Source organism: Nonomuraea sp. CA-143628, from assembly GCF_050942315.1.
GTDB lineage: Bacteria > Actinomycetota > Actinomycetes > Streptosporangiales > Streptosporangiaceae > Nonomuraea.
On record NZ_CP192072.1, the window covers coordinates 8861119 to 8974098 of the forward strand.

At 69.0% G+C, this 112980-nt stretch carries 105 protein-coding genes and 1 riboswitch; of the genes, 64 read left to right on the plus strand and 41 right to left on the minus strand.

The window, feature by feature from the left end; genetic code table 11:
• Positions 1–63 precede the first annotated feature (63 nt).
• The 3 genes from ACQP2T_RS40335 to ACQP2T_RS40345 all read right to left on the minus strand — a co-directional run bounded on the left by ACQP2T_RS40335 (position 64) and on the right by ACQP2T_RS40345 (position 5158).
• Positions 64–1701: a hypothetical protein gene (locus tag ACQP2T_RS40335; RefSeq protein ID WP_433510103.1), complete on the minus strand. Its 1638-nt coding sequence runs from the start codon at positions 1699–1701 to the stop codon at positions 64–66.
• Position 1702: 1 nt separating this feature from the next.
• Positions 1703–2200 (minus strand): hypothetical protein, encoded by a 498-nt coding sequence (locus ACQP2T_RS40340; protein WP_433510104.1) that lies wholly within the window; start codon positions 2198–2200, stop codon positions 1703–1705.
• Between the two features lie 93 nt (positions 2201–2293).
• Positions 2294–5158: a CHAT domain-containing protein gene (locus ACQP2T_RS40345; RefSeq protein WP_433510105.1), complete on the minus strand. Its 2865-nt coding sequence runs from the start codon at positions 5156–5158 to the stop codon at positions 2294–2296.
• Positions 5159–5281: 123 nt separating this feature from the next.
• Here ACQP2T_RS40345 and ACQP2T_RS40350 point away from each other — a divergent pair, with 123 nt between their 5' ends.
• The gene (locus ACQP2T_RS40350; RefSeq protein ID WP_433510106.1) at positions 5282–7378 is read left to right on the plus strand and encodes a hypothetical protein; all 2097 of its coding nucleotides are present in this window, start codon (positions 5282–5284) and stop codon (positions 7376–7378) included.
• 63 nt (positions 7379–7441) lie between these two features.
• Here the strand turns inward: ACQP2T_RS40350 and ACQP2T_RS40355 are convergent, their stop codons facing one another.
• The gene (locus tag ACQP2T_RS40355) at positions 7442–8683 is read right to left on the minus strand and encodes an RNA polymerase sigma factor (RefSeq protein WP_433510107.1); all 1242 of its coding nucleotides are present in this window, start codon (positions 8681–8683) and stop codon (positions 7442–7444) included.
• 32 nt (positions 8684–8715) lie between these two features.
• A complete protein-coding gene (locus ACQP2T_RS40360; RefSeq protein ID WP_433510108.1) occupies positions 8716–9063 on the minus strand; it encodes a YciI family protein in 348 nt (115 codons plus the stop codon).
• A 297-nt stretch (positions 9064–9360) separates the two neighbouring features.
• A riboswitch (cyclic di-AMP (ydaO/yuaA leader) is annotated at positions 9361–9502 on the plus strand.
• Positions 9503–9688: 186 nt separating this feature from the next.
• Between ACQP2T_RS40360 and ACQP2T_RS40365 the strand changes: the two genes are divergently transcribed.
• The 3 genes from ACQP2T_RS40365 (at position 9689) to ACQP2T_RS40375 (ending at position 11290) form a co-directional block, all read left to right on the plus strand.
• Positions 9689–10186 (plus strand): CHAP domain-containing protein, encoded by a 498-nt coding sequence (locus ACQP2T_RS40365; RefSeq protein ID WP_433510109.1) that lies wholly within the window; start codon positions 9689–9691, stop codon positions 10184–10186.
• A gap of 67 nt (positions 10187–10253) precedes the next feature.
• A complete protein-coding gene (locus ACQP2T_RS40370; protein WP_433510110.1) occupies positions 10254–10883 on the plus strand; it encodes a LysE family translocator in 630 nt (209 codons plus the stop codon).
• Positions 10884–10975: 92 nt separating this feature from the next.
• On the plus strand, positions 10976–11290 hold the full coding sequence (locus ACQP2T_RS40375) for a hypothetical protein (protein ID WP_433510111.1): 315 nt from the start codon (positions 10976–10978) through the stop codon (positions 11288–11290).
• Here the strand turns inward: ACQP2T_RS40375 and ACQP2T_RS40380 are convergent.
• Positions 11259–11495, minus strand: coding sequence for a hypothetical protein (locus ACQP2T_RS40380; protein ID WP_433510112.1), 237 nt, complete (start codon positions 11493–11495; stop codon positions 11259–11261). The genes ACQP2T_RS40375 and ACQP2T_RS40380 overlap by 32 nt on opposite strands.
• 56 nt (positions 11496–11551) lie before the next feature.
• On the opposite strand from ACQP2T_RS40380, the gene ACQP2T_RS40385 reads away from it, so the two are divergent.
• From ACQP2T_RS40385 to ACQP2T_RS40415, 7 genes are all read left to right on the plus strand, one after another.
• Positions 11552–12709 (plus strand): ROK family protein, encoded by a 1158-nt coding sequence (locus ACQP2T_RS40385; RefSeq protein WP_433510113.1) that lies wholly within the window; start codon positions 11552–11554, stop codon positions 12707–12709.
• Between the two features lie 67 nt (positions 12710–12776).
• Positions 12777–14096, plus strand: coding sequence for an ABC transporter substrate-binding protein (locus ACQP2T_RS40390; RefSeq protein WP_433510114.1), 1320 nt, complete (start codon positions 12777–12779; stop codon positions 14094–14096).
• A 6-nt stretch (positions 14097–14102) separates the two neighbouring features.
• Positions 14103–15080: a carbohydrate ABC transporter permease gene (locus tag ACQP2T_RS40395; protein ID WP_433510115.1), complete on the plus strand. Its 978-nt coding sequence runs from the start codon at positions 14103–14105 to the stop codon at positions 15078–15080.
• Positions 15080–15979, plus strand: a complete 900-nt coding sequence (locus tag ACQP2T_RS40400; RefSeq protein ID WP_433510116.1) for a carbohydrate ABC transporter permease — start codon at positions 15080–15082, stop codon at positions 15977–15979. Before ACQP2T_RS40395 ends, ACQP2T_RS40400 begins: the two co-directional genes overlap by 1 nt.
• On the plus strand, positions 15976–17235 hold the full coding sequence (locus tag ACQP2T_RS40405) for a 6-phospho-beta-glucosidase (protein ID WP_433510117.1): 1260 nt from the start codon (positions 15976–15978) through the stop codon (positions 17233–17235). Before ACQP2T_RS40400 ends, ACQP2T_RS40405 begins: the two co-directional genes overlap by 4 nt.
• Positions 17232–18221: an N-acetylglucosamine kinase gene (locus ACQP2T_RS40410; protein ID WP_433510118.1), complete on the plus strand. Its 990-nt coding sequence runs from the start codon at positions 17232–17234 to the stop codon at positions 18219–18221. Before ACQP2T_RS40405 ends, ACQP2T_RS40410 begins: the two co-directional genes overlap by 4 nt.
• 58 nt (positions 18222–18279) lie before the next feature.
• Positions 18280–18873, plus strand: a complete 594-nt coding sequence (locus tag ACQP2T_RS40415) for an AAA family ATPase (protein WP_433510119.1) — start codon at positions 18280–18282, stop codon at positions 18871–18873.
• Between the two features lie 102 nt (positions 18874–18975).
• Here ACQP2T_RS40415 and ACQP2T_RS40420 read toward each other — a convergent pair whose 3' ends face one another.
• Positions 18976–19854 carry a metallophosphoesterase family protein gene (locus ACQP2T_RS40420; RefSeq protein ID WP_433510120.1) on the minus strand — a complete coding sequence of 293 codons (879 nt, stop codon included), beginning with the start codon at positions 19852–19854 and terminating at the stop codon, positions 18976–18978.
• A gap of 405 nt (positions 19855–20259) precedes the next feature.
• Positions 20260–20547, minus strand: a complete 288-nt coding sequence (locus ACQP2T_RS40425; protein ID WP_433510121.1) for a type II toxin-antitoxin system Phd/YefM family antitoxin — start codon at positions 20545–20547, stop codon at positions 20260–20262.
• 546 nt (positions 20548–21093) lie between these two features.
• On the opposite strand from ACQP2T_RS40425, the gene ACQP2T_RS40430 reads away from it, so the two are divergent.
• The 7 genes from ACQP2T_RS40430 (at position 21094) to ACQP2T_RS40460 (ending at position 27383) form a co-directional block, all read left to right on the plus strand.
• Positions 21094–21987 carry a TIGR01777 family oxidoreductase gene (locus tag ACQP2T_RS40430; RefSeq protein ID WP_433510122.1) on the plus strand — a complete coding sequence of 298 codons (894 nt, stop codon included), beginning with the start codon at positions 21094–21096 and terminating at the stop codon, positions 21985–21987.
• A 50-nt stretch (positions 21988–22037) separates the two neighbouring features.
• Complete coding sequence (locus ACQP2T_RS40435; RefSeq protein ID WP_357944848.1) at positions 22038–22775, plus strand: peptidase E; 738 nt, start codon at positions 22038–22040, stop codon at positions 22773–22775.
• A gap of 38 nt (positions 22776–22813) precedes the next feature.
• Positions 22814–23506: a lipoyl(octanoyl) transferase LipB gene (gene lipB / locus ACQP2T_RS40440; protein ID WP_433510123.1), complete on the plus strand. Its 693-nt coding sequence runs from the start codon at positions 22814–22816 to the stop codon at positions 23504–23506.
• A gap of 59 nt (positions 23507–23565) precedes the next feature.
• Positions 23566–24624 carry a hypothetical protein gene (locus ACQP2T_RS40445; RefSeq protein ID WP_433510124.1) on the plus strand — a complete coding sequence of 353 codons (1059 nt, stop codon included), beginning with the start codon at positions 23566–23568 and terminating at the stop codon, positions 24622–24624.
• An 88-nt stretch (positions 24625–24712) separates the two neighbouring features.
• Positions 24713–25642 carry a lipoyl synthase gene (gene lipA / locus ACQP2T_RS40450; RefSeq protein ID WP_357944840.1) on the plus strand — a complete coding sequence of 310 codons (930 nt, stop codon included), beginning with the start codon at positions 24713–24715 and terminating at the stop codon, positions 25640–25642.
• 275 nt (positions 25643–25917) lie between these two features.
• The gene (locus ACQP2T_RS40455) at positions 25918–26598 is read left to right on the plus strand and encodes a DUF4191 domain-containing protein (RefSeq protein ID WP_357944837.1); all 681 of its coding nucleotides are present in this window, start codon (positions 25918–25920) and stop codon (positions 26596–26598) included.
• 20 nt (positions 26599–26618) lie between these two features.
• On the plus strand, positions 26619–27383 hold the full coding sequence (locus ACQP2T_RS40460; RefSeq protein ID WP_433519897.1) for a class I SAM-dependent methyltransferase: 765 nt from the start codon (positions 26619–26621) through the stop codon (positions 27381–27383).
• A gap of 84 nt (positions 27384–27467) precedes the next feature.
• On the opposite strand, the gene ACQP2T_RS40465 is transcribed toward ACQP2T_RS40460, so the two are convergent.
• From ACQP2T_RS40465 to ACQP2T_RS40480, 4 genes are all read right to left on the minus strand, one after another.
• Positions 27468–28406, minus strand: a complete 939-nt coding sequence (locus tag ACQP2T_RS40465; RefSeq protein WP_433510125.1) for a hypothetical protein — start codon at positions 28404–28406, stop codon at positions 27468–27470.
• Positions 28407–28417: 11 nt separating this feature from the next.
• Positions 28418–29038 carry a TetR/AcrR family transcriptional regulator gene (locus tag ACQP2T_RS40470; RefSeq protein ID WP_433510126.1) on the minus strand — a complete coding sequence of 207 codons (621 nt, stop codon included), beginning with the start codon at positions 29036–29038 and terminating at the stop codon, positions 28418–28420.
• Between the two features lie 57 nt (positions 29039–29095).
• A complete protein-coding gene (locus ACQP2T_RS40475) occupies positions 29096–33439 on the minus strand; it encodes a GH92 family glycosyl hydrolase (RefSeq protein WP_433510127.1) in 4344 nt (1447 codons plus the stop codon).
• A 63-nt stretch (positions 33440–33502) separates the two neighbouring features.
• Positions 33503–33964, minus strand: coding sequence for an RDD family protein (locus ACQP2T_RS40480; RefSeq protein WP_433510128.1), 462 nt, complete (start codon positions 33962–33964; stop codon positions 33503–33505).
• 87 nt (positions 33965–34051) lie between these two features.
• On the opposite strand from ACQP2T_RS40480, the gene ACQP2T_RS40485 reads away from it, so the two are divergent.
• Entirely contained in the window at positions 34052–35098 is a 1047-nt protein-coding gene (locus tag ACQP2T_RS40485) for a hypothetical protein (RefSeq protein WP_433510129.1), read from the plus strand.
• A gap of 95 nt (positions 35099–35193) precedes the next feature.
• On the plus strand, positions 35194–36618 hold the full coding sequence (gene glnA, locus ACQP2T_RS40490) for a type I glutamate--ammonia ligase (RefSeq protein ID WP_433510130.1): 1425 nt from the start codon (positions 35194–35196) through the stop codon (positions 36616–36618).
• Between the two features lie 198 nt (positions 36619–36816).
• On the opposite strand, the gene ACQP2T_RS40495 is transcribed toward glnA (ACQP2T_RS40490), so the two are convergent.
• Positions 36817–36996: a helix-turn-helix transcriptional regulator gene (locus tag ACQP2T_RS40495; protein ID WP_433510131.1), complete on the minus strand. Its 180-nt coding sequence runs from the start codon at positions 36994–36996 to the stop codon at positions 36817–36819.
• 1296 nt (positions 36997–38292) lie between these two features.
• Between ACQP2T_RS40495 and ACQP2T_RS40500 the strand changes: the two genes are divergently transcribed.
• The 5 genes from ACQP2T_RS40500 (at position 38293) to ACQP2T_RS40520 (ending at position 42530) form a co-directional block, all read left to right on the plus strand.
• On the plus strand, positions 38293–38781 hold the full coding sequence (locus tag ACQP2T_RS40500) for a thiopeptide-type bacteriocin biosynthesis protein (protein WP_433510132.1): 489 nt from the start codon (positions 38293–38295) through the stop codon (positions 38779–38781).
• 1647 nt (positions 38782–40428) lie between these two features.
• Positions 40429–41319 (plus strand): RNA polymerase sigma factor SigJ, encoded by an 891-nt coding sequence (sigJ, locus tag ACQP2T_RS40505; RefSeq protein WP_433510133.1) that lies wholly within the window; start codon positions 40429–40431, stop codon positions 41317–41319.
• A gap of 63 nt (positions 41320–41382) precedes the next feature.
• Entirely contained in the window at positions 41383–41787 is a 405-nt protein-coding gene (locus tag ACQP2T_RS40510; RefSeq protein WP_433510134.1) for an SDR family oxidoreductase, read from the plus strand.
• Between the two features lie 21 nt (positions 41788–41808).
• Positions 41809–42135 carry a hypothetical protein gene (locus ACQP2T_RS40515; protein WP_433510135.1) on the plus strand — a complete coding sequence of 109 codons (327 nt, stop codon included), beginning with the start codon at positions 41809–41811 and terminating at the stop codon, positions 42133–42135.
• Positions 42132–42530 carry a hypothetical protein gene (locus ACQP2T_RS40520; RefSeq protein WP_433510136.1) on the plus strand — a complete coding sequence of 133 codons (399 nt, stop codon included), beginning with the start codon at positions 42132–42134 and terminating at the stop codon, positions 42528–42530. The genes ACQP2T_RS40515 and ACQP2T_RS40520 overlap by 4 nt, the downstream gene beginning before the upstream one ends.
• An 86-nt stretch (positions 42531–42616) precedes the next feature.
• Here the strand turns inward: ACQP2T_RS40520 and ACQP2T_RS40525 are convergent, their stop codons facing one another.
• Positions 42617–42889 (minus strand): winged helix-turn-helix domain-containing protein, encoded by a 273-nt coding sequence (locus ACQP2T_RS40525; RefSeq protein WP_433510137.1) that lies wholly within the window; start codon positions 42887–42889, stop codon positions 42617–42619.
• 268 nt (positions 42890–43157) lie between these two features.
• Here ACQP2T_RS40525 and ACQP2T_RS40530 point away from each other — a divergent pair, with 268 nt between their 5' ends.
• From ACQP2T_RS40530 to ACQP2T_RS40540, 3 genes are all read left to right on the plus strand, one after another.
• Positions 43158–43379 carry a hypothetical protein gene (locus ACQP2T_RS40530; protein ID WP_433510138.1) on the plus strand — a complete coding sequence of 74 codons (222 nt, stop codon included), beginning with the start codon at positions 43158–43160 and terminating at the stop codon, positions 43377–43379.
• On the plus strand, positions 43376–43669 hold the full coding sequence (locus tag ACQP2T_RS40535) for a hypothetical protein (protein ID WP_433510139.1): 294 nt from the start codon (positions 43376–43378) through the stop codon (positions 43667–43669). Before ACQP2T_RS40530 ends, ACQP2T_RS40535 begins: the two co-directional genes overlap by 4 nt.
• A gap of 164 nt (positions 43670–43833) precedes the next feature.
• Entirely contained in the window at positions 43834–44169 is a 336-nt protein-coding gene (locus ACQP2T_RS40540; RefSeq protein WP_433510140.1) for a hypothetical protein, read from the plus strand.
• A gap of 1346 nt (positions 44170–45515) precedes the next feature.
• Here the strand turns inward: ACQP2T_RS40540 and ACQP2T_RS40545 are convergent.
• The 3 genes from ACQP2T_RS40545 to ACQP2T_RS40555 all read right to left on the minus strand — a co-directional run bounded on the left by ACQP2T_RS40545 (position 45516) and on the right by ACQP2T_RS40555 (position 47819).
• Complete coding sequence (locus tag ACQP2T_RS40545; protein WP_433510141.1) at positions 45516–45821, minus strand: type II toxin-antitoxin system RelE family toxin; 306 nt, start codon at positions 45819–45821, stop codon at positions 45516–45518.
• Entirely contained in the window at positions 45821–46138 is a 318-nt protein-coding gene (locus tag ACQP2T_RS40550) for an AbrB/MazE/SpoVT family DNA-binding domain-containing protein (RefSeq protein ID WP_433510142.1), read from the minus strand. Before ACQP2T_RS40550 ends, ACQP2T_RS40545 begins: the two co-directional genes overlap by 1 nt.
• 286 nt (positions 46139–46424) lie before the next feature.
• Positions 46425–47819 (minus strand): MFS transporter, encoded by a 1395-nt coding sequence (locus ACQP2T_RS40555; protein ID WP_433510143.1) that lies wholly within the window; start codon positions 47817–47819, stop codon positions 46425–46427.
• An 84-nt stretch (positions 47820–47903) separates the two neighbouring features.
• On the opposite strand from ACQP2T_RS40555, the gene ACQP2T_RS40560 reads away from it, so the two are divergent.
• Positions 47904–48815 carry a LysR family transcriptional regulator gene (locus tag ACQP2T_RS40560; protein WP_433510144.1) on the plus strand — a complete coding sequence of 304 codons (912 nt, stop codon included), beginning with the start codon at positions 47904–47906 and terminating at the stop codon, positions 48813–48815.
• A 32-nt stretch (positions 48816–48847) separates the two neighbouring features.
• Here ACQP2T_RS40560 and ACQP2T_RS40565 read toward each other — a convergent pair whose 3' ends face one another.
• The 3 genes from ACQP2T_RS40565 to ACQP2T_RS40575 all read right to left on the minus strand — a co-directional run bounded on the left by ACQP2T_RS40565 (position 48848) and on the right by ACQP2T_RS40575 (position 53457).
• Positions 48848–49390 carry a GNAT family N-acetyltransferase gene (locus ACQP2T_RS40565; RefSeq protein WP_433510145.1) on the minus strand — a complete coding sequence of 181 codons (543 nt, stop codon included), beginning with the start codon at positions 49388–49390 and terminating at the stop codon, positions 48848–48850.
• A gap of 21 nt (positions 49391–49411) precedes the next feature.
• On the minus strand, positions 49412–50446 hold the full coding sequence (locus tag ACQP2T_RS40570) for a hypothetical protein (protein WP_433510146.1): 1035 nt from the start codon (positions 50444–50446) through the stop codon (positions 49412–49414).
• Positions 50447–50517: 71 nt separating this feature from the next.
• Positions 50518–53457 (minus strand): bifunctional [glutamine synthetase] adenylyltransferase/[glutamine synthetase]-adenylyl-L-tyrosine phosphorylase, encoded by a 2940-nt coding sequence (locus ACQP2T_RS40575; RefSeq protein ID WP_433510147.1) that lies wholly within the window; start codon positions 53455–53457, stop codon positions 50518–50520.
• 75 nt (positions 53458–53532) lie between these two features.
• On the opposite strand from ACQP2T_RS40575, the gene ACQP2T_RS40580 reads away from it, so the two are divergent.
• Positions 53533–54054 carry an HXXEE domain-containing protein gene (locus tag ACQP2T_RS40580; RefSeq protein WP_433510148.1) on the plus strand — a complete coding sequence of 174 codons (522 nt, stop codon included), beginning with the start codon at positions 53533–53535 and terminating at the stop codon, positions 54052–54054.
• A 33-nt stretch (positions 54055–54087) separates the two neighbouring features.
• Here the strand turns inward: ACQP2T_RS40580 and ACQP2T_RS40585 are convergent, their stop codons facing one another.
• Both ACQP2T_RS40585 and ACQP2T_RS40590 read right to left on the minus strand, forming a co-directional pair.
• Complete coding sequence (locus tag ACQP2T_RS40585) at positions 54088–54360, minus strand: hypothetical protein (protein ID WP_433510149.1); 273 nt, start codon at positions 54358–54360, stop codon at positions 54088–54090.
• Between the two features lie 71 nt (positions 54361–54431).
• Complete coding sequence (locus ACQP2T_RS40590) at positions 54432–55142, minus strand: type 1 glutamine amidotransferase (RefSeq protein ID WP_433510150.1); 711 nt, start codon at positions 55140–55142, stop codon at positions 54432–54434.
• Between the two features lie 54 nt (positions 55143–55196).
• On the opposite strand from ACQP2T_RS40590, the gene ACQP2T_RS40595 reads away from it, so the two are divergent.
• Complete coding sequence (locus ACQP2T_RS40595) at positions 55197–58604, plus strand: protein kinase domain-containing protein (RefSeq protein WP_433510151.1); 3408 nt, start codon at positions 55197–55199, stop codon at positions 58602–58604.
• A 9-nt stretch (positions 58605–58613) separates the two neighbouring features.
• Positions 58614–59465 carry an alpha/beta hydrolase gene (locus ACQP2T_RS40600; protein WP_433510152.1) on the plus strand — a complete coding sequence of 284 codons (852 nt, stop codon included), beginning with the start codon at positions 58614–58616 and terminating at the stop codon, positions 59463–59465.
• 22 nt (positions 59466–59487) lie between these two features.
• Here the strand turns inward: ACQP2T_RS40600 and ACQP2T_RS40605 are convergent, their stop codons facing one another.
• On the minus strand, positions 59488–60207 hold the full coding sequence (locus tag ACQP2T_RS40605; protein WP_433510153.1) for a hypothetical protein: 720 nt from the start codon (positions 60205–60207) through the stop codon (positions 59488–59490).
• A gap of 232 nt (positions 60208–60439) precedes the next feature.
• Between ACQP2T_RS40605 and ACQP2T_RS40610 the strand changes: the two genes are divergently transcribed.
• The 3 genes from ACQP2T_RS40610 (at position 60440) to ACQP2T_RS40620 (ending at position 64748) form a co-directional block, all read left to right on the plus strand.
• A complete protein-coding gene (locus ACQP2T_RS40610; RefSeq protein ID WP_433510154.1) occupies positions 60440–61681 on the plus strand; it encodes a serine hydrolase domain-containing protein in 1242 nt (413 codons plus the stop codon).
• A gap of 165 nt (positions 61682–61846) precedes the next feature.
• The gene (locus tag ACQP2T_RS40615; RefSeq protein WP_433510155.1) at positions 61847–62194 is read left to right on the plus strand and encodes a hypothetical protein; all 348 of its coding nucleotides are present in this window, start codon (positions 61847–61849) and stop codon (positions 62192–62194) included.
• Positions 62195–62378: 184 nt separating this feature from the next.
• Entirely contained in the window at positions 62379–64748 is a 2370-nt protein-coding gene (locus ACQP2T_RS40620) for a WD40 repeat domain-containing protein (protein ID WP_433510156.1), read from the plus strand.
• A gap of 108 nt (positions 64749–64856) precedes the next feature.
• On the opposite strand, the gene ACQP2T_RS40625 is transcribed toward ACQP2T_RS40620, so the two are convergent.
• Together ACQP2T_RS40625 and glnA (ACQP2T_RS40630) are read right to left on the minus strand one after the other, a co-directional pair.
• The gene (locus ACQP2T_RS40625; RefSeq protein ID WP_433510157.1) at positions 64857–65336 is read right to left on the minus strand and encodes a peptidoglycan-binding domain-containing protein; all 480 of its coding nucleotides are present in this window, start codon (positions 65334–65336) and stop codon (positions 64857–64859) included.
• Positions 65337–65581: 245 nt separating this feature from the next.
• Complete coding sequence (gene glnA / locus ACQP2T_RS40630) at positions 65582–66943, minus strand: type I glutamate--ammonia ligase (RefSeq protein WP_433510158.1); 1362 nt, start codon at positions 66941–66943, stop codon at positions 65582–65584.
• Positions 66944–67095: 152 nt separating this feature from the next.
• Between glnA (ACQP2T_RS40630) and ACQP2T_RS40635 the strand changes: the two genes are divergently transcribed.
• Both ACQP2T_RS40635 and ACQP2T_RS40640 read left to right on the plus strand, forming a co-directional pair.
• On the plus strand, positions 67096–67641 hold the full coding sequence (locus tag ACQP2T_RS40635; protein ID WP_433510159.1) for an EF-hand domain-containing protein: 546 nt from the start codon (positions 67096–67098) through the stop codon (positions 67639–67641).
• Positions 67638–68618, plus strand: coding sequence for a terpene synthase family protein (locus ACQP2T_RS40640; protein WP_433510160.1), 981 nt, complete (start codon positions 67638–67640; stop codon positions 68616–68618). Before ACQP2T_RS40635 ends, ACQP2T_RS40640 begins: the two co-directional genes overlap by 4 nt.
• A gap of 46 nt (positions 68619–68664) precedes the next feature.
• Here ACQP2T_RS40640 and ACQP2T_RS40645 read toward each other — a convergent pair whose 3' ends face one another.
• Positions 68665–69666 (minus strand): DUF5937 family protein, encoded by a 1002-nt coding sequence (locus ACQP2T_RS40645; protein WP_433510161.1) that lies wholly within the window; start codon positions 69664–69666, stop codon positions 68665–68667.
• Positions 69667–69819: 153 nt separating this feature from the next.
• On the opposite strand from ACQP2T_RS40645, the gene ACQP2T_RS40650 reads away from it, so the two are divergent.
• Positions 69820–70938, plus strand: coding sequence for an MDR family MFS transporter (locus ACQP2T_RS40650; RefSeq protein ID WP_433519898.1), 1119 nt, complete (start codon positions 69820–69822; stop codon positions 70936–70938).
• 73 nt (positions 70939–71011) lie between these two features.
• A complete protein-coding gene (locus ACQP2T_RS40655) occupies positions 71012–72784 on the plus strand; it encodes an NAD+ synthase (RefSeq protein ID WP_433510162.1) in 1773 nt (590 codons plus the stop codon).
• 522 nt (positions 72785–73306) lie between these two features.
• Here the strand turns inward: ACQP2T_RS40655 and ACQP2T_RS40660 are convergent.
• Both ACQP2T_RS40660 and ACQP2T_RS40665 read right to left on the minus strand, forming a co-directional pair.
• Complete coding sequence (locus ACQP2T_RS40660; protein WP_433510163.1) at positions 73307–74536, minus strand: MFS transporter; 1230 nt, start codon at positions 74534–74536, stop codon at positions 73307–73309.
• A 17-nt stretch (positions 74537–74553) separates the two neighbouring features.
• The gene (locus ACQP2T_RS40665; protein WP_433510164.1) at positions 74554–75054 is read right to left on the minus strand and encodes a MarR family winged helix-turn-helix transcriptional regulator; all 501 of its coding nucleotides are present in this window, start codon (positions 75052–75054) and stop codon (positions 74554–74556) included.
• Positions 75055–75338: 284 nt separating this feature from the next.
• On the opposite strand from ACQP2T_RS40665, the gene ACQP2T_RS40670 reads away from it, so the two are divergent.
• From ACQP2T_RS40670 to ACQP2T_RS40680, 3 genes are all read left to right on the plus strand, one after another.
• Positions 75339–76232 carry a tachylectin-related carbohydrate-binding protein gene (locus ACQP2T_RS40670; RefSeq protein WP_433510165.1) on the plus strand — a complete coding sequence of 298 codons (894 nt, stop codon included), beginning with the start codon at positions 75339–75341 and terminating at the stop codon, positions 76230–76232.
• A 127-nt stretch (positions 76233–76359) separates the two neighbouring features.
• Positions 76360–77802: a serine hydrolase domain-containing protein gene (locus tag ACQP2T_RS40675; RefSeq protein ID WP_433510166.1), complete on the plus strand. Its 1443-nt coding sequence runs from the start codon at positions 76360–76362 to the stop codon at positions 77800–77802.
• A 133-nt stretch (positions 77803–77935) separates the two neighbouring features.
• Positions 77936–78325: a DUF1877 family protein gene (locus ACQP2T_RS40680; protein WP_433510167.1), complete on the plus strand. Its 390-nt coding sequence runs from the start codon at positions 77936–77938 to the stop codon at positions 78323–78325.
• A gap of 67 nt (positions 78326–78392) precedes the next feature.
• Here the strand turns inward: ACQP2T_RS40680 and ACQP2T_RS40685 are convergent, their stop codons facing one another.
• Positions 78393–79283 carry an aldo/keto reductase gene (locus ACQP2T_RS40685; RefSeq protein WP_433510168.1) on the minus strand — a complete coding sequence of 297 codons (891 nt, stop codon included), beginning with the start codon at positions 79281–79283 and terminating at the stop codon, positions 78393–78395.
• Between the two features lie 199 nt (positions 79284–79482).
• Here ACQP2T_RS40685 and ACQP2T_RS40690 point away from each other — a divergent pair, with 199 nt between their 5' ends.
• The 5 genes from ACQP2T_RS40690 to ACQP2T_RS40710 all read left to right on the plus strand — a co-directional run bounded on the left by ACQP2T_RS40690 (position 79483) and on the right by ACQP2T_RS40710 (position 84922).
• The gene (locus ACQP2T_RS40690) at positions 79483–80475 is read left to right on the plus strand and encodes a S66 family peptidase (protein WP_433510169.1); all 993 of its coding nucleotides are present in this window, start codon (positions 79483–79485) and stop codon (positions 80473–80475) included.
• 103 nt (positions 80476–80578) lie between these two features.
• Positions 80579–81460 carry a hypothetical protein gene (locus ACQP2T_RS40695; protein ID WP_433510170.1) on the plus strand — a complete coding sequence of 294 codons (882 nt, stop codon included), beginning with the start codon at positions 80579–80581 and terminating at the stop codon, positions 81458–81460.
• Between the two features lie 217 nt (positions 81461–81677).
• Entirely contained in the window at positions 81678–82787 is a 1110-nt protein-coding gene (locus ACQP2T_RS40700) for a class I SAM-dependent methyltransferase (RefSeq protein ID WP_433510171.1), read from the plus strand.
• A gap of 268 nt (positions 82788–83055) precedes the next feature.
• Positions 83056–84330 carry an AAA family ATPase gene (locus ACQP2T_RS40705; RefSeq protein WP_433510172.1) on the plus strand — a complete coding sequence of 425 codons (1275 nt, stop codon included), beginning with the start codon at positions 83056–83058 and terminating at the stop codon, positions 84328–84330.
• 130 nt (positions 84331–84460) lie between these two features.
• Positions 84461–84922 carry an RloB family protein gene (locus ACQP2T_RS40710; protein WP_433519899.1) on the plus strand — a complete coding sequence of 154 codons (462 nt, stop codon included), beginning with the start codon at positions 84461–84463 and terminating at the stop codon, positions 84920–84922.
• 505 nt (positions 84923–85427) lie between these two features.
• Here the strand turns inward: ACQP2T_RS40710 and ACQP2T_RS40715 are convergent.
• From ACQP2T_RS40715 to ACQP2T_RS40725, 3 genes are read right to left on the minus strand one after another with little or no spacing between them, the layout of a single operon-like run.
• Entirely contained in the window at positions 85428–86720 is a 1293-nt protein-coding gene (locus tag ACQP2T_RS40715; RefSeq protein WP_433510173.1) for an NAD(P)/FAD-dependent oxidoreductase, read from the minus strand.
• Positions 86717–86917 (minus strand): ferredoxin, encoded by a 201-nt coding sequence (locus ACQP2T_RS40720; RefSeq protein WP_433510174.1) that lies wholly within the window; start codon positions 86915–86917, stop codon positions 86717–86719. Before ACQP2T_RS40720 ends, ACQP2T_RS40715 begins: the two co-directional genes overlap by 4 nt.
• Positions 86917–88083, minus strand: coding sequence for a cytochrome P450 (locus ACQP2T_RS40725; RefSeq protein WP_433510175.1), 1167 nt, complete (start codon positions 88081–88083; stop codon positions 86917–86919). The genes ACQP2T_RS40720 and ACQP2T_RS40725 overlap by 1 nt, the downstream gene beginning before the upstream one ends.
• A 139-nt stretch (positions 88084–88222) precedes the next feature.
• Here ACQP2T_RS40725 and ACQP2T_RS40730 point away from each other — a divergent pair, with 139 nt between their 5' ends.
• Positions 88223–88837, plus strand: coding sequence for a TetR/AcrR family transcriptional regulator (locus tag ACQP2T_RS40730; protein WP_433510176.1), 615 nt, complete (start codon positions 88223–88225; stop codon positions 88835–88837).
• A 257-nt stretch (positions 88838–89094) separates the two neighbouring features.
• On the opposite strand, the gene ACQP2T_RS40735 is transcribed toward ACQP2T_RS40730, so the two are convergent.
• The 3 genes from ACQP2T_RS40735 to ACQP2T_RS40745 form a co-directional block, all read right to left on the minus strand.
• Positions 89095–89703, minus strand: coding sequence for a TetR/AcrR family transcriptional regulator (locus ACQP2T_RS40735; RefSeq protein ID WP_433510177.1), 609 nt, complete (start codon positions 89701–89703; stop codon positions 89095–89097).
• 7 nt (positions 89704–89710) lie between these two features.
• Positions 89711–91267, minus strand: a complete 1557-nt coding sequence (locus tag ACQP2T_RS40740; RefSeq protein WP_433510178.1) for an MFS transporter — start codon at positions 91265–91267, stop codon at positions 89711–89713.
• Positions 91268–91358: 91 nt separating this feature from the next.
• Positions 91359–92585, minus strand: coding sequence for an MFS transporter (locus ACQP2T_RS40745; RefSeq protein WP_433510179.1), 1227 nt, complete (start codon positions 92583–92585; stop codon positions 91359–91361).
• A 148-nt stretch (positions 92586–92733) separates the two neighbouring features.
• Here ACQP2T_RS40745 and panB point away from each other — a divergent pair, with 148 nt between their 5' ends.
• The 3 genes from panB to ACQP2T_RS40760 all read left to right on the plus strand — a co-directional run bounded on the left by panB (position 92734) and on the right by ACQP2T_RS40760 (position 96237).
• A complete protein-coding gene (panB, locus tag ACQP2T_RS40750; RefSeq protein WP_433510180.1) occupies positions 92734–93564 on the plus strand; it encodes a 3-methyl-2-oxobutanoate hydroxymethyltransferase in 831 nt (276 codons plus the stop codon).
• A gap of 132 nt (positions 93565–93696) precedes the next feature.
• Positions 93697–94884: a helix-turn-helix transcriptional regulator gene (locus ACQP2T_RS40755; RefSeq protein WP_433510181.1), complete on the plus strand. Its 1188-nt coding sequence runs from the start codon at positions 93697–93699 to the stop codon at positions 94882–94884.
• Between the two features lie 111 nt (positions 94885–94995).
• A complete protein-coding gene (locus ACQP2T_RS40760) occupies positions 94996–96237 on the plus strand; it encodes a S8 family serine peptidase (protein WP_433510182.1) in 1242 nt (413 codons plus the stop codon).
• Between the two features lie 43 nt (positions 96238–96280).
• Here the strand turns inward: ACQP2T_RS40760 and ACQP2T_RS40765 are convergent, their stop codons facing one another.
• On the minus strand, positions 96281–97207 hold the full coding sequence (locus ACQP2T_RS40765; RefSeq protein ID WP_433510183.1) for a serine/threonine dehydratase: 927 nt from the start codon (positions 97205–97207) through the stop codon (positions 96281–96283).
• Positions 97208–97255: 48 nt separating this feature from the next.
• Positions 97256–98428, minus strand: coding sequence for a trans-sulfuration enzyme family protein (locus tag ACQP2T_RS40770; RefSeq protein WP_433510184.1), 1173 nt, complete (start codon positions 98426–98428; stop codon positions 97256–97258).
• Between the two features lie 59 nt (positions 98429–98487).
• Between ACQP2T_RS40770 and ACQP2T_RS40775 the strand changes: the two genes are divergently transcribed.
• The 7 genes from ACQP2T_RS40775 (at position 98488) to ACQP2T_RS40805 (ending at position 104196) form a co-directional block, all read left to right on the plus strand.
• A complete protein-coding gene (locus ACQP2T_RS40775) occupies positions 98488–99921 on the plus strand; it encodes a PLP-dependent aminotransferase family protein (protein WP_433510185.1) in 1434 nt (477 codons plus the stop codon).
• Positions 99922–100067: 146 nt separating this feature from the next.
• A complete protein-coding gene (locus ACQP2T_RS40780) occupies positions 100068–100754 on the plus strand; it encodes an alpha/beta hydrolase (protein WP_357944659.1) in 687 nt (228 codons plus the stop codon).
• A 45-nt stretch (positions 100755–100799) separates the two neighbouring features.
• Positions 100800–101687, plus strand: a complete 888-nt coding sequence (locus tag ACQP2T_RS40785) for an ABC transporter ATP-binding protein (RefSeq protein ID WP_433510186.1) — start codon at positions 100800–100802, stop codon at positions 101685–101687.
• A 25-nt stretch (positions 101688–101712) separates the two neighbouring features.
• Complete coding sequence (locus tag ACQP2T_RS40790; protein WP_433510187.1) at positions 101713–101916, plus strand: hypothetical protein; 204 nt, start codon at positions 101713–101715, stop codon at positions 101914–101916.
• Positions 101913–102437: an ABC transporter permease gene (locus ACQP2T_RS40795; RefSeq protein ID WP_433510188.1), complete on the plus strand. Its 525-nt coding sequence runs from the start codon at positions 101913–101915 to the stop codon at positions 102435–102437. Before ACQP2T_RS40790 ends, ACQP2T_RS40795 begins: the two co-directional genes overlap by 4 nt.
• Before the next feature lie 11 nt (positions 102438–102448).
• Entirely contained in the window at positions 102449–103591 is a 1143-nt protein-coding gene (locus ACQP2T_RS40800) for a sensor histidine kinase (RefSeq protein WP_433510189.1), read from the plus strand.
• Positions 103588–104196 carry a response regulator transcription factor gene (locus ACQP2T_RS40805; RefSeq protein ID WP_433510190.1) on the plus strand — a complete coding sequence of 203 codons (609 nt, stop codon included), beginning with the start codon at positions 103588–103590 and terminating at the stop codon, positions 104194–104196. The genes ACQP2T_RS40800 and ACQP2T_RS40805 overlap by 4 nt, the downstream gene beginning before the upstream one ends.
• Before the next feature lie 7 nt (positions 104197–104203).
• Here the strand turns inward: ACQP2T_RS40805 and npdG are convergent, their stop codons facing one another.
• Positions 104204–104854: an NADPH-dependent F420 reductase gene (gene npdG, locus ACQP2T_RS40810; protein ID WP_433510191.1), complete on the minus strand. Its 651-nt coding sequence runs from the start codon at positions 104852–104854 to the stop codon at positions 104204–104206.
• Between the two features lie 207 nt (positions 104855–105061).
• A complete protein-coding gene (locus tag ACQP2T_RS40815; protein WP_433510192.1) occupies positions 105062–105412 on the minus strand; it encodes a transposase in 351 nt (116 codons plus the stop codon).
• 26 nt (positions 105413–105438) lie between these two features.
• On the opposite strand from ACQP2T_RS40815, the gene ACQP2T_RS40820 reads away from it, so the two are divergent.
• Both ACQP2T_RS40820 and ACQP2T_RS40825 read left to right on the plus strand, forming a co-directional pair.
• Positions 105439–105696 carry a hypothetical protein gene (locus ACQP2T_RS40820; RefSeq protein WP_433510193.1) on the plus strand — a complete coding sequence of 86 codons (258 nt, stop codon included), beginning with the start codon at positions 105439–105441 and terminating at the stop codon, positions 105694–105696.
• A gap of 134 nt (positions 105697–105830) precedes the next feature.
• Positions 105831–106604, plus strand: coding sequence for a maleylpyruvate isomerase family mycothiol-dependent enzyme (locus tag ACQP2T_RS40825; protein ID WP_433510194.1), 774 nt, complete (start codon positions 105831–105833; stop codon positions 106602–106604).
• Positions 106605–107444: 840 nt separating this feature from the next.
• Here ACQP2T_RS40825 and ACQP2T_RS40830 read toward each other — a convergent pair.
• On the minus strand, positions 107445–107873 hold the full coding sequence (locus ACQP2T_RS40830) for a DUF2750 domain-containing protein (protein WP_433510195.1): 429 nt from the start codon (positions 107871–107873) through the stop codon (positions 107445–107447).
• Positions 107874–108327: 454 nt separating this feature from the next.
• Here ACQP2T_RS40830 and ACQP2T_RS40835 point away from each other — a divergent pair, with 454 nt between their 5' ends.
• Positions 108328–109704 carry a hypothetical protein gene (locus ACQP2T_RS40835; protein ID WP_433510196.1) on the plus strand — a complete coding sequence of 459 codons (1377 nt, stop codon included), beginning with the start codon at positions 108328–108330 and terminating at the stop codon, positions 109702–109704.
• Between the two features lie 411 nt (positions 109705–110115).
• Here ACQP2T_RS40835 and ACQP2T_RS40840 read toward each other — a convergent pair whose 3' ends face one another.
• Positions 110116–110550: an ATP-binding protein gene (locus tag ACQP2T_RS40840; RefSeq protein ID WP_433510197.1), complete on the minus strand. Its 435-nt coding sequence runs from the start codon at positions 110548–110550 to the stop codon at positions 110116–110118.
• A 668-nt stretch (positions 110551–111218) separates the two neighbouring features.
• On the opposite strand from ACQP2T_RS40840, the gene ACQP2T_RS40845 reads away from it, so the two are divergent.
• From ACQP2T_RS40845 to ACQP2T_RS40855, 3 genes are all read left to right on the plus strand, one after another.
• Entirely contained in the window at positions 111219–112064 is an 846-nt protein-coding gene (locus ACQP2T_RS40845) for a helix-turn-helix domain-containing protein (protein ID WP_433510198.1), read from the plus strand.
• Entirely contained in the window at positions 112057–112260 is a 204-nt protein-coding gene (locus ACQP2T_RS40850; RefSeq protein WP_433510199.1) for a DUF397 domain-containing protein, read from the plus strand. Before ACQP2T_RS40845 ends, ACQP2T_RS40850 begins: the two co-directional genes overlap by 8 nt.
• A gap of 148 nt (positions 112261–112408) precedes the next feature.
• On the plus strand, positions 112409–112621 hold the full coding sequence (locus tag ACQP2T_RS40855; RefSeq protein ID WP_433510200.1) for a DUF397 domain-containing protein: 213 nt from the start codon (positions 112409–112411) through the stop codon (positions 112619–112621).
• The last annotated feature ends 359 nt before the right edge of the window (positions 112622–112980 follow it).

Consider the following 112980-nt stretch of genomic DNA (forward strand, 5'->3'; position numbering starts at 1 on the left):
CTCCGAGCCGGTAACTCGATGAAGCTGCGCCTCGAAGAACCCAGACTTCGACCGAGGGCTCGATCAGCTGGTGGCGGTGACGAGGTAGACGTCACTGCCGACGACGTGGCCGAGCAGTTCGTCGACGCGATCGGCGGGGAGCGCGATCACCAGGCCCGTTCGTGGCTCGCCGCCGGACAGGTCGAGGACGGTGACGCCGGGGAAGGTGAGGGATTCCGCCTTTTCGCCCGATGTGGCGCGTGGGAGTACAAGGCGCAGCGTGGCTGTCGTGCCCCGGGCGGCCGCGTCGGCGTACAGATGGCCAGGGCCCGGGCGGAGGGTGATGACCGTCTTGCCATCTACGGCGCCGCGTGGCAGACGAGGGCCCAGGGCTTCCGGGGGCACCTGCTTGCTCTCCTCGATCTGGCGCAGCACGTATCGGCCTGCCGCGCCGGCCGCATCCGGACCCTTCACGTCGGTGGCGGCGAGGACCTGGTACGGGTGCAGCGTACGCGCGGCCACCCAGCCGCCCGGCGACCGGACGGCCAGGCTGCCCGCGACGACAAGGATCCCCATGACGGCCGCCACGGCCACCAGCCACGGGCCTAGCCGCAGCGGTCGCGCCTTCCGCCCACTCACCGAAGCTCCGACCACAGGTGCGAGGTCGTCGAGTGAGCTGTCCTGCCGCTCCGCAAGGTCAGGAACGGGCCCGGGGGTCTCGGTAGTGTGCCCGGCGCCGTCCCGAGCAGGCCCGGCGGGGTCCGAAACGGGCTCGGCGGACTTCGACGCGGGCTCAGCTGACTTCGGGGCGAGTCCGGAGGGGTCCAAAACGGGCCGCATGGGCTCCGGGGCGGGCTCGGTGGCCGGGTAGCCGAGGCTGGTGGCGTGTTCACTGTCGGCCGCCCCGACCACCCAGAGCTTGTCCAGCTGCCGCCACTGCTCCGGCTCGCCAGAGTACTCGGCGGGCCGCCGCAGCCCCATCGTGTCCAGCAACGTCCACCGATACACGTCGAACGCCGAACGGAACAACTCCCCGTACGGCTCAGCGGCACGCACCGCCCCCCGATACCCCCACCACGCGACCACCAGCCCGCCCCAGCAACACCCCAGCGCCCAGTGCCACGGCAGCAGCACCGCCCCGAGCGCCCCGCCCGCCAACGAGAACGCCAGCCCCAGCCCGCTCACCGTGACCATGAGGTCGAGATCCCCAGCGGCCCCCGCGAACGTCTGCCGGAAGGTGTCCGGCAGCGTGGTGTACAGGCGCGGCCACGCCGTCACCCCGTCGATGCCGTACCTGTCGCGGCTGTGGTCCTCGGCTCCGCGCAGAATGTTGCCCAGCTCGGTCGGCATCAGCCGGGACTCGTCCACCGGATACAGGGAGCCCCGCTGGTCATCGGATGCCAGGAAACGCGGCCGGCACCGCTCGGCCAGCCACTCGCCGTACGGCAGGCCGTCCCAGTAACCCTCATAGACCCGGATAAGCCCGGCCCGCCGCACGGCGACGAGCTGGCTGATCAGCAGCGCGCCCGCGAGGACCAGCCCCGACAGGACGACCTGCACCTCCGCGCCGAGCCCCGACCACCAGCGGGCCGCGGTGACCCAGCCCACACCCGCGACGGCGACCGCCGCCAGGGCGCTCAGGAAGGCCAGCACCGGCAGGAACGTCGTGGTGAGCAACCGGCGGTCGACCACCCCCGACGCCGCTTCGACGAGTCCGCCCATGTCAGGCGCTCCAGTAGGGGACGAAGTCGTGGTCCCCGTGCTGGCATGTGTAGGCGGCCGCCTGACTGAAGCGGCGGAAGGTGTTCGTCGCGCCGCAGGTCTTGCACTGGATGCGGCTGGGGCCCGGCGCGGCCCGCCTGCCGTAGGGCTGCGCGTCGCCGAGCTGCCGTCCGGAGACGAGACGGGAGTCGGTGTCGCGAACGATCTCCGCTTTGATCGCCTCGGCGCTGACCACGCCCACGACATCCTTCCCCCGTACGATCACCAGGCCTGGGGTGCCGGACACCAGCGCGTGCAGCAGGTCGGCCGAGTCGAGCACCTCGCCGAACGGAGTGTTCGCCTCCACGACGCAGGCCGGTCCCCGCTCGCCCGCGCCGATGAGCCCGGCAGGCTCACCGTCCGGCCCGAGCAGGACCGTGAACCCCGTCCCGCCGTCCGCCACCTCCGCGACGGTGAAGTCACCGGTCATCATCTCCTCGACCGGCCGTTGCCGCTCCACACCTTCCCCCTCCTATCGTGATCACCCCTCCTATCGCGACCACCCCTCCTATCGCGACCACCCCTCCTATCGTGACCACCCCTCCTGCAGCGATCAGAGCCAGTCGCCAATCAGCGTGAACGGCGCCCAGTGGTACGGATCGGCGAACGCGAGCACGCCGAGGCCCGGTACCGCACCCGCATCCGTGCCCGCATCCGTGCCCGCATCCGCACCCGCATCCGTGCCCGTGCCCGTGCCCGTGCCCGTGACGAGCGTGGCCTGCAGCATGCCCACCTCCGCGCCCTGCCGCTGCTCCTCGTTCAGGTCGGGGCAGGCGACGAGGTCGCGGAACAGGCCGGCCGCCGCCGAGTAGTCGCCCGCCGCCAGGCGCAGCCGCGCCTCCTCCAGCCGGACGGCGGCCAGTGCCCTGGGGTCGCCCGCCAGGCGCCGGCGGGCGCCACGCGCGTAGTCCAGGACGTCGGCGATCGTCCTGTCGCGCAGCCACAGCTGCGCCCTGCGCAGGGCCTCGGCCTTGGGCGAGCCGGCCCGCAACGCCGCGTAGAACTCGCCGAACAGCATGCTGGTCGACAGCTCGTCCACGCGCCACAGGGCGACCAGTGCCGAGGGCGCGCCCGCGTACAGCAGCGCCCTGGTCAGGCCGATCAGCTCGTCTCCTGGGCGGCTCTGGCTCACGCCGGTCTCGCAGGCCGCCAGTGTCACCAGGTCCACGTCGAGCCGGAGCCCGAGGATGTCCGCCGCGGTCAGTCTGCCGCCCGCGAGCTCGATCCCGGACCGCATCGGGTCCTCGCGGTCGAATACGCCATGTGTGGCGAAGTGGACGATGTCCGGCGCCTGCCCGGGTTCGGCGAACCGGGCCAGCAGGCTCTCACGGGAGGCATCGCCCGACGCCAGCACCTCCTGGCCGCCGAGCGTCTCCGACACGGCCAGCGCCTGCTCCCTGGCGAAGGCCAGCGGATGCTCTTCGGGCGGCGCGGCGACGATGAGCGCGCTCGCGCGGCGCCCCTTCCGCTTGGCCCGGCAGTAACGCAGCACGGAGGCCGACGGCACGAACACGACCGGGTTGCGGTCGATCAGCGGGACGCCCTCGACGGGCACGGCCTGCAGGGGCAGCAGGTGAAGGGAGTCGTGCGGCACCAGGTAGACCACGTCCCCCGGCTCGGCCCACTCGGCCACCGGCGCGAGCAGCCGCACCAGCCGCTCGTCCGCGAGGTGCGCGCCGAGGCCGGCCCTGTCGCGGGCCAGGGTGTCCCCGGCGGCCCCGGCCAGCTCGCGAAGCTCGGCTCGGGTCACGTCAACGGTGACGACCTGCGGCTCCGGCGCGTCGGCCGTCACGCCGAAGACATACGTCTCGTGGTCGGTCACGTGGTACTCGGCCAGCACCAGACGAGCCATGGTGTCGGTCCCCTCTGGCCCGTCCTGGGAAGGGCCCGGAGTCAGCAGGGCGGTGATGGCGTTCCAGCCGAGGCGTTCTCCCCGGCGCATCGACACGTACTCGGGAGCCGGCTCGGCGAGCCGGTCCTCCAGCCGGTGCAGGCGCGACAAGTTCTGCCTGTAGGCCGTCAGCAGCGCCGCGTCCGCGGATCCGCCGGCGCGCAGGCCCGCCTCCTGCGTACGCAGAAGGCGGCGGGTCTCGGCCTCCTCGGCGAGGATCGTCTCCGGTGCGCCGGGCGGTGCGGCCAGGGCGGTCCAGGCCAGCCTGCGTACGAGCTCCTGACCGCGCGCGGCGTCCGCCCATTCGAGTGCGCCCGCCCTGTCGCGCAGGTGGAGCGAGAGCCGGACCAGCATTCCGAGGGCGTCGAGACGGGACTCGCTGAAGTAGGTGACGGCGTCCGCCTCGTCGAGCAGCGCCCACCTGGCGTCACGCATCGCCTCCGCCGCGGCCAGGTAGGCCACGCGCGCCTGCGCGTAGTCCTCCTCCAGCATGCTGATCTCCGCCAGCAGGACGCGCGTCTGGTAGACGGTGTGCGGGTCGGCGAGCGTCTCGGCCTCCCGCAGCGCCTCCTGAAGGTGGCGGCGCGCGAGAGGGAGGTCGTCCTGGTCGCGCGCCAGCACTCCCAGGTCGCAGAGGGTGGCCACGACCGCGCGCCGGTAGCCCGCCCTGCGCTGGATGTCCAGCGCCCGTTCATGCACGCGGCGGGCCTCGTCGTACTGCCGGGCGAGCTGGAAGAGCGACGCCATAGCGCCAAGATCGTCGGAGACGCCCAGTTCGGCGCCGATCTCCAGATTGATCGCCAGGGAGGTGGCGAAGCATTCCATGGCTTCGCGATGCCGCCCGCCTGTGTCCAGCACACGGCCCACGTTGTGCGTGGCGGCGGCCTCGCCCTCCCTGTCTCCCGCCGCGCGGTAGGCTTCGGCCGCCTGCCTGGCCAGCCGTTCCGCCGGTGCCGGTTCGTTGAGCAGTTCGTGGACGAGGCCCAGGGTGAGCAGCGTGTGCCCGAGCAGCGCCGGGTCGGCGCAGTCGCGAGCTGTGGGCTCGATGCCGGCGAGCAGCCCGCGCGCCTCGGTGAGACGCCCCAGGTCCTTGACCGCGACGGCGAGGTTGACGACGGCGCGTACGGTGCCCTCGCGTGAACCGGCCCGCTTGAACAGGTCCACGGCCTTCCGGTGGGACTCCTCGGCCTCGGCGAGTTGCCCAAGGTCGCGCTGCACCAGGCCAAGGGTGTCCAGGGTGCCCGCGTACTGCTCCGCCGCCCCGGGGTCATCACCCAGCAGCTCACCGGCCTGGACCAGCGCCCCCAACGCCTCCTGGCCCCGGCCCGCCTTCAGCAACGCCAGCCCGAGCCACTGCCGCAGCGCTGACCTGACGGCCGGATCGGCGCGCCTGCCGTCGGCGAGCCTGCACGCCTGCCGGTATTCGCGGGCCGCGTCCTGCGGCCGCCCGCGGGCCAGGCGCCGCCGCGCACGGGCCAGGTTGGGCGTCCAGGGGTCGCCGATCCGGACACGCAAACGCCTTGGCATGGCCCTCCGCGCTGGTTCTTCCGCCGCCACGCAGAAGCTATCCCCACCGGATCGTTCTGAGAAGGGCGAGAGACGCATTCGTGATCGGGCGTGAACGGCGGCGTTCGCGGGGAAATCCCTCCAGTGGGTGACAAGCGGGCGTTACCTGACCACGGTCTGCTGATCCGGCCGCCGGGGCGGGCCGACCGAGTGTCAGCGTGGGCACGGCGGATCGGCTGCGTGACGCCTGCCGCGCTCGGCGTGTGGGCGGCGGCCCGCACGGGCGGGGGCGCCGCCTGGCTGCCCCTGCTGGCCGGTCTGCTGGTCAGCGGGCACGTGGCGGGCAGGATGACGGCCTGGCGCGGCCTGGTCCGCAAGCGGGCCCGGCTGCGGCGCTGGGGAGAGATCATCGTGCTCGCGGCCGGCGCGCTGCTGGCCTTCTCCCCTGCCGGAGAGTGGCTGGCCTCGGCCTGGGCGACGACGGCCTGGGCCACGGCGTTCAACGGGGTGTTCCTGGTGGCCGCCGTGCTGTTGTTGCAGGTCGGGGTCGGCACCTTCCGCGCCGTGGCCAGGGTGCCGAAACCCTTGCGGGCCCCGCTGGCGCTCTGCTCGATGCTGGCGACCGTGCTGCTGCGTTACGCGTGGACGCCGTTCCTGCTGGCGTACGTGGCGTACCCCGACCCCCGGCTGGCCGGGCCCGCGCTCGCGCTGTGCCTGGTGGAGACGGCCGAGACGCTCCAAAGGATCGCCGTCGGCACTCCTCAGGCACAACAATCCGACGTACGGATGATCACGGCCGAGAATCTCGGTGAGTGGCTGCACGACGGTTTCCTGACCCGCCGCCGTAGGCCCGACTACGCGTTGATCTCCGCGCTGCTGCTGGACGCGCGGCTCACCGTCGGCTCCGTGTCGGCTGAGACGGCGCTGCGCCGTGTCGAGCTGGCCGAGCTCGCTTTGGACCTGGTCGACGCGGCGGTCGTGCCGCGGACCACCGGGCGGCTGGCGCGGCACCAGGAGATCCAGCGCACCTGCTGTCTGTGGCTACGAGCGGAGATCTACCAGTATCTCGGGCTGGAGGACGAGGTGCTGGCCACCTGGCGGGAGTGCGCCCGCCGCTTCTCCGCCCTGGGCCTGCCGCGGATGGCGGCCCAGGCCCGGCACACCGCCTGGAGCCGTCTGATCGCCAGGCACGGTCTCAGCCCGGTGGACCTGGACCACGAGCTCCTCTCGCCGGACGACAGCCCGTACCTGCGGAGAAACGCGCTCATGGGCCTGGCGGTGATCACGCAGCAGCGCGGTGACGAGGAGGGCGCACGCCGGCTGGAGGCGCGGGCCATGGCGATCCGCCGCGGCGGGATCAGGGAGCGGCTGGCCTGGGGACGGGAGCAGGCGCTCACGTTCATCAACCATCCCTTCGCGCTGCTGATGGGCGTGCGCGGGCACACGAACCTGGACAGGCAGATGCGCTCGTGGCTGTCCCGGCGCACTCCCGCGCCCTTCCCCGCTTGGGGCAATCCCATCCGCGACCTCACGCTGCGCGCCGACGATCTCGTGACTGAGGGCCGCCCCGCCGAGGCCGCCGCGCTGTTCGCCGAAGCCGCGCTGCGCGCCCGCTCGGCCGGGCAGGTGACATGGGAGATGAACGCGCTGACAGGGCTGTCCCAGCTCGCCAGGTCCGTGGGCGACATGGAGGCAGCCAGGGACAGCCTGCTTGAGGCGGTGCGCTCGGCGGAGGACGTACGCGGGCGCTCCCTTAGCCCCGACCTGCGGATCAGCGCGGGCGGCTCGATCAGCGGCCTGTACGACCTGGGTGTGTGGCTGTTCGCCTCGACCGCGCCGCAGGCACCCGGGGACGGCGGCACCGCGGTCACCGCCTGGCAGTTCTCCGAGCTGGGCCGCTCCAGGGTCTTCCTCGAACTGCTCGGCGAGCGGCTGCCGCCGCCCGCCGAGGGATCCGCCGCCGAGCGGGAGGCTTATGACGCTTATATCCGTCTCCGTGACCTGTCGGACCTTGAGAGCCCCAACGCGGCCCAGGCCGTGCGGAGGGCCCACGATGAGTGGCACGCGGCGTGCGCCGAACTCGCCGCGCAGGGCGGCGCCGCAGGCGAGTACGCCGCCCTCCGGCTCGGGCGTCCGATCGAGTACGACGAGCTGCGCCGCCTGCTGGGCACAGGCGGCGAGGTCATACCCGCGGACCCGCACACCGATGAGGAAGGCGGCATTAGCCGCAGTCAGGGATGACCGCGCATGAGCTGTGCGCCGGACTGGACATGACCAGGCAGTCGGTCAGCAAGCACTTGGCCCTTACGTTGGGCTGTTCCCCTGATCAGTTAGACGCCCCTCGAGGAAGGCCCGCTCGACCTCGTTGTCGGTCAGCTCCAGCGCCTGCCGGTACGCGGTCGCCGCCTCGTCCGTACGGCCGAGTCGCCGCAGCAGATCCGCCTTGATCGCCGGCAGGTACTGGTACCGGGAGAGCCGGCCATCCTGCTCCAGCGTCTCCACCAGCGTCAGTGCGACCGCCGGTCCATGGAGCATCGACACCGGCACGGCCCGGTTCAGCGCGACGACCGGTGAAGGCCAGAGCGCCAGCAGTCTGTCGTACAGTGCCACGATCTGCGGCCAGTCCGTCCGCTCGTACGACGGCGCCTCGGCGTACAGCAGGGCGATCGCCGCCTGCAGCAGGTAGCGCCCGGCGTGGCCGCCGCGCAACCCGGCCACGACCAGGTCGTGCGCCTCGGCCAGCGCGCCGCGGTCCCACCGCGAGCGGTCCTGCTCCTCAAGCCGCAGCAACCGGCCGTCAGCGCCCGTCCGGGTCGCGCGCCGGGCGTCGGTGACCACGAGCAGTGCCAGCAGCCCTCGTACCTCTGGCTCGTCGGGCATGAGCTCTCGCAGCGCGCGGGCCAGGTGCAGCGCGCGGTCGGCCAGGTCGGTGCGCATGAGCGCGGGGCCCGAGGGGGCCGTGTGCCCGGCGCTGAACAGCAGGTGGAGCACGCCGAGTACGGCTGCCAGCCGGTCCGGCAGTTCCGCCGGGCGCGGCACCCGATAGGGGATGCGGGCGACGGAGATCTTCTTCTTGGCCCGGGTGATGCGGGCGGCCATCGTCTGCTCCGACACCAGCAGCGCCCGGGCGACGTCCGGGGTCGGCAGCCCGCACACCAGCCGTAGCGTGAGCGCGAGCCGCGCCTCCTGCGCGAGCGCGGGGTGGCAGCAGGTGAAGATGAGCCGCAGCCGTTCATCGGGTACGGCATCCTCCAGTTTCGCCGCATCACGGTCCGCCGGCCTGTGCGGGGCGAGCTCTTCGGACTCCACCAGCAAGGGCATCTTCGAGCGGAAGGTCCGCTCGCGGCGGATCGCGTCCATCGCCCGGCGCTTGGCCGTGGTGGTGAGCCACGCCGCGGGGTTGGCGGGGATCCCGTCGCGTTCCCAGACCGAGAGTGCCGCGGCGTACGCCTCCTGTACGCACTCCTCGGCCAGGTCCAGGTCCTGCGCGACGCGCACCGTCGCGGCGAGCACGAAAGCCCACTCGCGCCGATGCGCGTCAGCCACCTCCTGCCCCGTCTCCGGGTGTCCCGCGGCCGTCATCGAGTGGTGGGCGCGATGCCGCCCGCGACGGGGCGCACCTCGACGCCGCCACGACCCCACTGGACGGCGGGGTTGCGACGCGCCAGGTCCAGGGCGGCGTCCAGGTCGGGGGCCTCGATGACGCAGACGCCGGCGATGACCTCTTTAGCGTCGATGAAGGGCCCGTCGGTGATCACGTCGCCGCGCAACGAGGTGGCGGTGTCGGCGGACCGCAGCGCGTACGCCGCGATCATGGCGCCGGAGTCGACGAGGTCGTCGGCGTGCCGCTGGCTGGCCGCCTGCTGCTCGGGGGTGTAGTCCCCGGCTCCGGCGTTGTCGAAGATGAGGATCGCGTACTGGGCCATGAGGGTCTCCTTGGCTGTCTGTCCGGTCGGTACGCCTCTACGTCGGACGGGCGAGGCGAATTCGACAGACCGTACGCGAACCTTTTCCAGATGCGACCCGGGGCGACTTCAACCCGCTACTTGACGGATCGGCGAGCCGGTCGGGCTGTGCGTGGCGATTTCATTGCGATGGAATTACCCAGGTCAGGGGTGCGTTGTACCCATCTGTGCGCCTGGCCTAGACGGTGAGTATCCCTCTGGCCGCGCCGCCAATGTCCGAGTACGGACGTCATACCCATCACATGCATCACAGGCGATCACCTGTGACCGCTGAACCCGCCTGTGCGCGGGACCGGGGACCCATGTCTCGATCGGGGCTAATCGGCACGTCAACGTGCCGTAGGGCAGCTTCCACGCCCGAGCCCGTCAGCTAACCCGGTAAGCGGAATGGAAGCAAGGAGTCATCATCATTATCCGCACCCCCAAGATCAGCTATGCCAAGATCGCGCTCGGCGCGACCCTCACCGCCGCCGCCCTCGGCGCCCACACCGCGGCGAACGCCGCCACGGCCCCCGCAGGGCACACCCCCGCCGCGGTTCAGGCCGCCCCGGCCTCCGCGCAGGGCGGCAGGAACGGCGAGGCCAAGGTGAACGCCACCGCCCAGCAGGTCCTGAACCTGGCCAAGGCCCAGGTCGGCACGTCCGAGGACGCCAACGGCGGCGGCACCAAGTTCCAGAAGTGGTACATGAACTCGGCCCGCGCCGCCGAGACCGTCCAGCGTGACGGCGGCAGCAGGCAGGACTACCTGAACGCCGCCTGGTGCTCGATGTTCGTCTCCTGGGTCGGCGAGGAGACTGGCGCCCGCTCCCAGGTCGGCTGGGACGCCTACACCGTCGCCCACGCCAAGTGGTTCGCCGCCAACCACCGCTGGGGCACCGTGGCCAAGCCCGGCGCCGTGGTCTTCTACTCCTGGAGCGGCAGCAAGGACCTGAGCTCCATCAGCCACGTCGGCTTCGTGGTCAAGGACAACGGCGACGGCACGATCTCCACGATCGAGGGCAACACCGGCAACGGCAAGGTCGAGCAGCGTGTCCGTCCCACCTCCCAGGTCGTCGGCTACGGCTACCCGCACTACGCCGCCTGACAGGCGGCCTGGCGCCTCTGACACCCCTTGAGCAGCGCGCCAGCACCGGAGGTGGAAAGATCGTCGCATGCCGATCGATCCCCACCTGCTCGCCGTATTCACCGCGACCACTATCGTCGCTCTGATCACCCCCGGGCCCGACATGCTGTTCGTGCTGGGATGCGGCCTGCGGGGAGGCCCCCGCGCCGGGCTGCTGGCCACGGTCGGCGTGATCACGGGTGACGCGTTGTACGTCGCCGCGGCCGCCGCCGGGCTCGCCGTGCTGCTGACGACGTTCCCGGTCGTGTTCACGGTGCTGCGGCTCGCCGGCGCCGCGTACCTGATCTACCTGGGCATCCAGACGATCCGCAAGCGCAAGAACAGCCAAGCCGACGATCCGGCCGGTCGCGGAATGTCCGGCCGGCGTGCCTTCCTCAACGGCGTGGTCTCCTCCATGGCCAATCCGCAGACGTTCACGTTCATGATCGCTTTCCTTCCGCAGTTCATCGATCCCGCGGCGGGGCCGGTCTGGCTGCAGTTCGCCATCCTCGGCGCCGTCCTGATCGTCCTGGAGTTCCTGGCCGACGCGACGGTCGGCGTGCTGGCCGGGCGGATCGGTGGCTGGCTGCGCGGCCGTCAGGCGGTGCGCCGCCGGCTCGACGCCGCGACCGGGAGCGTGTTCATCGGTCTGGGCGTCACCCTCGCGGTCGAACGCTGACCGGCCGCGGGATTGAACCATCCATCAGTCAGGCCCGTGTTGAGGGGCGAACGTCGCACGTGCCGTTGTTCATGGGCAGATGGGAATCAGCCATGTCTCGTCGCGCAATCGTCCTGCTCTTAGGCACCACGCTCGCCGCCTCGGTCTTCGCCGGACCGGCCTCCGCCGGCACCGACACCACCCCGCCCAGCGCCCCGACCATCCTTTCGGCCTTCGAGCAGCCGTTCCTCGAGTTGATGTTCAGTTACTCGCTCTCGACGGACGATGTCACCCCGAAGGCCGCGATCACGTACGAGCTCTATCTCGACGGCGTCTTCGAGAGCGCCATCAACCCGTTCATCCGCCCCAATTCCCGAACAGCTCCGTGGCCTTCGCCTACGCCGACGCGCCCGGACCGGTCACGCTGACAATGCGGGCAGTGGACGCCGCGGGCAACAGATCGGCGTTGAGCAACGCCGTCACGGTCACCGCGGTCGAATAGATCCGAAGGTAGGCCGGCTTCCCAACCCCGGCTCGGCGAGCCGGGGTCACCTTCACCTCGCGTGACATGCCGAACAGCAGCGGCACGTTCGATTCCCTTGCGATGGCCTCTTGACGTGGGCCGATGTGCATGAGGTACATTCCTCGGCAATAGTCTGGGAAGTTCCCAGATAGTAAGGGAGTCCCACGTGGAACAGCGAGGGGGAAGCCCTCAGCTGCTGCGCCGGATCAACGACCGCGCGGCGCTGCTGGCTCTGCTCGATCGAGGGCCGCTGACCCGGTTGGAGCTGGAATCACACATCGGCCTGTCGAAACCGGCGACGGCCGACCTCCTGCTTCGGCTGGCGGAAAGTGGTCACGTACGGCGCGCGGGGCTCCGGGAGGGCGGCAAAGGGCCGCGCGCGCAACGCTGGGCGGTCAACGGCGCGCTGGCCTACGTGGCGGCGGTCGACCTCACCCCGCGCGCGCTGGACATAGCGGTCTCCGACATCTGTGGGGAGATCGTCGCCGAGCACCAATACCGTCCCGGCGAGGAGGCGGATCTCGACGTCGAGGATCTGTGCCGTGCGGTCTCGGCCGCCACCGCCGAGGTCGGCCTGACCCCTGGGCAACTACACAGGGTCGTCGTGGGAGTGCCCGGTTCCGTGGACGCGCGCACCGGGCACCTGGGCTTCGCCCCGCACCTGCCGCCGTGGCAGGGCTTTGACGTCCTGGATCGGCTGTCGGGAGCGCTCGCCACGTCGGTGGCCGTCGAGAACGACGTCAACCTGGTCGCCCTCGACGAGATGGCGATCGGCCAAGCCGTCGGGGTCGACGACTTCGTGCTGATCTGGATGGGGCGCGGGATCGGTGCCGCGGTGGTCTCGGGCGGGCGTTTGTTACGGGGCGCGTCCGGTGGTGCCGGCGAGATCGACTGGATGCCCTGCCCGCCCTCCGGCGCAGGCGGTGGCCGGCGCATCGGTGACGTGCTCGGTATCCGGGCGGTGATGGAACTGGCTCACGCGCACGGGCTCGCCGGAGACGATCTGGAGAAGCTTCTCGCGGAGGATCTCGACGCGGACCCTGTCGCCCGGTCGGCCTTCCTCCGTGACCTGGCGCGCCGGGTGGCACTGGCCGTCGCAGGTGTGGTGTCCGTGATCGATCCCGAACTGGTGGTTCTCACAGGCGACGTCGGCAGGGCCGGCGGCAGCGTCCTGTGCGGCCTGGTCACCGAGGAACTGGGCGAACTCGTCCTTCCCCGGCCAACGATTCAACCAAGCCTGCTGACCGGCAACCCGGTTCGCTCAGGCGCGCTGCGGCTGGCATTGGCCGGAGCGCGCGAAGAGGTGTTCGCCATCCATCCCTGACGGCAGCCTCACCCCTTGACCTGACCATGGCGGCGGGTCAGCAGTTCACCCCCCTTGGAGGGTTTCGATGCGACGAATCGGTGTCGCGGCGGCGTGTGCGGCATTCGCGCTCCTCGCGAGTGCGTGTGGTGCGGAGACGGGCTCATCGGGTACGGCCGCCGCGCCGAGCGCCGACGAGAAAGTTTCCCTCAGCGTGTGGAGCAAGTTCAGCGGTCGCGAGCTGGGAGTGCTCCAGAAGGTGCTGGACGGTTTCCAGGCCAAGCACCCGAACATCACTGTCAAGAACCAGGGCAGCCAGGACGACGACAAGGTCGCCCAGGCGATCAGAGGAGGAAACCCTCCAGACGTCGCCATCTCCTTCTCCACCGACAACATCGGCCAGTTCTGTTCCAGCGGTGCCTGGCAGGACCTCAAGGCCTACATCGCCCGCGACAAGGTGGACCTGAACCAGCTTCCCGCCGCCACCCGCGCGTACACCGAATTCAAGGGCACGCGCTGCGCGATGCCGCTGCTCGCCGACGTGTACGGCCTCTACTACAACAAGGCGATGTTCGCCAAGGCCGGCATCAGCGCGCCCCCGAAGACGATGTCGGAGCTGTTCGAATACGCCAAGAAGCTGACGGTGCGAAACCCCGACGGGTCCATCAAGGTCGCCGGCTTCGTGCCCACGATCGGCTTCTACGCCAACCACGTGCAGATGTGGGCGGCCAACTGGGGCGCCCAGTGGGCGGGCCAGGACGGAAAGTCCGCTCTCGGCACCGATCCCCAATGGCAGGCGATGCTTGAGTGGGGGAAGAAGTTCACCGACTTCTACGGGCGCGACAAGCTGGCGAAGTTCACGGCCGGTCTCGGCCAGGAGTACTCACCGGATCATGCCTTCGAAAAGGGGCAGATCGCCATGGCGATGGACGGCGAGTTCCGCACCGCCTTCATCGAGGCCGAGGCACCCAAGCTGGACTACGCCACGGCTCCGTTCCCGGTCGCGGACAACAAGCCTCAGCTCTATGGGGGTGGCTACACCACCGGCACGATCATCGGGATTCCCAAGGGCGCCGAGAACGCCGGTGCCGGCTGGGAACTGGTCAAGTATCTGTCGACGGATTCCGGCGCTCTGCAGGAACTGGCCCATGGCCTCAAGAACGTCCCGTCCACGGTCCCCGCGCTGCAGGATCCGACGCTGCAGAAGGATGCCCACTTCAAGACCTTCCTCGACATCTTCGCCAACCCGAACCTGGCCACGAACCCGGCCAGCGCGAACGGCGGCGCCTACCTCAAGACCGCCGAGGACTTCTCCATCGCCTTTCAGGGCGGGGGCGTCCCCGACCTGAAGGCGGGACTGGCCAAGACGGGCGCGCAGATCGACGCCGACGCGCAACTCGGCAGCTGAGCGCTGATGACCGCTACACCACGCACCACGCATGTGGCCGGATTCACCAGGTGGATCCGGCCGCGGCCGGGACACTGGATACGGCCGCTGGCTTTCATGGCCCCGGCGCTGGCCGGATTGGCGCTGTTCGTCGGCTACCCGCTCGTCGCGCTGGTCTACTACTCCTTCACCCGCTACGACCTGCTCAACACTCCGGTGTGGGTCGGACTGCGCAACTACGTCTTCCTCCTCTGGGGCGATCCGCTGGCCCGGACAGCGGCCTACAACACCGTGTGGCTGGTCGTCATCATCACCGTGCTCCGCCTGGTCTTCGCCACCGGAGTCGCGGCCGTGCTGGTCCGGGTCAGGAACGGCGCGGGGTTGTTCCGGACGCTGATCTACCTGCCCGCGCTGGCTCCGCCGGTGGCGGCCACCCTGGCCTTCACCTTCTTGTTCAATCCCGGCACCGGGCCGGTGAACACGGTGCTGAGCTGGTTCGGCGTCTCCGGGCCGCTGTGGTTCAGCGACCCCGCGTGGGCCAAACCCGCGCTGACCCTGCTCACTCTGTGGGCCTCGGGCGAGCTGATCATCATCATCATGGCGGGGATGCTCGACGTGCCCGGTGAGCTCTACGAAGCGGCGTCCCTGGACGGCGCGGGCTCGGTACGGCGGTTCTGGCACGTCACGCTTCCGGCGATCGCGCCGGTGCTCGTCTTCGGAGTGATCAACTCCATCATCCTCGGGCTGCAGTACTTCACCCAGGCGGTGGTCGCGGCCTCGGTGGCCTCCGGGTCGGCCGACATCGCCGGCAGCAGGCGGGCCATCGGTTACCCGGACAACTCGACGCTGACCTTCCCCGTCTGGCTCTACCAGCAGGGGTTCCACTACTACAACATGGGCTACGCGTCAGCCATGTCCATCGCCCTTTTCGTGGTCTCGACGGTGTTCACCGTGTTCTTCGTGCACCGTCTGCGCCGTGCTTCCCATGCTGAGGAGGTGGCGTGATGGCCACTCTCACCACCACTACCGAGGTCGCCTCCGGCTCGACGTCCCGGCGCGGCCCGGCGCACCGCCGGTCGAACCGGCGCGGCATCATGCGCTGGATCGCGGTGCACAGCATCGCGCTGGCCCTCGGGCTGATGTTCGTCCTGCCACTGGTCTTCGTCGCGCTCACCGCGTTCATGTCGGACCGGCAGGCGTTGACGGCCGATCTGTGGCCACGGTCCTGGCATCCGGGGAACTTCGCCGAGGTGTTCCACACCGCGCCGCTGCTGAGGTATCTGGGCAACAGCATGATGTACTCGCTGCTCGCCGTAGCCGGGATGCTGCTGTCCAGCGTGCCGGCCGCCTATGCCCTGGCCCGGATGCGCTGGCGGGGCCGCCAGGCGGTGTTCCTGGTGATCATCGCCGCCATGATGATCCCGCCGCAGGTCCTGTCGGTCCCGCTCTACATCCTGTGGGCCCGTGTCCACCTCACAGGCACCTTGTGGCCGCTGATCCTGCCGTACTTCCTGATCGACGCGTTCAGCATCTTCCTGCTGCGGCAGTTCTTCCTCACGGTCCCGCAGTCCTACCTCGACGCCGCCCGCGTCGATGGCTGTGGCGACCTGCGGACGCTGCTGCGTGTCCTGCTCCCGATGACCCGGCCCGGCATCGCGGCGATCTCCCTGTTCTGCTTCATGTACACCTGGAACGACTATTTCGGGCCGCTGCTGTACGCCGGGGAGAACCCGGACGAGTGGACCCTGTCGCTGGCCCTGGCGTCGTTCCGGGGCACACACCAGGTGCAGTGGAACCTCACGATGGCCGCCACGGTAGTGGTCATGCTGCCGGTCATCCTCCTCTTCGTACTCGCTCAGAAGTCCTTCGTCCGAGGCATCACTTTCACAGGAGTCAAGGGTTGAAACTCACCATCGTCGGAGGCGGCTCCACCTACACCCCGGAGCTGGTCAGCGGGATCGCCGATCAGTACGCCGCTCTCGATATCGAGGAGATCGCGCTGGTCGACCCTGACACCGAGCGGCTCGAGGTCGTGGGCGGGTTCGCCCGCCGCCTCCTCGATCATGCGGGTCATCCGGCCAAGGTACGCCTCACCGCCGATCTCGAGGCCGGTGCCGACGGGGCCGCCGCCGTACTGCTCCAACTACGCGTCGGCGGCCAGGCCGCCCGCGTGACGGACGAGAGCGTGCCGCTGGAATGCGGGTGCGTCGGTCAGGAGACCACGGGTGCGGGGGGCCTGGCCAAGGCGCTGCGCACTGTGCCGGTGGTCCTCGACATCGCCGAACGGGTGCGGCGGATCTCCGGTGAGAAGACCTGGATCGTCGACTTCACCAACCCGGTCGGAATCGTCACTCGCGCGCTGCTCAACACCGGTCACCGTGCGGTGGGACTCTGCAACGTCGCCATCACCTTCCAGCGCTGGGCGGCCGGGCGACTGGGTGTCGCTCCGGAGACGATCGAGCTGGAACACGCCGGGCTCAATCATCTGACCTGGGTGCGTGCCGTGCGCGTCGACGGGGTGGATGTACTTCCCCGGCTGCTGTCCGATCATGGCGACCAGCTCGCCGACCACGTCGGGCTCCCTGCCGCCGTGATGCGCCGGCTCGGCGCCGTACCGTCCTACTACCTGAAGTACTACTACCGTCACGACGCGATCGTGGCCGACCGGCGAGGCCCGTCACGAGCCGAGACCGTGAGCGAGATCGAGCACCGCCTCCTTGAGATGTACCGCGATCCGAGCCTGGTCGCCAAGCCGGCGTTGCTGGAGCAACGGGGTGGCGCCTACTACTCGGAGGCGGCGGTGCGGCTAGTGGCGTCCCTGCTGGGCGACAAGGGAGATGTGCAGGTGGTGAACGCCCGCAACGGCTCCACCTTGCCGTTCTTGCCCACCGACGCCGTGGTCGAGGTCCCCGCCCGGATCACCGGCACCGGCCCGGCGCCACTGCCGGTGGCCCCGCTGCCGCCGGCCATCAGGGGCCTGGTCGCCCACGTCAGCGCGTACGAGAGTCTCGCCCTGGAGGCGGCGCTGCACGGCGGCCGTGACCGGGTGTTCGACGCGCTGATGGCGCACCCGCTCATCGGCCAGATCGACCAGGCCGCGACCCTCGCCGACCGGCTGGTCGCCGTCAACCGTGACTTCCTGCCCTGGGCGGCGGCGTGATCGACGGAGTGCTGGCGATCGACGGCGGCAACTCGAAGACGGACGTACTCCTCGTCGCGGCCGACGGTACGGTGCTGTCGCGGGTGCGCGGTCCCGGAGCGTCCGCGCAGAAAGTAGGGGTCACCGCCAGTGCCGCCGCTCTCGACGCGCTGGTCCGGCAGGCGGCACGGCAGTTCGATCCAGCGGCTCGCGCCCCGTACGCCCGGCACACCGCGGCCTACCTCGCCGGAGTCGACTTCGGCCGGGAACAGCAGGCGCTGACGCGGGAGTTGGCCGAGCTGGGCTGGTCGGAGGAGATCACCGTCGACAACGACATCTTCGCGCTGCTGCGCGCCGGCACCCCTGGGCACGGTGTCGCCGTGGTCTGCGGGGCAGGCATCAACTGCGTCGGCGTGGCGCCGGACGGCAGGACCTTGCGGTTCCCCGCGATCGGCCGGTTGTCCGGCGACTGGGGCGGCGGTTCGTTCCTGGGCGACGAGACGTTGTGGCGGGCGGTACGGGCCGAGGACGGTCGCGGCCCTGACACCGCGTTGCGACGGGTGGTGACCGAGCACTTCGCCGTGTCCTCTGTGGCCGACCTCGTAGAGCGGCTCCACTTCGGGGAGGTCGGCCGCGCCCGGCTCCAGGAGCTCAATCCGCTGCTGCTGGCGACGGCGGGGGACGGCGACACCGTCGCCAGAAAGGTGGTCGACCGGCTGGCCGAGGAGGTGGTCCTGCTCGCCTCGGCGGCGCTGCGCCGGTTGGATCTGCTCCACATTCCGGTGGACATCGTGCTTGGGGGCGGCGTCCTGGCGGGTGGCGATGAGTACCTGCTCGACCGCATCCACGCCGGTTGTCACCGGGTGGCGCCGAAGGCGACGGCCCGTGTGGTGGATGTGCCACCGGCCGTGGGCGCCGCGTTGCTGGGCCTGGACAAACTCGGCGCGAGCGCCGACGCGGAGCACCGCCTACGCGACTCCTACGGTGCGGGCGCCGCCTGCGGGTAGAGCGGCCTGGCATCCAGGGCAGCCTTCAGGTGCCCCGCCGACCTCTATGATCAAGCCGGTGGAAGATCAACCGGCCGGTGGGCTCGCTCCTCTGTACCTGCTCGCGGGCGCTCCCGGCGCGGGAAAGACGACCTTGCTGCCGTACCTGCTGCGGGCGTCGGACGGGTTGGTCGTGATGGACATGGACGAGTTGCTCGAGGACGGCGCGCTGCTCGGGGTGCCCATCGCGGAACCGGAGGCCGCCCCCGTGTGGCCCGCGTACGACCGGTTGTGGACGCGCATCGTGACCATGGTGCGGCGGGCGGGGACTCCGGTGCTGTTACTGTGCCCGATCCCCGATCCCCATGAGCTCGCACCGGTGGGGCGATGGGGCGGGCCGGTCCATTGGGCTTTGCTGGACTGTCCCGATGAGGTACGGGTGGATCGGCTGCGGGCGCGCGACTCGAGGCTCGAATGGATCGAGGAGGCCATTGAGGACGCGATCGGGGACGCCGCGCAGGGCCGGGCACTGATCCCGCTGGTGTTCCACTCCGGGACCTCCGGGACCTCCGGAACCTCTGGGAGCGAGGAAGGGGGCGGGGACGTCGCCGGTCTGGCGTCGCGGGTCCTCTCATGGGCGCGCTCCGGGACGACGACCGGCACGGCTTCGTGAGACGCTGACGGCGCGTGGATGACGAGCCGCCGAATCGAGAAGTGCGGGTGCGGTGAGCGGCGGCTGCGCACGTGGTCCTCTATCTCCTGATCGCGCCGTGCTTCAGGAGTGGGCCGCGATGAGTTCGGCGAGGTCCAACGCGTCCCCTCTGATATCGGCCAGCCAATCATCTAGTACGTACTCGAAACCACCGGTTTCGGTGTCGAGCAGGCCGATGCTCCCAGCGGTCACCCGTTGTTCGGGGTTGACGGGCTCCGGCTCCCACCTGGTGGTCTTGGGCCGCACCAACTGGGCGAGCGCGTAGGAGGTCGTGCGGCCGTAGCGGCGGGGGCCGTTGGGGTGGTGGTAGTGGCCGCTGACGTGCAGGCGCGGCCGCAGGTGCTCGATGAGTGCGGTCAGCTTCGCCGAGCCCTGTACGTTCCCGCGCCGGTCGCGTGAGATCCCGTACGGGCCGTCATGAGTTACCAGGACGTCCACATCACCCGGTCTGGCCGCCATCAGCCGCGCGTACGCGCTCTCGTCCAGGTCCATCTTCCCCGGAACCTCGATCAACCCCAGGAACGCCACGCGCTGCCCGGCGACCTCGACCACGTTCCCGCAGGCGACATGGAGGTAGGCGCCGAGGGGATCCACCGGCACGACCTCGGCGCCCGCCGCGTCGTGCAAGGAGGCCAGCCAGTCATGATCCTCGTGGTTGCCGCTGACGAACAGCACACCGGGAACCCGCCCGAGAGCCGAGCGCACCCCCTCGGCGAAGGCCGGCGACGGATCGAGCAGCCGGAAGAAGTCCCCCTGAGCGGGATGATCCCGGCCGAACCGACGGCTGGCCTCGTCCCACCGATCGAACGACGGGTAGGCGCCCAGATCGCCGACCTGGATCACGGCGTCGAGCCTGATCTCCCGTCGCCTCCGCAGCGCCACGACCGCACCCAGCGCGTGCAGCACACAACCATGGACATCACCCAAGAAAGCGATCTTCATCGCCTGCCGACCTTTCACGAAGAGCCATCCGGACATGGCCCAGCACCGGTCGAGCGGCGCAACGATGCGGTGTCAACCACCGGCCTTGGACCGGTGACTCACATCCCAGCGCTCCACCGCCATCTCGACGACCGAGCCAAGTCGAGCTTGACACCCTGGCCGGAAGAAGGTCAACAATTTCGCCGCCGCATCCATGAACCCCGAGGCACGGGAGCGCTCTGTTCATGAAACTGCGAGCGACACGCAGCTCCTCGTGCGGCTCTTGGAGAAGCTTGCCGACACGTCATGGCTGCTGAGCCGCAAAGCCAATGATCAACTCTCAGGCCCCGGCCGCTACGGTCTCGGGAAGGCCCGAGGCGAGCGCGCGGCGGGCCGGTAGACCCAGGAGGATGGTGTAGCGGTCGCTCACGCTCTCGCCTTGCCAAGGCGGGCCGCCATGACGGCGGTCATCTCCTCCTCGGTGGTGACGTCGCCGCGCGCCTCGGCGGCAGCGGCCTCGACCAGGTCGGCGCGGAATTCCGCGTCAGCGAGGATCTCGAGTGTCTCCTGCAGGGACTCCCACTCGGCCACGGACACGATGACGACATGCGGCCGCCCGTTCCGGGTGAGCGTGAAGTGATCGTGCTCGAAGGCGGCCCGGTCGGCAAGCTCAATCAGCCGGTCCTTGGCTTCGCTGATCGGAATGACCTCCATGGATCCATGATGGCGCCCCAGCCTGGATATCGGCCGAGATTTCGGCTGGTTACCGATGCGCTGCACCGCTCGGTTGGTGCACTCACGACCCTTCACCAAGCGGCGGCGCCGGGGACCGCCGCTGTGTCGATCAGCTTCTCTCTCCGCCAGGCGCGGCGGACCCCACCGCGTAGCGGACCCCACCGCGTAGCGGACCCCACCGCGTAGCGGACCCCACCGCGTAGCGGACCCCACCGCGTAGCGGACCCCACCGCGTAGCGGACCCAGTCCCGTGGGGGTCGCCCCTTTGCCTTGGGCTCGGCCAAGACATCACCTCCCCCCTCTGGACAACAATCGAAGCCGTGGGCGAAGCGCGCGGCGGAGCCGCGCCCCGGGAAGACGCCCGAGCGAAGCGAGGACCGACGCGGGGGCGGGCGCCGGCCCGCCTGGCAGGACGCGCGAGCGAAGCGAGCACCTTCGATCGGGGTGGGCATCAGACGGCCGACACTCCAGACGGGTGACGGGTGACGGGTGGGGGGCGGGAGGGCCCCGGCGTAGTGTGGAGGTATGACGATCATCGTTACGGGGGCGTCCGGGCTGCTCGGGGGGCCCTTGGTGGATGCGCTTCGGGGGCAGGGGCGGCGGGTTGTCAGGATGGTGCGGCGGCCTCCCGAGAGCGATGAGGAGGCCTACTGGGAGCCTCGGGACGATGTGATCGATCTTTCGGTGCTCGAAGGGGCCGAAGGAGTCGTACATCTGGCCGGAGCGCCCATCGCCGACCGGCGCTGGAGCGAGTCGTACAAGCGGGAGCTGGTGCGGAGCCGGGTCGACGGGACTCGGGTGCTCGTCGACGCGTTGCGGCAGCTGTCCCGGCCGCCTGAGGTGCTCGTGTCGGCCTCCGGGGTGGACTTCTACGGTGATACCGGGGATCGGGTCATCGATGAGTCCCAGGGGAAGGGCACCGGGTTCCTGGCTGATCTGTGCGAGCTCTGGGAAGGTGCGGCCAGGGCCGCCGAGGAGGTCGGTGTCCGGACCGCGCAATTGCGTACCGGGCTCGTATTGAGTGGGCGGGGTGGGGCGCTCGGACGGATGCTGCCCATCTTCAAGATGGGGCTCGGCGCGCCGCTCGGGAGTGGGAAGCAGTACTGGTCCTGGATATCCGAGGACGACTGGGTTCAGGCAGTACTACATATCCTGAAAAATCGGGAATTGGTGGGGGCGGTTAATCTGACTTCGCCCAATCCTGTGAGCAATGCGGAGTTCACCACCACGCTCGGGAAAGCCCTGCGTAAGGGCACCGTACCGATGCCCGTCCCGGCCTTCGCACTGAGCGTCGGCCTGGGAGAGTTCGCGCGGGAAGGGCTGTTGCCCAGTCACCGGATTCTGCCCGGGAAACTGTCCGGCAGCGGCTACGGATTCACCCATAGCCACCTCGACGAGGCCTTGAGCGACATAATCTAGCGCCATAATCTAGGGTGCTGTTCATCCTTTACCACGCGGGAGATACCAACATGACCAGGTCCGGCCAGTCGCACATTCTTGCCATCGGCGGTGGGTCGTTCCGCCCGACGGCGCGTCACGGTTTTCTGGAGGCGAGCCCGCTGCTGCGCTACGGCCTCGACCTGACGGGCCAGGACCGGCCGAAGCTCGGGCTGGTCGCCACCGCTATGGGCGACGACGCCGACTGGCTGCTGAAGATGTACGGCGCCTTCGCCGGATGGGACGTCGAGCTGAGCCATTTGACGGTGTTCCCGATGCCCAACGTCAAGGATCCCCGGGCCTGGATGCTCGAGCAGGACATGATCTATGTCAGCGGTGGCAGTGTGGCCAACCTGGCGGCCCTGTGGCGGCTGCACGGCTACGACGAGGCGTTCGAGGAGGCGTGGCGGTCGGGCGTGGTGCTGTCCGGGCAGAGCGCGGGCGCCCTGTGCTGGCACGTCGGCGGCAACACCGACTCCTTCGGCCCCGAGCTCAACGTGTGGGCCGACGGCCTGGCCTTCCTGCCCTACTCGTGCGGGGTCCACTACAACTCCGAGCCGCAGCGCCGGCAGTTGCTGCACCAGTCGGTGGCCAGCGGCGAGCTGCCCGAGGGCTACGCCGCCGACGAGGGGGTGGCGCTGCACTACGTGGGCACCGATTTCATTCAGGCCGTAACCACCGATCCAGCCGGATACGCCTACAAAGTCGAACATGACGGGGCCGAGGGGGCAAAGGAGTTCCGGATCGAGCCTCGGCTGCTCACCTCCTGAATTACCCTGGATGGGTGAGGGAACGGCACAATGGACCCATGCGCCCCAAGCACGGGGTCGACCCCCACGCATTGGCCATCGTCCGTCTCGGTGTCGACGTCCCCTACGAGCAGGCTTGGCAGCTGCAACGCTGGGTGCACGGCAAACGGGTGGCCCGGGAGCTGACCGACACGGTCCTGCTCCTGGAGCACGCGCCCGTCTACACGGCGGGCAAGCGCACCGCCCCGCACGAACGCCCTTCCGACGGCACCCCCGTGATCGACGTCGACCGCGGGGGCCGCATCACTTGGCACGGTCCCGGCCAGCTCGTCGCCTACCCGATCGTCGAGATCGACGACGTGACGCGCTACATCTGCCGGCTCGAAGACGCGATGATCCAGATCTGTGCGGACTTCGGCGTCACGGCCAGGCGGATACCGGGCTGGGCCGGGGTCTGGGCCGCGGGCGACCCCATCCTCGGCCTGCCCGACCGCCAGCTCGGCGCCGTGGCCATCCGCGTCTCACGTGGCGTCACGATGCACGGCTTCGCGCTCAACTGCGCCAATGATCCGCGGTGGTTCAGCCGGATCGTCCCGTGCGGCATCCCGGACGTGGGCGTCTCCTCACTGTCCGCCGAGACGGGGCGGCGGATCGTGGTCGAGGAGGTCATGCCGATCGCCGAGAAGCGGCTGGCCGAAGCGCTGGGCCTGGAGCCGTACGACCTGCATGAGGAAGACCTCATGCGCCGCTGACGCACGGCCGGTCGCACAATCGTGGTGAAATCTGGCATTCGCCTGTTTACGATCGGCCTGTGAAGCGGTCTGTGACGTGGCTCGCCGCCCTGGTTCTCGCTCTCGTCGTACACACCCTGACGCTGGCCTTCGTCGTGCTGGGCGGGTGGACGATCGTGGTCAACGCCCAGTTCGCCGCGGCGTGGGCGCTCGGTGCCCTGCTGATCGCCATCGGGTGGATGCTGCGGCCGCGCCTCGGCAGCCTGCCCGCCGACGCCGAGGTCCTCGACCCCTCCTCGGCCCCGCAGGTGTACGGCATGGCGGAGCGGGTGGCCGACCGGATCGGCGTCAAGCGTCCCCAGAAGGTGGCGGTCAGGGATCTGGTCCTGGGCACCACCTACGCGCGCACCGGCCCGCTGCGGGTGCCCGTGCTGGTCATCGGGCTGCCCTCGTGGCTGGCCCTGTCGCCGCGGCAGCGGGTCGCGCTGCTGGCCAGGGCGTACGCGGAGCTGCCGACCGGCGCCGAGCTCATCGTGGACGGCGCGCTGTCGACGCTGGGCGCATGGCGGGAGGCGCTCATCGGAGCGGCACCGCTGCGGGCGCGCGAGGCGGCCCACACGCAGATGGCCACCTCGCTCGGCGTACTGAACTCCAACAGCACCGGCTACGAGGCGGTCAGCTTCCTTGGCCGGATCGTCGGGCGAGTGCTCGGCGGCCCGGTGCTGCTCGCCGAGTACTGCCTGAAACGGCTGGCCCGCTCCGACGACGCCCGCAGACACGAACGGCGGCAGGCGAGGGCCCTGCGCGTCCTCGCAGCCGGGGAACTGGCCGAGATCGACGGACTGCTGGCCAGCGGCAGGTACGTCGCCCCCATGCAGGCGGCGGCCCTGCGCGGCGAGAGCGTGGCGTCGATCAGGCGGACCGCGCTGCTCGCCCCCAACAGTGCCACCAACAGCGCCCCCAGCAGCGCCCCCAACGGCATCCCCGACGGCGTCCGCACCGCCGTGCCCGGCTCGGCGCCGTCCGGCTCCGCGCGGTCCAGCTCGGAGCTGCTCGGCTCGGCCGAGTCGGACCGGATCGACGACGAACTGCTCCGCCACTACACCCGCGCCATCCGCAGCTTCGGCCTGGTCATCTGAGTCGGCCAAGCCGGCTGAATCATCCGATGACCCGGCGAATGGCGGCCCTGGGAGTGGGGGAGGTTGGGACGAGACGTAAGCTGGGTCGGTGACCGTTGCTCCTGAAGGCCGAAAGCTCCTCCGCCTGGAGGTGCGCAACGCCGAAACCCCGATCGAGCGCAAGCCCCCGTGGATCAAGACCAAGCTGAAGACGGGCCCCGAATACACCGAGCTGAAATCGCTCGTGCGCCGGGAGGGCCTGCACACGGTCTGTGAAGAGGCGGGCTGCCCCAATATCTACGAGTGCTGGGAAGACCGCGAGGCGACGTTCCTCATCGGCGGCGACCAGTGCACGCGCCGCTGCGACTTCTGCCAGATCGACACCGGCAAGCCCAAGGAGTACGACCGGGACGAGCCGCGCCGCGTGGCTGAGTCGGTCGAGCAGATGGGCCTGCGTTACGCCACGGTGACCGGCGTGGCCCGCGACGATCTGCCCGACGGCGGCGCCTGGCTCTACGCCGAGACCGCGCGGCAGATCCACGCGCTGCTGCCCGGCTGCGGGGTCGAGCTGCTGGTGCCCGACTTCAACGGCAACCGTGAGCAGCTGGAAGAGGTGTTCTCGGCCAAGCCCGAGGTGTTCGCGCACAATGTCGAGACCGTGCCGCGGATCTTCAAGCGCATCCGGCCCGCGTTCCGCTATGAGCGCTCGCTGGGCGTGATCACGACGGCCCGTGAGGCCGGGCTGGTGACCAAGTCCAACCTGATCCTGGGCATGGGCGAGACGCGCGAGGAGGTCGTAGAGGCGATGCGCGACCTGCACGCCGCCGGCACCGACCTGCTGACGATCACCCAATACCTGCGCCCGACGCCCCGCCACCACCCGGTCGAGCGCTGGGTCAAGCCGGAGGAGTTCGTCGAGCTCCAGGCGGAGGCCGAGGCGATCGGCTTCGCGGGCGTCCTGTCGGGCCCGCTCGTCCGCTCCTCCTACCGCGCGGGCAAGCTCTACAAGCAGGCCATCGAGGCTCGCCAGAGCGCCTGAAGTCCCCTGGGCCGCCTCCGCCATGGAGGCGGCCTGGCCATGTGACGTCGGCTCCGCTGAATGGATGTGCAATACCGGTTTGGTAACGCACGTAGGCCGGGGTCTCACCGTCACGTCACGGCGCCCGGCCCCGCATCACCAGAGGAGCGTGCCCCTGGACAGGGCCCGGCCCCGTACGGCGGGTGGGGCCCACCGTGCTCTGCCGTAAAAGAAAAACCTCCGAACGACCAGAGGCGTTTTCGTATCCCGCTCGGTTGGTTTGTATTCTTCGGAGCATGGCAAAGTCCGAGGACCCAGAGAAGCCGGGACGCATCAAGCAGTTCCGCATGATCGCGCAGATCATCAAGCAGGCCAACCCCAAGGGGTTGCCGATCGTCTTCCTTTCGGCGGTCGGCACGCTGGCTGTGATCGTCGTGATCGGGCTGGTCACGGACTATCTGTGGTATTCGGTGTTCCTCGGCGTGCTCGCCGCGCTCACCGTCGGCCTCGTGGTGTTCGGGCAGCTGGCGCAGCGCGCCCAATATTCGATCCTGCACGGCCAGACCGGCGCCGCCGCCGCGGTGCTGCAGGGCATGCGGGGCAACTGGCAGGTCACCCCGGCCATCGCGGTCAACCGTGACCAGGACCTGATCCACCTCGTGATCGGGTTCCCGGGGGTCGTGCTGGTGTCCGAGGGGCCCGGCAACCGGGTGGCCAAGATGCTCGCGGCCGAGAAGAAGCGGGTCGCGCGAGTGGTGCTGGGCGTCGAGATCTACGACATCCAGTGCGGTGACGGCGAGGGGCAGGTGCCGCTGGGCAAGCTCCAGCGCCACATCATGAAGCTGCCGCGCAACCTCAAGAAGCCCTCGGTCAACGAGGTCAAGGACCGCCTGCGCTCGCTCCCCAAGAACATGCCGATGCCCAAGGGCCCGATGCCCAAGGGCGCCCGGGTTCCGCGCGGCCCCAAGATGCGCTAGTGCCTCCAGCGAACACGCCGATGCTGTCGGACTCCTCGCGGGCCAACCGCGGCTGGTGGGACGGCAACGCCGACGACTACCAGGTCGAACACGGCGAGTTCCTGCGCGACACCGGCTTCGTCTGGTGCCCGGAGGGCGTCGACGAGGCCGAGGCGCATCTGCTGGGCGACGTACGCGGCCGGCGGGTGCTGGAGATGGGCTGTGGCGCCGCTCAGTGCGCGCGGTGGCTGGTCGGTCAGGGGGCCGAGGTCGCCGCGTTCGATCTGTCGCACCGGCAGTTGCGCCACTCGCAGCGGATCGACCTCGACACCGGCCGGCACGTCCCTGTGGTGCAGGCCGACGCCGAGGTCCTCCCGTTCGCCGGCGGGTCGTTCGATCTGGCGTGCTCGGCGTTCGGGGCGCTTCCGTTCGTGGCCGATCCGCTGGCGGTGTTCCGTGAGGTGGGCAGAGTGCTGCGGCCGGGCGGGCGGTTCGTGTTCTCGGTCAGCCATCCGATCCGATGGGCGTTCCCCGACGATCCGGGGCCGCGCGGGCTGACGTCCGACCGGTCCTACTTCGACCGTTCGCCCTATGCCGAGACGGACGAGTACGGCACGACCACCTACGTCGAGCACCATCGGACGATGGGCGACTGGATCGGCCTGATCGTCGCCTCAGGACTGACTGTGACGGGCCTGCTGGAACCCGAGTGGCCGACGGGCCACGACCGGGTGTGGGGCGGCTGGAGCCCGCTGCGCGGCAAGCACATACCGGGCACCGCCATCTTCACCTGCGCACACCACTGACCCGCCGCACCTCGACCGGCAGCTCGGCCTCGCGCGACCGACTGGGCACGCGCGCCCCGCCACGACCGACCGGCCGCGCGGGGTTCAGGCGCGCCCGTACCGGGCGGCCATCGCGTGGAAGGCCGCCTTGGGCTCCCAGCGGGTCTCATCCAGCATCCGGACCACGCCGTACGCGCCCAGGTCGTCGTCGCCGAGCCGGTTGTAGGTGGCGAAGGTGAACCACAGGGCCGTGTCGACCCCCTCCTGCTCGAAGACGTCGAGCAGCTCGTTCAGGTAGCGGACCTGCTCGCCCTCGTCGCGCACCGAGCCGTCGGGCACCTGCCAGGCCATCCCCCCGAGCTCCCCCGCCCCCTTGTAGGCACAGGTGCCGAACTCGGTCACCACGACGGGCTTGCCGTGCTTGAAGTGGTCGCGCACCTCCTCCGCGAAGCCGCCGGCGTTGTACGCGGCCCGATAGGCGTCCACACCGACCAGGTCGAACGGCGTCCAGTCGACGAACTCCCACGGCCCCGAGGCGTACGTGATCCGGCCCCCGAACAGCGGCCGCACCGTCTCGGCGACCTCCCCGAGGAAGCCGTTGAAGCGCCCCATGATCGTGCCCAGCGACTGCCACCACTCCATGTCGGCCGACATCATCGCCCGCAGGCGCTCCATGTAGTCGGCACCGGGCATGAACCCGTCGCAGAACGCGCTGGTCTCACAGCCGGTGACCAGCACCACCTCGGCGCCGCCGCGCCGGACGGCCTCGGCTCGTTCGGCGCAGTCGGCGTAGAGAGGGATCACCTGTTCCGGCGTGAGGTCGACGGGGAACGGCGCGAACCAGACCTCCAGCCCGGCCGCGGCGGCCTGCTCGGCCGCCACGCTCAGCCGTTCCGGGTCGCGGCCGGACACGCGTACGGCCGCGCAGTGCAGTTCGTCGGCGATCACCCGCATCTCGCGCCCGACCGTCTCGGCGTCGAACGCCTTCCGGGACAGGCTCTCGCCCGGCAGAAACCCGGTGTCATAGTTGATGCCTTTTTTCACGAAATATCCCCTTATTCTCCGGTGAAGCCGTGCTCAAGGAGATCGAAGGCGAGCTCGACGTCGTCCGCCAGCCGGCCGCCCGCCTCAGCAATGGGCGTCCCCTCGACGAGCCGCTGGAAGAACCCCTCCTGCACCGTCATGAGCACAGCGGCGATCTGCGCGGCCATGAGCTGGTCCCGCAGCTCGCACGACCCGTCCGGCACCCCCCGCGCACTGGCCAGAGCGGCGGCCAGCTCGTACCGCTGCCCCACCTGCGTCTGGTGCAGCCCCTCCATCAGCGCCGGGCTGGTCGAGATCACCCAGGCCCGGGTGAGCAGGCCCTCGACGTCGACCCCCTCGGTGCCCTCGGCGGCGAACGCCCGGTAGTGCTCACGCAGGGCCTCGATCGGCGCCTGTCCCGGCCGCCGCTCGTTGACGATCTTCGCCATGTCCTCCTTGACCACGTCGAGGACGAGGCTCTCCTTGGTCGGGAAGTAGGTGAACAGCGTGACCTTCGCGACCCCGGCCGCCTCGGCGATCTCGTTGACCGTCACGGCCTCGTAGCCCCGCTCGGCGAACATCCGCAGCGCCACCTCGGCGATGCGCCGCCGGGTCTGCTCCTTCTTCTTCTCCCTGAGTCCGGCCATCATCATGGGGACAGCATAAACCTTACCGGGTTCAATACCGAACCCGGTAAGGTTTTTATCGCGCTAGAGACCCTTGCACTGGCCGGCCGACGGTCCCAAGACCGTGTTGGACAGACCGTTCGCGGTCGGTGCCGGGGAGTTGCCCGTGCAGGTCAGCGGCCCCTTGACCGTGCTGGCGGCGATCAGCGGCCCGCTGTCGCCGACCAGCGTCACCGGTCCGCCCACCACCGATTTCTCCACCGACAGCTCCTTCACCGAGGTCGCCGTGAGCGGCCCGCCCACGGAGGTGTCCACCAGGACCAACCGCCCGGCGCCCACCGCGGTGACCGGTCCGCCGACCGTGGCGGCCCGCGCGATCAGCGAGGCGCCCTGCCGGACGACGACGGGACCGGTCACGTTCGCGCCCGCCGCCAGGCAGGTCACGCCGGAGCCGACCGTGAGGGGGCCGCTGTGGGTGCCGGTGACGGTTCGCGCGCAGGCCGGATCCGGTACTGCCAGCAGCTCCAGCTCGGCCAGCGTGCCGGAGACGGTGAGGCGGTACTGGGCGTACCGCCCGGGGCGGGCGATCTTGAACGGCCGGGTCTGCCTCGCCTGGTCGAACCTCTGGCCGTCCCGCTGGTCGATGACCGTCCAGGTCGTACCGTCGTAGGAGCCCTCGAGCTTCCACGACGTGGGACCGGTGGCCGCCGAGGTGAGGGTGTAGAAGCTCACCTGCTCCCGCGTTCCCGCTTGAAGGGTGATATTTCCGGAAATGGTGGCTGTTGTTGCCGAGGTGTCGTCCGACAGCGCCGCCGGGCCCCCGGTGACCGGGATGTCGCGCATCGGCCGCGGCGTCTCACCGTCGGGGGTGATCGACTCCGGCGGCTCGCCCCACGTGGACGGCTTGGACCCCATCGCGAAGTCCAGTACGGCCCCACCGGCCAGCACGTCGTGCGGCAGCGCGGTGGACGTCCACGCCTTGCCGTTCACCTTGAGGCCCTGGATGTAGACGTTCTCGGCACTGTTGGCCGGGGCATTGATCACCAGGTCCTTGCCGCTGGGCAGGTGCACGGTGGCCTTGGTGAACAGCGGCGAGCCGATCGCGTAGTCCTGGCTGCCGGCCTGGAGCGGGTAGAAGCCGAGGGCGCTGAAGACGTACCAGGCGGACATCTCGCCGTTGTCCTCGTCGCCCGGATAGCCCTGGCCGATCTCGCTGCCCAGGTACAGCCGCGACAGCGCCTCCCTGACCTTGGCCTGCGCCTTCCACGGCTGCCCCGCGTGGTCGTACATGTAGATGATGTGGTGCGAGGGCTGGTTGCTGTGGCCGTACTGGCCCATGCGGACGTCCCTGGCCTCGCGCATCTCGTGGATCACGCCGTTGTACGAACCGGGGAACGTGGCCGTCTCCTGGTCGGCGAAGAACGCGTCGAGCTTCTTGGCCAGGCCCGCGCGCCCGCCGTACAGGGCGGCGAGTCCGGTGCCGTCCTGGGGCGCGTGGAAGGCCATGTTCCAGCCGTCGGTCTCGGTGTAGTCGTAGCCCCAGACGCGGGGGTCGTAGTCGGCCTTGGTACGGCGCCACTTGCCCGTGGAGTCGCGGCCCTGGAAGAAGCCCACCTCCGGGTCGAACATGTTGACGTAGTTCAGGGCCCTGCTGCGGAAATATTCGGACTCCTCCAGGTAGCGGGTCTTCTCCGCGCCGGTGGCGTCCTTGGCCAGGGACGCGGCCATGGTCGAGATGCCGAAGTCGTTGATATACCCGTCCATGGCCCAGGACAGGCCCTCGCCCACCTCGTTCAGAGCGGTGTACCCGCGGAAGATCGAGGTCTGCAGGCCCTTGCGCCCGACGGCCGGGTTCGTCGGCACCACGGTGGCGTTCTTCACCGCCGCCGCGTACGCCGACTTGGCGTCGAAGCCGCGCACGCCCTTGCTGTAGGCGTCGGCGAAGGCCACGTCCGAGCTGGTGCCCACCATGAGGTCGGCGTAGCCGGGCGAGGACCACCGGGCGATCCAGCCGGCGTCGCGATACTGCTGGACGAACCCGTCGATCAGCTCGCCCGCCTCGGGGGCCAGCAGCGAGTAGGCGGGCCAGGTCGTCCGGTAGGTGTCCCAGAAACCGTTGTTGACGTAGATCTTGCCGTCCACGATCTTGGCCCCGGTCTGGGTGGGGGTGTCAGGGCCGCTTCTGGCCGATACCGGGCTGGCGTACTTGTAGGCGGGCGCGGCGGCCGTACCGGTGTTCTCGAAGCCCGAGTTCGGATAGAGGAACAGCCGGTACAGGTTCGAGTACAGCGTCGTGAGCTGGTCGGGCGTGGCGCCCTCGACCTCGACGGTGCCCAGCTTGTCCTCCCATGCGCGCTGGGCGCGTGCCTTGACCTCCTCGAACGTGCCGTTCTCCAGCTCCAGGTTGCGCTTGGCCTGCGCCACGCCGAGGAAGGAGGTGGCGATGCGCATCGTGACCTGCTTGGCGGAGAAGGCGACATAGCCCGTCACGTTGTCGCGGCCGGCGCCGGTCAGCTTGCCGCCGCCGGTGGGCTGCTGGTCGAAGACCGCGTAGACGTACATCCGGGTGGCGCCCGCCGACAGGCCGCTGCGCGTGTCGGTGAAGCCGGTGACGACGCCCTGGTCGATGGTCAGCCCGCCGTCGTTGTTGTAGTTGTCGAAGATCAGGCTGCCGCCGTCGCCGGGGAAGGTGAAGCGGAAGACGGCCGCGTGGTCGGCGGGCGCGATCTCCGTACGGATGCCGTTGAGCAGGTCGACTCCGTAGTAGTACGGCCTGGCGGTTTCGCCCGAGTGCAGGAACGGTGTGGCCCTGGCGACCCGGTCGGGGTTCGGCTTGGCCAGCAGCGACGGCATGACCTGGAAGGACTGCCGGTCCCCCATCCAGGGGCTCGGCTCGTGGCTGGCGGCGAACGCCTGGATGGTCGGGACGTTGTCGGCGTTGCCGTTGCGGTGATACTCGTACAGCCAGGAGTTCGACCCGGAGCCGGTCATCGGCGTCCAGAAGTTGAACCCGTGCGGCACGGCCGTGGCCGGGAAGTTGTTGCCCCGCGAGAAGCCGCCGGTCGACTGGGTGCCGCGCGTCGTGATCACGTGGTCGGCCAGGCTCTTGACCTGCTGCGGCTTGGCGTTGACGAGCGTGATGTCGTCCACCCAGCCCTTGAACGGCAGCGGCCCGGCCGGCGCGTCGAAGGCGATCAGGATGCGCTTGATCCGCTTGCCCTTGGCCACCTCGCCGATGCGGGAGCGCTGGTAGTTCCACTGGTCGGCGTAGAGGGTCTTGGACTCGCCCTGCGCCCGCGGCGTCAGCCTGACTCCATGCTGGTCCTCGGCTTTGAGGTCGCTCAGGTAGGTGCCGTCGGCGAAGGCCAGGTCGACGCTCGCGTACGTGCTGGGGTAGCTCAGCGCGGCACCGGTGAACTCGGGGAACAGCAGGTACGACAGCTCGGTGTCGGCCGTGACCTCGATGTCGGTCTCGAACACCTTGTTGGCCGAGTGGCCGCCGCCGCTGGTGGTCGTGCTGCCGGAGTAGCGCAACGCCTTGAGGCCCGTGTAGCCGGCGCGGGGCTTGGCGGTGTAGCCGCTGCCGGGGCCGGGGCCGATCAGGCTGCGCATGTCGGTGGGCGGCTTCGGGGCGGTGTCGCCGTCCGAGAGCTGCAGCTCGGCGAGCTGGACGATCGTGCCCGAGCCGATCCGCGTGACATTGAGCCGGTAGTAGAGGTAGGAGGCCGGGTGCGCGACGTCGAACTCGCGGGTCTTCAGCCGGGCGTCGAACACCTCTCCCGCCCGCGTGTCCACGGCCGTCCAGCTCTGCCCGTCCGCCGACCCCTCAAGCGCCCAGTCGCGCGGGTCGCGCTGGGCGGCGTCGTTGGCGGAGGCCATGGCGTAGCGGGTGACCGCGATGGGCTTGGACAGCTTCACCGACACCCAGCCCGTGCTGGTGAACGCCAGCCACTTGGTGTTGACGTCCCCGTCGAACAGGTTCTCCTTCACCTCGCCCGAGGGGGTGTTCTCGCCGCTGGCCGCGATGTCGACGACCTCGTCGGTGATGTTGCCGGGGATGCCGCCGGTGGTGGCGCCGGTGATCCCCTCGGCCTTCCTGCCCTCGTCGACCGTGTTGAGCCAGGTCGGCTGCGGGTCGCCGGTCTCGAGGGAGGAGTAGAAGAGCGCCCCTGGCGGGGCGGTCCGTACGGCGGCCTCCCGCTTGGCGCCCGGAGGCGGCGTCACCTCCTCGATGGGCGCCGGCTGCGTGGGCGCCGCCGAAGGCGCGTCCGACGGCAGCGGTGACGGAGCTGGATCGGTCACCGCTGGTGACGTCGGCGGATCTGTCGCCGCTGGTGACGGCGGCGGGTCGGCCGTCGCCACCCCGGATAACCCGGCGAATCCCAGTACAGCCGCGGTCGCCACGACCGCAAGACGTGCTCTCCGCATGTCGCCCTCCTGACAACGTTGTCAACAGCAGACTCCGCGAAGACAACGTTGTCAATGGACGTTTCACATACGCACGACGACCGTGTTGGAGGCGCGGTCGTGCAGCCCCCTGTGGTCGCGATCCCAGATGAGCGCGGGCACGGCCAGGCAGAGCAGCACCGTGCGCGCCAGCACGGGCACCAGCCGGGGGTTGCCACCGTCCATCGCGGCCACTCTGATCCCCGCGAGCCGGTGCCCGAACGTCTGCCCCATGAACCCGACGAGCACGATGTACTGGATCGCGAACACCACCACGGGCGCCCACGGCGACTCGGCCGGGTTCATCCGCAGCACGAGCTGGACCACGACCCAGGTGCAGATCATCCAGTCGATGACCAGCCCGGCGATGCGCCGCCCCCACCCGGCGACGGCGCCGCTCCCCTGCTCCGGCAGCCCCAGGCGCTCACCCGGGTAGCCGAGATCGACTCCCGCCGCTCTCACACCGCCCAGCCAGGTCTGCGTCCACCGAGGCTCGTTCCCGCTCATACCCCAACGGTATCCGGCGGTGGGCTCGGTCGGTTTCGTGACCCAACCGCGCCACAAAGATCACCTTTGTCCCCCATCATGTACGCCATGCCGAACGGGGATGACTTAGACGCGCGCTTCAACGAGCTCGTCGCGCAGATCGATGAGGACGAGCGGCGCAGGATGCGCGCGGCGGCCAGCAGGGGAGCCAGGGCGCCGCGCTCGGACAAGGCCACCCGGCCACGGCGAGCGGGGCGGGGCCTGCTCGCGGCCGGTCTGGTGGCCGCGGTGATCGGCGGCGCGACCGTGATCGTCGCCGCCCGCCCCGACCTGCTGACGCCGCAGGCGGGAAGCCCGGGACCGGTCCCGGAGGAGACCCAACCGGTCATGGCGGCCCCGGAGGCGACCGGCGCCGAGATCGCCGCCCCGAAGCCGACCGCGCTGGACCCGTTCACGGGCTCCCCTGCCGAGAAGTACGCGGAGGGGGCGGCCGGCTTCGTCCTGCCCAAGGCCAAGGCGCTCGGCGGGCTGTCGAAGAAGGACGTGGCGAAGGCGCTGGAACGTACCCGCGAGCTCATGACCGCGGCCTTCCTCGACCGCAAGACGCTCATGGGCGGCAAGCCGAAGGCGTTCATGAAGCTGCTCGATCGCGAGCAGCGCGTCTGGTTCCAGAAGTCCCTGGACCCGAAGAAGGGCAAGGACGACTTCGACAGCCGCAGCTGGGTGATCAGCTTCGCCCCGAAGACCGCCGAGCTCTCCAGCGACGTCATCAAGGTCAACGGCAAGACAACCGTGACGAAGGCCAAGAAGTACGGCCGCAGCGGCGCCGAGGTGAAGCTGAACTACCTCGTCGTCTATGCCGTCAACCGCCCCGGCCAGCCCGCCACGACGATCCGCCTCGTCACCCACCCCGCTGGCAGCGTGTTCGTCTACCGCGAGGCGGGAGAGCTCGTTCTGTGGCTGAGGGACTGGGGCTCCAGCAGCACTCCCGCGCGCTGCGACGTGGACGACTCCTTCATCCACCCCTATTACGACGACTCCGCCCCGGACGCGGTGAACCCGAGCGGCCCACCGTCAGACCCCTACGATCTGGACGAGGAAAAGCGCGGCAAAAAAGACGGCGAGGACAAGTGCTGGGCTTCAGACCCGACATGAACCCGCTTAACATGTGCGAAACAATCGAGACACCGATCGGAAACGGCCGGGACCTAACCTCGGCCTGATAGTCATGTCCCCAGGGAGGTTCGAGAGTGTTCAACTCCGCCGACGACGTCCTGAAGTTCATCAGTGACGAAGGGGTGCAGTTCGTCGATGTCAGGTTCACCGACCTGCCGGGGACGACGCACCACTTCACCTTCCCGGTAGAGAACTTCGGCGCCAGTGTCTTCACCGATGGGCTCATGTTCGACGGCTCGTCGATCCGCGGCTTCCAGGCCATCCACGAGTCGGACATGCTGCTGCTGCCCGACCCGTCCAGCGCCGTGCTCGACCCGTTCCGCCAGCACAAGACGCTCAACATCAACTTCTTCGTGCACGACCCGCTGACCGGCGAGGCCTACAGCCGCGACCCGCGCAACGTCGCCCGCAAGGCGGAGGAATACCTCAAGGGCACCGGCATCGCCGACACCGTCTACTTCGGGCCCGAGGCGGAGTTCTACATCTTCGACGACGTCCGCTTCGAGACGCGGCAGAACGCCGGCTATTACTACATCGACTCCATCGAGGGCGCCTGGAACACCGGCAAGGCCACCGAAGGCGGCAACCTCGGCTACAAGCCCCGTTACAAGGGCGGATACTTCCCGGTCCCGCCGATGGACCACTTCACGGACCTGCGCTCGGAGATGGTGCGCAACCTCATCGAGGCCGGCATCGACGTCGAGATGCAGCACCACGAGGTCGGCACGGCCGGCCAGGCGGAGATCGACTTCAGGTTCGGCACGCTGCTCAAGACGGCCGACAACCTGATGCTCTACAAGTACGTCATCAAGAGCACCGCCCTCGAATACGGCCACACGGTCACGTTCATGCCCAAGCCGATCTTCGGCGACAACGGCTCCGGCATGCACTGCCACCAGTCGCTGTGGAAGGACGGCTCGCCGCTCTTCTACGACGAGGTCGGCTACGCGGGCCTGTCCGACACGGCCCGCTACTACATCGGCGGCCTGCTCAGGCACGCGCCGTCGCTGCTGGCGTTCACCAACCCGACGGTCAACTCCTACCACCGTCTGGTGCCCGGCTACGAGGCCCCGGTCAACCTGGTCTACTCGCAGCGCAACCGCTCGGCCTGCGTCCGCATCCCGATCACGGGGTCCAACCCGAAGGCCAAGCGCATCGAGTTCCGCGTGCCGGACCCGTCGTGCAACCCGTACTTCGCCTTCTCGGCCATGCTGATGGCCGGCCTCGACGGCATCCGCAACAAGATCGAGCCGCCGGAGCCCGTCGACAAGGACCTCTACGAGCTGCCTCCGGAGGAGGCCCGCCAGGTGCCGCAGGTGCCCGGCTCGCTCCCCGAGGTCCTCGCCGCGCTGGAGGCCGACCACGACTACCTGCTGGAGGGCGGCGTCTTCACGCCTGACCTGATCGAGACGTGGGTGGCGTACAAGCGCGAGAACGAGGTCGACCCGATCCGGCTGCGCCCGCACCCGCACGAGTTCGAGCTCTATTACGACGTGTGACAGAGCGGTTCTCCGGTCTCGGCGATCTTGAATGGAACGGGCGCTGAGCTGGGAAAACGTTCTCGTCCCTGCTCGTTGTTTCCCGTCCCTTCTCGTCCTCTGACCGAACAGAGACCGAACAGAACGGCCCGGCATCGAATCCACCTTGATGCCGGGCCGTTCTCGCAGGTAGGAGCGAGGGTACTCCGCTCAGCCGGTTCACTGCCGCGCGTACAGCGTGTCCTCCCGCCCCCGGACGTCCGCTTCCCTGTACCGGACGTGCTTGCCGACCCGCAGGTACTTCGGGCCTGTCCCGTCCGAGTTCATCTTGTAGATCGTCTTCTTCGGCACGCGGAACCGCGTTGCCAGATCATCCGGAGTCAGGTGCACCTCTGCCATCGGGCCCTCCGCACGCTTCCCGTCCTTGCTCATCAACACGCCATCATGCCCATTTGGCCGCATATGGCGTGTCTAGAGCAATCTGCCGCGTCATATACATCACTGCTGCTAGACGGCCTGCACAGCTCTAACAACCAAGAGAGTGCGTTCCGCGAGTTGATGCCCCCATTGCGATAGGTCGGCTGGTCGCGGGCTCACCGGTCGAGTCTGGGCGCGGCTGGGTTGGTCCTAGCGGTCCCTAAAGCATCCCTTGGCCGCCGATGATCCATGCGAGTCCAGAGCATAAAAAATCATGAAAATTCAGGACTGCAGGACATGACTGCAGTCATTAAATCTGACATTCTGAAGCTGCAAACCTGCATGCGCAGAGAGGGGTAGCGTCACAGTCCTTGTCATGCGGGCGGATTCTCCGAGCAGGCATACGAATCTAGCTTTGGTCACGGGCTTTCGTGATAATAGGTGTTGACTGACGTCCGCCTACTGAAAGGCAGTTTCGGAACTTGAGGCAGGGGTCAAAGCCATATGCGAAGGACTTATGCACGTGCAAGCATTCTGAGCATTGTCGCAGCCGTAACAGTAAGTATGCTCACGGGCCCCGCCCTCGCGGCCGGAGGGAGCGCGCACTGCACCGCAAGAATGTGTGATGTCGGCGTAAATTTCCCAGGCGGAACGATCTCCGTTGATGTGGACGTATCTGGCAGCGGTAATGGAACCTTCAAGGTCAGCGACCAAAACGGCAACACCAGGTGCACCGGCACCTTCCCTGCCTCCGGTGGGGTCCGATCTTACGTATGCTTCAGCATTCCAGCCGGTTTAACTTTGGGTAGCGTCTCCGGGCCAGCCGGACCGAGCGCCATTGGCCTGCGCTGGTAACGCTTTATCGACCCTTCCGGGAAATACATCTTCGACAATGCCGAGGAGGCCCGTTGCGGAAATTATTCTTTCACGCTGGAGCGGTTCTTGTTGCTATTCCCCTGGCTGTAACAATTCTGCCAGGAACGGCACTTGCCGCTGGAAGCAGCGCGAGTTGCACCGGGAGCAGCTGCCTGGTGAGTGCAACTGGATTCCCCGGTGGCACGATCTCGATTGACGCGGACACGGGAGGCTCCGGGACAGCGCTTTGGAACATCAACGGGCCAAACGGCTTCCACTGCGGCACCAGGTTCTCGGCCGCCGGCGGAGTCCGTTCTTGGACCTGCACGGCCCCCGCAGGAAACTATCTGGGATCGGTTTCTGGTCCGGCTGGGCCGTCTGTTATAGGTATCCGCTGGTGACGAGGCAACTCCCCAGGAGGTGATGCACTGGAGAGCCGGTAGCTGCCCCTTCCGCTCGACCTTGACTGCTTCTGAGAACGACAGCGGCCGACAGCACCAGGACGCTGCCCCCGATCACCCCCCTGGTGGCCGCCAACCACCACAGCGAGACCGCAGTCAGCGAGATGTCGGCCGCCCCCGCGCTCGACGCTCCAGCTCCTCAAGGACCACCCCGACGCCCGGCCGCCTGGAGGCCCTGGCCGACACGATCCGCCCGCTGGTGGCCGCCCCCATCGGCCCGGCCGACCCGGAAGGGCCGTGCGCCTTCGCGGCGCCCTGGGCCGATGCGTTCCGCCACGCCGGGCGATTGCTCACCGAAGCATCTACGGCAGGCCACCTGGACCGGGGCGTCCGCCACATCCTCACCCACCTAGTGATCTTCCACTGGAACCGCCTCGGCCTCTCCGCCACCACGCAGGCCATCCTCAGCCGCGCCGCACGCGAAGCCTTACTCCCCGGGGACCAACTATGACCCCCGCAGACCTCGAACCCACGGGACGACGCGTCCCTTTGGTCGCCCGCCACCGGCCCTCCGACCCGCCTCTTAGGGAATGGTTCAGCGAGGTCAGCCGCCTCTCCCGCGACGCCGGCCACGCGCACGACCTGCTCCCCGCAGCCCCCCGCCTGCGCATCCGCGCAGACGACGCAGACGCAGGGCGATACTCGCTTGGCCTGAGGAACGGGCGCTCACGTCGGCAGTGCAGTCTGCCGGGCTCGGGCTCGGCGCCATGTCGGCCCCACTGATGTCATATTTCTCGGAGCCATGCCGTAGGAGCGAGACGGCGATAGAGGGCGGCCTGGGCACGCGTACGCGAGTCACCGGACATGCGCCCGTCTAGGAACCATCCCGGCCGTAGCTGCGAACCCCCGCACCAGCCACGGCAGCCGCCCGGCACAGGCCCGAACCGGGCGGCGCGTCCGTGGGACGGCGGACCCCCGACCGGTTACGCGAAGGACCAGATGATGGACAGCCTCCCTATTTCTCCCGAGGGATATCACGGCTGGGTCCCCTCGGGCAGCGAGCCCCGATTGCGGTGGTTGGAGAAGCTGCGCCACCACAGTGGCGTGGTGGCGGCGACATGCCCGCCCACTCTCCGCACCACGGCCTCCACAAAAGCGGAGCGGTTCCGATGTCCGGTAGATGCCCGGTTGCCGCCCTGGTCCGGGTCCTTACCGGAGGCGAAACTTAAGTCAGCCCGGCTTTCGGGTCAACAGAGGCCGGACATGAGTCTGGGCTGTGAGATCGGAAGAGGGAGACGACCATGCGAACGAAAATCATGCGGATCGGGGTAGTGGCCGTCGCTACCGCCGCGACGGCCATAGCTATGACCGCACCTGCAGAAGCACACTCGTTTAGAGTGGGGAACGAGATGGGCTTCGCAGAGATCAACTCCAACCACACGACCCTGACTGTCTGCAGGGTACTCGGAAGCTGGCCCGATTCAGACGTCTGGGGCTCGGTTAGGTACAGCGGCGGTACTATTATCCGTTACGATGCGCCCACGGTCAGCGGCTTGTGCTACCCCCACTCTCTAAGGGCCAACCCCACCGATGTCAGGTACTGTTGGCGGCCTTCAGGGGGGAGCAACCAATGTACGGCGTGGAGGGGTGAGTGACCTCTCCGGCAGTTTCTGTCCTTCTTGGTCCGTGAGGTTGCGGACCTTGACCTGTTGCGCCACCTTGCCTCTGGGCCACCGGTCAAACATGGTCAGGATTAGCTGCGCAAATACGAAAAGCGCCCCGCTCCTCCACAAGAGAGAAGCGGGGCGTACCCGTTTCGATTGACGGCTTACCGCTGCGAGTCAGGCACGTCGTAGCGGACGATGAGCCGGACCTTCGCCTCGTCGGGCCTGATGTCCTTCACCGTCCTGGCCTGGCCTGGCCTGGCCTGGCCTGGCCGCCGACGATAACCCGCTGGTCGATGCGGAGACGCCGTATCTGTTCCCGGTTGCCGCGCGGGTTGCGGGCCAACTGCGCCGGGGTGCTCCTCGGTCTCGGAGATCCCTCGTGCACACTGGCTCTCCCTCATGCGCCACGAGGTCGATCACGGCGACCGTCGTGTTGTCGCGGCCACGGCCGCGCCTGGCCGGGTCGAGCGGCGGCCTGGAAACCTGAGGGCGTGACAGGTGACGCGGTTGAGGAGTTCGAGCGGCACCGCTCGAGGCTGTTCGGGTTGGCCTATCGGATGCTGGGTTCGGCCGAGGAGGCCGAGGACGTGGTCCAGGACACCTTCCTTCGCTGGCACCACCGCTCAGCTGTCGAATCGCCGTGGGCGTGGCTGGCCAAGGTGGCGACCAACCTGTGCGTGAACCAGTTGACGTCGGCGCGTGCGCGCCGGGTGAGCTATGTCGGCCCGTGGCTGCCTGAGCCGGTGCTGACCGCGGACGGCGCTCTGGGACCGCTGGACAGTGCCGAACAGCGAGACTTCGTCTCCCTGGCCTTCCTGACCTTGCTGGAACGGCTCAACCCCGTGGAGCGCGCGGTGTTCGTGCTCCGTGAGGCCTTCGACTACAGCCACCGCCAGGTGGCCGAGGTCATCGATTCCTCCGAGGCGAACTCCCGGCAGCTGTACCGGCGTGCTCGCCTGCGACTCACCGACGCTCCGGGGAGTGCCGAGCGCCCGGTGGACCGGGCTCACCACCGTGACCTGGTGAAAGGTTTCCTGGCGGCCGCGGAGGAGGGCGATCTTCCAGGGCTGGAGAAGCTGCTGGCCCACGACGTGACCGTGTGGGTGGACAGCGGGGGCAGAATCAGTGCCGCCAGGCGACCTGTCTTCGGCGCCGACCGGGTGGCGCGCTATCTGGTTGGCGCATCGCGCACCACCGGTCAGCGGGTCCGGCTGGTGATCGCGGAGCTGAACGGCGCTCCTGGCCTGCTGGCACTGGCCGGTGAGGAGCTGATCGGCGTGCTGGTGCCGGAGATCGCGGGCGGTCTGATCAGCGAGATTCGCATCATCGCCAATCCCGCCAAACTTCGGCTGTCACGCTGGGAACGTCTGTCCGGTTCTTAATGGGTGCACCTGACAGCCGCGCGCGGCCATCGGCCTCGCGCTCTTCCACGAGAGTTGCCACCCATGACAGATCCGATCCTGGTGACGGGCGGTACCGGCCGGCTCGGCCGTAGGTTGGTTCCACGGCTTCTGGCCGCTGGCCACGTCGTACGCGTACTGAGCCGCAAGCCCCCGCGCGACGGCGGATTGACGATGCGCCGCGGTGACCTGATCACCGGTGAGGGGCTCGAGGAGGCGGTCGCAGGTACCGGCACGATCATCCACTGCGCGACCGGCAACGGCCACGCGGACCAGGACGCCACTCGCGCTCTCGTCCGGGCGGCCATGCGAACCGGTCGCCCGCACCTGATCTACGTGTCCATCGTCGGCGTCGATCGAGTTGATATCTCCTACTATCGAGCGAAACTGGCGTGCGAGCGGCTCCTAGAAGAGTCCGGACTCCCGTTGACGATCCAGCGCACCACCTAGTTCCACGAGCTCATCGCCTGGATGTGCGCGATCCAGCGACGGCTGCCGGTGATCATGATGCCCGCCGGAGTCAGCTTCCAGCCCGTCGACACCGGCGAAGTGGCCGCCCGCTTGACCGACCTGGCCGGGGCGTCACCGGCCGGCAGGGCGCCGGACATGGGCGGGCCTGACGTATGGCCCGCAGCCGAGCTGGCCCGCGCCTATGCTCGCGCGCGGTCCAGCCGGCGGCCGGTGGTGTCGGTGCCGTTACCTGGAATCGGTGGAATGCGCGGCTTTCGGGAAGGAAGCCACCTGGCTCCCGACCATGCCGTCGGGCAGATCACCTTCGAGCGGTTCCTCACCGCATGAGCGCGCGCACCTGGCTCCGCGCGGGCCTGGCATTCCTGGCCGCGACACAGTTCGCCGTGGGTTGCTGGGCGCTGTTCTTCCCCCGCTCGTTCTTCGGCATCCCGTTCGTGGGGATGCGCATGCCGTACAACGCGCATCTGATGATGGATTACGGCGCGATGAGCCTGGCGACGGCGGTGGTGCTGGGGGTGAGCTTCTTCGTCGTACGGCGCAGCATGGTCCGCACGGCGCTCGCCGTGTACGTGATGTTCGCCGTGCCGCACCTGGTGATCCATGTGCAACTGGTGCACCATCTGACGCCTGGGGAGCGCGTGCCGTTGCTGATCGCGCTTTCGGCGGCGGCCGTGATCCCGCTGGCCCTGTGGCCGCTCACCAACAAGCTCCAAGAGTCCTGAATCACGGGTTCGAGCTCGACGACGGCATCTAAGCCCGACCAGAGCAGCCCGGAACCAACCAGCCAGGGTTCCGGGCCGTCCCTCGCCTACTCAGCCAGGCGATCCTCTGGACGCGTGATGTAGGTCCCTTTCGCGGGCAACGTGACCACGAGTCCACGATCACGGAGCTCCTGTACGGCCCGCCTGATCGTGCCGAGCGCGACACCGTACTCCTCGGCGAGGTCGCGCTCTCCGGGCAACCTCGCGCCCGGAGCGAGTTCACCGGCCGCGATGCGCGCGGCGATGTGGTCGGCGACCTGGACGTAGACGTAGCTGGGCCCAGCGGCTTCGGGGTCGAAAGCGGGCACGTTGCTGCTCATGCCGATCACCATAGAACTGTCCTGAGCAGCATAAATCCTCAGGTAGCGCCCTAGCGCTGCACACCGCTCTATATCGCGCTATGATCTGGCTACAGCCCGGCTTCGCTCACAATCGAAGCGAGCCCGCCCGGTGCGGGAACACCAGACGGGCTCTCGGCACCCGGCCTACCAGAAGGTCCGGCACCATGACCCACACCGCAACGACTTCTCCCCCACATCAGCGCCTGGTCTGGCATCCGGCGTACGGTGAGCGCGCGGCGAGCCGCTCATGACGCGCGAAGAGCTGGCTGCGATCTACCCGTCCTGGTCGATCTGGCGCGGCAGCTGCGGCGACAAGCCGGGCGATTGGCACGCGACCAGGCGGGCGCACCGGATCACGCCGCGAGAGATCAACGCGGGCGTGTACATGACAGTAGATGCCCGCACCCTCGACGAGCTGGCCGATGTGCTCGACGACCAGGCGGCCAAGCTGGGAACCGTCCGGCCATGACCACCGACGCGGTGACCAGCTACCACGGCCCGCACGCCGCTTCCCAACAGCCGGGTGCACAAGTGGTCACTTGGCTGAACCCCGACCCGTCCGCCGAGCGGGTGCGGGTCGTGCGGCACACGTGCGAGTGCCGGGCACGGATCTACGAGCTGTGCGCGACCGGTGGTCTGGCGTGGGTGCGTGTCACCGATCGCCTTGGACGAAGCACCGTCGTGAAGGAGACACACCGATTCCGCACCCGTGAGGCCGAGGAGCTGTGGTTGAAGATCCTGCTCGGTCAGGCCCGATAGACCGGCGCGACGGACACCCTTCCCCCTCGGTGCGACTCGGCCCCGTGCCCGGCAACCCCCCAGATCAAGGGGGATGTGGGCGACCGGGAAGCTGCCGACGATGGAGTCAGCCGGACGAGTCGAACCCGACTCGCCAAGAGAACTCGCCAAAAGAAGGAGGCCCCATGTCCCAAGAGACCGTCGGCGGCATCCCCACCATCGAAGCCGACGCCCACGCACCCGCCGACCAGACCGCTACCGCCGTCGCCGAGGTCCACGGCCGTAACGAACACTTCAGCGCCGCAGGAGAGGTCATCCTCCGTGCGGCGCTGGCCGGTGTCACACCGTTCACCCCGGTCACCGTCTCCATCACCGAGGTCGACGCCAACGGTCGCCCCTTCATCGGCGGCGCCCGCATGACCGTGCACAACGTCCGCGCCTTCGAGGACGGCGTCGACACCCGGGTCAGCATCGAGTTCGACCGGCCGCTGCAGGTCAGACTCAGCTACCTCTGGTCCTGACGGCTCTCACGGGACACTCCGGGAAAGGCCATCGGCAGCCCGCGCAGGGCCCGGCCGATGGCCTTTCGCATGCGTTCAATCCCGGACGATACCCGCGTTCCGAAGCAGGGCCTTCAGCCGGTCGGGTTCCTGTCTCTGCCGCGCGATGATCGCCCGATGAGCATCAGCACGCACATCACGCTTCCGGTGGCCGCGTCGGCGATCAGCGGGATCATCAGCGGGTTGACGTATCCGGGTACCAGATCGGTCGTGGTTCCATCCCGCCAATGGCACAGATGCCTGAGCGGGAACCACGTCCATGAGATGGCCGGAGAACCCAAAGGCTTGCTGACACAGTATTCGCTGACGGGAGCCAGCTCGAGAAATCGCCCAGCCCAGAATCCGTGCGCGTAGACGATGAGCGCGCCGACAGTGGAGAGGAACGCGACAGCGAACCAACAGGAAGCTCTCACAAATGCCCGACTTTATCCAACGCATCTCGCAGACCTACTGGAAACGGGATTTATGGTCCCGGCCGACCGACTTTCCCGGCGGCATTTCCCGCACACCCCGTACTGTCAAGACATGGGCACGACAGACGACGATGACGAGCAGAAAGAACATAGGCGCCGCGGCGTCTGTTTCGGCGAGGGTGGTAACTGGGAAGAGTCGAACGGGAAAAGCGACAAAGAGCGCAAATGGCCCCAATACCGCGCTTGCGAGAGGAGTGGTTGGCAATGACCCACCCCCTCACCTGCCCCGAATGCCAAGGCACCGGCGCAGACCGGAGCATTCCCGGCTATGTGCTCAAATGCATGTGCTGCTACGGCAGAGGCGTCGTAGGCGGTCCTGACGATCCAAAAGACAACCCTCGACCCGCGCCGAGGGCACCACTCCCCGCGTGGCTACATCCGGCACTGGAAGGAACAGGGTTGTGCGGCTACTGTGTCGGCTCCGGCCTGGTCGCCCACGTCAACAAGGAGACCAGCCGTCTCACAGAAACACCCTGCCCAGTATGCGCGCCGGCCCCGCCGCCCATCACCTTCTGAGCCGGATCTCTCCGGCTCGGTGTTCGCAAATACCCAGCGGGCTTCGCTGTCCACGATCCAGGGTCCCACTCAAGCCTCTTCACCGCGGGTACCGAGTCCAAGCATCTCCTCCCGAGCCGCCTGAATCTCCGTCCCGGTGAGCGGGTGGTCAGGAGCCACGTACGACATGGCCCCCGAGATCGCCGAAACTCTCGGCGACGGGGGGCAGTGTCCGCTGGGCGCGGGCCGCGACGCCGTAACAGGCGCAGGTCAGTGTCACGATGGCAGTCACCGGCAAGGGGCCGCCGAGTACGGCCACACCGAGGGTGGGTTCCGCCCCTACGGACCGGGCGGCGGAGTGAAGATGTCGTGAGTGCCTATCCTGCGCCAGACGATGTGCACTTCACCGGGGATTCGCTCGTCGCCGTAACCGAAGGTTGCTCGACCGTCCGGGGCCCAGGCCATCTCGAACACGCCCGGATATGCGGTCACTCCCTTCACGCGAAGGCCCCCGCGGAAAGGCCCGTCAGCGATGACGTCGGGGATGAACGCCTCGGTGATCACCTTACGAAATCGAGCCTGTTGCTCGGCAGTCAGCTTTCGCCAGTCGCGCTCGAAGCGGCCGGCCGTTTCGAAGGTGGGCATCAGGCGTCGTCGCCCGATTCGTCGTCGCCCGAGTCAAGGTAGGCGAACATGTCCTCGGCAGAGCGATGGAAGGTGGTGCGGCCGGCAATGATGTCAGCGGTCGCCTGCCCCTCGCCGGCCTGCCATTCAGGCGTCCAGAACCACGCCTGATCGGCGGGGATCGACACGAAGCCGCGAATTGTCACGGTGCCGTCGTCGTGCACGGAGAACTCGACCTCGTCCCCTTCGCCGATGTGCAGCGCTCGGCGGATCTCATCGGGGAGGGTGAGCTGCGCCTTAGGGCGTACCTTGGCACGGGCCACTGACGTGACAGACACGATGGCTCCTCCAACTGTCGGATTATCCAACAGTCCTACTCTACCCGACGGGGTCCGGGAGGGGACTTACCAGGTCACGCCCGGACCTCATGATCGCAGCAACAGCGATCGCCACCGGGAGGACCCTCGTGACAGCCGACGAAGGATTCTCCGTAATCAGTGGCCTCAAGGCACGTCACCCAATGCGTTGATCCGATAAACAGATGATCTCTGCGTAGAGCATCCATCTCGGCGACATCATCCATGCACCATCTCAGACAGAGGCTTGCCAGAGACGATGCGGCGATTACTTCCCGGCTGGAAGTCCAGCCGTCCCTGGTGAGCCGACGGTGGGCATCGTCCGTCGGGCGCGGCCCATGACGCCGTAGCAGACGCAGGTCAGTGCCGTCAGGATGGCGGCCACCGGCAGAGGGTGGGATAGGCCGCCGAGTACGGCCACGCCGAGCGTCGCGCCGACCTGGCGGGAGGCGTTGAGGACGCCGCCCGCCGTGCCCGCCGTACCGGTCGGCGCGCTGGTGAGGATGCCGGCCATCAGCGCCGGCAGTACGAACGACAGCCCGAAGCCCATCACGACCAACCATGGCGCCAGGTAGTCGGTGAGCGAGACACCGGCCAGGCCGGTCGCCAGCAGGACGAGGCCGCCGAGGATCGGGGGGCGGGGGCCGTAGCGGGCCACGAGGCGGCCGGTGAGCAGCGGGTTCACCGTCATCGGGAGGGTGAGCGGCAGGAAGGCCAGCCCTGTGGCCAGCGGGGTCAGGTGGCGGGTGTCCTGCAGGAACAGGGTCAGGACGAACAGGGCGCCGGAGAAGGCGAAGTTCGCCACCATGCCCGCGAGCAGTTCCGGCCAGGTCACCGCGAGCAAGCCGCCGGGCAGGACAGGGGGCAGGACAGGGGCGTGACCGCGGCGCCCCGCGAACAGCCCGCGGCGCCCCACAAAGGGCAGGCGGCGATCCGCCTGCACCTCCACAAAGGGCGGGCGGCGATCCGCGAGCGCCTTTCGTCGCTCCACGAGCACCAGCACGACGAGGGCGACCAGGGCCGACACCCCGGCGACCGGTGACGAGTCGATCAGGGCTTCGGCGAGCAGGCCGAGCAGTACGCAGGCCAGCGCCTGCACCCACCAGTCGATGAGCCGGTGCCCCCGGGGCGAGCTCACCCTTCGCATGGCCAGCAGGCTGATCAGGGCGATGGGCGGGTTGAGCAGGAAGACGGCGCGCCAGCCGTACTGGTCGACCAGGAGCCCGCCCAGCAGCGGGCCCGCGGCCAGGGCGGTGCCGGTGATGGCGGCCCACAGGCCGGTGGCGCGGGCGCGGGCGGCCGGGTTGGGGAAGAGTTCGGGCAGGAGGGCGAGTGAGCCGCCCGTGCAGAGCGCTCCCGCCACGCCGAGCAGGGCGCGCGCCGCGACCAGCGCGCCGAGATGGGGCGCCGCGGCGCTCAGCAGTGAGATCACGCCGAAGGCCGTAACGCCGATCTTGAAGATCCGGGCGGCGCCGTACCGGTCGGCGACCGCTCCCCCGGTGAGCAGTGACGCGGCGAAGGCGACGGTGTAGGCGTTCACCACCCACTGCTGTCCGGCCAGTGAGCCGCCGAGGGAGGTACGGAGGTCGGGCAGGGCGATCGTCAGCACGGTCGTGTCGAGGATCACCAAGAAGTAGGCCAGGGAGAAACCGAACATCTTCATGCCCCGAAGCCTGCTAAAGCAGCATATTTCCCATCAACAGGCGCGGCCGCAGAGGGCGTTCGGGAAAACCGTATGCTTGGTCGAATGGATCTGCGTCAGTTGCGGGGGTTCGTGGCGGTGGCGGGAGCGGGCACCGTCACCGGCGCCGCGAACAACCTCGGTCTCGCCCCCGCCTCGGTGTCCGAACAGGTGCGCAGGCTGGAAGACAGCCTCGGCGTCGCGCTCTTCGAGCGCACGCCCCAGGGCATGCGCCTGACCAGCCCGGGCGCCACCCTGCTCACGCGTGCGCAGGGCCTGCTCGACCATGCGGACGAGGTACGGCGGGCGGTGACCGGCGGGCGTCGCCAGGTCCGGATCGGGGCGCTGGAGATGTTGGCCGCGGCCAAACTGCCGGTCATCGTCCGCCGCCTGTCGCAGCGCCACCCCGACCTGGACGTGGAGGTGCGCTCATACACCAGGCAGACGTTGCTGTCCGAGGTGACCTGTGGCGACCTGGACGCGGCGCTCCTGCTCGATTCCGGTCCGCGGATCGGCGGGCTGGGGTTCGCCCCGCCGCCCGACCTGGATTTTCTGGACGTGGACGAGGTCAAGCTGCTGCTGGTCGCGGCTCCAGACGGTGATCGGGAGACGCTGCTGGTGAGCGCGCCAGGGTGTTCGATACGGCTGGCGGCCGATCAGCTCTTCGGCACCCAGGTGCCGTGCAGGGAGCTGACCAGCATCGCCATGGCGCGTGAGTGGGCCAGGCAGGGGTTCGGCAGGGCGCTGCTGCCCGACTTCGCGCTGGAGACGCACTTGACCTCCGGCGCACTGGTCCCGCTCGACTTCGCGACAGAGACCAACCCCGACTCCGGCACACTGATCCCGCTCGACTCCGCGGCAAAGACGGAAACGGAGACGGACCCTGCCTCCGACGCGCCGACGCTGGCTCTGCGGCTGGTCTGGCTGCGCAGCCGCGAGGCCGCCCTGCGCGACGTGCTCTACGCGATGAGCGCCTGACCTGGCCTGACCACCCTCAAAGCCGGTACGTACTACGCCATGAGCGCCTGACCGCGCCTGAGTCGGTACAGGACGTGCGGCCGTTGCGGGCTGTCCGCCGCAACCCGTGGGTGATAGAAGTCGTCAGCTATGTCCCGGGTCATGCCCAGCCGTTCCATGACCTTGCGCGAGCGGGTGTTCCCCACGGTCGTCATGGAGACGATCTCGTCCAGCCCCGCCACATCGAACCCATACCGTACGGCCTCCCGGGCCGCCTCGATCGCGTACCCATGCCCCCACGCCGCCTTGGCCAGCCGCCAGCCCACCTCGACCGCCGGGGTGAACGGCGCCTCGAACGTCTGCAGGACCAGCCCGGTGAACCCGATGAACTCGCCGCTCTCGCGCACCTCCAGCGCCCAGAGCCCGTACCCGTGGGCCTCGAAGCCCGCCTCGATCCTGTCGATGAAGCCGTCGCTCTCCGACCTGGTCAGCAGGGCCGGGAAGTGCTCCATGACCTCGGCGTCGGCGTTCATCGCCGCGAACGGTTCCCTGTCGTCGTCGCGCCATCTGCGCATGATGAGCCGTTCTGTCTCCATCAGCGCAACACTAGCCCAGTTCTAACGACGGCCACGGAGGCCGGTGAGGCGGCGGAGCAGGTCCCACCAGAACGACGCGCCGAACAGCAACGCCACGAACGTCAGCGCATAGCCGGGCCAGTGGCTGAGCGTGGTGAGGCGGTCCCACCAGGCGGCGCCGTTCCAGTGGATGCTCGGCTCGCCCTCGGCCGGGATCGCGATGTTGACGATCGCGTGGTCGAACACCATGACCAGCGCGGGCTGGCTCAGCGTCTCGGTGATGCACGGCATCGGGTTGGACTGCGCGCACCGCTCCTTGAGCTCGCTGTAGGCGTCGGGCCCCGCCTCGGCCACGGCCGTCACCGAGGCGCGGAAGGCGTTGTCGCGCAGCAGCGTCTTTGCGTACTCGAACCCGTCCATCGTGAACAGCAGCACCACCACCACGCCGAGCAGGGCGACCACCCATTTGACGTAGCGCTTGTAGAGCATCGACAGCCGCTGCATCTCGCCGTCGAACCAGGTCTCCACGCCCTGCCGGAAGCGGTCCATGTCGCGCTGCGCGGTGTCCCACACGCCCTTGAGATGACCGTAGAGCGGGCTGCCCATCGTCTTGAGCTTGGCCAGCAGCCCCTCGACGCCGTCCTTCTCACCGGCGGCCATCTCCATCAGGGCCACCGCGAAGCGTTCGGGCGGGATGTTGGCGATGCTGGTGCGGCCCCGCTTCGGGTGGTCGATCTCCTGGACCCGCTGGTAGAGCAGTTGCGTCACGGCGTCGTCGGCCTTGGTCTCCTGCTCGGGCGCCTGGGCCGCCTCGACCGGGGCCGGCTGGTCGCTGTGGGCGGGCCGTGGATCACGGACGAACGGCAGCCGCGCGAACACGTCGGCCACCTTGGCCGGCAACCACGACTTCCCCTGCGCGTCGCTGCCGTCCATGGTGTCGCGCAGATAGGCCCACAGGAACTTGCTGCGGATGCCCAGCAGTCGTACGAAAGCCTCGTTCAGCCCGCTCACCAGCAGCGACAGCAGGAGGAACGCCAGCACCAGACCTAACGCGAGGTCGACGTAAATGGAAAGCAAAATGGATCACCCCGCGCCTTGATACACCCACCAGGGCCCGCGCGCACGGCCCGCAACCAACCTGTTACAGCTCAGGAGCCGTAAAAGACCCGATCCACCACCTGGCGGGCCCGCCGGGTCACCCGGCGATAGTCGTCGAGGAAGTCCTCCGAGCCCTCGGGCGGGTAGCCGAGGATGCGCGCGATGAGCCTGCGCTCCCTGACGTCGGCCGGGACACTGTCGCCGGGACGGCCCTTGACCAGCATGAGCGCGTCCCTGACGCGCGAGGCGAAGCGCCAGGCGGCCGCCAGCACGGCCGCGTCGGGGGCCGCGAGCAGGCCCTCCCCCTCGGCCGCGCGCAACGCCTCCAAGGTACGGGTGGTCCGCAACGCCGGGTGGTCGGCGGCGAAGCGCAGCTGCAGCAGTTGCGCCACCCACTCGACGTCCGACAGGCCGCCGGGGCCCAGCTTGGTGTGCAGCGCGGGATCGGCTCCGCGTGGCAGCCGCTCCGCCTCCATGCGGGCCTTGAGCCGCCTGATCTCGCGTACGACGTCGTCGGACAGACCTTCGGGCGGGTAGCGCAGGTCGTCGATCACGGCGACGAACTCGGCGCCCAGCGCGGCGTCACCGGCCGAGAAGCGGGCCCGCAGCAGCGCCTGCGCCTCCCAAGGGGACGACCAGCGCGCGTAATAGGCCTGGTAGGAGGCCAGAGTACGGACCAGCGGGCCCTGCCTGCCCTCGGGGCGCAGGTCGGGATCGATGAGCAACGGCGGGTCGGGGGCGGGGAGGGCGAGCAGGCGGCGCAGCTCGTTGGCGACCGCGTGCGCGGCGTCGGTGGCGTCGCGTTCGGAGGCGCCGGGCACGGGTGAGTGTACGAACATCACGTCGGCGTCGCTGGCGTAGGAGGACTCCATGCCGCCGAGCCGTCCCATGGCGATCACCGCGAACCTGGTCGGCAGTGCCCCCCGCCGCTCCACCTCGACCTTGCCGATCGCCACGTCCAGCGCGGCCTGGATGGTCACGTCGTTCAGCGACGACAGCGCCACCCCCACCTGCTCAATGCTCATAAGTCCGGAAATATCGGCCACGGCCGTACGGAACAGCTCCCTGCGCCGCAGCGCACGTACGGCCGCCACCGCCGACTCCATGTCGGACCCGTGCCTCGACACGGCGGCCGATGCCTCCTTCAGCAGCGCGTCCGGCGAGCGCGCGGCCAGGTCCTCGTCGGAGCCCAGCAGCCCGACGGCGTCGGGCGCGTTCAGGAGCAGCCCGGTCGCGTAGCGGCTGCTGCCGAGCACTCGCGCCATCCGCGCCGCCACGGCCGTCTCGTCGCGCAGCAGCCGCAGGTACCACGGCGTGGTGCCGAGCTTGTCGCTCACCTGGCGGAAGCCGAGCAGCCCCGCGTCCGGGTCGGGCGTGTCGGCGAACCAGCCGAGCATGACCGGCAGCAGCGTCCGCTGGATCGCCGCCCGCCGCGACACGCCCGTGGTCAGGGCGGCGATGTGGCGCAGGGCGCCGTTGGGGTCGACGTAGCCGAGCGCCGCCAGCCGGGCGGCCGCCGCGATGGTGGACAGCCGGGCCTCCGACTCGGGCAGCCGGGCCACGGCCTGCAGCAGCGGCCGGTAGAACAGCTTCTCGTGCAGCCGCCGCGCCTCCCTCGCGTGGCGCCGCCACCTGGCGGTGAACTCCCCCACCGGGTCGGCGTGCATGCCGAGCGCGCGCCCCAGCCGCCGCAGGTCGTCGGGGTCCGATGGCAGGACGTGCGTACGGCGCAGCCGGTGCAGCTGCAGCAGGTGCTCGACCTGGCGCAGGAAGGTGTACGCCTCGGCCAGCCCGCGCGAGTCGTCACGGCCCACGTAACCGCCACGGGAGAGCGCGGCCAGGGCCGGCAGGGTGGCCTTGCGCCGCAGCAGCGGATCCTGCCGCCCGTGCACCAGCTGCAGCAGCTGCACCGCGAACTCGATGTCACGCAGCCCGCCGGGGCCCAGCTTGATCTGCCGTTCGCCCTCGGCCCGTACGTGGGACTCGACGCGGCGGCGCATGGCCTGCACGTCCTCGACGAAGTGCTCCCGGGTCGCGGCCGACCAGACGAACTCGTTGACCGCCTCGACATAGGCCGAGCCCAACGCCAGGTCGCCCGCCACCGGCCGCGCCTTGAGCAGCGCCTGGAACTCCCAGGTCTTGGCCCAGCGCCGGTAGTAGGCCAGATGGCTGGCCAGCGTGCGGACCAGCGGCCCCGCGCGGCCCTCGGGCCGCAGCCCGGCGTCGACCTCCCACAGCGCGCCCTCCGGGGTGGTCGCGGTGCAGGCCCGCATCATGGCCTGGGCCAGGCGGGTGGCGCTACGCAAGGCCGCCGTCTCGTCGGCGCCCTCGCGCGGCTCGGCCACGAAGATCACGTCAACGTCGCTGATGTAGTTGAGCTCCCTGGCGCCCTGCTTGCCCATGCCGACCACCGCCAGCCGTACGTCGCTCGCGTCGACCTCGGCCCGCGCGATGGCCAGCGCGGCCTCCAGCGCCGCGCCCGCGAGGTCGGACAGCTCGGAGGTGACGTCGGGCAGCCCGACCTGCCCGGTGAGGTCGCGCGCGGCCAGATGCAGCAGCCGCCCGCGATAGGCGACCCGCAGCGCCACCAGCGCGTCGGGATCCGACGCGGTGGGCTCGTCCTCCTCCGGCTCGGCGCCGACGGCGTGCAGCAACTCGGCCCGCGCGTCTCCCAGCTCGGGCAGGGCCAGCAGCCCCACCTGCTCGGGATGGCGTACGAGGTGCTCCCCCAAGGCGGCGCTCACCCCGAGCACCGCGAGCACCCTGCCCTGGAGGTCTTCGTCGGCGCGCAGCGTGTCGAGCACGCGGGGCTCGCGCTCTGCCAGGCGGGTCAGTGAGGCGAGCGCCAGATCGGGATCGGACACGGCTACCAGTCCTTTGAGCAGGTCGTCCAGCTCTGGCCCCGACTGTCGTACCAGGGTCGCGGCCCGCGCGCCGTCGGCGAAGCCGAGCTTGGCCAGGCGGGCGGCGGTGGACTCGATCCTCGGCACCACCCCATCTTGACAGCCCGCCACCCCCGACGCCTAAAGTAAAACGCAACGTTGCGTTGCGTTTTGGAGGTTGGGATGGACGGTGTTCCGGCGACGGTGACCTGGGGACTGCTCGCGGCCTGGGTGGCGCACGACGCGGAGGAGCTGGCCACGATGTCCCGCTGGACCCGCGAGCACCGGCCCGAGCTGGAGCGGCGCTACCCACGGGTCCCGTGGGAGCGGCTGGAGATGTCGCAGCGGCAGGTGAACGTGGCGATCGGGCTGATGGGCGGCGTCATGGCCGGGGCGTCGGCCATGGGGGCGCGCACTGGAGGACGCAGCCCGGTGTTCCAGGCGGTGCTGGCCGGGTTCGGGCTACACGGGGTGGGGCATCTGGCGCAGTCGGCGCTAGCGCGCGGCTACACGCCCGGCGTGGTGACGGCGCCGGTGGTGGTGATCCCGTTCACGGTGTGGGCGTGGCGGCGGCTCAAGGCGTCGGGGGTGCCGACGGCGGGCGCCGGGTCGGCCCTGGCCGGGCTGGCCGCGCTGCCGCTCGTCCTGGGCGGCGTCCACGCACTCGCCCACGCGCTCACCCGGCCCCGTACCGGCCGCCGGTGACCCATCCCGTCCGGCAACCGGTACAAGCGGGCGTCAGTCGACGCAGACCAGGAACAGGTCCATGTCCCAGGGAGTGGCGAGGCCGCTCTCGTCCTCGGCCGCCCGCCCGGTCGCCTGATCGAGCCCGGCGGAGGGGAAGACGGCCATCGGGATGACCTGGTCCTGCTGCCCGCCGTTGCCGATGCCGGTGCCGGTGCCCACGATGCGCTGGGCGGGGTTCTGGCAGGCGACGACGGCGCTCTTGGGGGTGCCGTTCGGCGCCTGCCCCGCCGTGCCGCCCTCGATGGACGCGCCACCACTGATCACCCGCGTTCCGTGCGGGCAGCGGGCGCGGGGCCGCTAGGACGGTTCGGCCAGGGCGCGCGTCAGGGAACGACTCAGGACATGCCCTGAATCGGCTCGAGGCCCGCCCGCGCCCTGTCGGCGACCAGGCGCCCGAACGCCTCGGCCAACGGCCGCCAGGTGGCGATGAGCGCCTCCTCGGCCGCGCCGACCGCCGCGTTCAGCTCGCCGGCCGAGCTGAGCCCCGAGGCCGTGCTCCACGAGGTGAAGATCTCCGGCGTGGCCTCGGGGTGGAACTGCACCGCCCAGGCCGCCTCGCCGAGCCGGTACCCCTGGTTCGGGTACGGCGTGCCCGTCATCAGCGGCACCGCCCCGTCGGGCAGCCGGGCGATCACGTCCTGGTGGAACTGGACGGCCACGGCCGTGCCGACACCGGACAGCAGCGGATCGGCGGCCGCGGCGGGCAGCGCGACCACCTCGCAGACGCCCACCTCCAGCCCCTCGCCGCCCCGCTCGACGGCGCCGCCGCAGGCCAGGGTCATCAGCTGCGCGCCGAGGCAGATGGCCAGCGTGGGCGTACCGTCCTCGACGGAGCGGGCCAGCAGGTCGCGGGTGGCGGGCAGCCACGGGCAGCGATCGTCCTCCCACGCCGCCGCCTCCCCGCCGAGCACGATCAGCCCGTCGGCGGCGCGCTCGGGAACCTCCTCGCCCAAGTACGGCCGTACGACGTCGCAGACCGGCCCCAGCCAGTCGCCCAGGTAGCCGAGGGACGCGTCTGCCTCGTGCTCAATGACCGTAATCCTCATAAGGAGTAATTTATCCGCCCAAACTTTCACCAAGCAGCACGCATCCAACTGCCCGTGGACAAGTTGATCGACGGGGATCCCCAGCGGCTGGGCAACTACTGGCTGGCCGGGCGGCTCGGCACGGGCGGCCAGGGCGTGGTCTACGAGGGCTACGCCGAGGACGGCCGCCGGGTGGCGATCAAGGTGCTGTACGGCGACCAGCCGGAGCAACTGGCCAGGGAGGCGACCGCGGCGCGCCGGGTGGCCGCGTTCTGCACCGCGAGCGTCCTGGAAGCCGAACTGGAGGGGCCCAGGCCGTACATCGTCAGCGAGTACGTCCAGGGCCCCAGCCTGCGCAAGGCCGTCATGGAGGGACGCCGCTTCGCAGGCGGCGAGCTGCACCGGCTGGCCACGGCCGTGGCGACCGCGCTGACCGCCATCCACGACGCCGGGGTGATCCACCGCGATCTGAAGCCCGACAACGTGCTGCTCGGTCCGGACGGGCCGCGGGTGATCGACTTCGGCGTAGCGCGGACCGCGGAGATGTCGCTCACCGCGACGGGCCTGGTGACGGGTACGCCCACGTACATGGCGCCCGAGGTGTTCGGCGGGGAGCGGGCCGGGACGCCCGCCGACGTGTTCGCCTGGGGCGCGATCATGGTCTACGCGGCGAGCGGCACCGACCCGTTCGAGGCCGAGAACCTGGGCGCGGTCATGCACCGGGTGCTGTCGTCCCGGCCCGACCTGAGCGTGTTGCCCGCCACGCTGCGCCCGCTGGTGGCCGCGGCGCTCAGCAAGGACCCGCTGGAGCGCCCGTCCGCTCGTGAGCTGCTGCTGGCCCTGGTGAGCGCCGAGGGCGGCCTCGACACCGGCCTGCTGCTGGCCGCCGGCGGCAGGGAGGCCGCGCGGGTGGGCGCCCCCGCCGACGATCCCGCGCTGGGCACGCTGGCCGAGGAGGCGTACGCGCTGCTGTCCGCGGAGGAGCGCGAACTCGCGCCCGAGGTCTTCCTGCGGCTGATCACAGTGAGCGAGCAGGGCGGCCTCGCGATCCGGCGGGCGGAGCTGGCCGAACTCGTCGAGGGCCGCCCGCTGCCCGAGGTCTCGTCGGTCACCCGGATCCTGGAAGTGTTCGGCTACCTGCTGTCCAGGGACGGCGAGGAGGTCTGGCTGGCCCGCCCCGCCATGCCCCTCGCCTGGCCGCGCTATCGCCGCTGGGTCGAGGCCAACCGGGACGGCCTGGCCGTACACAAGGAGATCCTCACCGCCGCGCAGCGGTGGGCGCGGGCCGGGCGCAAAGACGGCGACCTGTTGCAGGGCAGCAGCCTGGAGAACGCGCTGCGGTGGGCGGCCACGGCCCGCCGCAACATCACCCTGTCCACCGCCGAACGCGACTTCCTCGACGCGGGCGCCGGTCTGACCAGGCGCAGGAGCAGGCGGACCAGGCTTGTCTCCATCAGCCTGGCGGCCCTGCTGGTGATCTCGCTGCTCGCGACCGGCCTGGCCGTCCAGCAGAGCGCGCTCGCCGACGAGCGGGCCGATCGGATCGCCGCGCAGCGCGACCAGGCGGAGGCGGCGCGGCTGGCGCAGGTCGCGGACACCCTGCGGCAGCGCGACCCGAGGGCGGCGATGCTGCTGAGCGTGGCCGCCTGGCGGCTGGACCGGACTCCGCAGACCAGGGCCGCGCTGACCGCTTCGCTGGCGCAGCGCGAGGTCGCCGCGTTCAGGGACCCCGCCGCCTCGGGTGACGCGCTGCGGCTGCTGAGCCACGACGGCAGGACGCTGGCCAGCGTGAGCGACGACGCGGTCAGGCTCTGGGACGTACGCACCGGCAAGCGGAGCGGCGGCATCGGCCGGCTGGGCCTGGCGGGCGAGCGGCCGCTGGCCGCCGCCCTCTCCCCTACCGGCCGGAATCTGCTGGTCGCCACCAACAAGCGGGCCGGCGTGTGGGACCTGCGCACCGGCAAGACGGTCGGGACGTGGACGTTCGGCCATGACGTCGGCGACGACGTGGGCACGCCGGTCGGCGTGCGCTACGGGACGACCGACCAGCAGGCGCTGATCCGCCTCGACCAGCACGAATACACCTGGGACCCGCGGACCGGCGCCCGGACGAAGGGCCCGCTCGCGTCCCATCCGATCGTCTCACCCGACGGGAAGACGGTGGTGCGGCTGGTGGGAGAGAAACTGCGGATCACGGACCGTGCGGGCGGGCCGGCGGTGACCCTCGGGAACGAGGCCGAGATCTGGAACGGCGGCGAGCTGACCTTCAGCGCCGACGGCCGGCTGCTCGCCTCGGCGACCGGGCAGAACATCCAGGTCTGGCGGGCCTACGACCGGCTGCTCACCACGCTGACCCTGCCCGGCGGCACGGAGGACGATTCCGTTCCGGCGCCCCAGGTCGGCTTCGACGGCCACACGCTGCGCTACCTCAGCGAGGACCGCGTCCTCACCGTGGACCTGAGCGACTTCGCGGTGCGCGCGCCGAAGGGGGCGCCCTCGTGGTGGTGGATGAAGTTCGGTCCCGGCGCCCGGCAGGTCCTGAGCTCCGAGGACAGCTACAAGGTCTTCCTCGCCGACCCACGCGGGCCACTAGGCGCCCCGGTGCTGAAGCGGCCCGATTCCGACCCGGTGGACGCCGCGGCGATCAGCCCCGACGGGCGACTGGCCGCGGTGGGCGGCATCAGCGGGTTCACGGTCCTCGACACCGGCACACGGCGCACGCTCGCGAAAGCGGCGCCCCACGGTGACCTGGCGGAATACGACACCTCCTTCCTGGCCTTCAGCCCCGACGGCACGAAGCTGGTCACCGGTCTGCGCTACCGCGACGCGGACGTGTCCTCCCGGTACGCGGTGAGCGTCTGGGACTGGAGGTCGAGGCACCAGTTATGGTCGGCCACGGTGAGCGAGGTACACGACGCCGACTTCTCCCCCGACGGCAAGGTGCTGGCGGTGGGGTCCGGCGACCAGCACCTGTTCGACGCGGCGTCGGGCCGACGGCTGGGCAAGCCGTTCGGCGGCACCGGCCAGGGCACGACCGTCACCGACGTGGTCTTCACCCACGACGGCAGGTCGCTGGCGGTCGTGGACTCCCGCGGTCGCGTGAGCGTCTACGACACCGCCACCGGACAGCGGGTACGCCAGGCCGCCCTGGGCCGGCTCACGGGCAGCGATATGGCGGCCAGGTCACCCCGCGAGGACGTGGTCGCGCTGGTCACGCACGACCACCGGGTGCGGCTCGTCGACCTGGCCGCCGGTGCGGACCTGGGCACGCTCGACGATGGCGACGGCGAGCTGTCCGGGCTGGCGTTCACCGCCGACGGCTCGGGAGTGATCACCTTGGACGAGGAGGGGGTCGTACGCGAGCGGCCGGCCGAGCCCGGCAGGATGGTGGCCGCGATCTGCGCCCGCGCCAAGCGGCCGCTGAGCCCCGGCGAGTGGCGAAGCTTCGTGCCAGGACTGCCCTACCAGAAGGTTTGTCCTTAAGATCCGGCTATGAGATTCGACGAGGTCGACGGCATGCGGGTCGCCACGTTCGGCACGGGACCACGCCTGATCATCGCGGTGCACGGGATCACCGCCTCGCTGATGGCCTGGGCCGCGGTGGCGCGGCTGCTGCCCGCCGACTGGTCTCTGGTCGCGATGGACCTGCGCGGTCGCGGGCACAGCGCCGCCCTGCCCGGCCCGTACGGCCTGGCCCGGCACGCGGAAGACGTGCTGCGCGTGGCCGACCACGTGGGCGCGGGCCCCGAGGCCGTGCTGACCGGGCACTCCATGGGCGCCTACGTCGCCGCGCTGGCCGGTGCCGAACGCGACTTCGCCCGCGTGGTGCTCGTCGACGGCGGGCTCCCGCTGCCGCTGCCCGAGGGCGCCGACCCCGACGTGGTCCTGGAGGCCACCCTGGGACCGGCCGTGGAACGACTGCGCCGGACGTTCCCGACACCGGAGGCGTACGTCGGCTTCTTCATGGCGCACCCGGCCTTCCTCGACCACTGGAACGCCGACGCCGAGGCGTACGTACGCTATGACCTGACCGGCACCGAGGGCGCGCTGCGCTCACGCGTGGCCGGTGACGCGGTGCGCGAGGACGGGCGGTGGATGCTCACCGAGTCCGGGCGCGTCGGCGCGGCACTGAGCGCGATCAGGGCGCCGCTCTCCCTGGTCAGGGCGCCGCGCGGGCTGCTCGATCAGGACACCGGCCTGCTGCCCGACGCGCTGGCCGCCATGTGGAAAGCCCGCCTGCCGGGACTCGCCGACGAGGTGATCCCTGACTGCAACCACTACACGATCATGTTCGACGAGCGCTGCGCGTCGATCGTCGCCGACCGGCTCACGTCCGGCTCCTGAACCCTCCGGGCAGAGACGCGTCTCAGGCTTCGCGGGGAGCGATCCAGGTGGCGCGGGCGGCGGCCACCAGGGTGCCGTCGACCTCGTAGATCGCGCTCTCGCCGAACAGCTTGCGCCCCTCGCGGCCGGTCGCGCGGGCCACGACGGAGTAGGCTCCGCCCGCGTACAGCCGCCGATGGATCTGTACGGCCAGCCGCCCGAGCAGCGCCGACTCGCCGGGCTTGAAGTGGGCCCAGCCGGTGATGCAGTCGAGCGCCGCCCCCACCACGGAGGCGGGCACGCCGTCCTCGTCGGCCACTGTGAACGGCACCCGCCACCCGGCGGCCACCAGGTCGGTCCCCTCGACCGGGCCGGGGAAGATCCGCAGCCCGTCACCCGGCTCGCGCAGCCCGCACGCGAAGCACTCGGGGAAGGCGTGGCCCCGCCAGCCGGGGAAACCGGCCTCGGCGCGGGCGGCGTCGTTGAACGCCACGAACTCGGGCGCCGTCAGGTCCTCGGCCACCGGGATGGCCTCGACCAGCAGCTTGTCGCCTTCGTGGAGGGACACCGTGTTGGCGACGTGCTCCAGGCACAGGTCGGTCTCAAGGGGGGTGGGCGCGTGCAGCGTGACCTCGACCGCCGATCTGTCGCCGCCCAAGGCCTCCGCCATGGTGCCGGCTATCCAGCCGCCGTTGGCGACTCCAGCCGGGCCCCTGAAGCGCTCAGGAACGGTCAGCACGGTCTGCAGGGCAGCCGTCGTCATGCCACACCCTCCAACATCGCCCATATGGCGAAATATCCGAAAGTCATTTTGGAACGAACCGATTTGAACGGACGGTCAGTTTCCCACACCCTGAAGGGGTCTTTGCCCACCGCATAACCCTCGCGGGGGCGTGAAACTTCCCAGCGGGAGACCCGGGCTGCGCCGGATCCTCCATGTCCGTAAGATACGGGCCCAACTTTGCACGGACGTTACCTGGGAGTCAGAAGTGACAATGCTCACTCGCCGAAGCCTGCTCAAAGCGGGGGCCGTCGCGGTACCCGCCGCCGCGATGACGGCTCGGCCGGCGCTCGCCGCACCCGTTCCGGTGGTGGAGACGTCGGGGACCGCTCCCGCGTCCTTGGCCGGGTTCGACAACGTGATCAAGACCTTCGTGAAGGAACGCGAGATCTCCTGCGCCCAGCTGGCGGTCATGAAGAGCGGAAAGATCGTCCTGGCCCGTGGCTATCGCTACAACACCGGCGCCCAGGCGATCCCCGCCGTCACCCCGACGTCGTTGTTCCGCATCGCCAGCCTGAGCAAGAACATCACCTCCGCCGCCATCATGCGCCTGGTGCAGGACGGCAAGCTGAGCCTTTCGGCCAAGGTGACCACGCTGCTCGGCCTCACGCCCGCCGACACCCGGATGAACCAGGTCACCGTGCTCCGGCTGATGCAGCACCTGGGCGGCTGGGACCGCGACACCTCCAAGCAGGACCAGCTCTGGCTGGACCACACGATCTCGGCCGCGCTGGACGTGCCGCTGCCGATCGGGCACGCCGAGATCATCAAGTACGCCACGGGCCGGCAGCTCGACTTCGCCCCCGGCTCGAAGATGGTCTACAGCAACTACGGCTACATGCTGCTCGGCCGGATCATCGAGAAGGTGTCGGGCATGTCGTACGAGACGTACGTCAAGACGAAGCTGCTCAAGCCCCTCGGCATCACCCGGATGCGCCTCGGCAAGAGCCTCAGGACCGAGGCCGCGGCCGGCGAGGTGATGTACCAGTCCCAGTACACGAACAAGACCGTCATGGACGAGTCGGGCACCGTCGTGCCGTACCCGTACGGCGGCTTCAACATGCCCAACCAGGACGCCAACGGCGGCTGGCTGGCCTCGGCCGTGGACCTCGTCCGCTGGACGCTCGCCTTCGACCGGCCGGGCACGGTGCTGAGCACGGCGTCGATCGCCAAGCTGTTCGCCAAGCCGGAGACCGGCGTCACCTCCTCCGGCTCCTGGTACGGCGGCGGCTGGTGGGTCCGGCAGGTGACCGGGCACCTCAACACCTGGCACAACGGCTCGATGCCGGGCACGTTCTCATACCTGGCGCGGCTGCAGAACGGCTGGAGCTACGCGGCGGTGTTCAACCGGCGTGAGGAGACGGGGACGCCGGACTTCGACGTGATCGACGGCCAGATGAACGCCGTCAAGATCACCACCTGGCCGACGACAGACCTGACCTCCAAGTACTTCTGACCCGGCGACGCCGCGGCCCTCTGCCGATTCGAGGGCCGCGGCCGGCCGGCCCCGCGAGGCCACGGCCTGCGACTGAAGTATCCAGACGGGGGTACGGGTAGTTGAGCAGGTGATGTGGACTGCGACGTCTCCCCGGCAGTGCCTCGCGCGTGTTGGAGGGAAGCCATGAAATTCATCATCGCCGCCGCCGGGTTGTGGCTGCTCCCCATGTTCGGAACGATCCCCGCCTGGGACGGCGACCGCCATCAGGTCAGCGAATCCCAGTACGAGGTCCTGCTGCATCAATGTAGGTTCGCCAACACATCGCAGGCACGTTCGGAGTGCCGCGCGGCGGTCAGGGCGAACTACCGCGTCGGGGAGGCCGATCCCTCGCTGGATTGCCGCACCTATTCCAGCGTGACCGTGTGCGGCATGTTGCAGCTGAGCCCGAACGAACGCGCGTGCGTGCGGGACTCCGTGGCCAAGCACCTGTCCTATCGCCGAGCCGAAGTGGAGTGTTACGCGTTCCAGTGATCGCCGCGCCATCCACCCGAGCCGACGCTCGGGCACCCAGTGATGCGCCGGTTCCCCCTGGGAGAGGAGATGACCGCTGCGTAGATGATCACGATTTGGCGAAGCCCGCCGTGCCTTGGCGATCACGGTCATTAGGTTCTGGTCGAGCGCAAGAGGATCGAGCGCAAGAGGAGGGACAGCGACGATGCCGCTCGATCTGACCTCGTTGACCGAGGCCGGTCCGGCGCTCCCGCACGGCGCGCTCGACGGGTCATGGCCGCCGGCGCTGTTACGGGCCTATCTCCGTGCACTCCCACGGCTCGTCACGCTGCCCGGCCCCGAACGGCTCGAGTTCTTGCGCGCGACCGCCGCCGCCGAGGAACCGGAGGCCCTGGAGGCTTTGGACTCGGCAGAGCCGGGGTCAGCTTGGACCCTAGCGTGGGAGACCGGCGAGCAACCCACAGCCTTTCACGTGTGCCCGGCCCGGCACGACGGCCCGGTCTGGGCGGTGGCGGTGGGCGATTTCGCGGGCCGCACGTTCGTGGCCAGCGGCGGCGACGACCACGTGGTACGGCTCCGTGTCGTGTACGACCAGTCCGCGCCGGACTTAGAAGGCCATTCCGACCAGTCCTGGCCGAACCTGGAGAGCCGCTCCGGGCCGAACTTCGGGGTCCATTCCGAGCCGAACCTGGAGGGCCATTCCGGGCTGGATCTGGAGGGTCATACGGCGAGCGTCCGCGCCCTGGCGTTCGGCGTGGTGGACGGCCGCCCCATACTTGCCGGCGGCGACGACGGCGGCACGATCCGTACCTGGAATCCGCTCACCGGCGCGAGCGGATTCACCCGCGATCTGACCGGCGGCTACCCGACCGCCCTGACCTTCGTCGAGGCCGAGGGCGGACGGACGCTGCTCGCCGTAGCCATCGGCTTCTACAACCGCGGCTACCCGGAGGACTACGAGGACGGGCGCGTCGACCTGCTGGATCCGGCCACCGGCGAGCTCGTGCGCGCACTGCACGCGGAGGAGCGGGACGCGGTGCTCGACCTCGGGGTGGCGAAGCTGGGCGAGCGGACAGTGCTGGCCGCTCTGTCCCCATACGAGCTGCACGTGTGGGACGTCACCACCGGCGAGCGACTGGGGACAGCCGAACTGGACGACATCTGGGCGGACATGGAGGAGGACGGCCTCACTCCGCCCCTGCTCATAGGCGAGGCGAACGGGCGGCCCGAAGCCGGGGTGGTGGTCCGGATCGAACACCCGCCGGGCTACACGGTGCAAAGCCGCGAGCTGGTCTACCTGAAGCTGGACGACCTCCGCGACAAGTCCCGCGACCGAGGGTTCGACCGCGACGAGGGACCGGTGGCCATGACGACCCACGCCGGGCGGAACATCATGCTCGTGGCGAACCACACCGACACCGGCAAGGAGTGGGAACGGCCCGCGAAGGCGGTGATCAGGCACCCGGGCCACAAGACGGACATCGACCTGGACGCCGACACCCGCCTGATCACGACCGCCGCCTTCGGGAGCCTGGCGGGACGTCTCTGCCTGGCCACGGGCGGGCTCGACGGGACGGTGCAGGTGTGGGACGCGCAGACGCCGCACCAGCACCGGCGGATCGGCTACGGCGGGTCGGGGCTGGCGCTGTTCACCACGGCGCAGGGCACGCCCGCCCTGGCCGTCGGCACGCACAGTGACACCGTGCTCCTGGTGGACGCGGCGGACGGGAAGAAGATCGGCTCAGTGGGCTGCCGCCAGAGCGGCCGTGGCCACGACTGCGACATCTCGCCCTACGACCACTGCTGCCGAGGCTTGACGGCCGGGCAGGTGGCCGGTCGGCCGTACATCGCGAGCAGCGGCTGTGCCGCGTACGGCACCATGCTGTGGCAGCCGCTGAGCAAGATCCGCGGGATCGCGCGGAAGGACGACGCCGAGGGCGGCCGGGTCACCTTCGGCGGCCTGGACCACTCCTCACCCACCGCTCTCGCCTTCGGCGAGGTCGACGGCCGGGCGCTGCTCGCCGCCGGCGCCGACGTGTGGGACCCGGTCACGCAGGAGTGCGTGGCCAGGCTGCCCAGGTGGGGGTTCGCGCTGAGCGAGAGCGCCTTCGGCCGGGCCGGGGATCAGCCGGTGCTGGCCACGCGGCGCGACGGCGAGGTGGACCTGTGGAACCCGCTGACCGGCCGGCGCATTCGGACACTCGGCGTGGACGACGCCGGCGCGGGCCTGGCGATGGGCCGGATCGCCGATCGCGACGTACTCGCCGTCGGCAGCGGGCGATATGTGCACCTGTGGGACGCCGCCGCCGGGGAGCGCCGGGAGTGGATCCCGCACACCTCGACCGTCACCTGCCTCAGCCTGGTCGAGCACGACGATCGGATCCTGCTGGTGACCGGGACCGAGGACGGCACGGTGACGCTGTGGGACGCCGCCACTTCGCGGCGCCGGGCCGTCCTGGGCGCGTTCGCCCGCCCGGTACGGTCCGTGGCCGCGGCGACCATCCGCGGGAAGCCGCACGTGTACGGGCAGTCCCATTACGGCCGCGTTCTCGCCTGGCGCGTCGACACCGTTTGACAATGCGAGCGGCCCCTCACCGCATTCGCTGGTGAAGGGCCGCCCCGGCCGGACATGGTCCGAACTAAGCGAAAGTACGATTTCCGCTCCGACTCGCGACAAGCGAGTTCAGATCGTCTCTACCCAGGTGTTGGTCCATGTGTTCCGCCCGACCTGACCGTCGACCACGAGCCCATGCTCTTTCTGGAATTGGCGGCACATTTCTTCGCTTTTTGGCCCGTAGCTCCCGTCGGCCGTGAGGGGCCAGCCGCGCTTGTTCATGATGTCCTGCCACTGCCGCACATCCTCGCCGTCCATGATCGGCGGCTGCTTGAGGACGCGACCGGGGAACGGCGGGGCCACCGCGCTCGGGGCCGTCCACGTCTTGTCCCACGTCGTCTCGTCGACGATGCCGGTGACCTGCAGGTGCTTCTCGGCCTGGAAGTTCTTGCAGAGACGCTCGCTCTCCGTCCCATAGATCCCGTCTACTTTGATGTGCCAGCCGCGGTCCTGCATCCGCTGCTGCCATTTCTTTACGGCTTCGCCCTGCTGAGGCTTTTTGATGACGCCGGGAAATGGCGGTGCCTGCAAAGTCGGCGTAACGGTCACGAGTCGTCCTCCGTCGAGTCGTCGGCAAGGGCGGCGTCAGTCCCGCTTTCCGAGACACCCGTAATTCGCCGCCCTTATCCAGGTTTCCGGCAGGTGGATACCCGGCACCCTCGGCGATACTCTGGGGAAGCCGACGATTTAACTCGTTCTGGAAAATGTCGATACGACCTGTTGACACCAAGCCGAGGTGCGGTCCGACTCGAAGCTCGGGCGGCGCGTGTCACGACGCACCCGCCGCCCCGCGCTCACAGGACCGGCAGGTAGCGGCCGAGCTCGAACTCGGTGACCTGGCGCCGGAATTCGCGCCACTCCGCCCGCTTGTTGCGCAGGAAGAAGTCGAAGACGTGCTCGCCCAGCGTCTCGGCCACCAGCTCGCTCTGCTCCATGACCGCGATGGCCTCGTCCAGCGACTGCGGCAGCGGCTGGATGCCCAGGGCGCGCCGCTCGGCGCTGGTGAGCGTCCACACGTTGTCCTCGGCGGCGGCCGGGAGCTCGTAGCCCTCCTCGATGCCCTTCAGGCCGGCCGAGAGGATCAGCGCGAAGGCCAGGTAGGGGTTGCAGGCCGAGTCGAGCGAGCGGAACTCGATGCGCGTCGAGCCGCCCTTGTGCGGCTTGTACATCGGCACCCGCACCAGCGCGGACCGGTTGTTGTGGCCCCAGCAGACGTAGGACGGCGCCTCGCCGCCCTGGCCCGCGATGGCCTCCGCGCCGCCCCAGAGGCGCTTGTAGGAGTTGACCCACTGGTTGGTGATGGCCGTGATCTCGGCGGCGTGCTTGAGCAGCCCGGCGATGAACGAGCGGCCGGTCTTGGAGAGCTGGTAGTCGGCGCCGGCCTCGTAGAAGGCGTTGCGGTCGCCCTCGAACAGCGACATGTGGGTGTGCATGCCGGAGCCCGGGTGCTCGGTGAACGGCTTGGGCATGAAGGAGGCCCAGATGCCCTGCTCCAGCGCGACCTCCTTCATCACCAGCCGGAAGGTCATGATGTTGTCGGCCGTGGTGAGCGCGTCGGCGTAGCGCAGGTCGATCTCCTGCTGGCCGGGCGCGCCCTCGTGGTGGCTGAACTCGACCGAGATGCCCATCGACTCCAGCATCATGATCGCCTGGCGCCTGAAGTCGTGGCCCGAGCTGTGCGGGGTGTGGTCGAAGTAGCCGCCGGAGTCGATCGGCTCGGGGCGCTGACCCGGCTCGGGCCGGTTCTTCAGCAGGAAGAACTCGATCTCCGGGTGGGTGTAGAAGGTGAAGCCCATGTCGGCGCACTTGGCGAGCGTGCGCTTGAGCACCCAGCGCGGGTCGGCGTGCGACGGCGAGCCGTCCGGCATGAGGATGTCGCAGAAGATGCGGCCCGCGCCTGGCGTCTCGCTGCGCCAGGGCAGGATCTGGAACGTCGCCGGGTCCGGCTTGGCCAGCATGTCGGCCTCGTAGACCCGGGCGAAGCCCTCGATGGCCGAGCCGTCGAAGCCGATGCCCTCGGCGAAGGCGCCTTCGAGCTCCGCCGGGGCTATCGCCACCGACTTCAGGAAGCCGAGAACGTCGGTGAACCAGAGCCGGATGAACCGGATGTCGCGTTCCTCGAGCGTGCGGAGCACGAACTCCTGCTGGCGGTCCAAAGCATCCCCTAGCGAAGACAGTACTGAGTTCCCTATCAGAATGCCGTGTCCGTGTTTCGCACACGTTACGTGGGGTCCCGGTGCGAGCCTCGCTGACAAAGAGCCCGGCCGGACCTATCGTGATCACGCAGTCAGTCTCGGGGGAGGCATTGGTGGCTATCGACCTGCTCAATCACAAGCTTGACAGGGCTTTCGACCACATCGACGCGGGCGGCGAGGGCGTCATCGAGCGTGTGGACCTGCTGGGGTTGGGCGCACGGCTCCTGGTGGGATTCGGAGAGTCCCCGACCTCGGTCACCGGCAGCGATCTCGTCGCCGGCTTCGACGGGATCTGGTCGACCCTGTCCGAAGCGCTCGGCCGGGACGCCGACTGCCAGATCTTGCGGGAGGAGTTCCGTGAAGGCATGACGGCGGCGTTCGTCGAGGGCGACCTGTACGAGCCGGTGTTCCGGCCCGCCACGGCGGCCGTGGCCGACCTCTGCGACGACGACGGCGACGGCCTGATCGGGCCCCGCGAGTTCCGTACGCTGCTGAGCGCCTTCGGCACCGCCTACGACGACGTGGACGAGGCGTTCGACCGGCTCGACCGGGCCGGCAGGGGCGTGCTGACCGTGGACGGGCTTATCGCGGCCGCCAGGCAGTACTACGTCAGCGACGACCCGAGCGCCGCGGGCAACTGGCTCTTTGGTCCCCTATGAGTACCGACGTGATCACCTCGGTGCGCACCGCCCTGAGGTCCATGCTCCAGTGGAAGCCGCTGGCTCCCGGGCCGCGCCGCGGGGCGCCCGCCGCCACCACGCTGCTGGTGCTCACCGAGCGGGTGCCCGCCATGGCGGAGCCCTGCCGCATGCATCCGGCCGTGTACGCGATCGAGGCGGCCGTCCTTGACTGGGCGCGGCGGACCGATCTGCACGCCGGGCCCGGTGTGGGGTTCCACCGCATGGCGGGCCGCGCGTTCGCCGAGTTCGACGCGGCCGCGGCGGCGCTGTTCGCGCAGTGGCTGACCTGGCTGTTCAATCTCGACGACGAGCTCGACGAGGGGCCGGGCCGGCTGGAGGTCTTCCAGGGCCTGCTGGCGGGCGGCGCGGCCCATCCGCTGGAGCGGGCCTTCGCCGACCTGTGGCGGGTGACCAGCGCCCGGATGAGCGATCTGTGGCGGACCAGGTTCGCGGCCAACCTGCGGCGGCAGCACGACGCCTGCCGCATCGAGGCCGAGAACCGCGCCACGGGCCGCGTACCGACCCTGGAGCAGTATCCGGCGCTGCGCAGGGGGACCGTCGGCCCGTACCTCTACGACCTCGTGGAGCCGTGCCTGCGCGTGGAGGTGCCCGCGTGGGTGCACGCCTGTGAGCCGTGGCAGCAGCTCGTCGACGCCTGCACCGACGTCACCGCCTGGTGCAACGACGTGGCGTCACTGCCCAAGGAACGCGGCGACGGGCACAACCTCGTCGTGGTCGTGATGCACCAGCTCGGCCTGGACCAGCCGGAGGCCACGGCCTGGGTGCTCGACCGGATCGCCGAGCGCTGCCAGGACATGCACGAGGCCGCCCGGCGCCTGCCGCTCGACACGCTCCCGCCCAGGCTGGCGCGCGACGTGAGCAAGGTGGCGTGCGCCTACCTGGCCGCGCCGCGCGCCCACCTCGACTGGCTCCTGGAGTCGACCCGCTACACCTGACGACCGGCGATAGCGGGGGTAGGAGGGCGCGGGGGGCGTCGCGGGGTCAGGACGGCGTGAGGACGGGCGCGGGGGCGGGCGTCGCGGGTGTGCCCGCGGCCAGCGTGTCGCCCGCGGCGGTGCGGCGGTACACGACCTGCTTGCCAACGCGCATCCCGACGGCCAGCCCTCCGCCGCTGAGCACGCCGAGGTGCTGGCTGATCGCGCCGGGCGTGAGCGACATGCGCCCGGCCAGCGCCGAGGTCGTGCTGGGCTCGGCCAGCGCGAGCAGGATCCGCGCCCGGCTGCGCCCGATGAGCGCCGCCAGCGCCTCGGGCGCGGGCGGCGGCCCCTGCTCCCACAGCGTCCCGACGCCCAGCACCGGATAGACCAGCATCGACTGGTACGGAGCCGACATCACGGCCACCGACGGCCAGTAGAACGCGCTCGGCACCAGCACCAGCCCATCGCCGTGCAGCCCGCCCGACGCGCACCAGGGCCGGTCGATGTGCAGCCGCTCCCCTGTCCACTCCACGGCCGGATCGAGCGCGGCGAACAGCTCATGTGCACCGCCCTGGGCCAGCTGCCGCGACCTGCGCAGCACGTCGCGCTCCAGCAGCCCGTAGACGCGCGGCCAGAACTCGGCGAAGCACGTCTCCCAGTAAATCCGCAGCGCGTCGGCGACCCGGGCCACGCCCGCCACCGGATCGGCCATGAACCGTTCGATCACCGCCCGGTCCGTCCCTCGCACCTGGGCCGCCTCGGCGCCGGCCCGTTCGGGCAGGGTGAGCCGTACGCGATCCAGCTCGGCGGAGAAGTCCGGCAGCGGCGTGTCGGGCGGCGGTGTGATGAAGTCGGCGAGATAACCGCTCGGCGGAACGAGCGCGAACAGCTCGGTCAGATCCAGCTCCGCGAGGCGGGGGCGCACGCACTTGATCCACGGCAGGTGGATCGACTGCCTGGCCGGGTCCTGCAGCGTACGCAGGCTGGCGACCAGCTCCCACATCGGGGAGAACGCGAACCTGATCCGCGCGACGTCCTCCGGCCGCATCACCCAGGTCACCGACATACCTTTTAGTGTGCCCTAAATCGTTCGCGGCCACCAAAGGCGACAGATCACTCTTGTTCCGTGACTAGCACTGTCGTTGAGAAGCAGTCGTTCTTGAGGTCCCAGGTAGGTGGACTCCCCCGGCCGTTCTGGGCTCTGTGGAGCGGGACGTTGGTGAACCGCCTGGGCACCATGGTGATGCCGTTCACCGGCGTCTATCTGACACAGGCCAGGGGCGTCTCGGTGGCGGGCGCCGGGCTCGTGATGGCCGTGTTCGGCGCGGGGTCGCTGATCTCGCAGTTGCTCGGCGGGTGGCTGACCGACCGGATCGGGCGGCGGGCCACACTGTCCGGCAGCATGATCGCCACCGCCGCCGCGATGCTGGCGCTGGGATACAGCACTTCCCTGGCCGCGATCACGACCTCGATGTTCGTGCTGGGGCTGGTGGTCGACGCCTACCGGCCCGCGTCCAACGCCCTGGTGGCGGACCTGGTCTCGCCGGTGGAGCGGCCCAGGGCGTACGGGCTGCTGTTCTGGGCCATCAACCTCGGCTACGCGGTCGGGATGACGGCGGGCGGGTGGCTGGCCCAGCTCGGGTTCGGCTGGCTGTTCTGGATCGACGCCGTCAGCAGCGTGATCTTCGCCGTACTGGTCTGGCGGGCGGTCCCCGAGACCCGCACGGCCGAGCGGGAGGGGGGCGGCGGGTTCGGCGTGGTGCTGCGCGATCGGCTGATGGTCGCCTTCACGCTCGTCGTGCTGGGACAGGCGCTGGTGTACATGCAGACCGTGACCATGCTGCCGGTCGCGATGGTCAAGCAGGCGGGGCTGTCCACCGGGGAGTTCGGGGTGGCGATGGCGCTGAACGGGGTGCTGATCGTCATCGTGCAGCCGCTGGTGTCCGGCTGGATCGGCCGCCTGGACGCCGCCAGGACGCTCGCGCTGGGGCTGGCCATCACGGGGGCCGGGTTCGCGCTGACCGCCTTCGTCACCGACGCCGTCTGGCTGGGCGTCACCATCGCCGTCTGGACGGCCGGCGAGATCATGACGGCGGGCATCGCGGGGACCATCGTCGCCGCGCTGGCGCCCGCGCACCTGCGGGGGCGGTATTCGGGGCTGTTCGGGTTCGCGTGGTCGGTCGCCTCGGTGCTGGCGCCGCTGGCCGGTGGGGCGCTGCTGGACGTGGGGCCGCGGGCCCTGTGGTTCACGGTCGGCGGCGTCGGACTGCTGTCGGCGGTGGCCATGCTGGCGCTCGGCCCGGCGATCAGACGGCGCGCCCTCCAGCCGGCTCTGTGATTTCAGGGTCTGTGAGAGAGCCCACTTTTCGTCGCTTGGACGATAAAAACGGCACCGTACTAGGCTGACCTTTGTGGCACAACTCCGTATCGCGCTGGCACAGACCAATCCATCCGTAGGCGACCTCTCCGGCAACGCCGACCGACTGCTCACGTGGACCCGCGACGCCGCGGACCGCGGCGCGCACCTGGTCGTGTTCACGGAGATGTTCTTGACCGGCTATCCGGTGGAGGACCTGGTCCTGCGCACGTCCTTCGTGGACGCCAGCATCAGTACGCTGGGCGAGGTCGCGCTCAGGCTGCGGGAGGAGGGGCTGGGCGAGCTGCCCGTCGTCGTCGGCTACGTCGACCGGGCGGGGCTCGCGCCGCGCATCGGCCAGCCCAAGGGCGCCTCGCTCGACGCCGCCGCGGTGCTCCACCGGGGCGAGGTCGTCGTCCGCACCGCCAAGCACCACCTGCCCAACTACGGCGTGTTCGACGAATACCGCTACTTCGTGCGCGGCGACCGGCTGCCGATCTTCCGGCTGCACGGGGTCGACGTGGCGATCGCGGTCTGCGAGGACCTGTGGCAGGAGGGCGGCCCGGTGGCCGTGGTCGGCCAGGCCGGCGCCGGTCTGCTGGTCGCGCCCAACGCCTCGCCGTACGAGAAGGAGAAGGACGACGTACGCCTGGAGCTGTGCGCGCGCAGGGCGCGTGAGGCCGGGTGCGCGCTCGTCTACGTCAACCAGGTCGGCGGACAGGACGAGCTGGTCTTCGACGGCGACTCGATCGTGGTGGACGCGGCGGGCGAGCTGGTGGCGCGCGCCGGGCAGTTCCGCGAGGAGCTGCTCGTGGTGGACCTGGATCTCCCGGTCTCCACCGCCGAGACCGGGTCGTTCCCGTACGACACGGGCGATGGCTCCACCATCACCGTGGACCGCCTGGTGCTGTCGTCCGACCCGGTCGAGCCGCGCGAGCCCGTACCCGCGCGGGTGGCGGAGCGGCTGGACCCGCACGCGGAGGTCTACTCGGCGCTGGTGCTGGCCGTACGCGACTACGTGGTCAAGAACGGCTTCCAGTCGGTGATCCTGGGCCTGTCCGGCGGCATCGACTCGGCGCTGACCGCGACCATCGCCTCCGACGCGATCGGCCCCGATCGCGTCCACGTCGTGCTGATGCCCTCGCGCTACTCCTCCGACCACTCGCTCGGCGACGCCGAGGAGCTGGTACGCAGGCAGGGCATCAACGCCCAGGTGGTGCCGATCGGCGAGATCGTCGACGCCTTCGAGAAGGAGATCGACCTGTCCGGGCTGGCCGCCGAGAACCTCCAGGCCCGCGTCCGCGGCACGATCCTCATGGGCCTGTCCAACGAGCACGGCCATCTGGTGCTGACGACCGGCAACAAGAGCGAGCTGGCGACGGGCTACTCCACGCTGTACGGCGACTCGGCGGGCGGCTTCGCGCCGATCAAGGACGTACCGAAGACGATGGTGTGGGAGCTGTCCCGCTGGCGCAACGCCCACGGCGACCCGTCGTTCCGCCTCGACGCCGAGCGGCCCATCCCGGAGAACTCGATCACCAAGGAGCCGAGCGCCGAGCTGCGTCCCGACCAGCGCGACACCGACTCGCTGCCGCCGTACGAGGTGCTGGACCGGCTGCTCGACGACTACGTCGAGAAGGACATGGGCGTACAGGAGCTCATCGCGGCCGGCCACGACCCCGCCCTGGTGACACGCATCATCCGACTGGTGGACACGGCGGAGTACAAGCGCCGCCAGTACCCGCCGGGCCCGAAGATCACCCCGAAGAACTTCGGCCGCGACCGCCGCCTCCCCATCACCAACAGGTGGCGCGAAACCACCTCCTGAGCCTCATCGCGGAAGGCGCCGCGCGCATGGCTCGCGCGGCGCGGTCAGCCGGTAGCCACCTCGGCGTCCTGTGTCACCGTCATCCCGGGCGCCTGCTCGGCGAGCGGGGCGAGACGTTGTTCGGCTGCTTCGATCACCTGTAGGTCGGCCTTGATGTGGGCGATGGCGGCGTCGATGAGCAGCGCGACGAGGGGATCGTTCTCGCTCTCCCGCCGGAGCCTGGTCAGCCCCGCGAGATCGGACAGGAACGTCTGGCGCTGAGCCGCGGTGAAGGCGGCCAGCGCACCCGAACCGAGCTGCGTCGCGGCCGGGCCTCACCCGAGACTGACCGCTCTACAGGCATGGTCCTCGTCACGGAGGCGCTGCGCGCTCATGGCTCGGGCAGCGTCTCCCAGGGGGCTGCCGCCCCCTTCGACCCCCGACAGGCATGGTCCTCGCTTCGCCCCTTGGCGAGGGGACTTGCCAGCCCCCTCGCGCTCCCCCGGCCCCAGCCTCGGGCGGCATGAGTCGCCTGGATTCCCCTCAGGGAGCCTGGTCGGTAGCAGCGACTGGAAGTGTTACTGAGGACCGGCGCAGGCCAGGCGTGGTGGCTCCCACTGCGGCGACAGCGCCGAGGCAGAGCAAGCCGCCGCTGATCAGGGCCGCTGCTCCCGATGTAGCGTCTGCGACGAGGCCGCCCCGCATGTTGCCGATGTCGGGGCCGGCTTGCCCGACGATTTGTTCGGCAGCACTGACACGGCCGAGCAGTTCGCTCGGGGTGTGCGTCTGGACGATGGTGCTCCGGGACACCACGGAGACGGTGTCAGCCGCGCCGGCCAGGACGAGGAAGCCCAGCCCGATCCAGGGATGGGGCGACATGCCGAACAGCGCGAGTGCCGCGCCCCAGGTAGCGGATCCGCCGAGCATGACCAGGCCAGGCCGGGGAAGCCGGGTGAACGTCCCGGAGAAGAGGGAGGCCGCGACGCCACCGACGGCTATGGAGGTGAGGAACAGCCCGAGAGTGCGCGGGTCGTCGCCGAACCGTTCCGCATTGATCGAGGGGAACAGGCTGATCGGCATCGACAGCACTGTCGTGGCTAGATCCGTGAGCAGGGCTCCGCGGATGACGGGAGTGCCGGCCAGGAAGGCCAGGCCGTCCAGCGCTCCGCGCAGGCCGGGGCGGGCGGGCTCGCCCCCAGGGCTCATCTGTGGCAAACCGAACACACCGTAGAGCGCGGCGACGAAGGTGAGCGCGTCGATCAGGTAGCAGCCGCCGACACCCAGCCCACCCACGACCAGCCCGCCCAGCGCGGGACCGACCAGCATGGCGCCCTGGGAGGCGATACGTCTCAGCGCCAGCCCAGCCGCCAGCTGGTGCTTGGGCAGAAGGTGCGCGATGAAGGTGCGCGAGGCCGGGCCGCCGACAGCGCCCAAGCAGGAATGCACGACCACCAGCCCCAGAACGCCGATGGCTGGGAGGGCTCCGAAGAATCCCTGACATGCGAGGAGAAGCGAGCACGCGGCATGCCCGCCGGTGGTGAGCAGGCAGAGCCTGCGGCGGTCCACACGGTCGACGACCGATCCGGCGAACAGCCCGAGCACGATGAGCGGAATCGCCTGCGCCAGGCCGACGGCGCCGGTCCACGCGGTGCTGTTGGTCATCTGCCAGACCTGGAACATCACGGCGACGAGCGTCATCTGGCTGCCGAAAGCGGACAGGGACTGGCTGATCCATAACCGGCGGAACGGCGGGGAGGTCCGTAGTGGGGTCACATCAAGTAGGGCGTGCCTCAGCCCCATGCGGGGTCCTCTGCCAGCTTCTCGGCGATCCGGTCGTGGAAGCTCTTGCGGGCAAGGGCCTGCTCGATGTCGGTGACGACCCGCGAGAGCGGATAGGGGATCTCAGCCTCGATCTCGGCGATGGCGGCCTCGGTGGCCCGCCACTCCGCCGCAAGGCGGCCGACGATGCCGCGGGCCTTGTCGGTGAGCGTCACCTTCTTGCTGCGCGCGTCGTCGCCCTCGATGGTCTCGACCCAGCCGGCCTCGCGCATCGCGGCCACCTTCTGGCTGAGTGCCGAATGCGTCCGGTTGACCGACTCGGCCAGCTCGGTGATGGTCATCGGTCCACAGGCGTGAAGCCGCAGCAGTTCCATCACGAAGCTCGTCTTGAGCCCTTTGATGCGTGTCTTGGAGTAGATCTGGGCGATGTCCGCGTCCATGGAGGCCTGAAGGAGCCGCAGAGGCCGCCAGAGGCTCACCTGGGTGGGATCGGGTGCATGGAGATCAGCCATGAGCTCATCATATAAGCACTTATATAAGTACTGTTGTTATGGCCATGGGAGCAGCGTCGTAGCGACACAACCGACTCGCAATCGCTTTTCGTAATTGTGCTAGCGCGGAGAGTGATGACATGTTGTCATTGGTCTCGCCCCTTCCCTCCCGACGAGAACCCCCGATGCCACCACGCTCCCGTGCCCGCACCGCCGCACGCCCCCGGACGCAGAAAGAGCAGCGGAAAGAGAAGCCAACTCGAGAAGAAGCGCCCCACAGGCGGGTCGATCGCCACACGTTCCTGATGTGGCTGGCCGGAGCCGTGCTGATCCCAGCCATCGCCGCGATACCCGCCTATGTGCGCTTCCTTGGCGATGACGCGCCGTCCTCGCAGGCCGCGAAGGTGGCACGGGCTGCCCTCCCATCCTTTAAAAAGGCCAGAAAGATCACCTATGCGGGCTCTGGCGTGCTCTACGCGATCTTCGCCGACGGAACCCTCCGCCGCTTCGTCCACACCGATCCCGAGAACGGCGGCGCCAAGTGGCTGACCCCACAGGGTGAGGAGCTTGGCGGCGGCTGGAACCGATTCCGCTGGCTGGAGGCAGGAGCGGACGGCTCCCTTTACGGGGTGGACGCGTCAGGCGACCTGTTCCTCTTCGAATATCAGCCGGGCGCACGTCTGGAAGCCGACTCCGGTCAGGGCATCGGGCACGGGTTCAACGCATTCAAGGATTTCACCGCCGCCCCCGGAAACGACTCGGACCAGATTTTCTACGGCCTCCGGCCCAACGGCGAACTCTGCTGGTATCGCTATCTGGGAGCCGACGCCACCGAACCATGGGTGAACGCCGGTCGCTGCACGGTGGTCAAGCGGGGCTGGCAACGCTACCGCCGCATCGTCGCATCGGAAGACGGCGTCCTGTTCACCGTTGACGCACGCGGAGACCTGAACTGGCACCGGCAGCGCGCACCCGAGAAAGGCGGCCGGACCTGGTTCAGGGACGCATATGAACGCAACGGCACCGGATGGCTGGTCCACCAGGACGAGACGGCCTACCGGGGCGTCTTTTACGTCCTGCTCCGCAGCGGCGAGCTCAGATGGTTCAAGTATCTCGAACCAGGCGTCTACAAACCGGGCTACACCGGGTGGACATACCTCGGCAGTCCACGTTTCCCCGCTGGAGAGATCACCAGTTGATAGGCCCGCCTCGAAGAAGCCTGCGAAGGGTGAGGGCGTCTGGGTTCGGTTCGCCCTTCCCCCGACGGCCGTCTCGTCGCGCGAAAATCCCGGTGAATCTGGCATTTCGCCTTGTTAGGGTGCCCGCATGCGTTCTCAGCCGGCCTTGCTACCGCGCTCGACACCGGCGGCTTCGGGGGTCTCGTCCCGTTCGATCGTCGCGTTGCTGGACCGGCTCGAAGCAGGATCCGTCGAGCTCCACTCCATCATGGTCGTACGCCACGGTCACGTCGTCGCCGAAGGCTGGTGGGCGCCGTACTCGGCCGGGCGCCCGCATCTGCTCTATTCGCTGACCAAGTCGTTCACCTCGGTCGCGGTGGGGCTCGCGATCGCCGACGGGCTGCTCTCGCTGGACGACCGGGTGGTGGACGTGTTGCCCGACCACGTTCCGGCCGACATCTCCGAGCAGGGACGCCGCATCACCGTGCACCACCTGCTGTCCATGACGGCCGGGCACAGCACGGACAGCCTCGCCGAGGCCTGGCAACTGGAACCGGACGACCTGGTGAAGGGCTTCCTGCGCGTACCGTTCTCCGAGCCTGAGGGAACCCGGCACACCTACGACAATGCGACCACTTTCGTCCTGGCCCGGATGGTGGAGCGGGTCACCGGCCGCGGCCTGCCGGAACTGCTCGACGACCGCCTGTTCCAGCCGATGGGCGTTGACCACGCCGAATGGGATCGGGTGGCGAGCGGTGCCGCCTTCGGATTCCACGGGCTGCACCTCACGACCGAGGCCGTCGCCGCTTTCGGCGAGTTGCTGCTGCGCGGAGGCGTCTGGGGCGACCGTCAGCTCGTCCCGCGCGAATGGGTGGAGCTCGCGACCAGACGGCACATCGAGACGCACATCGAGACCCGGCAACTCGATGACGACTCGCCCAACCCCGACTTTCTTTGCGGGTACGGCTACCAGTTCTGGATGTCGCGTCACGGTTATCACGGTGACGGCGCGTTCGGTCAGCAATGCGTGGTCGTCCCGTCCCACGATCTCGTGGTCGTCGTGACCGCCGCCGTGGAGCAGGTAAACGCACTGCCCGGCGTCTTTTGGGACTGCCTGTTGCCCGGCCTGGATGACGCGGGAAGCACCCAGGACGACGAGATCCTCGCCGATCGGCTGCGGCGGCTGTCACTCGCGCAGGTGCCTGGTTCGGCTGCCCCTTCCCGTTCGGGTGCGGCGAGGATCGACGCCTCCGCCGAGGGTTCAGCCCTGCCCGGCGGCACCACGGTGGCCGTCGAGCCGGTGGACGGCGGATGGCACCTGCGACTCGGGTCGTCCCTCAAGGTCGCCGTCGGGCACGGCGAATGGCGGGAAAGCTCGCCGCTCGGCCGCCCGGTCGTCGCCGCCGGCGCCTGGCAGGGCAACACGTTCGTCGCCGACCTCTACGTCATCACCACCCCGCACCGGGTCCGGCTGGTGCTCGACGCCGACGCGGGCACAGCGGTGGCGACGTGGAGCACCGTGCCCCTGACCGGCCCCAGCCTGGAGTTGCATCTGCGGTCGCCGCTGATGACCCGGCCCGACGTCGCTTAGCCCGAGCTCCCACTTTCCATGATCGACGTGTTGGGGAACCGGGAGTTGAGCTGGACTTCTCGACCACCTCGAAGATCTACACCTTTTATGCTGATCACCGAAGGCCAGGTCACGGTATACGAGGGAGGCGACGGTGGGGGTCTGCATCTACATCGACGTCGTCAGGGACGGAAAGAAGCTTGGTAGCTGCGACCTCGACACGAGCGCGTACTCCCTCAGCGTGGGGCTGCAGGCACTGGGGCTCGACGGCGACGAGATCGTTCACGGAGTGGGGGGTTCGGACGGCGTCGACGCCGAGGGGGCGGAGGACGGATTCGTGGGCCGACTCACCCCCGAACAGGTCAGAGCCTTCTGGGAGCGCCTTTCACCCGTCACTGTCGAGCAGTTCATGACGGGCCTACGGACGACCGAGAACGTCAACGGCGACGACGAGGAGTACTTCACGCTGTACTTCGCCGACCTCAAGGAGATCTACAGCGCGGCCGTTCACGCGGACGCGGGTATGACGATGTCCTGGTACTGACGGCCCGCGCTAGTCCGAGATCGACGTGTTGTAGGTGAGCGTTTCATGGTCGTCAGGCGAAGGGCGCTTATGCCTCAGGGATGACGATCCCCAGGCTGAACGGATCCCGTTCGTCGGGGTCTGGACCGTTGCGTACGCCGGTGTCGAGCGCGTCGACGCGGGCGATCTCCTCGGCTGACAGTTCGAAGTCGAACACGTCGAAGTTCTCGGCGATGCGGGCGGGGTTGACGGACTTCGGGATGGCGGAGCGGCCCTGCTGCAGGTGCCAGCGGAGCATGACCTGCGCCGGCGTCTTCCCGTGTGCGTCGGCGATCTCGCCCAGCACCGGATCGGAAAGCACGCTTCTGCGGTGCTCGCCCCAGCCGGGATAGAAGGTGATGCCGCCGATGGGCGACCACGCCTGGGTGAGGATGCCATGCTCCGCGTCGGCCTGCCGCACCTCAGGCTGGGTGAAGTAGGGGTGCAGCTCGATCTGGTTCACCGCGGGCACGACATCGGTGCGTTCGATCAGCTCGGCCAGGTGCCGGGGCATGAAGTTGCTGATCCCGATGGAGCGGACGTTCCCGTCGGACAGGAGCTTCTCGAGCGCCCGATAGGCGGCGATGGTCGCGTCGAATCCCTTCGGCGCCGGCTGGTGCAGGATGAGCAGGTCGATCTGCTCCACGCCGAGCTTCCCGGCGGCCTTGTCGAAGGCATGCAGGGTCTGGTCGTACCCGTAGTCGCTCACCCAGACCTTGGTCTCGATGAACACCTCCGAGCGGTCCAGCCCCGAACGGCGGATGCCCTCGCCCACCTGGCGCTCGTTGGCGTACGCGGCAGCGGTGTCGATGTGCCGGTAGCCCGTCTTCAGCGCGGTCTCGACCGCCGCGGCGGTCTCCTCCGGAGACGACTGGAAGACGCCGAAACCGAGGGCCGGCATCACGACGCCGTTGTTCAACTGGAGAGAAGTGGTGGTCATGACATCCACCGTAGGAAGCCCCGGCCGCATGAGGGAGAGCACATCAGTACCTCCCAGGCCAGGAATAGATGGACGTACTTCCTCAGCAAAGACAGTCGACAACCTCGCCCAGACCATCCGCTGCCGCCCTCGGCCTCCACGTGACCAAGGAGCAGATAAATATCTACGATGCCAAGGCTCTGACCCATACACTCCGACAATGATGGATGTGATCTTCCCTCCCAAGCTGACCGACGGCGACGTCATACGGGTAGTGGCACCTGCCGTGTCCCGCGCGTTCGTGATGGAGCACGACCACACCGACATCATCAACTCCCGGTTCGCCGAACTCGGCCTGACACTCTCCTATGGCAGCCATGTCGACGAGCGAGACGCGTTCAACTCCTCCAGCATCGCCTCACGCGTCACCGACCTGCACGAGGCATTCGCCGACCCATCGGTCGCGGCGATTCTGACGGTCATCGGCGGCTACAACTCCAATGAGCTGCTGCCGTACCTGGACTGGGAATTGATCCGCGCCAACCCGAAAATCTTGTGCGGATACTCCGATATCACGGCGCTGCAGAACGCCATCCTCGCCCGCACCGGCTTGGTCACCTATTCCGGCCCGCACTGGTCGACGTTCGGAATGCGAGACCACCTCGAGCAGACCCTGAGCTGGTTCACCTCAGCCATGTTCGACACCGCTCCGATTCCCCTGAACCCGGCAGCCCACTGGAGCGACGATCTCTGGTTCCTCGACCAGGACAAGCGCGAACTGACACCCAACGAGGGATGGTGGCCGATCCGGCCCGGCGTCGCCGAGGGGCGAATCGTCGGTGGCAATCTGTGCACCCTCAACCTGCTGCAAGGCACTCCCTACATGCCGGCCCTCGCCGACGCGATATTGATCATCGAGGACGACTTCGAGTCGCAGCCGGCGACCTTCGCCCGCAATCTGACCTCGCTGCTGCAGCTTCCCGACGCTCCGGGGATTCGAGGACTGGCGATCGGACGGTTCCAGCGCGCCAGCAATATGACCCGCCCATTGCTGGAACAAATCATCGACGCCCAGCCGACGCTGACCGGCATCCCAGTCCTGGCCAACATCGACGTCGGCCATACCAACCCCCTGGCCACCTTTCCGGTCGGCGGCCAAGCCCAGCTCACCATCGCCAACGGCCAGACCGGCCTGACCCTCCTACGTCACTGACGCACCGGCTTGTCCATCGTCCCGGAGCCCAGCCCCTCAGGGTTTCGAGCCGTGTGCTCGAACCGCTTGCCGCGCCAGCCAGACAAGTGGCAGCTTGATCGCCATGACTGCCGCACCCCCGGCCTGGGTTGACGACCTGTTCCCTTTTCCCACACCGCCCGCGCTCGCCAAACTGGTCGACATCGCCTGGCCGCACGCCTTCATCGACGAGGAGGTGTACGACGACGGACTCCTGACCACGCACTACGACTTCATGTTCGACCTGGAATCCGTTCCCCGCGCTCCCGACGGCTGGGAAGAGGCCTATCCAGGTCCGGCGTGGCGAGGGGACCACGTGCCGTTGTTCGCCACGCCGGAGTATCTGCAGTTCGGCCATCTGGGCAACGGCACCCACGTCGGATGGGTGGTGCCCGCGCCGGAACTGGGCGGAACCGACCACCCTGTCGCCCTCTTCGGCCAGGAACCCGGAGGACGCGTCATCGCCAGGGACACCCGGGCCGGCCTGGAGTGGATGCTCTCGTTCGGCCTCCGCAAGGAGAACCTCAGCGACGACGACCGTTCCCTCATCGCCCGCGTCGCCGCCGAGCTCGACCTCGACCCCGCCCCTGAACGCGCCGTCACCCCGGACGGTTTCGACGTGGTGGTGCCCCTCGAGCTCGCGGTCCCGTCCGGATGGAGACACGAGCCCGGCGCGTACGGAATCGGCCCCGGAGTGCTGGCCCCCGCGGACGCGTTCGCCCCCGACGGCCTCATGGACTCCTACCGGCTGGACGACGTCCTCGCCGACGCCGGCCAACTGCTGGACGCGGGGTTCCCGGCAACCGCCCTGCACGGAATCATGGACGCGTTCCACCGCGACATCGCCCGCTTCTCCAGCCTGCTCCCCCTCTGGGCGCGCGCCTACCAGGACCTGGGCCGACCGCAATTCACCACCCGGCTCGATCACATGCTCCCGATGTACGAAGGCCTGCAGCCGCCTTCGTGATTCGTGGAACTTCGCGCCAGCACCCCAACCCCGATCAAGTTCGACGAGCCGGGCAAAGGGCAGGTCGCGTCCAGTTCGCTCGACAGTACGCGACGGTCGCCCACTGGCAACCAACCCCAAAAATGCGTATTCACGTACATGTCGTCCCGCATACCGGCGGGTCTCCGGGCAGGCGACTCTTCTGCATTCATGACGTCGTTGAGGAGAAGAGGCGGCCATGGACGCCTTGAACATCGACACCAGCTCGGAAGTCCATACTGACCAGCTCGTCGAACGCCTGTTGGACAGCACCATCGGCGCCCTCGAACTCTTCTCGGTCTACCTGGGCGCCGAACTCGGCCTCTACCGCGTACTGGAACAACGGGGCCCCCTGACCGCCGCGCAACTCGGCGAGCAGGCCGGGATCGCGGCGCGTTACGCCCACGAGTGGCTGGAACAGCAGGCCGTGGCCGGCTTTCTGCAGGTCGAACCGGGCTTTCCCGAGGCCGCCGACAGGGAGCGGCGCTACCGCCTAGACCCCGCGTACGCCCGGGTGCTGACGCACGTCGACGACCCCGCGCATGTGGCGCCGTTGGCCCACATGCTCGCCGGGATCGGCGGCGTCCTGACCGAGGTGGCACAGGCTTACCGCACCGGTGACGGCGTTCCCTACCAGGACTACGGCCATGCCTTCCGGCACGGCCAAGGCCACATCAACCGCCCCGCCTTCACCCACGAACTGCCCACCGACTGGCTGGCCGCGATGCCGGACGTCGTGGCCCGCCTGAAGGCGGCGCCGCACCCGCGCATCGCCGACGTCGGCTGCGGGCAGGGGTGGTCGACTCTGGCGATGGCCCGCGCCTTCCCCAATGCGGGGGTGGACGGCCTCGACCTGGACGCGGCCTCGATCGCCGACGCCCGCCGCCAGCTCACCGACGGCGATCTCGAGGGGCGCGTGCGCTTCGTGCACGCCGACGCCCAGCGCCTGCCCGACACCGGCCCGTACGACCTCGTACTCATCCTGGAAGCCCTGCACGACCTCCCCCAACCGGTCCAGGTGCTGCGAGCCGTCCACCTGGCCCTAACCCCTGGCAGCACGGTGCTCGTCGCCGACGAGCGGGTGGCTGACCGCTTCAGCGCGCCCGGGGACAAGGTCGAACGAATGATGTACGGCTGGAGCGTCACCCACTGCCTGCCCGCACAGCTCGCCGAGAAGCCCTCGGCGGCCACGGGCACGGTACTGCGCGCGGAGACCGTCGGAGAGTGGGCGCGTGAGGCCGGTTTCGCCCGATGCACGGTGCTGCCGGTCGACAACGACTTCTTCCGCCTGTACCGACTCGACACCTGAACCGCTCGTTCGCGCCATACCGCCCGAAGAACGCCCGCGCCATAACATGTCAGACGGCCCCGCTGACCTGACGCGCCGCCGCCGAGCGGCGCTCTTCTGTCATGCAGAACTCCGGTCAATCCGCAGAACTCCGGTTTCGCGCGAATTAGACCTGGCCGCTCGACAAGACAGCGAGCGCGCATGTCGCGTAGAGTGACTGAGGCTGCTTCTCTCTGGTTTTCCACACAGAACAGCACATAACCCTCGCGACGAGGAGGTCAGCCCACCTATGCTGCTGAGTTTTCGCGTTACCAACCATCGCTCGCTCCGCGATGAGCAGCAACTTCTCCTGACACCCAGCTACGAAGCGGACTCACGGTCACCTCTTACCGCCGAAGCCGTGCCCGTGATCGGCCTATTTGGACCGAATGCTTCAGGCAAGTCCAATGTAATAGATGCCCTTGTTTACATGCGCAACCTCGTTCGAGGATCTCTTCGCGAATCCGAGCCTGGGGCAGGAATAAAGCGCCACCCCTTCGCCTTGGATTCTGCGGCTCTCGAGGAGCCCTCTACTTACGTGGTCGATCTGCTGATCGAGGGCGTGCGATACACCTATGGGTTTGCTGTGGACGATGCCCAGGTGGTCGAAGAGTGGATGTTCAGTTACCCTCTGAAAAAGAAGAGGGTGATATTTCATCGATGTTTGGACGACTACTCTTACGGAGATCACTCACCCTCATCAATGCGCCAGGTAGCCGCGATCACCGAGACCAACGTACTATTCCTGTCCATTGCGGCGAGATCGCGGCAAGAGGAAATTCGACCGGTCTATGACTGGTTCACAGAAATTCTGACCCGAAACCCCCGCCATTTCCGACCACCAGGGCGCCCCTTCACCGCCGAATCACTGGATCGCCTGGGCCTCTTGGAGAGGATAACCACCCTCCTGCAGGCGGCAGACACCGGAATCGAGTCCGCTGAGATAGTCGAAGAGACCGATGCGGAGCTCGCAGAAAGATCCATGCGCCTCAAAGGGCCAGACGGATACACGCCAGAGCGCCGCAAGGATATATTCTTCAAGCATAAGGGCGAGGGCGGAACGTTTGCCCTGAGCCTACGTGACCAATCTTTGGGAACACAGATCCTGTACGAAATTGGATTCGACGTGTTCAGGACGCTTAATCGCGGCTCGACATTGGTCGTCGACGAGCTCGATTCGAGTCTACACCCGTATTTGACAGCACAGCTCATCAAGCTCTTCAGCGATCCGGCGCTCAATACCCGTGGGGCGCAACTCATTTTCAGCAGCCACGATGCGACCCTCCTCGGCCGAATCCAAGGTGAAGAAGTACTACGCCGTGACGCCATCTGGTTCACGGAGAAGAATGAACATGGCGCCACCGAGCTTTTCCCCCTGACCGACTTCAAGCCCCGACTCGATGAAAACCGTGAGCGACGTTACCTGGCCGGTCGCTACGGTGCCGTGCCGATTGTCAGCGACAACCTGTTCGCCGCTGCTCTGACGACCCGCAGAGAGGCGGACGATGTCTCCTCGGAACCTTAGAGGCGAGAGAAACAGAAAGAAAATTAATACGGAGACCCGCCTCGACCGGAAAAGGAGTGGCACGCGGCAGGAGCGATCTTCGTTCTTGATTCTTTGTGAAGGCAAAACCGAGAGAGATTACTTCATCGGCATGCGGTCGCGTCGTGGGCCTCAAATCGACGTCGACATGCCAGAAGTCGACCATCTCTCCATAGTACGCGAGGCATGCACTCGCAAGTCCCACGAATACAGCGCTGTTTGGTGTGTTCTGGACACGGAACTTGATCAGTCTCTAGCCGACGATCTTGTCAGAGAAGCCAGCCGCACCTCTGTCGAGCTTTGCCTGTCCACTCCATGTTTCGAATTCTGGCTGATCATGCATCACGTTGACTGCACACGGCCGTTTCAATCTGCCGAAGAAGCCAAGAAGAAGCTTAAGTCCCTCGTCCCTTCATGGAGCGAAGGGACGACTCGGTTCTCGGACTTTTCACATGGCCTGGAAGATGCATGCCGTCGGGCCCGCAAGATCGATCCAACCGGACGCGAGGTCTCCAAAAATCCCTCGACGAACGCTTGGCGACTCGTCACCGAGCTACGAGCCGGACTCGATTAGCTCGCCACGAGACGCGAGGCGATATGCGTTTCCAGGCGAGTTTGGACGGGCGGGTAGGTTTCCCCAAAAGGGCGAGCGTCAGGTTCCCCACTCGGACGGTGCCGTCCTCGCTTCCGGTTATGGCAATCGGCGTCGGGCGACGCCGCATCTGACCCGTGCCATCCAAAGTGGTCAGAGAGTTGGCTAGTGCCAGTGGCAGTGGCCGCGCTCGTAGCCAACGTCTCAGCCGTGCCACCGGTCAAAGGAGGGGACGGCACACGGCCAGATATCGCGACATCTGACATCGAGAATCCGGCCATTGATCACGGCGTGACCTCGCGCTGGCCACTCGGCCGGCACGGCAGGTCCCGCCTCTGACGCTTTCCACCAATTCCCGGCAGTTCGGGTTCGCTTGGGGTTCAGCACCCATAGAGGAACGACCGTAAACCGACTGCCACGCTAGGCCGACGATGCTTCCCGCGAGTGGGTGGTGTAGCGCGGGAACGCCGGTACACCATCCAGGTGTTCAGGTCCCGCTGGACATGGATCGGAGGGTATCGGTGACATGCGCGCGGGCGATCCTGACGCCGCGGGGATGGTTCCAGCCGATCGCCGCGGTGGGAACGCCGTCCACCTGGGCCAGGGCGGCGAACCGTCCGCTGCCCGGCTCGCCGTCGAGCGGGCGCAGGCGGGCGCCGGGTGGGATGTGGCCGTGGATCTGGAGCTTGACGTCGTACTGGTCGGTCCAGAAGTACGGGATCGGGGTGTACGGCGCGCCGTCGCCCATGATGTCGGCGGCCACGGCCATGGCTTGCTGGGTGGCGTTGGTGCGGTTCTCCAGGCGGATGCTCGTACCCAGGAAGTCGTGGTGCCAGCGGGCCACATCGCCGACGGCGTACACGCCCGGTGCGGCCCGGCAGTGGGAGTCGCACTCGACGCCGTCGGTGAGCGACAGACCGCTTCCGGCCAGCCAGCCGGTGGCCGGGACGGACCCGACGGCGATCACCACCACGTCGGCGGGGACACTCTCGCCGCTGGTCAACTCGACCGCACCGACCCGCTCACCCGGGTTGTCCCCGCCTGGGCCATCCGCACCCGCGCCGTCCTCGGCAGCCGCTCTCGTCAGGCTGGCGACGCCCACCCCGGTGCGTACCCGGACCCCGTGGCTTTCGTGGAGTGCCCCCACCAGGCTGCCGAGCTCGTCGCCCAGCTGGCGGACCATCACGGTGGGCAAGGGATCGATGAGCGTGACCCCGGTGCCCAGGGTGCGGGCGGTGGCGGCGATCTCGCAGCCGAGCACGCCCGCGCCGATGACCGCGACCCGCCGTGCCCCGCGCAGCCGCTCGCGCAGGGCCAGGGCATCGTCGAGGGTGCGCAACGTGTGCACACCGGCGAGGTCCTGAGCGGGCAACGTGTGCACCCCGACGAGGTCCTCAGCGCCCAACGTGTGCACGCCGCCAAGGCCCCCCAGGAACGGCGGACGGCGCGGGCTCAGCCCGGTGGCGATGACGAGTGTGTCGTAGGACAGTGTCCGCCCGTCGTCGAGATCCACCGTACGGGCCGCGGTGTCGAGCTGTTCGGCGCGGCGGCCGAGGATGAACTCGGCGCCGAGCGCGTCGAGCCGGGCGGCGTCGCGCAGGAAGACGCGTTCGGCGGGCCAGGCTCCGGCCAGCACCTCCTTCGACAGCGGTGGCCGGTCATAGGGCAAATGCGGCTCCTGCCCGACCAGCCGGATCTGCCCGGCGTACCCCTTGGCCCGCAACACCTCCGCCACGGTGAGTCCCCCGGCCGAGGCGCCGACGATGAGCACGCCGCTCACGGCTCCTCCGTCAAAGCGATGGCCGTGGCCGGGCACAGCAGTGCGGCCTCGCGAACGGCCGCGTGAAGTTCGGGCGGCGGCGCGGGGTCGAGCAGGACCACTTCGCCGTCGTCGGGGTGCTGGTCGAACACTTCAGGAGCGCTGAGCACGCACATGCCCGCGGCGCAGCAGCGTTCCGGGTCCACCTCGATGCGCATCACACCACGTCCCAGGTGACCGGGAGCCGGTGCACGCCGTAGACCAGCATGTCGGTGCGCATCGGCACCTCCTCCGCCGGTACGTCCAGGCGCAGCGTCGGGAACCGCTCGAACAGCGCGGGCAGGCCGACCTGCAGCTCGACCCGGGCCAGCTGCTGGCCCAGGCACTGGTGGACGCCATGGCCGAAGGTCATGTGCCCAGTGGCCGGGCTGCTCAGGTCGAGCACATCGGGATCGGCGAACTGGTGCGGGTCGTGGTTGGCCGCCGGCATCGACACGGTGACGGTCTGACCGGCCTTGATCAACTGCCCGCCGAGCTCGACGTCCTCCAACGCGGCGCGGCTCAGGGCGGGGACGATGCTCAGGTAGCGCAGCAGTTCCTCGACGGCCTTACCGGCGTCGGCGCGAAGGAGCGCGAGCTGGTCGGGGTGGCTCATCAGGGCGAAGGCGCTCAGGGCGAGCATGTTCGTGGTGGTGTCGAGCCCGGCGCCCATGAGGATGACGCCGATGACGGACAGCTCGTCGTCGGTCAGGTCGCTGTCGTTGGCCAGGCCGCTGTACAGGTCGTCGGTGGGCTCGGCGCGCTTGGCCACCGCCAGGTCGCGCATGTACTCCTGCACCACGGTAAGGGCGGCGACCTTCTCCTCCGGCGTTTTGCCCATGCCCGCGAGCACGGCCATGTGGTGCTGGAACTCGGTCCGGTCGGCGGTCGGAACGCCCAGCAGTTCGCAGATCATCAGAGCCGGGAGTGGCTGCGCGAACGCCTCCACCAGGTCCACCGGCGGGCCGTGCCGCTCCATCGCGTCCAGCTGTTCGGCGGTGATCTGCTCGATCCGGCCCGTGAGCTGGCGCATCCGGCGGACGGTGAACTGGCCGGTGAGCAGCTGGCGGTAGCGGGTGTGCTCGGGCGGGTCCATCGAGATGAAGCCTCCGGGCGGCGCCGGCTGGGGCTTCGCGCTGAGAGCCGCCCCGGGGAACGGGCTGTGAATGAGCTCGGCCCGGTGGCTGAACCGCTTGTCGGCCAAGACCTCGCGGACCAGGTCGCGCCTGGTCACCAGCCAGCCGATATGGCCGTCGGGGTAGGCCAGCGGGGCCACGGGGTGTTCGGCGCGCAGGTGCCCGAGCTCTTCTGGCGGGTCGAAGGGACAGCCTGGGCGACGCGTCATCGGAATCGGGATCGGGCTCGGGTACGAGGGTGCGGACATCTCATTCCTCTCTGGTCTGGAGGTGACGCGGCTCCACTTAACACCACTAAGAGTAAAAATACAACTAGTGTAAAAACAGTCGTGATGTAAGCTCACCCCCGTGGAGGAGACACGGCGTGAGCGCAAGAAGCGCCAGACCAAGCAGCTGCTCGTCAGCACCGCGTACCGGCTGTTCAGCGAGCAGGGCTACGAGCGGACCACCGTCGCGCAGATCACCTCCGAAGCGGATGTGGCCACGAAGACGTTCTTCAACTACTTCCCGAGCAAGGAGGACGTGCTGTTCTCCGACGCCGAGCACTACTACGAGGCGGCGCTGGAGGTCCTCGCCGAGCGGGCACCGGATGAAGGGGTCCCGGAGCTGCTGCTGCGGACCTACGACCGGGTCATCGCCCGCTATCTCGCCGATGGTCCGCTGGCCGGCGACCGCGAGCGGATGGAGGTCTACGGCAACCTGATCATGACCGTCCCGGCCGTACAGGCGAAGGCCCTGCATGTGCTGTTCGACCTGCAGAGCAAGATCGCGGGCGCGTTCGTGAAGGCCTTTCCGGACGAGCTGGACCCGATCAGCGCGGCGGCCGCGCTCGGCTCCCTGCTGGGCGCCGTCCAGGCGGCGTCGCGCGCCTGCGGGGAACTGCACGGCCATTCGGAGGAGGAGTACTTGAAGGCGGGCCGCCGAGCCGTCGAGATCGCCATGCGCGGACTGGGGACGTTGTGACCGGGCTCTTCTCGTACGAAATGCCGACGCTCCCCCACCTGAATCACCTGATATTCATCCCGGTCGGGCGTCTAGGTGATCATGGGCTGCATCGGGATTGATCACCCGCACCAGAAACCGGTCAGGCTCTTGGCGGGTGCACAGATCCAGGCCGGTCAGAGCGCTCACGGCCGGCATCACCCAAAATCAAAACGGCCGGGAGAATCTCCCGGCCGTCCGAATCCCACCCTGAGGCCGCTGTCCCGGCCGCGGTGATCTCAGCCCTGGGGCCCGATCCCCGCTATGACCGCGTCGACGATCCGCTCGGGCAGGTCGGCGGGCAGGTCTCCGGCGGGCGCCCACTTGGTGTGGTGCATCATGGTCCCCGACAGCATGGCCATGGCGAGATCGACGTCGAGGTCCGGCCTCAGCTCGCCCGAGGCGACGCCACGCTCCAGCGTGACGCGCATGGCCAGCTTGCGCGGCTCGATGGCGCGCTTCATGAAGCGCTCCATCAGCCGCGGATAGCGATCCGCCTCGCTCATCGCGATGTTCATCACGCACCGGCCCCGGGACTCGCCCGCTTCCTTGCGGATCAATTCCAGCAGGACGATCAGGTCGTCGCGCACCGACTCTTGGAGCAGCGGCGGCAGCGGTGCCCTGAGCGTGGCGAGCGCGTCGACCACCAGGTCTTCCTTGTTGGACCAGCGCCGGTAGATGGTCGTCTTGCCGACGCCCGCCCTCGACGCGATCGCCTCGATGGTCAGCTCCGACACGCCCATGCCCTCGGCGATCAGATCGAGTGTCGCCTCGATGATCGCCTTCTCGGCCTTTTCGCTGCGCGGACGGCCCGCCGGACGGGCCGTCGCAGATTCCTGGATCGTCATCGCGGCCTCACACTACCGCTGGTTCTTTCTTTTCCACCTGCTGGACCGGGCGCGCCTTGCCCGGCATCCACTTCAGGACCACCAGCACGCCCAGCAGCGCGATGACCGCGGAGACCAGGGCCGTGGTGTGCATGCCGTGGAGGAAGGCGTTGAAGGCGGGCTGGATCAGCGCCTGCCCGTGCTGGCCGAGGGCGTGCGCGGCGCCGACCGTCGCCATGATCGACTCACCGGCGGCGTGCTGGGCGTCGGCCGGGAGGCCGAGGCCGGACAGGGCGGGCGCGATCTCGCCCCGGTAGCTGGTGGACAGCACCGAGCCGAGCACGGCCACGCCGAGCGCGCCGGAGATCTGGCGGACGGTGTTGCTCATGGCCGAGCCGACACCGGCCTTCTCTCTGGGCAGCGCCTCCATGATGGCGGTGGTCGCCGGGGGCATGATGTTGGCCATCGCGGCGCCCTGCACGAAGAAGATGATCTCGATGATCACGATCGGCGTGCTCTGGTCGAGGAAGGCGTAGCTCGTGAGCGCCGCGGTGACGACCAGCATGCTGACCACGGAGGAGAGCTTGGCTCCGAAGCGCTGGTTCACCCGCTGGCTGAGCGGCGCGAAGATGAGCTGCGCCGCGGCGAACGGGATCATCAGCGCACCCGCCTGCACCGGGGTGAAGCCCAGCACGATCTGCATGTAGAAGGTCAGGAAGAACATCCCGCCCATCATCGCGAAGAAGACGATGCCCATCATGCCGATGGCGGAGGAGAACCGGACGTTGCCGAAGTTGCGCACGTCGAAGGCGGGGTGGTCGGTACGCCGCTCCCACCAGACGAACGCCGCCAGCACCGCCACACCGATCAGCGTCGGGGTGAGCACCTCGGCGGAGGCCACCGTGGCCAGCTCGCCGCCGCGGATGATGCCGTAGACGATGGCGACCAGGCCGATGATGGACAGCACCACGCCGATCGGATCGAGCTTCGACGGCTTGGGGTCACGCGACTCCGGCACGATCGTGCCGATGAGGATCATGCTGATGACCACGATCGGCACGTTGACCAGGAAGACCGAGCCCCACCAGAAGTGCTCGATGAGCACGCCGCCGGTGATCGGGCCGATCGCCACCGCCAAGCCGACACCACCGGCCCAGACGCCGATGGCCTTGCCGCGCTCGCTCGGCGGGAAGACGTTGGAGATGATGGCCAGGGTCGCGGGCATGATGGCCGCGCCGCCGATGCCCATCGCCGCCCGGGCCAGGATCAGCTGCATCGGATCTTGTGCGTAGGCACTGGCCAGCGAGGCCAGGCCGAACATCAACATGCCGATGAACAGCATCCGCTTGCGTCCGGTGCGGTCACCGATCACTCCGAAGGTGAACAGCAATCCGGCGAACACCAGCGTGTAGGAGTTGATCGCCCACTCCAGCTCGCTCTGGGTCGCGCCCAGACCGACGTTGGGGTCCGCGATGGTCTTCATCGCCACGTTGAGGATCGTGTTGTCGAGCACGACCGCCAGCAGGCTGAACACCAGCACGCCGAGGATGGGCCAGCGGCGTGGATGTCCTGTGTTCGCATCCATGGAAAGCACCTTAATTTCGATACGCTTGAGTTTCGCAACGCTACCGTATCGCAAGGATATTCCGATACGCAACGGACTCGTTTCGTAAGGGTTAACTCGTGGCGACGACTGGCTCGGCCGGCTCCGTGACCACGGTCGGCGGCGCCTCGACCGGCTGGGGCCGCCGACGCCAGAACGGCAGCGCGACCAGCACCATCGCCACCCCGGTGAGCCCGGCCACCACGAACGCCCAGGCGGGACCGTGCGCGTCGATGATCGCCCCGGCGACCGGCGCGGAGAGCGCGCCGCCGATCAGCAGGGCGGTGCCGTGGAAGCCCATCGCCTCTCCCCTGGCGCCCGCGGGCACCCAGCGGCTGACGGTGTCGACCGTGGAGGACAGCGATGGGGCACAGAGCACACCGGCGGGCAGCAGGGCCAGCATGAGCCACCACCAGTCGCCACCGGCCAGCGAGGCCAGCACGGTCAGCAGCCCCATGCCCGCGATGAGGGCCAAGGGCGAGACGCCGCGCGACAGCCCACCGTACACGAAGCCGCCCGCGAGTGAGTATAGGCACCAGATGGCGACCGCGAGCCCGATCCACGGGGTCTGCCCGGCATGCTCCATGGTGCCGACCAGGGCGAGCTCGGTCGCGGTGAGCACGAACGTGGCCGCGGCCACCGTGCCCAGCAGCGCGACGAAGGCGGGCGTGAGCCACTGCCGCCGGGGCACCTTCACCGCGGGCGCCTTCAGCTCCTCGGCCGACCGGGTCGGCGGGTTGAGCGCGATCAGCGCCACGCCCGAACCGGTCAGCCCGACCGCGATGGCCGCCAGCGTCGGCCCGCTGCCGAGGGTGGTCATCCCGGCCACGGACAGCGCCGGGCCGACCATGTAGGCGAGCTCGACCAGCATCGAGTCGAGCGAGAAACCGGCCCTGCGATGCTCGACCGGCACCATGGCCGCCAGGCACTGCCTGATCACGCTGAACACCGGCTGCCCCAGCAGCCCCGCCACCGCCGCCGCCACGACCAGCGCCGCGTACGGCAGCGTCCACAAACTGGCCCAGAACAACGCCTGCGCGGCGGTGGTGACGGTAAGGATCGGCCGCAAACCGTATTTGTCGACGAACCTGCCCGTCAGCGGCGACCCGACGGCCATGCCGACCGTGCTGGCCATGGTGACCAGCCCCGCCTGCCCGAAGCCGAGCCCCAGGCCGTTGACGACATAGAGCGTCAACGCCATGCCTGTCGCGGTGGTGGGGATGCGGGCGATCAGGCCCACCAGGAGTAACGCACGCACGCCGGGCAGCCGGAACAGCCGCTTGTAAGGGTCGAGAGCCATGTTGATTGCTTACCTCCGGGTCCATTGTGGCAAGCGGCACCGACAATTCCGCCACTGGTTATCGCCGTGCGCCGTCGGCCTCGTGCCATCATCGGAAGGGTCCGGGTACGCCACAGGGGCGCCTCGAGACTTCACCGGAGGGTTGTTCATGTCCTCTTCCACCACGCTGTATGGCGGCGCCACGGGCCGCCGCGTCACCGTCCGAGACCTCATCGCGGCCAAGGAGCGCGGAGAGAGGTGGCCCATGGTCACCTCCTACGACGCGATGACGGCCCGCGTGTTCGACCAGGCGGGCATCCCCGTCCTGCTGGTCGGCGACTCGGCGGCCATGGTCGTCTACGGCTACGACTCCACGCTGCCCGTCACGGTCGACGACCTGCTGCCGCTGACGGCCGCCGTCGTCCGCGGCTCCGCGCGCGCCCTCGTGGTCGCCGACCTGCCGTTCGGCTCGTACCAGGGTTCGGCCGAGCAGGCGCTGGAGACGGCGGCGCGCTTCATGAAGGAGGCCGGCGCCCACGCGGTCAAGCTGGAAGGCGGCCGGCGTGTCCTGCCGCAGGTCGAGCTGCTGGTCTCGGCGGGCATCCCGGTCATGGGGCACCTCGGCCTGACCCCGCAGTCGGTCAACGTCCTCGGCGGCTACCGCGTCCAGGGGCGCGGCCAGTCGGGCGACGAGCTCATGGCGGACGCCAAGGACCTCGAACGGGCGGGCGCCTTCTCGGTGGTGCTCGAATGCGTGCCCACCGAGCTGGCCGAACGGGTCACCGCCTCGATCGCCATCCCGACGATCGGCATCGGCGCGGGACCGGCCACGGACGCCCAGGTGCTGGTGTGGCAGGACCTCATGGGGCTCACGCCGCGCCCGGCCAAGTTCGTCAAGCAGTACTCGGGGCTGGCCACGGAGATGGACCGCGCCGTGCGCGCCTTCGCGGCCGACGTGACCTCGGGCGCCTTCCCGGAGGCCGGCCACTCCTACGAGTGACGCGAGTGACCAACCGCCGACACTCGTACGAATGACGCGAATGACCGGCCAAGGCCATCCCCCTGGACACATCCCGACAAATGGGAAAAAGTTTATTGACAGCTTATAGTCCGGCCGGTTGGGGTGCGCGTCATGCCTTTCGTGGGACGAGAGCACGAACTCCGGCAGCTGGCCGACGCCCTGAGCCGTCCCCCGCTCGTCCTCCTGATCGAGGGCGAGGCGGGGGTCGGCAAGACCCGGCTGCTGCATGAGCTCACCGGCCAGCCGATGCTCATCGGGAGCTGCCACCCCATGCGGTTCCCGTACGGGCCGGTCGTGGAGGCATTACGGGAGGTACGCCCGCTGCGCGATCTCAACCCGATCACCGGGGCGTTACGCCCGTTCCTCCCGGAATGCGGCCATCTGCTGCCGCCCGCCCCGCCCCCGATCCAGGACGCGATGGTGGAACGGCATCGGCTGTTCAGGGCGGTGCTGTCGCTGCTGGGCTCGCTGCGGCCGATCACGCTGGTGGTCGAGGACGTGCACTGGGTCGATCCGGGGACCAGGGAGTTGCTGGCGTTCCTGGCCCGCTGCCTGCCCGACGGGGTCAACCTGGTGGTCACGTACCGTACGGAGGACCTGGGCCATCCCGTGACCGAGCTGCTGGCGCACCTGCCACCGCGGATCGACCATGCCGAGATCGCGCTCGCCCCGCTCGCCACCGCCGAGACCGCCCTCCTGGTCAAGCACCTGCTGCCGGGCGCGGCCGACCTGTGGCCGCTCACCGGCGGCGTACCCCGCGCCATCGAGGAGCTGACCCGCATGCTGGCCGACGGCCAGGAGCCGGGCACGCCGCCCGCGCTGCGCGACGCGGTGCTGGTGAAGCTGGCCGCGCTGCCGCGCGCGGCGCGCCACATCGTGCAGGCGGCCTCCCAGGTCGAGCATCCGGTGTGCGAGGACGTGCTGACGGGCGTCGCGGGCGTGCCGCCGGAACAGGGCGAGCGCGGCCTCACCGAGGCGTTGCGGTGCGGCCTGCTGCGCGAGTGGGCACCCGGCAGGTACGGCCTGCGCCAGCCGCTGGTCAGGCAGGCCGTCTCGGAGACGATCACCCCGGCGGCGAGCCGGCGGCTCCGGCGCAGGCTCGCCGGCCCGGCCGAACCTCAGGGCACGCTGTCGCCGCGTGAGGAGGAGGTGGCCAGGCTGGCCGCCGACGGTCTGACCAACAAGGAGATCGCCGAGAGCCTGTTCCTGTCGCCGCGCACGGTGGAGGTGCACATCGCCAACGCCCTGCGCAAGCTCGGACTCACCTCACGCAGGCAGCTCAACGTCGGCACGACGTGAAACGCACTAAGTAGTCGCAATACGTGTCCTCCACGTATGGCCGCGAGCGCGCTTCTGACTCATGTTTTCAGTGATCCCCGTCCAATACCCCAGGAAGGGTTCACATCCGTCATGCGACCACGCACCCTGATGCTCGCATCGCTCGTCGGCGCGCTGGCTCTGTCCGCGGCGCCGCTCCCCGCCTCGGCCGCCGCGCCGGAGACCAGCACCTACATCGTCCAGCTCAACCCCAACGTCCGCGCCGGCACGCAGGCCGCCGCCCAGGACCAGGTCAGCAGGTACGGCGGGCACCTGATCGGCGTCTACGAGGATGCCTTCAAGGGTTACACCGCCACCCTGACCGCGGAGGCCGCCGAGAAGCTGCGGCAGACCCCGAACGTGCTCACCGTCGAGAAGGACGCCGTCGTCACGGCGTTCGCGCAGACGGTCCCGACGGGCGTCCGGCGGATCTTCGCCCCGTCCAACGCGAACCTGGACATCGACGGCGTCGACGACGTCCAGATCAACACGGACGTGGCCGTCGTGGACACCGGGGTGGACCAAACCCATCCCGACCTGAACGTGGTGGCCCGGACCAACTGCGTGACCGGCGTCTGCGTGAACAACACGGGCACCGACGACAACGGCCACGGCTCGCACGTCGCGGGCATCATCGGCGCGCGCGACAACACCATCGGCTCCGTCGGCGTGGCCCCAGCCGCCCGCATCCACGCGGTCAAGGTGCTCAACTCGGCCGGCTCGGGCACCCTGTCGGCCATCGCCGCCGGGCTCAACTGGGTCGTGGCCCGCGCCTCCACCATCGAGGTCATCAACCTGAGCCTCGGCTGCAACGGATGCACGAGCAGCGCGATCAGCACCGCGATCACGAACGCCACCAACGCCGGCATCGTGGTCGTCGTCGCGGCGGGCAACAACCACGCGAACGCCTCGTCGTTCTTCCCGGCCAACCACCCCGACGTGGTCACCGTCTCGGCGCTGACCGACAACGACGGGCTGGCGGGCGGCCTCGGCGGCAGCACGCTGTCGTGCCGCAGCGAGACCGACCAGGACGACACCTCGGCGTTCTACTCGAACTTCGGCGCCACGATCGAGATCGCCGCACCCGGCACCTGTATCTACTCGACGTGGATGAACGGCGGCTACAACACGATCAGCGGCACCTCGATGGCCAGCCCGCACGTCGCGGGCGCGGCCGGCATCCTCACCGCGGGCGCCCGCAAGCCCACCACCAGGGCAGGGGCGCTGGCCGTGCGGACCAAGCTGATCTCCACCGGCAACTCCAACTGGACCGACGACTCGGGTGACGGCGTCAAGGAGCCACTGCTCGACGTACACGACGCGACGCAGTACTGACCCCTCCCCCTCCAGGTGCCCGGTACTCCGGGCACCTGGAACGTCAGGCGAGCGTGGCGGGGTCGGTGTTGGAGCCGCACACCACGACCGCGACCCGCTCTCCGTCGGCGGGCACGTACGCCCCGGACAGCAGCGCGGCGTACGCGGCCGCTCCCGCGTGTTCGGTGGCCAGCCGGTGCTCCTCCCAGAGAGCATGGCGGGCGGCCACGATCGCGTCGTCGGACACGAGCACGCTCTGGACGTCCGCCCGGGAGAGGACGTCGTAGGCCACGCCGCCGAGCCGGCTGGCGCCCAGCGCGTCCGCTCCCACACCGCTGACCCGCACCGGCACCGGATGGCCGGCCCGCAGCGCCTCGTGCAGGGTCGGGCACAGCACCGGCTCGACGGCGACGATCCGCGGCCCGCTCACGCCACCAGAGGCACCGACACCGACCGTGATGCCCGCGGCGAATCCGCCGCCTCCCACGGCCACCACCACCGTGTCGACCCCGCCCGTCTGCGCCATCAACTCCAGCCCCGTGGTCCCCTGTCCCGCCACGACCTCCGGCTGGTCGTAGGCGTGCACCGAAAGCGCCCCGGTCTCCGCCGCCCGCTTGGCCGCCGCCTCCGCGGCCTCCGAATAGATGGCCCCGACCTGGTTGATCTCCGCGCCCAGCCGCCGCAGCCCGGCCACCTTCACCGGGCTGGTCACCTCCGGTACGAAGATCTCCGCCCGGACGCCCAGCGCCCTGGCGGCGTAGGCGACGGCGAGCCCGTGGTTGCCGCCGCTGGCCGCGATCACCCCGCTCGGCGGCAGCTCGCCGGCCGACAGGATGCGGTTGAACGCCCCCCGCACCTTGAACGACCCCGAGTGCTGCAGCTGCTCCAGCTTGAAGAAGAGCCCGGGAGAGATCTCGATCACCGGTGTACGCAGCACATGTCCGCCGATCCGCTCGGCCGCACTCGTCACGTCCTCGTACGTCACCGTCATCGAGTTCTCCCTCCGCAGCATTTAGGCATTTTCCTAATTTCCTAAGCGCTATGTCAACGCCTGGGAGATGTCCGCCCACAGATCCTCGGGGTGCTCGATGCCCACGGCGATGCGTACCGTGCCCTCGCCGATCCCGTGCCTGGCCAGCTCCTCGGCGCTGAGCCCGAGGTGCGACGTGGTCGCCGGGTGCATGACCAGCGTCTCGACACCGCCCAGCGAGGGGGCCAGCAGCGCCAGCTTGATCGAGCTCATGAACTTCTCCCCCGCGGCCCGGCCGCCGACGAGGTCGAAGGAGAACACGCCGCCGAAGTCGGGCAGGAGCTTGGCCGCCAGCTCGTACGACGGGTGCGACGGCAGTCCCGGCCAGTGCACGGCAGCGACCGCCGGATGCTCGGCGAGCCGGGTGGCGAGCAGGCGGGTGTTGGCGCAGTGGCGTTCCATGCGCAGCGCCAGCGTCTGGATCCCGCGCAGCGTCAGCCACGCCGCGAACGGGTCCGCCGAGGCGCCCAGCTTCGTCGCGTAGCGCCACACCTTGTCGTACAGCTCCTCGGCGGCGAACACCGCGATGCCGCCCACCACGTCCGTGTGCCCGGACAGGTACTTGGTCGTGGAGTGGACGACGACGTCGGCGCCGTGTTCGATGGGACGGCACAGCATGGGCGTGGCGAAGGTGTTGTCCACGACGGAGACGATGCCGAGCTCCCGCGCGACGGCGAACATCCCGGGCAGGTCGGCGACCTGGGCGATCGGGTTGGCGATGGTCTCCAGGTAGACGAGCCTGGTCTCGGGGCGCACGGCATCGCGCAGGGCGGCGGGGTCGTCCTCGGGCACGTAGGTGACCTCGACGCCGAACCTGGCGACCAGGTCGTTGATCATCCCGGCCGTCCCGCCGTACAGGGCCTTCTGGGCGATCAGGTGGTCGCCCGGCTTGAGCAGGCCCAGGAGCACGGTGTTGATCGCGCCCATGCCGGAACCGGTGGCCATGGCGGCGACTCCGCCCTCCAGGCCGGAGACGGCCAGCTCCAGGGCTCGGACGGTGGGGTTGCTGTAGCGCCCGTACACGAACGGGCCGTCGGGCCGGCCCATCGCGTCGGCCATGACCGCCGGGTCGTCGAAGACGAAGCCGGAGGTCTGGTAGATGGGCATCGTGATCGGACGGCTGCCCTCGATGGGCGGCTGGGGCAGATGCACGGCTCGGGTCTCGGGGTGCAGTTCGCTCATACAGCGAGAATGTCCCAAGATGTGGCTCTTTGTCAGATCCAATGATAGAGAATTGGTCCATGAATGGGGCCAATCTTGATGACCTCGTCGACCTGCTGGGCCGCTGGGCGTCCGGGCGCGGGCCTCTCTACCTGCTGCTCACGGGCCGCCTGCGGGCGCTCATCGACGACGGCGTACTGCCGCCCGGCGAGCAACTGCCGCCCGACCGGGCGCTGGCCAGGCGCCTGGCGGTCGGCCGGGGCACCGTCGTGGCCGCCTACGACCTGCTCCAGCAGGAGGGACGCGTGGTGCGCCGCCAGGGCAGCGGCACCCGCGTCGCGGCCTGCGACCTGCCCTCGACCCGCGCCACGGACAGCGTCGTCGCCAACCCGCTGCTCCTGCACATCCTCCATCCCCCGGACGGCGTACAGCTGCTGACCTGCGCCGCCCCCGACGACCCGCCGCCCGAGCTGATCGAGGCCTACCAGGAGGCGGCCGGCCGCCTCGCCGGCCTGCGCGACCTGGGTTACCAACCCGCCGGGAACCTCGCCCTGCGCGAGGCCGTCGCCGCCTACTACCGCGAACGCGGCGTGCCCACCACCGCCGGGGAGATCCTCATCACGAACGGCGCGCAGCAGGCCCTGACGCTGCTCGCGGGCCTGCTGGTCTCGCCGGGCGACACCGTGCTGACCGGGTCGCCGACGTATCCGGGCGCGCTGGAGGTGTTCAGGCACGCCGCCGCGGCCGTCCGGCCGGTGACGCTGGCCCCGGTCCCCGCCGAGGCGATGCGTGAACGGCCCGCCCTGGTGTACGCGGTGCCGACCGCCAGCAACCCGGCCGGTTCGATCATGGAATCGGCCGACCGGAGGCGCCTGGCCGCCCTCGCCGCCGAGTACGACGTGCCGGTGATCGACGACGAGGTCTGCGCGGAGCTGTGCTTCTCCGGCGAGATCCCGCCGCCGCTGGCCGCGTACGGGCCCGGCGAGCAGGTGATCACGATCGCCTCGCTGAGCAAGCTGGTCTGGGGCGGGCTGCGGGTGGGCTGGATCCGGGCGGCCGCGCCGCTGGTCTCACGGCTGGCCCGGCTGCGGGCCGTACACGATCTGGGGGGCGAGGTCCTCGGCCAGCTCGCCGCCGCCACGCTGCTGGGACGGCTGGAAGAGATCAGGCGGGCGCGCGTACGGACGCTGCGGGCGCGCCACGACCACCTCTGCGCCGAACTGCGCGAACACCTGCCCTCGTGGGAGTTCGAGCCCGCGCGCGGCGGCCAGACGATCTGGGTACGGCTGCCGCGCGGCGAGGCCGACTCGTTCGCGCAGGTGGCGCTCAGGCACGGGGTGGCGGTGCCGCCGGGGCGCTCGTTCGACCCGCTCGGCGGGCACGCCGAGTACACGCGGCTGCACTTCCTGTTCCCCGAGGAGGAGCTGTCGCGGGCGGTCGCCGGGCTGGCGCGGGCCTGGCGCTCCTACGACGGCGCCCACGAACCCGCCGCCCGTCACACCTTGATCGTCTGATCCCACTGATGCCCTGATCCTTGGAGCCCGCCGATCCGCCGATCCGCCGATCCGCCGGCCGAGCGGTCCGCTGATTCGCTGTCCGCTGAGTCCGCCGACAGCTGACAGCGGCGTGGCCGGATCATCGCGTGCGGGAAAGTAGGAGCATGAACGTGACGTTCGTGCTCGTGCACAGCCCGTCAGTGGGCCCTTCGACCTGGACGCCGGTGGCCGAGGCCCTGGGGCGCAGGGGCTACGCCGCCGTGGTGCCCGACCTGACCGGTGTGGCGCGAAGCGGCTCGCCGTACTGGCCGAAGGTGGTGGAGGCGGTGCGCGCGGCCGCGCCCGAGACGCCGCTCGTGCTGGTCCCGCACAGCAACGCCGGGCTCTTCCTGCCGGTGATCAAGGAGGGGCTGGGCGAGCGGGTGGTGTCGTGCGTGTTCGCCGACGCGCACATCCCGCCCCGTGACGGGCTGGTGCGGGCGGCGCAGGAGGCGTTCCTGCCGTTCCTGCGCGATCTGGCCGACGACGACGGCGTGCTGCCGCGCTGGACCGACTGGTGGAGCGACGACGACGTGGCCGCCATGCTGCCCGACCCGCGCGTCCGCGCCACGGTGGTCGAGGAGCAGCCGCGCCTGCCGCTCGGCTACTACACCGAGCCCATTCCCGTCCCCGCCGGGTGGGACGCGGTCAGGTGCGCCTGTCTCTGGTACGGCCCGCCCTACGACAAGGTGGCCGAGGAGGCGCATGGGCGGGGCTGGCCCGTGCTGCGCACGCCCGGCGAGCACCTGCAGCAGGTCGTCGATCCCGAGGGGGTGACCGACGCACTGCTGAAGCTCTCGCGGAAGTCGTGAATTCTTCACGGGCGCCGAACCGCACCTCCCGAAATAGTCGTACATATGACAGCGATTCATGTGGAAGACGTCAGGAAGCGCTACGGGGACTTCGCAGCGGTCAACGGCATCTCGTTCGAGGTGGCCGAAGGGGAGATCTTCGCCCTCCTGGGCCGCAACGGCGCGGGCAAGACCACGGTGATCGAGCTGCTGGCCGGGTTCCAGCAGCCGGACGGGGGCGCCTGCCGGGTGCTCGGCCTCGACCCCGCGCGCGACCGGGCGGCCGTCAGGCGGCACACCGGCATCATGCTGCAGGACGCCGGGTTCTTCCCGGATCTGACCGTCGCGCAGACCGTCGACATCTGGCGTGACCTCACCATCGCGCCGAGGCCCCGCGACGAGGCGCTGGAGCTGGCGGGCCTGCTGCCGAAGGCGGGCACCCGGGTGCGCCAGCTCTCCGGCGGCGAGAAGCGGCGGCTCGACCTGGCGCTGGCGCTGCTGGGCCGGCCCGAGGTCCTGTTCCTGGACGAGCCGACCACCGGCATGGATCCCGAGGCACGCCGCAACACCTGGGAGGTCATCCGCGACCTGGCCGGGCAGGGCACCACGGTCCTGCTGACCACCCACTACCTGGACGAGGCGCAGCGGCTGGCCGCCTCGATGGCGATCATGGACGGGGGCGAGATCGTCGCGTCCGGCGGGATGGCGGAGACGCTCGCCGCGCGGAGCGGGCGGGTGGCGTTCCGGCTACCGCCGGGGACCGCACCGGACGACCTGCCGCTCCCGGTGACCCTGGAGGGCGAGACGGCCGTGTGCCGGGCGGCCGACCCCGACCTGGCCGCGCAGACGCTGCTGAGCTGGGCGGCCGAACGCGGCCTGCGGCTGGCGGGCCTGGAGGTCCGCACCGCCACCCTCGAAGACCTCTTCCTCGACCTGTCCAGGAGCGCCCGATGAACTACGACCTGTTGAGGAGCGCCCGATGAGCTACGCCGCCACCTACCGGCTCGGTACCAGGCTGTTCTGGCAGGACCGGGCCATGCTGTTCGCCTCAGTGATCACGCCTGTGGGGCTGAGCGTCGGCCTGCCGGTGCTCATGCGGCACGTGACGACCGACGGGGTGGCCAACGCCACCCACCTCTCCCAGGGCATGACCTCGATCTGCTGTCGCTCACCGCGTTCATGAACGTCGCCGTGGCGCTGACCACGCGCCGCGACCAGCTGGTGCTCAAGCGGCTGCGCGCCACCGGGCTGACCGACGGGCAGATCCTCGCCGGCCAGATCGCCAGCACCGCCACGCAGACCGTGGTCGTGGCCGCGCTGTGCGCCGTGGCGGTGCGCCTGCTCGCCGACGTGCCGGTCCCCGCGAACCCGCTGGTGTACGCCGGGGCGATCGTCGTGGGCGCGGTCGTCATGGCCACGCTCGGCGTCGCCTACACCGCCGTGATCCCGCGCACCGAGCTGGCCGCCCCCACCACGATGCCCATCTTCCTGGTGTCGGCCATCGCCGCCGGCGCGATGGGCCCGATTCTCGGAGTCCTGCCCGCCTGGGTGGGATCCGTACTCGACCTGCTGCCCACCTCCGCCGTCGTGCACGTACTCAGAACCGGCGAGGTGGCGCTGCCCGCGCTGAACCTGGCCGTGTGGGCGGTCATCGGCGTCGTCGCGATCCGGCTCTGGTTCCGGTGGGAGCCCCGGCGGTCATAATAAGTCCGGACATGAACTCCTCCTCCGCGCAGCGGCTGGCCCGCGCCCTGATCACGACCGTCTCGGTCGCGTACTCGCTCATCGGGCTCATCTACTTCGCCAGCGGCCCGCGCAACGGGTTCGTGGCGAGCGCGGCCGTGATCGGCGTCGTCGTGACCCATTACCTGAACATGCGGGCGGGGTTGCGCGGCGAGCGGCCGCCGCTCTTCCCGCTCACGCTGGTGCTGCAGGCGCTCGCCACGTACGTACCCGACTACCTGCTGCCCAATGGCTGGTCGGCCGTGTCGGCACCGATGCTGGCCGGGACCCTGCTGGTCTTCCTGCCGCTGCGCTGGAGCGGTCCGCTGGTCGGCGCGATGACGCTGTGGGCCGGTGGCACGATCTTCGCCTGGTCCGCCAACCCGGTGATCGCTCTGTTCTACGGCCTGTCCGTGTCCACCACCGGCGCGATGATCTACGCCATGGTCCGGTTCGTCCGCGTGACCGTCGACCTCGAACACGCCAGGGCGGAGCTCGCCGAGGCCGCCGTACTCAAGGAACGGCTGCGCATCTCCCGCGACCTGCACGACGGGCTCGGCCGCAGCCTGACGGCGATCGCCCTCAAGGGCGACCTGGCCGCCCGCCTGATGGACCGCGACCCCGCCGCGGCGCGCGGCGAGGTGGGCGAGCTGGTGCAGGTGGCCAGGGAGGCGGCGCAGGACGTACGGCAGGTGGCGCGGGGCTACCGGGAGCTGTCGCTGGCGAGCGAGGTGGATCGGGCGGTGGCCCTGCTGGAGTCGTCGGGGGTCGGCTGCCAGGCGCACCTGGTCGACGCCGCGCTGCCGAGGCAGTCGGAGGCGGCGCTGGCGTGGGGCGTGCGGGAGGCGGTCACCAACGTCCTGCGGCACAGTAGCGCCACCACCTGCACGATCAGCACGTCCCTGAAGGACGGCCGGTTGCGGCTCGAAGTGGTCAACGACGGCGCTCGTGATCTCGACGGGCCTGCGGGTGCTCGTGATCGCGACGGGCCTCTCGATGGGCCTCTCGATGGGCCTGAGGGCGGCGGCAGTGGGCTGACGGGAGTGGCGGAGCGCGCCGCCCAGGCGGGCGGGACGGCCACCGCCTCGGCGACCGGCACCGGGGGGTTCCGCCTGACGATGGAGGTGCCCGCGTGATCCGGGTACTGCTGGCCGAGGACATGCACATGATCCGGGCGGCCCTCACGGCGCTGCTCCGGCTGGAGTCGGACATCGAGGTGGCGGCGGAGGTGACCCGGGGCGACGAGATCGTACCCGCCGCCCTGGAGACCCGGCCCGACGTGGCGATCGTGGACATCGACCTGCCGGTGATCGACGGCATCACCGCCGCCGCCGAGCTACGCGAACGGCTCCCGTCGTGCCGCATCCTGGTGCTCACGGCGATGGGCCAGCCCGGCCAGGTGCGCCGCGCGCTCGGGGCGGGCATCGAGGCGTTCCTGGTCAAGGACGCCCCCGGCCACCGCCTGGCCGACGCCATCAGGCGCACCGCCGCCGGGCTCCGCGTACTCGACGCCGAGCTGGTGGCCTCGGCAATGGAGTACGGCGAGAGCCCCCTCACCCCACGAGAGACCACCGTGCTGCGGGAGGCCGCCCGTGGCGCGTCGGCGGAGGAGATCGCCGCCCGCCTCCACCTGTCGGCGGGCACCGTTCGCAACCACCTCACGGGAGCGATCACGAAGACGGGCGCCCGCAACAAGATCGACGCCATCCGCATCGCGGAGGACGCGGGCTGGCTGCCTTAAATGGCTGTCACACGTCGGTGACGCGGACTCCGGCGTGGGCCTTGTACCGGCGGTTGATGGAGATCAGGTTCGCCGTCAGCGCCTCGACCTGGAAGGCGTTGCGGAGCCGTCCGCCGTAGATGCCCCGCACACCCGGAATTACCGACGCGAGCGCCTGCACCGTGTCGGTCGCCTCGCGATCGTCACCGAGCACCAGCACGTCCAGATCGACCTTGTCCACGGCCGGATCCATCAGCACCACCGCCGACACGTGGTGGAAGGCCGCCACCACCCGGCTGTCCGGCAGCACCGCGGCGGCCTGCTGGGCGGCGCTCCCCTCCTCGACGGGCAGCGCGAAGGCGCCCTGCTTGTCGAAGCCCAGCGGATTGACGCAGTCGACCACGATCTTCCCGGCCAACTCGGTGCGCAGCGACTCCAGCAGCGCCTTGTGCCCGTCGTAGGGCACCGCCACGATCACCAGATCGGCCTCGGTGGCGACCACCGCGTTCTCAGCCCCTCGAGCACCGGACCCGATCGAATCGGCCGCCTCCTGGGCCCGCCCCGCGTTCCGCGACCCGATCAGCACCGGGTGCCCGGCCAGCGCGAACCGCCGCGCGAGCCCCTTCCCCTGGTCTCCGGTCCCGCCCAGAATCCCGATCGAAATGCCGTTCACAGTCATTCCGCATTCCTATCAGCCCGCGTCACCTCAGAGCACGCCGACCCCGAGGGCGCACGGACTCACGGGCAAAAGGCATGGTCCCTCCTAAGGGCGCGCTTCGCGCGTGGTGATTCGGGGCTGTTCTTCCCAGGGGCCTGCCGGCCCCTTCGACCCCGGCCCTTGCCCGTCTGGGTGATCCCGATTTGGGGAGGGTGGTGCGGATGCCTACTAGAAATTCACTGAAGATCTTGTGATGGTGGCTGTGCTTCGAGCTGTTGGGGGACCCCTGTGGGCTGCCCAGGCCGGTTTGGTAGCAAGTATCCAAATGCCGCCGGTTCGGGTGAGTCCGAGGTTGATCAGGGTCCGGAGGTTGAGGGCGGCGGCGCGGGTGTGGAGCCAGACGTTGTTCTTGATGGTGCCGATGTAGCGTAATCGCCGGTTGCCGTTGGCGACGATCCAGGCGACGGCGCGTTCGACGGGTGGCCGCCAGCGGCGGTAGTCGGCCTGCCAGCCGGTGTCGGTGTCGGCCTGGCGGCGGGCGGCGGCCTGCAGGTCATGCTGTGGGCGGATCTGTACCACCCGGCCGTTCTTGGCGGTGGTGCAGCGTGGGCGTAGCGGGCAGACTGTTCGCCGACGAGCCGACCGGCGCGCTCGACACCCGCAGCGCCAAGGAGGTGTTGGAGCTCATCCGCGCGATGGTCGACCGGCACCGTCGGACAGTGATCATGGTGACGCACGACCCCGTCGCCGCCTCCTACGCCGACTCGGTGGTGTTCCTGACCGACGGGCGGGTGGTCGACACCCTGCACCGTCCCACCGCTGACCGCGTCGCCGGCCACATGACCAACCTGGAACGCCGATGAGCCCTTACCACGGCGACCTGTGGATCCGCCGATTCCACGAGCCGGAGCCCGGCGCTGCGGCTGGTGTGTTTCCCGCACGCCGGTGGCCCCCCAGCAATTCGCTACCCGGCGGCCGGAGGTGATACACAACCGAGGTGCAGAACATCTTGGAGTTCCCCGAGGTCCTGCGGCTGATCGAAGACCGCTCGGCCGCGTTCCGCGCCGCGATCGCGTCCGCCCCCGACCTTGACGTCCAGGTCCCGACCTGCTCGGACTGGACGCTGCGCGAACTGGCGCAGCACCTCGGCGACGGCCGCCGCCGCCAGGCCGCCATCGTCGCGGCGGGCCCGGGCGCTGAGCCCCCGGCGAGGACGGACCCGAAGGGCGCCCCGACCGCGCCCCGCGACCGCGAAGCCCTGGACGCCTGGCTCGCCGAGTCGACCGAGCTCATGCTCGACGCGATGCGCGAGGCCGGCCCGGACCGCGGCTGCTGGACCTGGTGGGGCCGCTCGCAGGCCCCGGAGACCAGCGGAGCCGTGGCCCGGCACCAGATCCAGGAGATCGCCGTCCACACCTACGACGTCCAGCTCACCCAGGGGGCCGCACAGCCGCTGCCGACGGACGTCGCGGTCGAGGGCGTCGACGAGTTCCTGACGACCGTCGCGGCGACGACCGTCCCCTGGCCGTTCAAGCCGGCGACCATCGACCTGCACACGACCGAGGGCCGCTCCTGGCGCCTGACCCTCAACGCCGACGGCGTCCGCTGCGACGACCTCGCCGCCGACGCGGAGCCGGGCGACATGGCGATGCGAGGCGCAGCGAGCGAACTGGTCCTCTACTTCTACGAGCGCGTCCCGCTCGACGGCCTGGAGACCACCGGCGACACCGAGCCGATGGAGCAGCTCGCAGACTGGGACCCGAACGCGTAAAACGCGCACTTGTGACGCATCTGTCGGTTGTGCGCGCGCTCCTGCGGGCGCCACTGGGCCCGGGGTTGCACCCGAAAAAATCCTGGCCGACCCCGCTGACCTGGGAAGACGCTGCATGACTCTCATTTAGAACAGCGAAAGTCGAGTTTAGAGACTAAACCTCGCCGTAGTCACGGTCCCATGCAGCCTGCTGCTCGGCATCTAGCCGAATAGTGGGAAATGACTCTAGGAAGCGATGCGCGAGTTCAATTACGGCGAATTCTTGCAGATCTGGAAGTGAATTAAATTCATCTCGCGCAACATCAAGCCCGAAATGCCCCCTCCTCCTTCTCTGAACAGCGCTGTGACGGAGCACCGAAAGCAGCCTTCGGACTCCTCGTGCAGGAACGTAAGGTAGAGATCTGAGATTGATGCACGATGCTCATCCAGCCAGGCTGGGCGCCCTTGGCCGCTCCAATGATGAGCCTTCGCTTGTCGACCCATGCGCTCGACCTCATCAAGAGTAACCGCTTTGATGTCTCCCCTGCCGAGGACACCAGCTCGGTTCTCGACCTGGGGCCAGACGCGCTTGCGGCGCCTAGCCCACCATAAACGTATCACCGATCGAACCCTCTAATATAGATAGGTGTGTCATCTGTAATACCTGAACCTGGAATATCCTCCGGATCAGAATCCGGCACTGAGTGTCGGACCCCAAGGCATGAAATTACCTTCTCAAAGCTCGGCATCCGGAAGATCTGGAAGTAGCACCCGCCCGCCGGGCGATCATCGACATACCCGATCAGAAGTTCCGTCTGCACACGCTTTGAGATCGTTGCGACAGCCGTCACTCGGCCGAATCTACCGGTCGCATGGTGGCTCGCCAAGTGCGCGAATGAGACGATTGACCACTTCACCGACAGTGAAGTCCCATCCGGTTAGGCGCTGTCCGCTCCAGTTAATCCCCACCCGGAAATCATCCTTGGCTAGATCCGGCAAAGCCGCGCTTCGCCAATGATCCAGCGGCATTGAAACGGCTCGAAATTGAGGACCCCATAGCTGAGCGGCGCGCTGCGCACGGGTCTTCGACGACCAATAGGGGAAAGCTGGCTGCCCAGAACTTGAGACCGGGGTCGGACTGCCGTCGTCGTCTCGAACCCACCAAACGGTACGAGTCCGAGCGATCTCAAGGAAGAAGGCCGCTGCCTGAGCCCCGCTTGTGCTCACCTGAATCCTCCCGGACCGTCCCGGCTTCAGTATCACGCTTGAGCGCGGCAGAGGCCCCAACACAAGATCTTCTCCGCTCCGAAAGGCTCCACCTGATCATCTATCGTGCCATGCTCGACACCTCTCGTGACCTAGTCAGCCGGCCCGCCCGACTACTCCGCGAGGAACGGAAGGCACGTGGCACCAGAACAGGCGCCAGGGCGCAAGGCCGAGTTCGAGGCCGGTGGAGATGATGTGGCGATGGCGGGGTCGTAGTAGCGGGCGCCGAAGTAGTCCCGTCCGGCCGAGACGCTCGGCCACAAGCCCAGTTGATAGGGCCTACTAGGTTGTCCCGTTCTTCAACGACCGCTTTCCCCACGTTGTCCGCCTGGTTAGTTTCGATCATTAGATCTGGCATCTGATCGGACCTGCTCACGGGCGCGCGATTCATCCCGCCCGTGGCGCAGTCCATGCAGCGGAGGAACCCCTGATGCGAGTTGCCCAACTATTAACCGCGACGGTTGCTGTCCTGGCCGGCTTGACCAGCTTGACCAGCTTGACCAGCCCGGCCACGGCACAGGCCACACCCGCCGGCACCACCCAAACGCGGTCCATCGAAGTCCGCCGCAACCACCCGGACCCCCGGCTGCCCGTCGTCGTGCGGAAGTCCGGCGAGGCACTCATCGACCTGAACGCGTCCGCGCAAGGCACGGACTGGGCGAAGGCGGGCGCCGAATCGGCCGTCGTGTCCATCTCAGTCGACAACCGATATGTCGCCGACCTCGTGGTCTCCGGCGGCCAGCCCCTTCACCGCCAGCTCGCGCTGGGCCGACTCACCGCAGGGGTGCACCAGCTGCGCCTGCACTTCGCCGCCGAGCGCTCCGCCGCGACGAGCAGATCCGTCGCGCTGGACACGCTGCGGGTCTCGACCTACGCCAAGGGCAGTCCCGAATACCTCGTGCTGCGGTACGCGCCCGTCGTCTATGGCCGCAACATCGCCGCCCTCGGAAACCCGTACCAGAACGCGACCACCGACACCCCGCTCATCGCCTGGCATGACGCGGCACCGGCCACCACCCCCGGCCACACGAAGCTCACGTACTCGGTGGTGTGGAGCAACGAGGACGGCGGCACGAACACCCCCGCGCTGATGGCCCGCTGGGGCCGCACGACCGACATCGAGTGGATCTACAGCGTCGAAGTCGACCAGAACGGCGACCGGGTCGCGGGCAGCGACACCTACCAGGCCCCCGACCACCAGACACTGCGGTTCACCGGCCGGTACGAGAACGACCACGCGCTTCTGCAGACCTGTACGTCGAACAACAACATGTGCGACACCGTGGACGACCCGATGCGGTTCTTCCTGTCGTACCTGCCGACGCTGCCGGCCGACCAGGCCCGCGAGTACCTCATGGACGCCGACCCCTGGACCTACGAGATCATGGCCAAGGAGATGCTCCGCGAGGGCAAGATCGAGGCCGCCTCGGCCACCACACCGACCACGCCCGAGGTGAGCGACCAGCGCAACTACCTGTACGCGGTGGTCAAGAAGACCACGCAGCCGGCCAACGCGGGCTCGTCCTGGGTCGGCGTCTCGCTCGGCGTACGCCTCGTCACTGGCGAGACCGTCTATCTGTCAAACCACGTGGACCCGACCTGGTCCCTCCAGCGCGACGACCCGGCCGCGACCACGGTCGAACTGCCGGCGGGCACGACGGCTGACGACATCGCCGAAGTGACCGCCCACCGCGTCGTGGTCGGCACCGACACCGGCGCCACCGTGCACGTCACCGGGATCAAGCGCGGCTTCCTCCTCGGCCAGAACTATCTCCCCCAGCAGTCGTTCCTGACCTGGAACGGCGACGTCACCCTCGACAGCACCAGCACCTCAGCCGTCCTCTGGCACCGCTGACCCCACTTGCGTGGCGGGCGCCGCTCGGCGCCCGCCACGTCAGTAATGGGCGGTCGATGGGCTCCACGCCTCACCTCCTCAGTGGAGTAGCCCGAGCAGCAAGGCGTTCCACCGCGCATCCGCCTGCTTGGCAGGCCATCGATCGCTTTCGTCGACGATCCGCTTGTCCGGCCCGTTTCGGGTGCGTCGGATGAACCGCTGCCCGCCCGCCTGGCACAGTTCATAGAAGGGGCTGCCGCACTCGCACGTCCACGCGACGACACGCACTTCACGGCCGTGGTCAAGTGGCACGTTCCACACCAGCTGCTCAGCATGCGACTGCGCTGGGGACGGGTGCGGGCTGATGCAGTGCGGAGGAAACCACGCTGGATCATCCATCCAGGACACTCCAAAGCACCTCACTTTGCACCCTCACCTCCTTACCGCACAGGCAGACGTACCGCTTTTCGTGGACATCTGCGCCCACACCACCCGACGCCGGTAGCCCTCATCGCGCACGCCCCATCTCGCCGCGACCGCTTCCACCAGCCACAGCCCCCGCCCGCCACACTCCTCGGCGTCGGCCTTGTGCACCTCGGGAACGGTCACCGCCGACCCGTCGTCGATCACCTCGATGTAGGCCGTCACGGCATCCAAGGAGGAGACCTCCACCGTGACGAACCCACCGGGCTCGCCGGACGCGCTGTGTGACGTGGCATTCGTCACCAGCTCACTGACCACCAGCAGTACGTCGTCCACGTCCTCATGCCCAGCCACCGCCAGGACCTCGCCCACACACCGGCGAGCCACCGACACCGAACGCCTCACCCCCGGCAACACGATCTCGGCCAGGAATAGCCCGCTCATTGCGCAAGCTCCCAGATTCGGCCAGACACGCTCACGTCGAGCGCGTCCACCTCTTCGAGTCGGCCCCGCCCGCTCGAAATGGAGTTGAACAGCTCCCTGCCGTGCAGTAACCGAACCAGGGCAGGCACACCCTTTTGGCGCAGAATATAGGCTCGCCCCTCCAAGCAGAGCAATTCATCTCGGATGGGCCACGTCCGGTTGCTCATCATCGCTCCAACCACCCTTCACCCGCAGGAACTAAATAGGGTTATTCGCGACCTACATGCGCAATGCCCGAGTCTGTGAGATTGCACTTTTCGCACTGCACCTTTCGGCACCTACCCAACAGACTCCAACGTCCCGGCTCGTAGCCGTCCAGACGCAACCTAATGTCGTACGACCAGCTCAGGGGACTTCCCTCGCCGTAGATCTCCCGCCACTCGCTCGCCCAAGGGCAGGAGGTCCCACGTCGACCGCATGAATGAAGGAACCGCTCATGCTCATGGTCGTAATGCCACATTTACCAAGCACGAATAGCACTGTGCCGACTGCGACATTTCGCACAGTCGCCTTGCCGCACGCAGTCATCATGAACTTACGCTGCGCAACCTGTCAATGCACTGTGCACTTTCTAAGCGATCGAAGTAATTGATGGGCCCATCCATCGCTTACCTGGCACACTGACCTCCATGCCATCGACCTACAGTCCGACAGTGAGATTGCGGCGACTTTCGCGCGAATTGCGCAGAATGCGAGAAGAAAAGGGATTGACTCCCGAGGCCGCCGCCGCTCAACTCGGCTGGAGCCGAAGCAAGGTAAGCCGCATCGAAACCGGCCGTACCATGGCAAGTCGTTCCGACGTTGCCGCCGTCTGCGATCTGTACGGAGCCAATTCGTCGGAGCGCGCCGGCCTGATACAGCTCGCAAGCGAGGTACGCCAGCGCGGATGGTGGACGGCCTATGCCGACGTGTTCACCGGCTCCTACATCGGGCTGGAAGACGAGGCGACTCTGATCCGCCAGTGGGAAGTCCAACTCATCCCAGGTCTCCTGCAGACGGAAGACTACGCCCGGACCGTCATCTCTATGCATCGTTCCGAGGGCGACGCGCAGCGCCGCGTCATGGCGCGTATGGCACGACGTACGCTGCTCAGCCAACCGAACGCACCGAGCCTCAACGCCATCCTGGATGAAGCCGTCCTCCGCCGCCCGATCGGCGGCCGTCGAGTGATGCACGAACAACTGGAAGCATTGCTGATAGCGGCCAGGCGGACCAACGTAACGATCCAGGTCCTTCCCTACCACGCAGGGGAACACGCCGGGCTGGAAGGAGCCTTCACCATCCTCAGCTTCTTCGACGAGAACGACCCCAACGTTGCCTACCTGGAGAGCACGGCCGGCGACATCTACGTCGAGAGCACGGAGCAAGTCGAGCGTTGTACGCTCATATTCGAGCGGATCCGCGCTGCGGCCTTGTCCCCAGAAGACTCCCTGCAGCTCATCTCCGAAACCAAGGAGGATCTATCGCATGATTGATCTCTCACAGGCCGATTGGCACAAGAGCAGCCACAGCGGCAGCGGCAACAACTGCGTTGAGGTGGCTCACAATCTGCCGAACGTTGTCGCGGTTCGGGACAGCAAGGATCGCAGCGGCCCGGCGCTGATCTTCACTCCCGGTGAGTGGCGCGCCTTTCTGGCAGGCGCCAAGGACGGGGAGTTCGACCTGGCCTGAACCCGGCATGGGTTCAGGGAGCTCTGAGGTGATCGTCTGCGTCATGAGTAAGACGCATTCGAGCACCTCATGACGAGGGCCGCCGATGCAAACACCACGGAAATCTTCCTGGCGCGTGCTCTCGAACAGACGTGAGAGGAGGGACGGCATGGAAGACAACGACCTGCTTGGTGCCAGTTGGCGGACGAGCAGTCTCAGTGGTGGCAACGGTCAGTGCGTAGAGGTTGCCTTTATCGGCCAGCGTGTAGCCGTGCGACACGGCAAGAACCCTGACGCCGCAGTACTGATCTTCACCTCCGGCGAGTGGCGAGCCTTCACCGACGGCGTCCACTTGAACGAATTTGAATTCCCTACCGACTGACCAGCCGGACCACGACTGATCTCCTCACGGAGAACAATCCCTTCCCCGGAGCCGTCGAGAGCCCTCGCAATTCATGGCGAGGGCTCAAATGTGCGTTCGCCTGCGGCCTGGCGGAACGCGTGGGGAACTGCCACTGCCAAGGGCCACATGTCGGGCCCAAGGAGCTGGCCCACACGCCCGCTGCTGGTGCTGTCAACCGCTGATCGTAAGCGACTCCTGCGCACCATCATCGAGGCCGTCACTGTCCATGGCGAATCCGAGCAGGTCACCTGGGCAGACAGACACACCACCACCGATGGCTTCGTCCGGTCGGCCCAAAACACGGCCCGAGTGCCACCCAATTCAGCTAACGAATGGCG

What these genes read in the sequence shown, in the direction of transcription:
- ACQP2T_RS40335 (WP_433510103.1), bottom strand. Translation starts at nt 1,701, where the DNA reads ATGGGCGGACTCGTCGAAGCGGCGTCGGGGGTGGTCGACCGCCGGTTG.
- ACQP2T_RS40345 (WP_433510105.1), bottom strand. Translation starts at nt 5,158, where the DNA reads ATGCCAAGGCGTTTGCGTGTCCGGATCGGCGACCCCTGGACGCCCAAC.
- ACQP2T_RS40360 (WP_433510108.1), bottom strand. Translation starts at nt 9,063, where the DNA reads ATGGCCCAGTACGCGATCCTCATCTTCGACAACGCCGGAGCCGGGGAC.
- ACQP2T_RS40370 (WP_433510110.1), top strand. Translation starts at nt 10,254, where the DNA reads ATGCCGATCGATCCCCACCTGCTCGCCGTATTCACCGCGACCACTATC.
- ACQP2T_RS40375 (WP_433510111.1), top strand. Translation starts at nt 10,976, where the DNA reads ATGTCTCGTCGCGCAATCGTCCTGCTCTTAGGCACCACGCTCGCCGCC.
- ACQP2T_RS40380 (WP_433510112.1), bottom strand. Translation starts at nt 11,495, where the DNA reads ATGCACATCGGCCCACGTCAAGAGGCCATCGCAAGGGAATCGAACGTG.
- ACQP2T_RS40390 (WP_433510114.1), top strand. Translation starts at nt 12,777, where the DNA reads ATGCGACGAATCGGTGTCGCGGCGGCGTGTGCGGCATTCGCGCTCCTC.
- ACQP2T_RS40395 (WP_433510115.1), top strand. Translation starts at nt 14,103, where the DNA reads ATGACCGCTACACCACGCACCACGCATGTGGCCGGATTCACCAGGTGG.
- ACQP2T_RS40400 (WP_433510116.1), top strand. Translation starts at nt 15,080, where the DNA reads ATGGCCACTCTCACCACCACTACCGAGGTCGCCTCCGGCTCGACGTCC.
- ACQP2T_RS40420 (WP_433510120.1), bottom strand. Translation starts at nt 19,854, where the DNA reads ATGAAGATCGCTTTCTTGGGTGATGTCCATGGTTGTGTGCTGCACGCG.
- ACQP2T_RS40425 (WP_433510121.1), bottom strand. Translation starts at nt 20,547, where the DNA reads ATGGAGGTCATTCCGATCAGCGAAGCCAAGGACCGGCTGATTGAGCTT.
- ACQP2T_RS40430 (WP_433510122.1), top strand. Translation starts at nt 21,094, where the DNA reads ATGACGATCATCGTTACGGGGGCGTCCGGGCTGCTCGGGGGGCCCTTG.
- ACQP2T_RS40435 (WP_357944848.1), top strand. Translation starts at nt 22,038, where the DNA reads ATGACCAGGTCCGGCCAGTCGCACATTCTTGCCATCGGCGGTGGGTCG.
- lipB (WP_433510123.1), top strand. Translation starts at nt 22,814, where the DNA reads ATGCGCCCCAAGCACGGGGTCGACCCCCACGCATTGGCCATCGTCCGT.
- ACQP2T_RS40455 (WP_357944837.1), top strand. Translation starts at nt 25,918, where the DNA reads ATGGCAAAGTCCGAGGACCCAGAGAAGCCGGGACGCATCAAGCAGTTC.
- ACQP2T_RS40460 (WP_433519897.1), top strand. Translation starts at nt 26,619, where the DNA reads ATGCTGTCGGACTCCTCGCGGGCCAACCGCGGCTGGTGGGACGGCAAC.
- ACQP2T_RS40470 (WP_433510126.1), bottom strand. Translation starts at nt 29,038, where the DNA reads ATGATGATGGCCGGACTCAGGGAGAAGAAGAAGGAGCAGACCCGGCGG.
- ACQP2T_RS40475 (WP_433510127.1), bottom strand. Translation starts at nt 33,439, where the DNA reads ATGCGGAGAGCACGTCTTGCGGTCGTGGCGACCGCGGCTGTACTGGGA.
- ACQP2T_RS40480 (WP_433510128.1), bottom strand. Translation starts at nt 33,964, where the DNA reads ATGAGCGGGAACGAGCCTCGGTGGACGCAGACCTGGCTGGGCGGTGTG.
- ACQP2T_RS40485 (WP_433510129.1), top strand. Translation starts at nt 34,052, where the DNA reads ATGCCGAACGGGGATGACTTAGACGCGCGCTTCAACGAGCTCGTCGCG.
- ACQP2T_RS40495 (WP_433510131.1), bottom strand. Translation starts at nt 36,996, where the DNA reads ATGGCAGAGGTGCACCTGACTCCGGATGATCTGGCAACGCGGTTCCGC.
- ACQP2T_RS40500 (WP_433510132.1), top strand. Translation starts at nt 38,293, where the DNA reads ATGCACTGGAGAGCCGGTAGCTGCCCCTTCCGCTCGACCTTGACTGCT.
- ACQP2T_RS40510 (WP_433510134.1), top strand. Translation starts at nt 41,383, where the DNA reads ATGACAGATCCGATCCTGGTGACGGGCGGTACCGGCCGGCTCGGCCGT.
- ACQP2T_RS40515 (WP_433510135.1), top strand. Translation starts at nt 41,809, where the DNA reads ATGTGCGCGATCCAGCGACGGCTGCCGGTGATCATGATGCCCGCCGGA.
- ACQP2T_RS40520 (WP_433510136.1), top strand. Translation starts at nt 42,132, where the DNA reads ATGAGCGCGCGCACCTGGCTCCGCGCGGGCCTGGCATTCCTGGCCGCG.
- ACQP2T_RS40525 (WP_433510137.1), bottom strand. Translation starts at nt 42,889, where the DNA reads ATGAGCAGCAACGTGCCCGCTTTCGACCCCGAAGCCGCTGGGCCCAGC.
- ACQP2T_RS40530 (WP_433510138.1), top strand. Translation starts at nt 43,158, where the DNA reads ATGACGCGCGAAGAGCTGGCTGCGATCTACCCGTCCTGGTCGATCTGG.
- ACQP2T_RS40535 (WP_433510139.1), top strand. Translation starts at nt 43,376, where the DNA reads ATGACCACCGACGCGGTGACCAGCTACCACGGCCCGCACGCCGCTTCC.
- ACQP2T_RS40540 (WP_433510140.1), top strand. Translation starts at nt 43,834, where the DNA reads ATGTCCCAAGAGACCGTCGGCGGCATCCCCACCATCGAAGCCGACGCC.
- ACQP2T_RS40545 (WP_433510141.1), bottom strand. Translation starts at nt 45,821, where the DNA reads ATGCCCACCTTCGAAACGGCCGGCCGCTTCGAGCGCGACTGGCGAAAG.
- ACQP2T_RS40555 (WP_433510143.1), bottom strand. Translation starts at nt 47,819, where the DNA reads ATGAAGATGTTCGGTTTCTCCCTGGCCTACTTCTTGGTGATCCTCGAC.
- ACQP2T_RS40560 (WP_433510144.1), top strand. Translation starts at nt 47,904, where the DNA reads ATGGATCTGCGTCAGTTGCGGGGGTTCGTGGCGGTGGCGGGAGCGGGC.
- ACQP2T_RS40565 (WP_433510145.1), bottom strand. Translation starts at nt 49,390, where the DNA reads ATGGAGACAGAACGGCTCATCATGCGCAGATGGCGCGACGACGACAGG.
- ACQP2T_RS40580 (WP_433510148.1), top strand. Translation starts at nt 53,533, where the DNA reads ATGGACGGTGTTCCGGCGACGGTGACCTGGGGACTGCTCGCGGCCTGG.
- ACQP2T_RS40590 (WP_433510150.1), bottom strand. Translation starts at nt 55,142, where the DNA reads ATGAGGATTACGGTCATTGAGCACGAGGCAGACGCGTCCCTCGGCTAC.
- ACQP2T_RS40600 (WP_433510152.1), top strand. Translation starts at nt 58,614, where the DNA reads ATGAGATTCGACGAGGTCGACGGCATGCGGGTCGCCACGTTCGGCACG.
- ACQP2T_RS40605 (WP_433510153.1), bottom strand. Translation starts at nt 60,207, where the DNA reads ATGACGACGGCTGCCCTGCAGACCGTGCTGACCGTTCCTGAGCGCTTC.
- ACQP2T_RS40610 (WP_433510154.1), top strand. Translation starts at nt 60,440, where the DNA reads ATGCTCACTCGCCGAAGCCTGCTCAAAGCGGGGGCCGTCGCGGTACCC.
- ACQP2T_RS40615 (WP_433510155.1), top strand. Translation starts at nt 61,847, where the DNA reads ATGAAATTCATCATCGCCGCCGCCGGGTTGTGGCTGCTCCCCATGTTC.
- ACQP2T_RS40620 (WP_433510156.1), top strand. Translation starts at nt 62,379, where the DNA reads ATGCCGCTCGATCTGACCTCGTTGACCGAGGCCGGTCCGGCGCTCCCG.
- ACQP2T_RS40640 (WP_433510160.1), top strand. Translation starts at nt 67,638, where the DNA reads ATGAGTACCGACGTGATCACCTCGGTGCGCACCGCCCTGAGGTCCATG.
- ACQP2T_RS40645 (WP_433510161.1), bottom strand. Translation starts at nt 69,666, where the DNA reads ATGTCGGTGACCTGGGTGATGCGGCCGGAGGACGTCGCGCGGATCAGG.
- ACQP2T_RS40665 (WP_433510164.1), bottom strand. Translation starts at nt 75,054, where the DNA reads ATGGCTGATCTCCATGCACCCGATCCCACCCAGGTGAGCCTCTGGCGG.
- ACQP2T_RS40670 (WP_433510165.1), top strand. Translation starts at nt 75,339, where the DNA reads ATGTGGCTGGCCGGAGCCGTGCTGATCCCAGCCATCGCCGCGATACCC.
- ACQP2T_RS40675 (WP_433510166.1), top strand. Translation starts at nt 76,360, where the DNA reads ATGCGTTCTCAGCCGGCCTTGCTACCGCGCTCGACACCGGCGGCTTCG.
- ACQP2T_RS40685 (WP_433510168.1), bottom strand. Translation starts at nt 79,283, where the DNA reads ATGACCACCACTTCTCTCCAGTTGAACAACGGCGTCGTGATGCCGGCC.
- ACQP2T_RS40690 (WP_433510169.1), top strand. Translation starts at nt 79,483, where the DNA reads ATGATGGATGTGATCTTCCCTCCCAAGCTGACCGACGGCGACGTCATA.
- ACQP2T_RS40695 (WP_433510170.1), top strand. Translation starts at nt 80,579, where the DNA reads ATGACTGCCGCACCCCCGGCCTGGGTTGACGACCTGTTCCCTTTTCCC.
- ACQP2T_RS40700 (WP_433510171.1), top strand. Translation starts at nt 81,678, where the DNA reads ATGGACGCCTTGAACATCGACACCAGCTCGGAAGTCCATACTGACCAG.
- ACQP2T_RS40705 (WP_433510172.1), top strand. Translation starts at nt 83,056, where the DNA reads ATGCTGCTGAGTTTTCGCGTTACCAACCATCGCTCGCTCCGCGATGAG.
- ACQP2T_RS40710 (WP_433519899.1), top strand. Translation starts at nt 84,461, where the DNA reads ATGCGGTCGCGTCGTGGGCCTCAAATCGACGTCGACATGCCAGAAGTC.
- ACQP2T_RS40720 (WP_433510174.1), bottom strand. Translation starts at nt 86,917, where the DNA reads ATGCGCATCGAGGTGGACCCGGAACGCTGCTGCGCCGCGGGCATGTGC.
- ACQP2T_RS40725 (WP_433510175.1), bottom strand. Translation starts at nt 88,083, where the DNA reads ATGACGCGTCGCCCAGGCTGTCCCTTCGACCCGCCAGAAGAGCTCGGG.
- ACQP2T_RS40735 (WP_433510177.1), bottom strand. Translation starts at nt 89,703, where the DNA reads ATGACGATCCAGGAATCTGCGACGGCCCGTCCGGCGGGCCGTCCGCGC.
- ACQP2T_RS40740 (WP_433510178.1), bottom strand. Translation starts at nt 91,267, where the DNA reads ATGGATGCGAACACAGGACATCCACGCCGCTGGCCCATCCTCGGCGTG.
- ACQP2T_RS40745 (WP_433510179.1), bottom strand. Translation starts at nt 92,585, where the DNA reads ATGGCTCTCGACCCTTACAAGCGGCTGTTCCGGCTGCCCGGCGTGCGT.
- panB (WP_433510180.1), top strand. Translation starts at nt 92,734, where the DNA reads ATGTCCTCTTCCACCACGCTGTATGGCGGCGCCACGGGCCGCCGCGTC.
- ACQP2T_RS40755 (WP_433510181.1), top strand. Translation starts at nt 93,697, where the DNA reads ATGCCTTTCGTGGGACGAGAGCACGAACTCCGGCAGCTGGCCGACGCC.
- ACQP2T_RS40760 (WP_433510182.1), top strand. Translation starts at nt 94,996, where the DNA reads ATGCGACCACGCACCCTGATGCTCGCATCGCTCGTCGGCGCGCTGGCT.
- ACQP2T_RS40765 (WP_433510183.1), bottom strand. Translation starts at nt 97,207, where the DNA reads ATGACGGTGACGTACGAGGACGTGACGAGTGCGGCCGAGCGGATCGGC.
- ACQP2T_RS40770 (WP_433510184.1), bottom strand. Translation starts at nt 98,428, where the DNA reads ATGAGCGAACTGCACCCCGAGACCCGAGCCGTGCATCTGCCCCAGCCG.
- ACQP2T_RS40775 (WP_433510185.1), top strand. Translation starts at nt 98,488, where the DNA reads ATGAATGGGGCCAATCTTGATGACCTCGTCGACCTGCTGGGCCGCTGG.
- ACQP2T_RS40780 (WP_357944659.1), top strand. Translation starts at nt 100,068, where the DNA reads ATGAACGTGACGTTCGTGCTCGTGCACAGCCCGTCAGTGGGCCCTTCG.
- ACQP2T_RS40785 (WP_433510186.1), top strand. Translation starts at nt 100,800, where the DNA reads ATGACAGCGATTCATGTGGAAGACGTCAGGAAGCGCTACGGGGACTTC.
- ACQP2T_RS40790 (WP_433510187.1), top strand. Translation starts at nt 101,713, where the DNA reads ATGAGCTACGCCGCCACCTACCGGCTCGGTACCAGGCTGTTCTGGCAG.
- ACQP2T_RS40795 (WP_433510188.1), top strand. Translation starts at nt 101,913, where the DNA reads ATGAACGTCGCCGTGGCGCTGACCACGCGCCGCGACCAGCTGGTGCTC.
- ACQP2T_RS40800 (WP_433510189.1), top strand. Translation starts at nt 102,449, where the DNA reads ATGAACTCCTCCTCCGCGCAGCGGCTGGCCCGCGCCCTGATCACGACC.
- npdG (WP_433510191.1), bottom strand. Translation starts at nt 104,854, where the DNA reads ATGACTGTGAACGGCATTTCGATCGGGATTCTGGGCGGGACCGGAGAC.
- ACQP2T_RS40840 (WP_433510197.1), bottom strand. Translation starts at nt 110,550, where the DNA reads ATGAGCGGGCTATTCCTGGCCGAGATCGTGTTGCCGGGGGTGAGGCGT.
- ACQP2T_RS40845 (WP_433510198.1), top strand. Translation starts at nt 111,219, where the DNA reads ATGCCATCGACCTACAGTCCGACAGTGAGATTGCGGCGACTTTCGCGC.
- ACQP2T_RS40850 (WP_433510199.1), top strand. Translation starts at nt 112,057, where the DNA reads ATGATTGATCTCTCACAGGCCGATTGGCACAAGAGCAGCCACAGCGGC.
- ACQP2T_RS40855 (WP_433510200.1), top strand. Translation starts at nt 112,409, where the DNA reads ATGGAAGACAACGACCTGCTTGGTGCCAGTTGGCGGACGAGCAGTCTC.